Source organism: Rhodospirillum sp. A1_3_36 (assembly GCF_047263945.1).
In the GTDB taxonomy this organism is placed as follows: Bacteria; Pseudomonadota; Alphaproteobacteria; order Rhodospirillales; family Rhodospirillaceae; genus Rhodospirillum.
In genome coordinates this window covers 228,638-343,375 of record NZ_JBLAVB010000005.1, presented here as the reverse complement: position 1 = coordinate 343,375, position 114,738 = coordinate 228,638, and the positions used below count along the sequence as shown (strand labels likewise).

Sequence of the window (114,738 nt, the reverse complement as noted above, 5' to 3'; positions counted from 1 at the left end):
TGCCAACGATGCGTTTGGCCGTGCCGATGCCCGCGCATTGGACCAGGATCCGTTCCACCCCATGGGCGCTTCGGGCCTGCTCCAGGGCGGCGGCGACACCCTCCCCATCGGTGACATCGCAGCCCAGGCCCAAACCGCCGAGGGGCGCGGCGACCTTGGCGGCCTCTTCGCCGTTGCGGTCTAAAATGGTGACCTTGGCCCCGGCCCCGGCGAGCATCCGGGCGGTGGCGGCGCCCAGGCCGGAGGCGCCTCCGGTGACCACGGCGGCCAGTCCGTCGATCTGCATGGATGTGTCTCCTCAAACGTCAGGATCAGGCCATTTCCCAGGTCAGGCTGACCACGTGGTTGGGCGGGGTGTCCGCATAGAGCTGCTCGACCAAATCGGCCCGTAGGCGCAGGATGGCGCGTTGGTTCAGGGAACCCTTGTCGGTGATTTCGCCCGCGTCCAGGTCTGGCGGGACCTCCAGCCAGGCGGCGCGGACCACTTTGTTGGCGCTTCCCGTGGCGTGGTTGGCGAAGGAGCGCAGCAGGCCATGGAGTTCCTCCAGCACCGAATGGTGGCGCAGGACCTCCACATCCGACGCATCGTCCGGGAGCCCCACGCAGAGGTTCCGGCATTGCTCCATATCGGGCAGCAGCAACATGCCGACGTCGTCCCTGTCATGGCCGGTGATCACCGCGTCCCGGACGAAGGGAGCGAAATGGCCGATGATTTTGGCGCGCAGCGGGCCGACGGAAACCCAGGTGCCCGTGGCCAGCTTGAAATCCTCGGCAATGCGACCGTCGAACAGGAAGCCTCGGGAGGGATCCTCCGGGTCGGCGAATTTCAGGGCATCGCCCATCTTGTAGAAGCCGTCCTCGTCGAAGGCTCCCTCGGTCTGGTGGGGCTGGCGCCAGTATCCCGGGGTGATGTTGGGCCCGCGCAACCGCAGTTCCAGCTTTTCGTCCGAAGGCACCATCTTGACTTCGACACCGGCGCCGGGGATGCCGATTTCACCGGGGCCATCGGGGTCCCAGGGCGTGCCGAAGGCAAAGGGTGCGGTTTCCGTGGAGCCCAGGCTGGTGCACATGAAAATACGTTGGCCGATGACCTCTTCGGCCATGGTGTCGTAGGCGTCCCAGATGTGCCGGGCCATGCCCGCACCGGCGTAGAACAGGACGCGCAGATCCTTGAAGAAGCCTTCGCGCAGGGCTGCGTCGGCTTTCAGGTGGGGCAACAGCTCTTCATAGCCCTTCGGGACGTTGAAATAGAGGGTCGGGTTGATGTCCCGCAGGTTGGCGATGGTCGCCAGGATGCCCTTGCCCACGGGCTTGCCTTCATCAATGTAGAAGGAGCCGCCGTTATAGAGCGCGATGCCGATGTTATGGTTGCCGCCAAAGGTGTGGCTCCAGGGCAGCCAGTCGAGCATGACCGGCGGAACCTCGCCCATCAGGCCGAGCATCTGATGGAGCATTTGTTGGTTGCAGCACATCATACGGTGGGTGTTGATCACCCCCTTGGGCACCCCGGTGGAGCCGGAGGTGAACAGGAACTTGGCCACGTCATCGGGGTCAATCGCCGCATGGGCCCGGGCGACGGCGTCGGTGACCGGGGTCGCGCAGAGGTCGGTGAAGAGTGTAGCCCCCCGGTCGGAGACGGGGTTGCGGGAGACAACGCATTCGACGCCATCCAAGTGCAGGGCTGCGAAGGCGCGTTCGTAAGCCGTCCCATCCTCGGCAAAGATCATGCCGGGCGTGAGGATGTCGAAGACATGGCGCAGCTTGCCGAAGTCCTCGGAAATCAGGGAATAAGCCGTTGAAATGGCCGCTGTCGGGACACCCACATGAAGACCTGCCAGATGAAGCAGGGCGTGGTCGATGCCGTTGGCTGACAGGATCAAAACCGGGCGGTCCTTGGATAGACCCCGATCCAGAAAAGCCTGACCGAGGCGCTCGACCAGGGCGAGGCCCTCCTTGTAGGACAGGGTGCGCCAGGCGCCGTCCTGGCTGCGCTGGCCGTAGAGAACACGGTCCGGAAAGTCGGCCGCACCCTTGACCAGACATTCGGTCATCACCTTGGGGTAGGCCCCCAGGGGATCGGTGGATTTGATGATCATGGACCCGTCGGGGCGGACCTCGCGGGTCACCTCTCGGGGGCCAAAAATAGCGGACCTGAGCGCTTCGGACATCCGAACCTCCCTTGTCGCGCGGTCCACAGTGATCGGACGCGCGAGCCGTTGACCTCTGCCACCAGCGTCCCCTGTTCCGGGGATCATTCTGGCGATTCCGTGTTCCATCCGCGAAACGTCTCCCTAAGGAGCGTTATCGCTTTTTTTGGTCCGTGCCCTCGTTTGGTGGGGCGGGACCCATGCCCACCGGAAGAACCCTTAGAAGGCGCTTTCCGGAGTATTATCACTCTTTACTTTAGCCGCGAACCTTCGCGGCCTTTTTGTCGAGGAACAGACGCAGCCGTTCCTTGGCCAGATCGTCGCCTTGGGCGATGGAAGACATCAGGGCCTCAAGCATGAAGGCCTGTTCCGGGGCCGCCTCCGCTGTGCGGGGCAGGGCGTGGATGACGGCGAAATTGGTCAACGGAGCGTTCTTGGCGACCTTTGCCGCCAGTTCCATGGCCAGATCGAAGCCCTTGCCCGTTTCGGTCACATATTGGGCGAGGCCGATGCGCTCGGCTTCCGGTGCATCCAGGACCCGACCGGTCAGCATCATGTCGGTGACCCGTTGCAGGCCGATCAGTCGGGGCAGGCGCACCGATCCGCCGCCGCCGACGAAAATGCCGCGCTGGCCCTCGGGCAAGGCGAAAAAGGCGTTGTCCTCGGCGACGCGGATATGGGTGGCCGAGGCCAGTTCCAGGCCCCCGCCGACCACCGCACCATGGAGCACGGAGATCACCGGAACGTCACCGAATTGGATGGCGTCGAAGGTCTTGTGCCACAGGCGGGAATGGCGGATGCCGCCGGTGATGCTCTGGTCGGTGAGCTCGGACAGATCCAGGCCCGCACAGAAGCAGTCCCCATTGCCCCGGATGACCACCGCCTTGATGTCCTGGGACAGGGTGACGAAGACGTGATTCAGGGACTGGATCAGGTCATCGTTGATGGCGTTGCGTTTCGCCGGGCGGTTCAAGGTGACGATGCCGATCCCGTCCTGAACCGTCAATTGGACGACCGGTGGATCCGTCTGGAGCACCGCTTCACTGGTAGCCATGATCCCTCCCCTTTTTCACATGTTTTATAATAGTGATTGTGTATAACTATATTCGGGGAGTGGTCAAGCGGGAAAAGATGCTGCATTGCACCAAAAACGGAGGCGCCTGGAGTGGCTTGACCCCTTGAGGTCTTGCTCCCGGGGGAGGGGGGCGGTATGTCCTGGGAAACGGAAGGAAAACACGATGGCCAGGAAGATGATCGAAGAGGAAAGCGAAGGCGGGGAGGGCGGTTTCTCTCTGGCGGAGGATGGGGCGGAACTGGGCACCAGTAGCCTGAGGGGGTATTTGGGCTACATGTTGCGCCGGGCGCAGTTGTTGATTTTCCAGGATGTGATTGCCGCCCTTGAGCCCTTTGACCTGAGGCCCACGCAGTTTTCCATGCTGATGATCCTGTCCACCCGTCCCGGTCTGCGTCAGGCAGAGCTGGCCGACCTTCTGGGGGTGCAGAGGACCAATCTGGTCAAGATGGTCGATGCCCTGGAAAGCCGGGGCTTGATGGTGCGGGAACGGTCGTTGGAGGATCGCCGCTCCCATTCCCTCTGTTTGACCAGCAAGGGGGGCTCCTTTCTGGCGGAGGCCCGGGCGGCCGTGGAGGCCCACGAGGCCAAGCTGGCGGACGCCCTGGGCACCTCGAACAGGGATGAGCTTCTGCGATTACTGACCTTGCTGAACCGGAATTTCATTCCCCGAGACAGGGGGGAGTGAGGGGGTATTAGACACGGTACGTGACAGTGTCTCGTCTTTTTTGGGCGATAGCGCAAGCCCCCCCCCCTTTGGGATCAAAGGGTCCGCGACCCTTTGCGGGTCTGGGCAGAGCCCAGAAACTGCGAAGCACAGGTTTCGGAAATATGTCCTCCCGTATTCCTGTCCCTCATAAAGGAACCCGGACGACAGGGACGTCGTCCGGGCCAAGGGGGAACACGCCCGCCGAGAGAGGCATTTTTTAAGCAAAAGCGGGTTTGTCCCAAGGACTGGAAAGGTCTCGGTCAGGCGGGTTCGCCGATGGTGAAGGTGATTGTCCCGACGGCGTCCACATGGCCGGTGATCACATCGCCGGGCTTCACGGGACCCACACCTGCGGGCGTGCCGGTGTAGATCAGATCGCCGGGCACCAGGTGATAGAAGCGGGACAGGTGGACGATGAGCTCTTGCGTGGAGTTGATCAGTTCCGACAGGTCGGCCTTCTGCTTGGACTCGCCGTTGACCTCCAGGGCGATCTCGCCAGTGGTGGGGTGCTTGCCGTCGACGACAGGCACGATGGGGGAGATCACGGCGGATTGCTCGAAATCCTTGCCCAGGTCCCAGGGGCGTTGCTTCTCACGGGCGCGCAGTTGCAGGTCGCGCCGCGTCATGTCCAGGCCGCAGGCGTAGCCGTAGACGCTGTCGAGCGCGGTCTCCAGGGGCGCCCGGTGGATCGGCTGGCCGATGGCGGCGACCAGTTCCATCTCATAATGGTAATTCTCGGTCTCCGGCGGATAGGGAACGGTCGAGCCCGAAGGGACGATGGCTGAGGCCGCCTTGGTGAAATAGAAGGGTTCTTCCTTGTCGACCTTCACGCCCATTTCTGCGGCATGGGCGGCGTAATTGCGGCCCACGCAGAAAATGCGGTTCACAGGGAAGAGGGCGCTGGAGCCCTCGATGGCGACGGTCACGACGTCGGGGGGGGGGAACAGGTAGGTGGACACGGTCTGGATCTCCTGGACAGGACGGGAGGTGGGAATAGGCGGGGGGCGGACCCCCGCGCCCTCGCATGGGTTCGATTAAAACTCTTCGTAGAAGCCGAGCTTGCGCTGCATGGGTGCGTCGTCGACGACGAAGAGGAAGGCCATTTTGGTCGAAGAATTGTTGCGGACCTGGATCTCGGCATGGGTGGGCACGGCCATGGTCGAGGACTCGCCCCAGCGCATCTCAACCCCGTCGATGACCGCATCTCCCTCGCCCTCGATCACATGCAGGACCTGGGAGGCGGAGCGTCGCTTCGGGGTATAGGTCTCGCCCTGGCGCAGGGCCAGGGCGGAGAAGCCGAGGATGGGCAGGCATTCACGGCCCGTTTCCGGGTTCACATAGGCCAGATGCAGGACATCGTTGGGGCCGGCATGGGCGGCCATGTCCATCAGCGCGGCCTTGACCTCGCGCCAGGGGTAGCGGCGCAGGGGGTAGTTGTCGACGGGCCGATCCAGGGCGGCATAGGGTTGCAGACCGGAGCGGCGGTAGGTGGCTTGGGAGCTGTCCGCCCGGTTGTTCCGGACCTGGCCCTCGCCCTCGATGCAATAGGAGGCCTCCACCGAATAGACCAGCGGCAGGTCGAGCGCATCCAGCCAGACCACCGGGCCGGAGCCCGTATGCCCATGTTCGTGCCACAGGCCCGAGGGGGTGAGGATCAGGTCGCCCTTTTCCATGGGCAAACGTTCCCCTTCCACCATGGTGAAGCCGCCCTCGCCCTCGACCACAAAGCGAATGGCACTGGGGGAATGGCGGTGGTTGGGCGCGGTTTCGCCCGGGTTGATGAGCTGGAGACCCAGATAGATGGTTGGCGTCGCCCGGGCCGTTGCGGGATCCAGGCTGGGGTTGGCCAGGATCAGCACCCGGCGCTCGGCCTTCTCAATCGGTGTCAGGTCGCCAGCCTGCATCAGCAGGGGGCGCACATCCTCGTAGCGCCAGAGCATGGGCTCGCAGGCCCGTGTCGGCTTGCCATAAGGCAGGAAGCTCCGCAGGGCGGGCCAGAGCGGGACCAGATTCAGGTCCGTTAGCGTGTTCCGGTAATCGAGGGGCAGTTCCTCGAGGGTGCCAAGTTGGTGGCTCATTGGACGGTCTCCCAAATGGTTCTTTGTTGGCTTTTCAGGATTTAACGGAACGCCGTCGTCAGCTCGGGCACGACGATCAGCAACAGGATGACGAAGGCGGTCAGGCCGATGAAGGGCAGCACCCGGCGGCTCAAGGGACCGATGCCGATGCCCGTCAGGGCCGAGGAGATATACAGGCCTGCCCCCACGGGCGGCGTCAGCAGGCCCAGGGTCAGGGTCAGGCAGGTCATGATACCGAAGTGCACCGGGTCGATGCCGTAGGTGGTCTGGGCGATGGGCAGCAGAATGGGCACCAGGATGATCAGGGCGGCGATGCCGTCCAGGATCATGCCGACGGCCATCAGGAAGACGAAGACCAGCAGCATGAAAACCGTGGGGTCGTCGGTCAGGGCCTGAAGGAAGCCCGCCGCTGCCTGGGGCACCTGATTGAAGGTCAGCACCCAGCCAAAGACCTTGGCTGCGGCGATCAGCAGGAGGACCGTTGCTGTCGTCCCCGCCGTGCGTCCCAGAATGGTGCCCGCCATGGACCACTTCAGCTCCCGGTGGATCACCCCGCCGATAACCAGGGTCAACAGGATGGCCACGGCGGCGGATTCCGTGGGTGTGACGATGCCGAAGGAAATGCCGCCGACGATGGCCCCAGGGATGGAGAGGGTCAGCAGGGCCTCGCCGGTGGCGGTCCAGAGGCTCGGCAGGACCTCCTTGGATTGGACATCCTTGCGGTAGCGTCGGGCGCCGATGGCCGTGGCGCCAGCGAGCAGGGAGAAGAGTAACAGACCCGGCAGGATGCCCCCCATGAACATGGAGCCAATGGAGACCTGACCGACCACGCCGTAGATGATGAAGACCATGGAGGGAGGAATGATCGGCCCCAATAGGCCCGCAGCGGCGGTCAGGCTGGCGGCGAAGGATTTGTCGTATCCGTCCTTCTCCATGGCCGGAACCATGACCCGGCTCATAATGGCGATCTGGGCCGTGGCCGATCCCATGATGGAGGAGAGCATCAGATTGGCCAGCAGCGACACATGGGCCAAGCTATTGGGGACCCAGCGCAGCCAGGCCCGGGCGGCATCGACGATCCGGCGGGTGATGCCGCCCTCGTTCATCAACTCACCGAGCAGGATGAACAGGGGAATGGCCAGAAGGTCGAAGATCTCCAACGAACTGAACAGCACCTGGGGCAGGCTGTCGAGCAATCGCCAAGCCCCGGAGGTCGCCGCGAAGACCAGCGTCGCGGCGATCAACACGAAGGCGATGGGCATCCCCAGCAGCAGGAGGAGGAGGAAAGCGGCTACGGTGAGCATTTAGTCCTCTCCTCCGGCGCGGACGGCCAGACGGGCGAGGGTGTGGAACAGCCCCGTGGCACAGAAAATGGGAATGATGGCGAAGAACGGCACCTTTGAGATGCCAAGGGTGATGGCCAGTTCGTAATCGACTGCCGGAGAGGTGATCCAGCCGATGGCATGGACCAGAATCACGGCCAGCATGACCGCCACCAACAGGTCCATGGCCGCCAGGGTCAGTATGCGCGACCGGCTGTCCAACATGTCCACCAGGATGGTCAGGCGGATCTGGGTGTTTTCGTGCAGGGATACGGAAATGGCCAGGAAGGCCATCCAGATCAGGATGTAGACGGCCATCTCCTCGGCGAAATAGAGGGGGCTGGAAAAGCCGTACCGCAGGGTCACATTGACGGCGAGCAGGGCGGTGAACACGACAATCAACGCCCGGCAGATCAACCGCTCCAGCCAGGCCAGACGGGCGCTGAGGGCACCAAGGGTTTGGGCAACGCCACGGGCGAGGGCAATCGCCATGGGACGGTCTCCCGACAAAAAAAGGGAATGGATGTCGATCAGTTAGTTGGGGTGGGGCGCCTGCGTCAGGACGCCGACGGCCCACCCTTAACCCCGGGCCGGGTTATTGCGCGGCCTTGGCGGCCTTGACCTGCTCTTGGAAAGCCTTGATCAGCGGGTCAGAGCCAAAGGCCTCGGCGAAGGCGGCGTTAGCCTCGGCAAAAACCGTTTCGGCGTTTTCCAGTTTGGTGACATCGATGGCGGCTTTCAGGGTTTCCAGGTTGGTCTTCTCCGCCTCGATCTGCATTTCCGTGGCCCATGCCAGGGTTTCGTCCATGGCTTCGGTCACCATGGCCTGCTTTTCGGGACCCAATGCGTCCCATTTGGCCTTACCCATCATGGCCACCGCAGGGAAGACCATGTGGTTGGTCAGGGTCAGGCCCTTGGCGACCTCCTGGAACTTCAGGCCGACCAGGGCGTCCAGGTCGATGTCCACGCCGTCGAGCAGACCGCTCTGCAAGGCCTGATAGATGTCGGGCAACTGGACCGGGGTGGGGACGGCGCCGGTGGCTTCCCACCAGACCTTCATGGCGGGGAAAGGCACGATGCGGATCTTCTGGCCCTTCAGGTCGTCAAGGCCGGAGACGGTGCCCTTGGTGGTCAGGATATGGCGCATGCCCGCGAAGGAATAGCCCAGGCCCTTGAGACCGAGCTTATCCAGGTTGGACAGCATCTCTTGGGCGGCGGGGGTCTTGGCGGCCATGGCGGCCTCTTCGACGGATCCCATCAGGAAGGGGGTGAACCAGCCCTGGATGGAGGGCTCACGCAGGGAGGTCAGGGCGCCGGTCATCAGGCCCATGTCGAGGATGCCCGCCTGCATCTGCTGGAACATCTCCGGTTCGGCCCCCAACTGGCCACCGGGGAAGACCACAACGGTCAGGTCGCCGCCGCTCTTTTCCTTGAGCAACTCGCCGAAGTGGTTGGCGGCCTTGGTCCAAACGTGGGGTGGCGGAGTGATCACGCCCAGTTTCAGTTCCTCGGCCCAGGACGGGGCGGAAAGGGTGGCCGTTGCCATCAAAGCAGTGGTGGCCAGGGCGATCTTCTGTGTCACGGACATCGGTTTCATACCTCCCATGGGGTTACGGATACGGAGCCTTTGGCCCTCGTAGAAATCGGGGCATTCGCCCTCGTGTCGTTTGTCTTCTGTCTCAGCCCACACTCAAAACGGACGCACCCCGGCCGGATTGGTGGATCCGGTCGGGGGGAAAGATGGTCAGACGGCGTCGGGTTGGGCGTCCGGATGGGCCGCCTGAAAGGCTTCCCTTTCGGCGCAGGTTGCGTCGAGCGCCGTGATTTTCGGATAGGCCGACAGGTCCACCTCGAACCGGCGGGCACTGTAGACCTGCGGGATCAGGTAGCATTCCACCAAACCCGGCCGGTCTCCGCAGGCAAAGGCTCCCTGGCCCACACCCTCGGGCAGCATTGTTTCCAGGGCCTTGAAACCGGCGTGGATCCAGGTGTTGGTCCAGACCGTGATGGCCTTTTCATCCGCACCGAACTGTTGGCGCAGGGCTCCCAGGATCCGCATATTGTTGATGGGGTGGATGTCGCAGCCAATGGCCGCAGCCATGGCCCGTACCCTTGCCCGATCTCCCAAGCTCTGGGGCAACAGGGGAGGCTCCGGATAGCGCTCTTCCAGGTATTCGATGATTGCCGGGGATTGGGTGAGCGTCCCGTTGTCGTCGCTTTCGTAAGCGGGAACCAAGCCCTGGGGATTGAGGGCCAAGTAGGTCTCGGCCTTGTGCTCACCCTTGCGCAGGTTAACCGGAAGGATCTCCGTGGGGAGACCCTTCAAGTTCAGCGCGATCCGCAGTCGATGGGAGGTTCCGCTGCGGAAAAAGCTATACAGCCGCGCCATGGGTTACTCCGCTGCCTGGGCCGCTGCGGACATCAGGCCGGTGCCGCCATAGAGCCAGTCGAGGCTGTGGTAGTAATCCTCAGGCTTTTTGGCGGCCATGACGCTGTTGCGGATCAGGCGCTCGACACCCTGGGCGTGGTACATCTTGCCCAACATGCGCGAGGACAGGACCACCCGATAGGCGCGGACGATGCGCTCGTCCTGGTACTGCTGGAAGGCCTTGTTCAGGTCGCCGCCGCAATGCTGGATCTTGTCCGACAGACAGACGGAGTCTTCCAGCGCCATGCAGGCGCCCTGGGCGAAATATTGATGGGTCGGATGGGCGGCGTCTCCCAATAGGGTGACATTGCCGTCGGTCCAGTTCTCGATGGGATCCCGGTCCCCCAGCACCCAGCGGCGCCATTCGGTGGGGATCTCCAGCACCTTGCGGACCCGGTCGCAGACATTGCCAAAGCGGGAGAGGATTTCTTCCCGCGTGCCGGGCTCGTTGCTGCCCACATTGGACACATCGGTCTGGAAGGTGGCGACCAAATTGAAGGTCTTCCATCCCTGGAGGGGATAATGGACCATGTGACACTTCGGCCCACCCCAGAGGGCCGCAGCATTCCAGCGCATATCCTCGGGCATTTGATCCAGTTGGAGCACAGCGCGGTAGGCCACATGGCCGGAGAGGCGCAGTTCGTCACCGCCGGTCAACTGCTGACGGATCATGGAGCGCACGCCATCGCAGCCGATGACCGCATCGCCCTCGTACACCTCGCCCGACTCGGTGGTCACCTTGGCGCCGTTCGCGGTGTTTTCGTAGGATACCACCCGCTGGTTGTTCACCAGGGTGATGTTTTCGTTGGCCTTGCAGGCGTCATGGAGAACCCCGTGCAGATCGGCCCGGTGGACCACGGCGTAGGGGTTGCCGAAACGACTGCGAAAGTCTTCGCCGACGGGCATGTCGGAGATGTGGTCGCCGCTGACGGCATCCATCAGAACCAACTTGTCAATGTAGACGGCCTTGGATCGGCCGGCTTCGCCCACGCCCAGATAATCCATGGCGTGGAAGGCGTTGGGCCCGATTTGGATGCCCGCACCGATTTCCCCGAAGGCCGAAGCCTGCTCCAGCACCGTGACCTGGCACCCGGCCTTGGCCAAGCCCATGGCTGCTGACAAACCGCCGATGCCGCCGCCGGCCACGACCATTTTGAAAGTGGTTTTGCTCATGGATGTTCTCCCTTTGTGACTGATCTCGCGCTTGTTCCGCGTTTCGATTTCCCTGATGGAAACAGATAGTAAGTATGCTGTCAATCAGTATGCGTCTTTTTTTTATAAACAGATCGGGCTAAGGAAGGGGCTCACCAGGAGTCCTGCGGCAAACCGCGCGACTCTTCCTTGCTTTCCACCCTTGGCCTGTCATGACCGAAAAACCCCTTACTCACGAAAGCATGCCCGGCTACCTGATTCGCCGGACTCATCAAATTTCCGTTGGCTTGTTCCACGAGGCCTGTGGCGAGATCGGGTTGACCCCTATCCAATTCGCCTTGCTGAGTGGTATCGAGGCCCGTCCGGGGTTGGACCAGATCCAGCTGTCACGTCTTGTCGGAGTCGACCGGGCGACCATTGGCAACGTGATTTCGCGACTGGAGGGCAGGGGGTACATCTTGCGGACGCCCGACGAGCGGGACCGCCGGGTCAAACGGCTGGCGCTGACCAAGGTGGGCGAGGGGGCGCTGGATGCGGCCCGTCCTCTGGTGAATGAGGTTCAGGACAAAATCCTGGAGCCCCTCAGTGCCGGGGAGAAAGAGGTCTTCGTGCGCCTATTGGGAAAACTGGTTTTGGAAAACGCAGAAGGCAGCCGCGTCCCCTCCGACCTGACCGCGGGTCAGGACTGAGAGGGCCAATTCGGAGGGAGCCGGGATCAGGCAACCGCGACGAGATGCAATTTGTCGGTAATGGCCTGTTTGGCGGCATCGACTTCCTGCGATAGGATGGGAAGCAGGGGGCCCATAGCCTCGCTGTCCCCTCCCTTGGCGTGGGTTTCCAAAGTTTCGGCAAGAAGGGCAATGCGGGCCAAGCCAAACTGTCTTGCCATCCCCTTGAGGGCGTGGCAGAGGCGGTTTGCGGTTTCCTGGTCATCGGTTTCTACGGCCAGGGTCAGCGGTCCGATGGGCTGGGTCAACCGCCCCTGAAGGGAGCGGAGGATGGCCGCGACTTTGTCACTGGAAACCCGGGTCGCCAGGGGCTCCATCCACCCGTGATCGAAGACGGGCTGGTTGGTCCAGTCGGGCGGCAGGCCTTGCGCTGCCTTTGATCCGGATGGGGGTGCGGTGGAAGAGGCGGGAGGGACGGACCTTCCGTCCTGAGGCAGGTCTACGGACGTCAGGGCCGCGAGTGTTGCGGCGAGCATGGTCCAGTTGATGGGCTTGGTCAGGAAGGCGTCGAATAACCCAGCCTCGTCTCCCAAGGTTTCTTTGGCGCTGACATTTGCGGTGAGCGCGACAATGGGCAGATGTCTGCGGGAGACCGCGTCGCCTTCCGTTGCGGCCTTCTGTTCCCGCTGTCGGATCAGACGCACGGCGTCGATGCCATCCATGACCGGCATTTGCATGTCCATGATGATGGCGTCGAACGGCTCGGCTTCCGCGGCCTCCACGGCCAGGGCACCATTTTCCACCAAGACAGGGCGGTGTCCCAAAGCGATCAGAGCTTCACCCAGAAGCAGGCGATTGGTCTCGTTATCCTCGGCAATCAGCAGGGAGAGCGAGGGGAGGGCGCCGAAGGAGGCGAGCCCCTCTGTCGGGCTTGGATCCAGGCTCTGAAAGGTGTCGCTGGCCAAGGGCATGGGCAGGGTGACGGTGAAGCGCGTTCCTTCGCCGGGTTGACTCTTGCAGGTGATGGTTCCCCCCATGGCCTCGCAGAGGCGGTGACTGATCACCAGTCCCAGGCCCGTGCCCCCATGGCGTCGGGTGGTGCTGTCGTCTGCCTGGGTGAAGGGAGTGAACAGGCGGTTCATCTGGGCGGGAGTCATGCCGATGCCCGTGTCCCAGACCTCGATTTGGATGGGGCTTTGGTTGCCGCTAGGGCCACTGGGGCCGGAGGGACCCACAGACAGGCTTACGCGCCCGGAATCGGTGAACTTCACGGCGTTGCCCACCAAATTAAGCAGTATTTGACGCAGTTTCGTGGGATCTCCTGCCCGTAAATCCAGCGGATGAAAGTCGACGGTCAGCTCCAACCCTTTCCGTTGAGCCTGGGGACGCAGGCTCTCCACCACCTCTGCGGCGATGGTCAGGGGGTCGTGGTTCAGGGTTTCCAGGGTCAGAGATCCGGCCTCGATCTTGGAGAAGTCCAGGATGTCGTTGACCAAGCCAAGCAAGGAGGTGCCAGAGTTTCGCAGCACCGTGAGCCAATGGTGCTGACGCTTGCCCGGGTTGGAGGCAAGAAGCATGTCCGCCATGCCCAGAATGCCGGTCAAAGGCGTTCGCAATTCGTGGCTGACGACGGCCAGGAAGTTGGACTTGGCGTGGTTGGCTTCCTCGGCTCTTTCCCGGGCTTCCCTTAGTTCGGCTTCGTGAAGGACTTGGGAGGTAATGTCCGTATGGGCGCCAACCATGCGTACAATGTTCCCCGTGGCATCCTTTTCATGGATGGCGCGACTATGGATATGGACCGTATGGCCGTCCCGGTGGCGGAAGCGTTGGATGATGTCGAAGGCAGGGGCTCGTCCAGCGTTGAAGTCTTCGACAAGGGTCAGGGCTGCGGCACGGTCCTCTGGGAAAATGACCCTCTCCCAGGCTTCAAAGGTATTGGGGAACTCATGGTCGGTGTAGCCCAATTGCTCTTTCCAGCGGGAGGAAAACCAGATTTTTCCAGTCCTGAAGTCCCAGTCCCAAATGCCGTCCCGCGCCGCCAGGGTGGCCAGGCGGAACCGTTCTTCGGACTTCGCCAGCGCGGCCAGGGTTGAGATATAGTCGTCCACCGCCTGGCCCAGTCGTTTGACCTCGTCCCGGTGAGGCCGGGGGGGGTGGAAGGCGGTCGCCTCGGGTGAAACAAGCGGTTTTGTCGGGGTGTTGGTTTGGGCCAGGGTCAATTTGTCCGTCATGGCGATGAGGGGCCGGGACAGGCGGAAGTGCAGGATGCCGATGGCCAGAACGGCCAGGATGACGTAACAACCCAAAAGAATGCACTGGATCGCCAAGGCGCGCCGGGCCTCGGTTACTTGGCTTTCGGCTCGGGCGAGGAGAAGATCTCCCACCTCAATCGACAAGCGGGAGATGGCTTGGATTGCGGGAACCGCTGCGGCGATGAAGGTCTTTTCGGAAAGCAGAGGCACTGTCGGGTCAGGGGCATTCTGTATGAACTCACTTCGAAGGGCTTGATAGTCACCCCAATACAGCCTGTCGATGTCTTGGATGGTCCCATTCAGTTCTGGAAAGGGTTCAGCAGAGCGTCGGACATCCCGCCAGATTTCGCCGATTGCACCTTGGGAATTGGCGTTGCGTTCCTCGGTTTGGCGGTCCGGTCGCCGGTTGTCGATCAGATCCCCGGCCAATTGCGCGGAATCCCGCCCGGCAGCCAACCGCATCCGGGCCGCTTCGGTGAGGAGGATCCAAAGGTTTCGTCCATCCCGGGAAATGTTTTCCTCCAGGTACCATGTGTCCCGAAGGGTATCGTCCAAGGTTTTCACCATGTCGGTCGCCAGGGACAGCCAGTTATCGGCCACATGGCCGTTCACCTGTTTCTCGCCCTTTGCCAGGGCGCGATCGACAATGGCCCGACGTTCTACAAACTTGTTCCACTTGATTTGGAGAAGAGCGTGGCTGTCGTTGACCGTGTCGAGGAGAAGGGTCTCGGCCATGGCGGCGTCGGCCTTGGCGCGCAGGGAGGTCAGTTTGTCCGTATCAGCTTTGGAGGTTCGCAGCATCGCGTTGGTCCACCCCCGTTCCTGGGCGATGGCTTGGGTGGCTTCGATGAGGATGCGGGCATGGTTGACACGGGAAATCAGAACGTGGGAGTTGGCCAAGTCGTCCCGTCGTTTCTGGATGTTGCCAATGGATATCAGGGACTGTGCCAAGGTTAGAAGAACCAGGGTCCCGATAAGAATTGCTTTTACACCCATGGTATTCAGGCCTCTCATTTCGCTTTGAGAAGCGGGGGCGCTTCTCGAAATGCTTCGACGGTTCTCAAAATGCGATGCAAATCGCGGGAAAACGGTCCAAAGGCTCCCTCTCCCGGGGGGAGTCAGTTCATTAGCCAGCTCTATCAAGTACCGTGCCAAGCATTCGGTCGAATGTCGGGGGGATCCTATCTGGCCCTTCTTCCGGTGGAAGAGCTTGAAACCGGAAGCCAGGGCAGTCATACCCAAAGGTCGGAGCCGAAAACCGGTCCGAATTCCGCGTTTTATCCGGATCCCCTTTCGGGTTGAACACGGGATTGGCGGATCGTCGTGCAAAGGGTGGCGCACCAATGTTTTCCATGTTCAATAAGCAATCCGGGTCGGGTAGGTCCAAGGACGAGGAAGCGCCTTCGCCAGATCCCCAGGGCGGGGACTCCTTCGATGGAGAGGATGGGGGATTAGAGGAACTGGATACCCAGCCCCTCGCCCCCTATCCCAGCATGGAGGATGTGCGGGAAGAGCATGACGCGGGACGGGCCTTCCGGGACGGGCGCTCGAGGGCTGCAGCCCCTCCCATGGTGCATACCGATGATTTGGATCTGCCTGAAGCGGATCCGTACAAACCCAGGGAATTGGAGGAGACGGATCCTTTCACCGCTCTGCCGGATAGGGATACCGTTGGCCATGTCGTCGGAGATGGTCGTCGCCGTGCCATCGGAGATGATCATCGCCGTCCCATCGGAGATGGTCATGGTCTTGCCATCGGAGAGGGTCATGAGGGAGACAATCCCTTCGGCAAGCTGTTTGAGGATATGGCCCGTAATCGGGATGAGGATGCGTTGGACCCCGTAGCCAGTGAGGACGAGCAGGACGCTGGGGCCGGGGAAGACGAGATGGTCTTTCGGGAAAGGGCTCCTTCTGGTCCGCTGGAGGATGAAACCGATTTAGGTGCTGCCTTCGGTTTTGTCGGGGAAGGCCCACCCCAGTCTAAGGATCCATTGAGGGACGAGCAGGCGTTTGACGGAACCTCCCCAAACGGTTTGGATTGGTTGGTTGGCGGAGATGTCTCTCCTGCGTCTTCACCGTTGGCTATGCCCAAGGAGGACGTCGAGGCGGTCCCGTCGTCTCGCGCTGCCCCGCGTGACGCCCCGCTGGAAGCGAGAAAAGCCGACAGTGTCGACGGTGCGTCGTCTCTTCCAGAGGAGGCCTTTCCTACGGAAGACTTTCCGTCCGAACAAGCCGGAGCTGGTAGGGAGACGGGTTTGGTTTCCCATAGGGTGCCCCGCCCAGGGGGAGCTGACGAGTCCGAACAGCAGCGAGGGCATGGTTCGGATCCAGGGCTTCCCGAGGACCCGGGGCTTCCCGAGGAGGCTCTCGTGGCCGCTGCCGTTGTCTCCGCAGAAGGTGGGAGAGAAAAGCTGGACCGGAAACCTGGGGATAAGCCGCCCCTTTCGTTGGATGCCGAACATCGCTCCTGGTTGGAAGACGCCGCCCGTCACATTAAGGATCTGGACGCCGGGGGACCGGACGGGTCCGGGGAGGCGGCTCGGTCTGGTGGTCCCCAGGCTTCAGATGACGGGGATGCCCAAGACGGTGTTGTTGTGAACGCCGGTGCGTCGGCACTGGAGGAATTGCGCGGCGCACTGGACAGTCCTGGTGAGGGGGCGAAGTTGACGGGGGATCTGGGGTCTCGACCGTCTCCTTTGAAGGCGCCGGATCGAGAGGCTTTTTCGGGGACGAAGGCGCCTGGGTCGGCCACCAGGGGAACCGACCGGCCCGGCGGTCACCTGGGTGAAACACGCCTTTCCGATGCCATGTCCCGGGTGCCGCCCGAAGCTCCCGGTTTTTGGCACCGGTTCGCCGTCGGAACCCGGTTGATGCTGATGATTGTACTGGGGATACTCGCCCTGGGGGTTTGGGGTGCTTTGACCCTGTTGGGCAACAGCGACTGGGAACGGGCCGAGGATCGCCTGACGCGGGTCAATAGGGCGGAAGCCCTGGTTCCCTTAGCTGTGGCAACGGCCCGGGGAGCAGCGGTCGCCCTGTCCGGCTCGGATCCCGCTCTTGCCCAGCCTCTGATAGCGGAAACCCGGCGCCAATTGATCGATCTGGCCGACCTGGGGCGGGCTTCGGAATTGCCCCAGGTGGAACGGGGCGGCGAGGCTCAGGCCGTTAGGGCAGAGAAGCTGGCCGGACGACTGGTCTCGGTTATTGACCAATGGAAGCGGGTGAATGGCCCGAACGGGGCGCTCTCGGATCTGCGTGCCGCCGATCGGGCGTTGGAAGACACCCTGGCTGATATGCCCTTCGGTGGGTCGCTCGCTGCCCAGGGGACCCGTTTGATAGCCTTGTCGCGCGCCTATCTGTTGGATGGGCAGGCATCGATCCTGGGGACACATGCTGGGGTCTTGGACCTGTTTCGGACCACCGTTGAAGCGGCAGTGATCACTGCCGCGACGCGGACAGATCTGATCAACCTCGCTGAAAGACAGGCCAAGGCTCTCACCAAAGTGGCCGAGGGACGGAGGGAGCTCGACACCCAGATCCAATCCCTGGGGCAGGACCTGAAGGGGTTGGCCGGTGACATCAGCACCTTGGGCGCGACCGTCGGCCCAGCGCGGTCGGCCCTGAGTGACCTTGCCAAGCAGGCCCGGGAAGACGCTCTGCGCCGATCCCTGATCCAGGGTGGCGCCATTGCCCTTGCCTATTTGCTTTTGGCCTGGGGGGTGGCACGAACGATCACCGGACCGTTGAACCGATTGGTCAACGCGGTTTCCGGCTTGGCCATCGACGCCGCGCCGGCCATCCTACCGGGGATGAAGCGGCGGGATCAATTTGGCGCCGTCGCTCGATCCGTCCAGGACTATCGGTTAACGGATGAGGAGCAGGCGGAATACCTGCGTCAGCAGTCCCAGGCGGCCAAGGCCTATCTGTCCGCAGTCCTCGACGGCGCACCGGAGGCCATGATCACCGTTGATGAACGGGGGACGATTGTTGGCTTTAATCCGGCAGCAGAGGACATGTTCGGGTACCCCTCGCCCCAGGCGGTGGGGCGGTCGGTGGCCAAGTTGATGCCGGGCGGGCGGGATGCGGATCCGGAAACCGGATCCCCCTGGTTCAACCCCCGGGACAAGGAAGAGCGCCACAACCCCGTGCGTCGGGTTCTGGCCGCCCGGGCCGATGGCAAGGCTTTCCAGGCGGAACTGACGGTCCTGGAAGCAAAGCGGGAAATCGGGGGGGTGCTGTTCGTTCTGTTCCTGCGTGACCTGTCGGACCTGGATGCCCGCGTCCGGGAAGTGGAGAAGGCCAAGGGGCTGGCCGATAAGGCCCGGGCCGCCCATGGGGAATTCCTGAACGTTCTGGCCAACGAATTGGCCTATCCAGTGAAAGGCTTGAATATCGCTCTCGGGCAGGAGCAGCCTGATCTGGAGCGGTCCGAGGTGTGTCTGACCCTCCTTAATGCCATCACCAATGACGTCAGGGGCTTCGCCAATTTGGAAGGCGGATTGGTGGATCTGAATTTCGCGCCGGTGAATATCCGTGTGGTCTGCGAGGCGGCGCGCACCACGATTGCCGATTTGGCCCGGGACTTCGGTCTGGAGCTGTCCCTGTCCATCGAGCCGGACGTGCCTGCCACCCTGTTCGGGGACGAGGCCCTGGTGGAAACGGTGGTGGCAAACCTGTTGGAATGCGCTGTGCAGTTCAATGCGATCGACCCCTCCCTCCATGCCTCCCAACCCGGGGCGGTGGTTTTGACGGCGCGTTTGGCCTCGCCCGGTGAAGCGGGATCCCGGTTGCGGTTCGAATTCGGTTGCGACCACAAGGCGGTTGTCCGCAATACCCTGGACGCCAAGGCTCGGGGGCGGGCGCCCCTGTCGCCGACAGCCCGTCTCCGCCTGGATGTGAGTGGCCAAAGGGGGCGGACGGGCATGGTCCTGTCCATCACCAAACGTCTCGTTCAGCTTATGCATGGTGAGGTGGGCATGGAAAGCTGGCCCGGACGGGGGACGGTCCTTTGGTTTGAATTGGATGGCTGACAAGGATCTGTGTGATTTTCGAGTGCCTTCGAGGCCAAGTTGGTCCAAGAAATGGCCCAGCTTGATTTCGGAGCACTCTAAGGGGTGCGCGTTTTTCTGTGCGGATTCGAAATAAAAAGCCTTGGAGTCAAATAAAGAAATGTGAATTTTTTAGCGTTTTCGCGGGAGTGACGCTTTTGGAGAGTTTTTGGACTGTTTCCGCGCGATATTCTGCTTTTCTTCGGGCGAATGGATTATGAGTCAGGACCACCCGTCGGAAGGTCGGGGCTTGCCAAAAGGCGAAACCGCGCTTTTTCCTGGAAGGGTGCGGATGGGCTGGACTGGGAGACCCGGGCAATGTCCTCCACGGACAAAGGCGTGGTGAGGACGGGGGTGAACAGGTCGGTCAAGGCGGCCTTCATCCGGTCCCGGTCGCCGGGCTCGGGGATTGGACCCGTCAGGGTCATGTGGAAGCGGAATTCCTCCAGAACATAGGGATACCCCCAACGCTCGAAGAGGGCGCGATGGTGGGGAGACAAGGTTTCTGGCTTGCGCCGGGCCAGATCCCTGGCAGAGGGGGGGGCGCGAAACCCGTCCAGCTCTGTCACGCAACGGGCGGCAAGGGCGTCTAGCGCCGGTGTCGGGGTCCGGGATATCAGGGCGAGGAAGGGGCCGAGCGCCGCGATCTCAAGTGCGAGGGCCGGGGGCGCGGGGTGCCCTTTGGCCAGGGCGGCAATGGCTTGATCCAGGTCGTCCAGGGTTCGCCCCGGGGTAAGAGTAAAGGGCGCTTTCAGGGTTCCGTGAAAGCCGTAGCGGCGGGGTTCCGCCGTCCAGGCCTCAAGGGTCGTATCCGGATATCCACCGAGGCTAGGCCGCCCTGAACCCCGACCGAGCCACCGTTCGGCCAGGACCGCCAAGGGGTGAGTCGCCGGAGGACTCAGGTAAATGGCATGGCGTTCGCTCACAGGATCCGCCTGCCCGCGCGCCAGACCCGTTGGATCGAGGGCGTGTCCCCATACAGTCGTAAATCGACGAGATCGGCCCGGGCGCCTTCCTCGATCCGTCCCCGGTCAGTGTAACCCAGCATGCGAGCGGGCGTATCGGTGACCATGGCGATGCAGTGAGGCAGGGGCAGGTTCAGGCGTTTGGCCATCAAGAAGGGCGCCTGGATCAGGCTGAAGGGAACATAGTCACTGGACAGGGCGTCGAGCAACCCCGCCCGGGCCAAGTCCAGGGCCGACATATTTCCCGAATGGGATCCGTTGCGAACCACGTTGGGGGCGCCCATGACCGTGCGCAGGCTTTTCGCCTTGGCGCGCTCGGCGGCCTCACGCGTGACGGGGAATTCGGCGATGGTGACACCATCCGCAACGGCTTGATCCACATGGGCCGGAGTGGTGTCGTCGTGACTGGCCAAGGTCAGCCCCAGGTCCCTGGCAACGGCCACGATATGCTTCCGGTGGGGGAGGGAGAGCCGCGCTTGCCGCTCGCGGGATTCGGAAATCAGGCGTTCAATATCCCGGTCGGTCCAGTTCTTGTCCCGGTGAAATTCCCGCCATTTGTCGATATCGCGGAACTGTCGCTGGCCCGGCGTGTGATCCATCAGCGAGATCAGCCGCAGGGCCGGATTCCGGGCATGGGCGTCGAACAATTCGGTGACCGCAGGGTCGGCCAGTTCGCAGCGCAGGTGTAACCCGTGGTCCGCCTTGAGAAGGCCCGCAGTCCGTCCCTCCTGGAAGGCGGAGATCAAGGTCGCCAGAATGCGCCGCCGAGGGCCCCCATGTTCGTATTCCCCGAGGGCGATGGCGTCCATGACCGTGGTGATTCCTGCGGCCACCACCTGGGCATCATGGGCCAAAATGGCTGCCAGGGGGTCGGGCCAATGGACACCAGGGCGGGGCTCCAGGTGGCGTTCAGCGTTATCCGTATGGACTTCCACCAAACCGGGAAGAAGAAAATGCCCCTCCAGGTCCAAGGCTCCCGCAGGGATATGGGCTCCCCGAGTGATCGCTTGAAGAATGCCGTCTTCCACCGTCACCGAACCGAGAAAACTGTCCTCACGGGTGACGATTTGGGCATTGGAAAGAATGAGGGGGGCGGCCAAGGGGAATGTCTCCGAAACAGGGAACCAATCGTTGAACATGCCTGTCCGCCTCCGTCAAGACCCGAGCCGAGCGCGCGGGTGGTTGGCGGTGTGCTGTTGGAAACCCGCCGACGGACCCAGGACATGAGATTTCAGGGGAGGCTGTGCGTATCAAATGGGCGCAGGACCCTTTATACCTCTAGACAGGGCGTTATATTGTGTCGTAACCAACACGAATTATATTTGTTGGTATGGAGTGTCCCATGGAATTTGGTCGGAATACGGGTTCGCCCCTGTGGCGCCAGATCCGGGATGATATCGCCGGTCAAATCCGTTCTGGTCAGGTGGCTCCGGGGGAGCGTCTGCCAACGGAGTTTTCCTTTGCGGAGCAGTACTCGGTCAATCGGCATACGGTACGTCAGGCCATCGCCGATTTGGTCGAGATGAATTTGGTGCGGGTCGAGCAAGGGCGAGGGACCTTCGCCCGGGAACCGATGCTCGACTATCCCCTGTCTGACAGCACCCGTTTTTCCGATATTGCCCTGGCCAAAAACTGTTGCCCGGCCGGGATTTTGTTGGACCACGGCGACGAGCAGGCAGACAGGAGAATCGCCGATGCCCTGACTGTTCCCCTCGGTGCCCCTGTCATTCGCGTGGAATTGGCCGGGGAGGTTGATGGACATCGGGTCTTCGTATCGACAGCCTATTTCCCCCAGGACCGATGTCAGGGGATCGTCAGCCATTTCCAGCAGAGTGGTTCGGTGACCAAGGCCCTTGCGGCTGTGGGAATCGTTGAGTACAAGCGGAAAACCACCCGCGTTCAAGCTCGCCTTCCGACGCCGACTGACGCCCGTGTCCTGAAACAAGAGCGGTATCGTCCTGTTTTGGTGACAGAAAGCATTAATGTAGATGCCGAAGGGAGCCCCGTTGAATTCGGAATCACTCGCTTCGCCAGTGACTGGATCGCCATCACTGTAGAAACCTGAGGGCTTTTGATCCCTGGGGCGGCTTGATCCTATTTCGATTGATATTCTAGGAATAACATTTTAGACAAAGTCACCTTGAGTTGATTTGTGTTTAACTGGGTGCAGAAAAAGCTGTTTATCCGTCATTCCCGCATATGCGGGAATCCAGGGTGGGGACACCTGACCTATGCGGTTGACGCAACAGGAGCGCAGGTCATAGATACCACCGAAATCAACCCTGGATGGCTGTTTTCGCGGTATACGACAGGGGGGCAGCCACGGGGTTTTAACCCGTCCCCCACTGGGGCCGAAAGGCCCCAGATCCCAGGCAACTACTGGCCGAAAGGCCCCAGATCCCAGGCTCTTATTGATAAAAAAGAAATGGGGGTTTGGGGGCATTTGCCCCCAAATGGGTTTGGGCAATCGCCCAAAAAAGACGAGACACTGTGATGAGACACTGTCGTGTACCGTGGCCTGTCTTCGCCGGTATGACGGAAACCTTTGAAGTCACGGCATGAATTTTGGGTTGGGCTTTTATACCAAGCGGCGCGGGTTGAAAGCCACGCCGCTTTTCTTGCGTTCAAACGCCAGGCGGGCTTTTACGCGCCATAAGGCGCGGCGACCACTTGGCCGCTTCCAAGGTGCGGTGAGTCAAACTCACCGCACCTTGGTATTACATATACGTCTCTTGGATGTTGACGGTGCTTTCCACACCCACCCGGTCGAATTTGGTAGCTAGCCATTCTTCGGCGCTTTTTTGACCGATGTCACGCAGGTGGAGAAAGAAATCCCGATCAGCGTTCATCTTGCTCGAGGCTCCTAGCGGCTTCAATTCGGATTCCGCTTCGATGGCGTGGATGAACATGCGTTTGTAGCGGTTTTCGTCCAGGGCGCCCTCGTCGAGCAGTCGGGTGACGAAATTAATGGCCCGCATTTCCTTCAGCAGACTGGCGTTGAAGGTGATTTCGTTCATGCGGTTGAGGATTTCCTGGCTGGTCTTCGGGGTTTCCTTGCGGATCAGGGGGTTGATCTGCACCAACAGAATGTCTCGGGCCTGGGCCATGTAGATCAGCGGCCAAAGGGAGGGGTTCCCCATGTAACCGCCATCCCAATGGGGTACCCCGTCGATTTCCACGGCTTGGAACAGGTGAGGCAGGCAGGCCGAGGCCATGACCTGATCCAGCCCCACTTCCTCAGCCTTGAACACCCGGGGGCGGCCCGTGTGGACATTGGTTGCCGTGATAAAAATCCCCACCCCTGAGCAGGACCGCACCGCGTCGAAGTCGATGCAGTCCTCGACCACTTCCCTAAGGGGATTGATGTCCAGTGGGTTCCATTGGTAGGGGGACATCGTCTTGCTCAGAAGCTCGCCCATCCAATAGCCGAGGTTGTCGGACATGGACCAATCGCCAAGCCAAGCGGCCAGGGGCGTGCGCTTCAACGGGCTGAGCAGGGCGGTGTCGGCCATGCGCATCCAGAAGCGTTCCAAGGCTTCTCGGGCAGCGGCCTTGCCTTTCGGGGTGTGCCCATGAAGACCCAAGCCTTCCGCCAGGCAGACGGCGTTCATGGCGCCGGCGCTCGTGCCAGAAACGGCATCCACGTCCAAACGCGGTTCCTGAAGCAGGCGGTCCAGGACGCCCCAGGTAAAGGCACCATGGGCACCCCCACCTTGCAGGGCGAGGGTTAAAGTCTTCCGCGTTGTCGACGCAGAGGGAGGATGGGCCATGGGGAAAGGACTCCGGTTGGGGGCGGTGGGGGCTATGTGGGCAGGATTCGGGCGCCAGGGATGAGGGCTGTCACTTGGCGGCCCAGGGCGTTCATCGCCCGTCGCCAAGCCTCGCCATTCCGACGGGAGCTCGGCTTGGGGATACTCTTCTTTTCGGAAATTCCAAGAATCCGATCCGCTTCCGCCATCAATGCTTCCAATTCACCCTGAGCGTCAGGAGTCAGAAAATGCTCCGGGCAGGTGGCGAGAATACGGTCCATGCAGGTCAGGACGGCGTCCATCCGCGCCGCGTCTGGGGGCGCCAAGGGGGAGACCCACGTGGGGGAGAAGATTTCAACCGAGGTCAGGTCCATGGCCATACTCAGGTCCAATTGGGCGGTAATCCGATCCAGGGCATTTTCCACGTCCAGGGTCAGGTGGCCATTCTGGCGGCCCAGAGTCAACGCGTCCGTTGACTGAACCCGTGCAGCCACTGCCCGGCTGCCAAAGGCGATCAGGACTTCGTCAACCGTTGGTTCTTCGAACGTATCAAGACGTTCATAGGCGTCCTCCTTGCCGGGAACCCGGGTTTCCAGTTCCTCGCGCCGGTCCAGGGCCATGCGCAATTCCAGGTTATCGTCGGCATCCGGTGCGGTGGCGGGGCCGGGCAGACCCTCCGCCCGGTCCAACAGGCCATCGATTTCCCGGGTCAGAGTCATCAAACGCTTCCGGTCCACCGGGGTCATGACTTTGCCGTGGTTGCCATGGGTCAAGGCTTCCGCCTCGGCGAAGAGAATGTCCAAAATCCGCAAGTGATCGTCGATATGTCCCAGATCGAGAAATTCGACGGTTGAGCCGTGAAGCACCTCCGGCTGATGTCTGGTGGACAAGGCCTCCGGCTTGTCCCAGGGTGATGACTCCTGGTGAAGATCCCCCGCGTCCAGATCCTCGAAGTCGGTGGGCATGGGCATCCTGGAGAACGAAATGGTCATGGGACCCTCATCTTTCCGGTCGAGGTCGATACGATGGGCGATGAACGGTGCTCCAACCCGTCCAGACCATTCCCCTCGCCCGTTTTTTGATCCAAGCCAAAGCCAGGAAAAAAGGAGGGGGGATGGACGAACTGAAGCCCCCGGGACTCGTGTCCCGCATGGACACAAACTCTGCGTGAAGAGCCTTGATATCTGGTAAACACGATATTTTCATGACGAACTCGACACAAAAATACACCCCCTTGAGCTGGACTGATCAGGGGGTGATTTCACTGGTGAAAAGCCGTCGGAATGGTCTGGTCAATCCAAGCAGGCTTCGAGATATGGTTGCATTATTAAGAGCTTAGACCTTCATCTCCGGAGACGGAGGAGATGGCTTCAGCCGATGCGTCAACCGGCCAGTCTCCGGGGCGGGTGCTGTTCTCCCGTGCCTTGGCGGAGGGTGCCGTGGGCTCGGGCGAGGCGGTCTCGGGCCATGGAATCGGCAACATCGGCGGTGGGGCGCCCTTCGGAGTCGGCTCGTTCGAAGAGGGTGGTAAGAGTTCTTTCAATGGCGTCGACTTTGGCGGTGACCTGCTCCAGGTCGGTCATGCCCGCGTTTTCTGCGGCCACGGCGATGATGCCACCCGCATTGGCGACGTAATCCGGCGCGTAGAGGATGCCTCGGGAATGGAGAAGGGGGCCATGTCGGGCCTCGGCCAACTGGTTGTTGGCCAGTCCGGCGACGATGGGAGTATTCAGGGTGGCGATGGATTGGTCGTCAAGGACGGCGCCCATGGCACAGGGCACGACCACATCGGCGGCGAGGGACAGAATCCGCTCCACCTCCACCGGGGTGGCTCCCGTTTCCTCGGCCACGGCCCGGACCTGATCGGTGTTGACGTCGGCGATGACCAGCTCTGCCCCCTCCGCCGTCAGCAAACGGGCGAGATGGGCGCCCACGTGGCCTACTCCTTGAATGGCAATGCGCAGGCCGACCAGGGTCGTTCGGCCCAGTTTGTGGCGGACCGCTGCCTTGATGGCCGCCAATCCACCCCGCGCCGTGTAAGGGGAAGGGTCGCCAATGGCCGCTCGCCCTTGGGAGCGGCCCAGGGCATGGCGGGTTTCCTGGCCGATGATGTCCATGTCAGCAACAGAGGTGCCCACATCTTCCGCCGTGCGGTAGCGCCCGCCCAGGCTTTCGACGACCCGGCCGAAGGCCCGCAACAGGGCTTCGGTCTTATCGGTTCGGGAATCACCGATGATCACCGACTTGCCACCGCCCAAGGGCAGGTCGGCCAGGGCGTTCTTATAGCTCATGCCCCGCGAAAGGCGCAGGACATCGGCCAGCGCTTCCTCGTCGGAGGCGTAGGGCCACATGCGGCATCCACCCACGGCGGGTCCGAGGGCCGTGTCGTGGATGGCGATGATCGCCCGCAGGCCCGAGGCCGCGTCCTGGGCGAAGACCACCTGTTCGTGGCTATCGAAATGGGGATCTGTGAATACGCTCATCATGTCCTCTCCGTTCGTTCGGTCGTCCCATTGTCCCCGGTTAACGTCTCTGCGACGGGGGCTTGGGATTGTCTCTTTGTTCTAAGGACATGGCGGATCGGGGAGGGGGCTTCAATCCATGGGAGAAAGAACGACGGAATATGTCCACCTCTGGGTGGGGTGGGATATTTTCGCTTACAAATGACCCAAAAAAAGAAAGGCCTGGACTTGTCGTCCCCTGGGCGGGAAGCATGGTCCGGGACAAGAGTGAAACGGGATCAGCTTGAGTCAAGCTGATCCCGTTTCACTCTCATTCTATAAGTTTTAGAGTCTCTTCGAGGCCAAGTTTGGTCGCGAAGCGACCCAACTTGATCTCGAAGAGACTCTAGGGGATCAACCGAAACATTTGAGTCCCACGTCGGCATCGGCATGAGAGCCGGTAAGTCACTCAAATGTTTTGATAAGTTGATCCATCAATCAAAAAACCTAGGGGCCCGTAGGGGCCCCCGCTGAACCACAAAAAGACGTATTCCCGGATAAGGATCCCGCTATGGACCGGCTCACCCTGATGGAAACCTTCGTGAAGGTGGCGGAGATGGGAAGTTTCTCCCAGGCTGCAGACCGACTTGGCCTATCCCGCTCTGTGGTCAGCAAATATGTGTCAGCCCTGGAGGATCACTTGGGCGCACGGTTGGTAAACCGAACCACCCGACGGTTGTCCTTGACTGAGGTGGGAGAGGCCTATCGTCTGCGCTGTCAGGCCATCCTGACCGACCTGGAGGAGGCCGATCGCGCGGTTGGGGCGCTCCATGGCACGCCGTCGGGGACCCTGCGGGTGAATGCGCCCATGTCCTTTGGCTTCCTCCATTTGACGCCGGCCATACCGGGTCTTCTGGCGGCCTATCCGGAGTTGTCGGTGGACATGAACCTGAACGATCGCTTTGTCGATCTATTGTCCGAGGGGTTCGACGTGGCGGTGCGGATCGGCAGTCTGCCCGATAGCAGCCTGATTGCCACGCGGCTTGCGCCCCTGCGGCTGGTGATCTGCGCCAGTCCCGACTATCTGGCCCGGCAGGGTGAGCCGACGCACCCTCTAGACTTGGTAAACCACGAGTGTCTGATCTACACGCTGCAACGGTTCGGAGAAATGTACCCCTTGATCCACCGGGATGGAACGTCAGTGGACGTGGCCATTCGAGGCCGGTTCAGGGCGAACAATGGCGACGCCGTTCGCTCCGCCGCCTTGGGAGGAGCGGGTATCGCCATCTCTCCGACCTTCATTATCGGGGATGATCTGCGCAAAGGTCGGCTGGTGCGTATCTTGCCCGACTGGATGGGTCAGGAACAGGGCATTAACGCCGTTTACCCCCACAACCGACACCTGTCGGCCAAAGTGCGTGTTTTTGTCGACCACATGCGGCAATGGTGCGGCAAGGAGCCCTATTGGGACAGGGATCTAGGGTTTGAGGGGTAGAGTGAAACTGGATCAGCTTGAGTCACGTTGGCCCAGTTTCACTTTGATTCTTTGGCCCAGTTTCACTCTGATTCTTATGAATTGCGGAGTGGTCTTCCGAAGTAGCCGACGGCCTATGACGGAGGAAGGAAACGATCTCGACGAGAATGAGGGAACGTCGCCCCGAAGCCTTACCGCAGGGAGGGCATGGAGCCGGACGTGCTTAGGGTCACCAGGGCTTGGGCCAAATCGCCTTCCAGGAGATCATGTAGTCGGGTTTTGAGATCGTCGGCGCGATCGGCCAACTCCTGCGGATCGCCGTACAAAACGAGCTGCGTTTCATACAGAAGCGCCAGAGCGCGTACTTCCTTGTCCTTGGTCAATAGCCATCCTCCCGATGATGTCTGACGGTATGGTGGCAGTCCCCCAAAAAAAACGCCATCACACCCTGTTATCTCCTTCGCGCTTTTGTTTTGTTTGAGTCACGAAAGAAGGGAGGATCATAGCACCGCTTAACAGAAATAGGAAATATTTGTGACGGTTTCGAGTGGAGCGGTTATGTGTTGGCCATCAGATGAGCAAGGCCCAGGAAAGCTGGGTAGGGGTGGGTGCCCAACACCAGGGGAATCCGTTCCATATAGGCACGGAAACGGCCCTTGGCCTGGACTCGCTCCACAAAGTCCGATGCGGCGAGGGCCTCCGGAACCCGGGGGGCGATCCCCCCCATCAGGGCGATTCCTCCCATGGCACCGATGCTCAGCGCCAGATTGCCTGCAACGGTTCCCAACATGGCAAAGAACAAGGAGACGGTTTCGGTTCGGACGGGGCAGGTCCCGGCGATGCCTTCGGTCATAATGTCCCCAGGGGTTTCCTCCCGGGCAGGCAGGCCATCCAGGGTGCGAATGGCGGCGGCCAGGGTCTGGAGCCCGGGGCCGGAAAGGAAACGTTCGGCGGAGACATGGCCCAGGCTCATCCGAGCTGTGGCAACCAGGGCATCTTCCCGGGGGGTCATGGGGGCCAGGGTCACATGCCCCCCCTCGCCGGGCAGGACGATATGTCCGCCACTTCCATCGGGGGCCAGGACGGCCACGCCCAATCCGGTACCCGGACCGATGACGCCGATAGGGCCTTGTGGCGCAGGCGTGCCTTCCCAGAGGGTGATGCGGTGTTCCGACGGCAGGGCCGGGACGGCCAGGGCCTGGGCGACGAAATCATTGACCACCTGCAAGGGGAGAAGCCCCAGGGCTTCCCCCAGGCGTTGGATGGAAAAGGTCCAGGCCGCATGGTTGGTCAGGGCGACGCTGTCGCCGAGAACCGGGCAGGCCACACAGAAGGCCCCTCGGTTGGGGCGTTGCTCCCCCGGTGCAAGGACCTCGGCCAGATAGGTCTCTGCTGCCGTATCGGGGCCGGAAAACCGCGCGATGGGATAGACCCGTTCGTCCCGCCAGCTTGCCGCGCCTGTGGTCAAGGCGAACCGCGCGTTGGTGCCGCCAATGTCGGCCAGAAGGGCGGGAGCGTCGGGCGGGAGGACAGAGAAGGAAGAAGAGCTCATGGGGTCGGGTTGGTAAGGTTTGAGAAAAAGGGCAGAGAGGTGCGGCTTGGGGGAGAGCCAGAGTAAGCAGAGACAGGACAGGCAGAGTTAGGGAGTGCTGAAGGGGGCTTTGGACAGATCGTCTAGAAAGGTGTTCCGCCAGGTTTCCAGGGATTGCTCATCGACGATGCGCATCATCTCTGTCCAGCGTTCCTTGCGTTCATCCAGGGACATGGTCAGGGCGCGATCCATGGCGTCGGCCACGTCTTCCCGATCATAGGGATTGACCAGCAGGGCCGATTCCAGTTCGCGGGCTGCTCCTGCGAAGCGAGACAGGACCAGCATCCCCGGATCCTGAGGATTCTGACTGGCGACGTATTCTTTGGCGACGAGGTTCATGCCGTCGCGCATGGGCGTTACCACACCGACCTGGGCCTGACGAAAGAAGCCAGCCAGGACATTACGTTGGAAGTTCTTGGTCAGATACCGCACAGGTGTCCAATCGAAATCCCCATAGCGGCCATTGATGTTGCCGGACATGGTTTCCAGTTGTTGGCGGATGGCCTTGTATTCGGGCACCTCGGACCGGGAAAGGGGGGCAATCTGCATGAAGCTGACTTCATTGCGGTGTTGGGGGAATTTCTCCAGGAAGCGCTGATAGGCTTCCATGCGCTCGGGCAAACCCTTTGAATAGTCCAGCCGGTCGACACCGATCATCAATTTCCGCCCGCCCAAGCTTTTCTCCAGACGGCGATAGGCCGCTGTTTTGCTGGACATCATGGAGGTTTGGGCCATGACCCCCTTTTCAATGCCAATGGGATAGACCTTGGCCTTGAAGGTGCGACCATAGGCCCGGACCATGTCATTACCAAGAATTTCCCCCCGGGCTTCATGCAGGATGTAGTCGTTGAAGGACCGTCGGTCGTTTTCCGTCTGAAAGCCAACGATGTCATAGGAGCAAAGGGAGCGGGCCAGACGGGCGTGACTGGGCAGGGCCAATAGGACTTCCATGGCGGGGAAGGGGGTGTGGAGGAAGATCCCCATGCGGTTATTCGCTCCCAGGCGCCGCAGTTCCTTGCCCAGGGGCAGGATATGGTAATCATGGATCCAAATCGTGTCGTCGGGTTCGAGCAGGGGCCGAAGTTGCTCGGCGAACAGGGCGTTGACCCGAAGATATCCGGCGTAGTTTCCCCGGTTGAACTCCGCAAGGCTCATGCGGTAGTGGAACAGGGGCCAGAGAGTCCGATTGGCGAAACCGTTATAGTATTCGTTGTAGTCCTTGCGGCCCAGATCCACGACCGCGTAGGTCACAGGAGGGTGTTCGATAATCCGAGGCTCTGTGGCCGAAGTCGCCGTTATCTTACCACTCCACCCGAACCAAATCCCTCCGTAATTTTGAAGGGCTTCGCGCAGGGCGACGGCCAACCCTCCGGCTCTGGCTGCCTGGTCATCGGGCACGGCGACACGGTTTGAAACCACAACTAAACGACTCACGGGGTCCTCGCAATACAATGGATACCGTTGATAAACCATACAGTGCGGCAAAGGTTTCGCGAAGTCCCGAATTATAGTGTTTTATCTTTCCTCATGGTTGCAGGCTTGGGATGCCGTGCGGCGTCCGATCCGCTGGAGGGTCGTTAGGGCCTTGCGACCGGTCTGGATTAAAGAGATGTCGCGCTTTAGCAGGATCTCCACCCCCGATAGCTCGAGTTCATCCTTTTGTTCCACGGTCAGATCCAAGGAGGTGACGGCCAGGATGGTCAAGTCCTCGTGGAGCTTGCTTCGCAACCGTTGAATGAGCTCGAAGCCATCCATGGCCGGTAGAACCAGATCGGTGATCAGCAGACGAGGGGGACGAAGGGTTGCGATTTCCAGGGCCTGTTCCGCGGTACGGGCCACGGACACCGTCCATTCGTCCTGGGTGAGCAGACGGCTCAAAAGGTTCCCATAGGCCAGATCGTCCTCGACGATCAGGGCGTCCAGGGGGTCCTGGGGCAGGATGGGGCCGTCCGGGCAGGACGTATCCGAAGGCCGGGAGAGAACGGGCAGAACCATGGTGAAGCAGGTTCCCTGGCCGGGCGTCGATTGCACGTCAATTTCTCCGCCCATGAGTAGGCAATGCGCACGAGTGATGGCAAGACCCAATCCTGTGCCGCCATAGGTCGACGCTGTGGACCGGTGCGCTTGACGGAAGGCAACGAACAGAAGAGCTTGCTGTTCTTCTGTCAATCCGATTCCCGTGTCGGTCACGGAAAGGGCGATCATCCCCTTCTCGGTCCTGTCGGCGGAGAGCGTGATGATGCCGTCTTGCGTGAATTTTGCGGCATTGGCCCCGAGGTTTACCAAAGATTGGCGCAGTTTCATGCGATCGGTTGTCAGGAGAGCGGTTAAGGCGTCTCCGGTGACGATCAGCCGGTTTTGATTGGCCTCCAGAAGGGGGGTAAGCAGAGGGATGGTCTCATCAATGATGTCCTGGGCAGTGAACGTGGAGGGATCAAGTTCCGTCTGCCCGCTCTCGATCTTTGCCATGTCCAGGATGTCATTGATCAGATCCAACAGATGGTAGCCCGCCTGCAGAACATTGGCCAAGTCGGAGCGGACTTTGTCAGGGGTCATGTCCTCGGCACGCATGCTTAACAGCTCTGAATAGCCGATGATGGCGTTCAGAGGGGTGCGGAGTTCATGGCTCATATTGGAGATGAAGGCGGTTTTGGTGGCGCTGATTCGTTCAGCGGCCTCGACTTCGGCCTTGACGCGGACTTCCCGTTCCAGCGCAGCCATTAAGGGACCCACATCCTGGATCACCCCGTGCAGGGCGATGGCCTCTCCTTCGGGGGATCGCTCGATGTCGCAGAGGGCATGGACCGGCATGTATTGCCCCCGGCAGCGTTGCAGACGGGCCTGGAATTCAAAGGCGTGACCCTGGGCGAGGGCGCTTTGAACCTCTTCTTGGACGGCGGGCCTATCCTCTTCGTGGAGAAGCGCCAGGAGGGCCTCTACGGTGGTGGGAAGACTGTTGTCGAAGGCACTCCAGCCGAATAGGGTCAAGGCTTCCTGTGACCAGGTTACCCGCCTGCTTTCCAGGTCGATGGAGAATTGGCAAAACCGGGCGACCCGAGCGGCCGATGCGAGTTGGATGCTCTTTTGGCACAGCTTCTCTTCGATCTCGTTTAGGACAGACTTGGCGCTGGGTGCCATGACCGACAGGCTGGCGGAATAGAGGCCGGCGGTTGCAGCCAATACCTCACAGATGACCAGGATCTCGCTTTGGGGGCTCTGGGACAGGGTTCCGACCAGGAAATGCATGGCCATGGCCAGGACGATGGTCAGGGCGGGCAAGACCGTTGAGCATTGCGACCATCTGTCGGACCGGCTCCAGACCAAAGCCAAATGGAGGCCCAGACAGGCCGCAAAGAGGGGTTGGTGGGCCAGGGGTAACTCGGTCCATCCTCCGTTCACCAAGAACGCAGACGCGATTGCGCTTTCGGGGGGGGATTCGAACAGCATAATGGACTCCGGAGTGCTTTCGCCTAGGCCATCGGGGGGATGGCTCCCACCGTCCGGAGCAGTGTTTCGATCGGCCGATTGATGCAAAATGCGAATCAAATTGGAAATGATTTGCAGATTAGGAAAGGTTCTGGCCGACTTTCCGGAGGATGGCCGTCAAGAGGCAAATACAATGCCAATGCCAATGCCAATGCCAATGCCCAGGCCAATGCCCAGGCCCAGGCCCAGGCCTGCCGTTCCTGGTGTCGGTGCTTCTGAACCAACCCTTGCGCAGCTATTGGCCTTGCGCCCCTATTGGTTTGGACGATAGCCAGAGGTCTTGGGGGCAGCGGGCAAATGAACAGCCTGGACGGTGGTGCCATCCCGCGCCGTAGAGCGGTCGAGGGCGCCGCCTGCGTGGCGCAGGATTTCGCCACACAGGGCTAAACCAACCCCCACCTTGGGGCGCGGAGCAGGGGCCTCTGGACTGGTGTCCCCCGTGGTCCCCAGGCCGCTGTCGGTGACCGTCAAGGTCACCACACCATCCAGTTCGGTGCCGTCCACTCGGATTTTGGCAGGCTTGTCCAAGGGAGCCCGTTCGATGGCGTCGCCAACCAGAATACGCAACAGGGACGCCAGTTGGGCTTCACCGCAACGCACCGGTGGGAGAATGCCAGCCCGGATATCTGCTCCCGTTTCTTTGATGTCCGACGCCAAGCCCACCAGGGCCTTTTCCAGGGCGGCATTGCTGTCCACACCCGTTCGTGGCGGAGGGGCCAGAGCCACCTGGGCATAGTCCAGAATATCGTCGATGAGGACGCGCATGTGCTCGCCCTCGGCGATGGCTTGGTGGACGGCTTGGTGGGAGGCCTTGTCCAAGTCGTCACTGTGGCGGCGCTCGAGCAGGGCCATGCGACCGATCATATCCCCGAGAGGAACGCGGAGATCCACGGCAATGGCCTGGGCGAAGGTCCGAAGGGTCGATTTGGCCCGGGTCAAGTCTTCGGCCAGCGATACGCCATCGGTTAAATCGACAAAAGCCACCACCTTTGCGACCGGTCGGTCGGCCTTGCGGGGAGACCGGTCAGCCGTCAGAGTCCCATTGGGGGAAGCTCCCAAGCTGCCGCCCAAGGGTTTTAGGGTCGCCTGAACCCGGCGTGGGCGGCCATCTGCCTGGGGCCAGATCAGGTCACGACGGACGGTGTCTCGGCCATCCAGGGGCGTGACCAGCAATTCGGCGGGACCTTCGGGTAGGATATCCCTTGGTACGGCGCCTTTGAGGTGGGCTGGAGAAGACCCTACCCATTCAGCGAAGGTGTTGCTGGCCTGCAGGACCCGCCCCCGCGCATCAATAACCACGACAGGCGAGGGAAGAGCGGTCATCAGCGCCCGCTGCAGTCGGCTTTGGGCGATGAGCAGTCTGTGGCGCCGATGGGCGATCCGATAGGCGCGGTCCCGATCTTCCAAACGCGCCAGGGCCAGCCCCATTAAGATGAAAACAGCCAAAGTGGTCAGCGCCATGGCCGACAGCCAGGGGGTGGGGCTGCGCCACCAGTTGTCCAGGACCGACTCCCGGGGCAGGGAGACGGCGACCCAGAGGGGGAAACCAGGGACTTGCCGGTAGGCCAGGGTCGGAGCGCTGGCTTCTATACCTTCGCGGGGAGTCTGAACCACCGAGCCGTCGACAGGGTGACCGTCTGGCGGAAACCCGGGAAAGCGGCTGCCCTTAGGAATTTCTGCGGGGGGCTGGTGGAGGAGAATCTGGCCGTCTCCTAGAACCACGGAGACCTGGGCCCCGGGAAGGTTGCTTGTGGTTGCGACGACGGCTGATTTTAGACCCGCCAAGGCCATGTCGGCGAGACTCCAGCCCTTCCCTTGATCTCCCTCTCGGTTTCCGGCCCGGTTCTGAATCTGGCCACCCGTGCTATCCTCCGCAAGACGATTGGGTCCTCTCTGGCCTTCCGCAGAGGGGGCAAAACCGGTGTCTTGCAGGACGACCTGTCCCTCCTCTCCTGGTTCCGGGTCTATGGGACGGATCAGACGGAGGATACGCGTCCCAGCGGCTGAATCGAGAAGAATGGGCCCTTCCAAGATCAGGCGATCGGGTCCCTCCATGCCATTGGGGTAGGTCCCAGGCAGTGGGCTGTCACCTGCCGCGATGACTCGTCCGTCGTTCCAGCGCACGGCAAGTCCGGTAAGGTTGGGTGTGTGATCCAGGGTTTCGCGCAGGATTTGGCGCATTGCCATGCGCTGGGTGGTGGTGTCGGCTTGTCTGGCCCGGTCCCGCACCAGACGGAGGCGTGCCTCCGTCTGGGTCAAGGAGTTCTCGATATACAGGGACAAGCTTGTGGCCAGGGCCAGTGCGGGCGCCCGGTCGTGAGTTGCAATGGAGCGTCTTGTGCTTTCCAGGGCGTGAAACAAGAGACCGTTGGCCAGGAGAATCGCCCCGAGACCCAGGGTCACGATCCAGATCGGACCTCGTCCTTGCCGTTTAATCATACAATCCGCCGGTCATACCAACCGCCCACTTTGAAGTCATAAAATCACCTGCTTCCAATCCGTTTGCCCGGTTCGAAAGCGGAAAGTGTTTTCCGTTCCAGCCGGAGCATAGACTGACCAGTGGGCGCTGTCACGGTTCCACGGAGATACCTGCTGCCACCTTATTATTGGAAAAGTGGGTGATGATAAATGGTTGAAAAAGATTCTGAATCCACCAATTCTTTAAAATGAGCAGAACGAGAAGGGGTATGGGCTATGATTTTCATGGGGCCGACGAGCGCCTTGAGCGCGGCCAATGATAATGTACGGCAGACCGAAGGCTATGCTCGATTGATGCGGTCCCTGGATGGGTTGCTCGAGGCCTTGGACCGCCAATCGGTGGCGGTTGCGGACTTCAAGGGCAATTGCGCCACTCTCGAACTTTCCGTGGATCGGTGTGCCCAAAGGTTTCAACACTATAAGGATAAAATCGACGCGATCGACGTCACCAAGCTCAAGCGGGCCTCTGAAGAGTTGTCACAGACTGCTGGGTTTTGGGCGGATGCCGAAGAGGTCAGCGAATAGGAGACCTGCAGGGTGGAAATCGCTTAGGGGACTGGTGTGGCAGAAACTGTGCCGTCCTTTTCCTTCCGATTGGCTCCCACACCCTCCCTGGGGTCCCGCCCTTTAGTTCGGTCAGGGAGGGTGATCCTCCTCCTATCCCATGATGTGGCAACCAAGGCTCCATAGGTGTCGATGGTTGCCAAAACCGCCTTTAGCCGGACCCATCTATCATTGTGCTCGACCACCTTGTGACCACCGGAGAACGAAATGGTTAACATGGTGCTGTCTGCTGTCATCAGTGGTGCGGCGTATTTCGCCATGAGCAGGAAGGAATGGCAGGAGACCTCCATGGGCCATCACGGGAGAGGATCGTCGGTTCTTTCCCGTCACGGGGCTTTGCCCCCAAATGGGCTTGGGCTATCGCCCAAAAAATACGAGACACTGTCGTGTCCCGTGATGGACCATGCTTTGGTTGTTCGTGATGCCGACGATCACGGCCAATTTGATTTCGAAGGCACTGAAGCCCAGCGCGGGTCGGACGGGGACGGAAATTTCATGTACCCCAGCGGCGTCACAGATACGTGAGGATATGGGTTTCCCCTTTTCTTCACGGGATTGGAAGCCTATCCAAGACGGAAAGTCCTGCAATGGAGGAGACGAGCTCATGCTGTTGTCCATAGGCCGCTTGGCCGTCGTCGCTCTGGTGGTGGGGGTCTTTCTGGGTTGCACGCAGCCGGGCAGGGCGGCGGAGCAATCGGATACCGGGAAATGGGATGGGATTCTCGCTCGAGCACGGGGGCAGACGGTACACTTCAACGCCTGGGGTGGGGATGAGAAGGTCAACGCTTATCTTGATTGGGTGGGAGAGCGGGTAGCCAAGGACTACGATGTGACCTTGCGTCATGTGAAAGTAGGCGATATTGCCGAAGTGGTTTCTCGGATTCTTGCGGAAAAGGCTGCCGGGCGGGACAGCGGCGGTGGGACTGACCTGATGTGGGTCAATGGGGAAAATTTCCTCGCCCTGAAGGAAAACGGTTTGCTGTATGGACCATTCCTTGAGGATCTACCCAACGCGGCCCTGCTGGATCTGAAGGGGATGCCTACACTGACCACGGATTTCACGGTTCCGACGGATGGACTGGAAAGTCCTTGGGGTATGGCCCAATTCGTCTTCATGGTCGATACCGCCAGGGTGACAGGGGAACCGCCCCGGACCATTGCCGCCCTGGGACGTTGGATCAAGGCCCACCCAGGGCGCTTCACCTATCCGGCGCCGCCGGATTTTACGGGGTCCACGTTCTTGAAGCAGGCCCTGCATGATTTGATACCCGATCCTTCGGTTCTCCAATCTCCGGCTACGGATGCAACTTTTGCGAAGGTCACCGCACCCCTTTGGGCTTGGCTTGATGAGGTCTCTCCCTCCCTTTGGCGGGGTGGCAAAGCCTATCCGGTCAGCGCACCGGCCCTGCGTCAAATGCTTGACGATGGGGTCGTGGATTTCGCCATGACCTTCCGGACGGGAGAGGCCTCCTCGGCGATCGCCCAGGGCCTGTTACCCAAAACGGTGCGGACTTTCGTTCTGGAAGGCGGAACGATCGGCAATACCCATTTTGTGGCGATTCCCTTTAATGCTGAGGCTAAAGAGGGTGCCATGGTGGTGGCTAATTTCCTGCTGTCTCCCGAAGCCCAACTGCGCAAGCAGGATCCCACCTATTGGGGCGACGACACCGTGCTGTCCATGGATCGTCTGGACTCTGAGGATCGGTATCGTTTCGATTCGCTCTCATTGGGGGAGGCGACCCTATCCCAAAGCGCCCGTGGCGTGCCCTTGCCTGAGCCCCATCCCAGTTGGATGTCGCGTCTTGAAGCCGAATGGGCGCGGCGTTTCGGGAGTTAGAGGGAAACGGGATCACCCTGACAGCTCAGGTCTGTGACGTCTGCTCAGATCGCGTCAATCGCATAGGTCCGTTGTCTCCACCCTGGAGTCCCCTGTGCGCGGGAATGACGGCAAAAGAGTTTTTCCGCACCCTGTTATACCAAGGTGCGGTGAGTTTGACTCACCACACCTTGGAAGCGGCCAAGTGGCCGCCGCGCCTTATGGCGCGTAAAAGCCTGCGTGGCGTTTGAACGCAAGAAAAGCGGCGTGGGTTTCAACCCGCGCCGCGGAAGCGGCCAAGTGGCCGCCGCGCCTTATGGCGCGTAAAAGCCTGCGTGGCGTTTGAACGCAAGAAAGGCGGCGTGGGTTTCAACCCGCGCCGCTTGGTGTTAGGTTGGAAACCCCAACTTGGCCAGCAGCCTCTCTCGGTGCGTCTTTTGATCCTTCTGATCCAATTTGGCCCGATCCACCACATGCTGCTCATGGGCTAAAATGCGCAGAGCCTCTCTGCTGTCGGGCGGGATGCCAAGCTCCTGGGCCACGTTGTCGATGACCAGGGCTTCGCCTCGGCAGATGGAATTGTCGGCTTCGGCCACCAGATACAGCTCGAAAATCAGCAAATTGCGGATTTGTACCGTGTGGAAGGGGGTCAGGTCGACGTGGCTCCACAGGGATTTCGCATCCACGGTCACCGTTGAACCCAGTTCTTGGGCAATCTCCATCAGCTTGGCCTCCTCGTCCGGAGGGACAAGCCAGTCGGCCAAAATGACCCGGTTCGCCAAGTTGAGGAAGCCGCGCTTTTGGGTTTCTGTCATCCGATCGAGAAACATGGTGCTCCTGAAAGGTGAAGGGATAGAAAGAATAGGGCCTTGGGCGAGGTGATTGAGATTATCATCGGTGTCGCTCTGCTTTTCGTCCAGCCCCTTGTCGCGATCCAGTTATCTGGTTTTTTGAATCCTTCGAATCGGAAGAATGTTTATGCGGTTTGAAGCGAAAGGCTCTGACCGCGAATGTATATAAATTGGATTGCGTCCAAAGGGTCCGGTCGCGGAAAATGGGATAGGGAGGCGAAACGATATGGTTGCATTGCCTGTGAGGGAGCCTATCCTAACCCATCGATCCAAACCAAGGATGAAAGTGGCGTTTGGATCGTTTGCTCATAAATAAAAATTTGGGCCAAGGGGGCGGGGCATCCATTGGATACTTTGAACCGATAGGTTCCAGAAAACAAAAGCGAGCATTGACTGGGGAACAGGCGAACGAAAGCCGGTAGTGATGGATCCGGTCCAAACGTTGCGCTTTGGACAAGGGGATGCAATGGTGAGCGATCGGAAGAAAAGGGGGCTGCAGCGCATTCCCTTGTCGGTGAACCTGTTTACAATTCTTGTTGCGGCCACCACTGTGGTCGCCGTCGCCTTGGCCGTCTACGCCTATCGGGAATCGACGGAGGCTGCGGAAAAAACCGCAAGCCAATTGCTGAGCGAGGTGTCCGACAAGACGGCGGGTCGTGTCGCGGCTGTCTTGTCCCCGGCGGTTCTTGTCGCCGAACTGGGGGTGGCTGTTCCCACGGTTACTCAGCGGCCCCAGGATGTGGGGCTTCTTCCCATCCGCAGGTTTATGATGTCTGCCCTGGAGCGGGCGCCCGAGCTCTATTCCACCTATGTGGGGTTCGCGGATGGTCGGTTCTATCAAGTGATCAATTTGAAAGAACCGACCGGACGGGTTCGCGCTGTCCACGACGCCCCAGCGGAGGCCCGGTTCATTGAGCGCTCCATCACCGGTCTGGGCCGCAACCGCAGACAGAACTGGGCCTTCCTGAATGCTGAGGGGCAACAGATCTCGGTGCGCGTGGACGGGTCCGTGTCCTACGATCCCCGAAAACGTCCCTGGTATGGGGAAGCTCTGCACCGGAAAGGGGTGATCGTCACCGATCTTTATGTCTTTTCCAGTCTGCGGGAGCCGGGGATTACCATGGCCAATGCCTTGGATCCGGGGCCCGATGGTGCCCCAATAGGGGTTTTCGGCGTCGATATCACTCTGGGGGGATTGTCTCGGTTCCTCGGGCGACAGTCCGTCTCTCCGAACGCTCGAATCGCTGTCTTCACGCCCGAGGGGGCCGTGGTTGCGACACCGGATATGGAGCGCCTTCTGGAAGTCAGCCAATCGGGGGATCGGGAGATGGCGCCTCTGCTGGCCGACGAGACAGGGGATCCCGTGACGGGGGAACTGTTCCGGGCGGTGACGACCATGGGGGGAACGGTCTCCCAATTCACGCCACCCGGTGGCACGCTCTATTTGGCCCGGGCGGCGCTGGTCTCGGTGAGTGAAGGGCGAAACCTCTATATCGGCGTCGCTGCACCGATGAGTGATTTTACCGCTCATCTGGATGTCATGCGGCGCAACAGCCTTTTGTTCGCCCTGTTCGTGTTAGCCCTGGGCATCCCCCTGTCTTACATGATCTCCCGTCGGGTTTCCCGGGCATTGTCCCTGTTGGCGGAAGACGCGGACCGCATCCGGGGGCTAGACCTGGATGGAATGCCCGATGTGCGGACATTCGTTCGCGAGGTCCACTCCCTGGCCGAAGCGATGGAGGCCATGAAGGGCTCCCTGCGCACCTTTGGCCTTTATGTGCCCAAGACGCTGGTCCGGCAAATCATCGCCGGACGGGGCGCTTTCACCTTGGGCGGGGAGAGGCGGGAATTGACGGTTCTGTTCTCCGACGTCCAGAACTATACGGCACTCGCTGACACCATGGTGCCGGAGGATCTGATGCGTCTCACCTCGGCCTATTTTGAACAGGTCACGGCTGCGGTGGTGGACCATGGCGGGGTGGTCGACAAGTTCATTGGTGACGGGTCCATGGCCTTTTGGAACGCGCCCCAGGATCAGCCCGATCACCCCCTGTCTGCCTGTCTGGCCGCTTTGGACATGCGGGAGCGGATCGACCGCTTTAATCTGACGCTGGCGGCCAGGGGGGAGAGGACCATGCTGACCCGGATCGGCCTTCACTTGGGCGAAGCCGTGGTCGGCAACCTGGGCAGTTCGGACCGGGTCAATTATTCGGCCGTGGGTGCCACAGTCAATTCCGCGGCCCGCATGGAACGAGTGAACAAGTTTTACGGCACTTTTCTGCTCATCAGTGGCGCTGTAGCGGAGCGGGTTTCGTCCCACCTGGTGGTCCGTCTGGTCGATCGCATCAACCCCCAAGGCCTCTTTACACCGCTGCCCCTGTACACGTTGGAGGGGCGACGTCCCGGTCTTGGCCTTATGGGACGGGTGCTGTCCGAGGCGGATATCGCCTGGGTCGAGCGGTGGAATGCCCTGATTGCGAGCCTGGGAGATGGTCGTCCGGCCCCTGTCGTCCTGGAGGACTTCGTTGCTCTGGAACTGGAGCGGCCAGGAGACCCTCTCTCTGCCTTTTACCGGACCAGATTGGCGGCTTTGGGGGAGGGAGTGGTTCCTTCCCACAAGGCTGTGCCGGATTGGGGTTTGCGGCGGCGAACCGACCTGTCTTGAAAGGCCTTCGAAAGGGCTTGGAAGTCGGATCGGACCCGGGCAAGATGCCTCATCGTCCAGGGGGGGCCTCGGGCGGAGATCTGATTGAGGAAGGAAATGGGCGTGGTCGAAAGAGACGGACCCCTGGTCGGGGTGCTCGCCGTCGTTTGGCGGGATGGAGAAGTCCTTTTAGCCCGCCGTGCGAACCCGCCCCAGGCGGGGACCTGGGGCTTTCCCGGAGGAGGCGTGAAGCGGGGAGAGGGGCTGGCCGAAGCTGCGGAGCGGGAGTTGTTGGAAGAGACCGGTGTTCGTGCCCGGGCCGTCCATCTCCTGCCTCCCCTGGAGCAGCGGTCCGAAGGCGAGAGCGGCACCCCGAGCTCCCATTGGATCCTCATTCCGGTCGCTTGCGCTTACGAGTCCGGCGAGCCCCGGGCTGCGGATGATGCTCTGGAAGCGGGGTGGTTCAACCCGGACGCTTTGCCTGAGCCCACCTGTCTGGGGCTGGATCGGGTGGTGGAGGACACCATCCCCTCCATCGGCGGCTTGGCCTTTTAGGGGCGGCCGTGACTGCACCACGACCTGCTGCCCTGTCTTGACTTCATCGGTGGGACGTGGCTTTCTTGGGGCATCGATGGTTTCCAAGCGCAAAGCGTAGGGAATTAAAAGGGAACACGGTGAGGCGTACCCATCAGGGACCCATTCCGTGGCTGCCCCCGCAACTGTGAGCGGTGAGACCGCGCCAGAATGCCACTGGGATATCCCGGGAAGGCGGCGCGAGGACCATGACCCGTGAGCCAGGAGACCTGCCGTCGATGGAGTTTGAAGGGGATTGCTCCATATGGGGGATCATCCTTTGGGCTTCTTCCGACCGGACGCCGGGGTGAGCGTCTGGCGTCACGGAACCCGGCGGCTTCTATTCGATCCCCCTCCCGTTCCAACACGCCAAATCCCCGTCCGTCCTTTCAACAGGTTCGCCCGAGGCCTTGCCCGGCGATCTCTTTGGGAGAGACGACTTGAAGAAGACTTTTACGCTGGTGGCAGTCCTCGCCGCCGGGCTGCTCGCATCGCGGGCCGACGCCCATTTCCAACTGATCCATACGCCGGAGGTCAATCCGTCCAAACCCGGAGACTTACCCCTGGGACTGATCTTCTGGCATCCCTTCGAAAACGGTCATGCCATGGACATGGGGCCGCTTTTGGACCTGTACGCCGTGCACCGGGGCAAGAAAATCGACTTGAAGGACAGTCTGGAACCCATGACCTTCCAGGGAGCCTCCAACACGGCCCAGGCCTTTCGGGCAAGCCTGCCGGTGCGCCGGGCCGGTGACTATGTGCTGGTCGCGGTGCCGTCTCCCTATCTGGAGCCCAGCGAAGACATCTACATCCAGCAAATCACAAAGGCCTATGTGAACTTGAGTGAACTGCCGACGGATTGGATGGAGACGCAGGGGCTGAAAACCGAAATCCGCCCCTTGAACAAACCCACCAACATCCTGGCCGGATCGACCTTCACGGGCCAGGTGTTGAGCGAGGGCAAGCCCGTACCCGGTGCGGAAATCGAAGTGGAATTCATGGCCGCCGAACCCCAAGCGGGGGAAGACAAGGCGGGCATCCCCGTTGCGGCTCCACCGCCGGGGGGATCGGTGGTGGCCCTGACCGATGACCAGGGGTATTTCACCTTTGGTATCCCTACGGCGGGGTTCTGGGGTTTTGCTGCTCTCGGAACGGGACCGGATAAGGAATACGAGGGCAAGGAGCTGTCCCAGGACGCTGTCCTGTGGATCCGGGCCCATGATATCACCAACACCACAGCGGAATAGGGAGAGAGGTCATGCATATTGTTGATGGGGCCCTGAGCAATCCAGTGGTGATCGGGGGCGCCGTGCTCACTGCCGGGGGAATAATCCGGGGTCTGAAGGACTTGACCATGGAGAAGGTCCCTACCGCTGGTGTGCTGGCCGCGACGTTCTTTGTGGCCTCGCTGGTCAATGTTCCCATTGGACCATCCAGTGTGCACTTAATCATGAATGGCCTCGCTGGTCTGGTCCTGGGGTGGGTGGCCTTTCCCGCCCTGTTCGTTGGCTTGCTGCTCCAGGCCGTATTTTTTGGCTTTGGGGGTCTGATGGTCTTGGGGGTGAACACCCTGAACATTGCGTTGCCTGCGGTGATCGTCGGCCTTCTGTTCCGGCGGTGGGCCCTGTCGCCCAATCCCAAGGTGGCCATGGTGGCGGGGGCGGCAGCCGGGGCCGGGGCGATTCTGCTCACCGCGCTCATGGTCGCCCTGGTCCTTCTGGCTTCGGGGCAGGAGTTCCTGACGGCGGCTCGGTTGGTGGTGCTCGCCCATATTCCGGTGATGATCATCGAAGGTTTGATTTGTGGGGCTGCGGTGCTGCTGATCGGGCGGGTGAAACCAGACCTGTTTCAGACCCTTGTTGGCGGCGTGCCAACCCTGGGAAAGGCCTGAAATCATGCGTCTGTTTAGCGTTTTGGTGGGGATCTGTCTGATGTCCCTCCTCACCGTGGCCCCCGCCCGGGCCCATAAGGTCATCGCGTCGGCCTATGCCTCCGGCCAGAATTTGGAAGGCGAGGTGGGCTTTTCCAACGGCGACATGGCCAAGGATACTCTGGTGGAGGTCTTCGACCCCGCAGGCCGCAAGCTGGGGGAAACCCGGACGGACGGCGATGGCTTCTTCACCTTTACCCCGACGGAGGCAGTTGACCACCACTTCGTCGCCGACCTGGGGGCGGGGCATGTGGCCCGGTTCACCGTCGTGGCTGCCGATCTGCCCAAGGGGCTGACCGGTGGGGGGGGCGGTGCCATGTCCGCACCCGCCACGGCATCCGGCGAACCATCGGACATTCCGGTGGCGTCCGGTGGCGGGGTCGTCCCCGCCGAGATCGCGGCCCTGGTCTCCGAAGCTGTCAAGCAGGAGGTGCGCCCCCTGCGTCGGGAGATCACGGCCTACAAGGAGAAGCATGATATCCAGTCCATCCTGGGAGGGCTGGGCTATATTCTGGGCCTTGTTGGCGTGGTGTTCTACCTGATGGCCCGGCGTCGCTTGTCGACGGCTCCATGAGTGACCTTTTTGGTCAAGGTGGGGGCCGCCAGGGAGGGGGGAGAGGGAGCCTTGGCTCCCTCGATCCCCGCATTCGCGTCCTGGCGGCCCCCGCCTTCGCCTTGGTGATCCTATCGCTTTCCTCCCTGTCCGCCCTGTCAGCGGGGGTGGGGATGGCCCTGCTGCTCCTCTTTCAATCGGGGTTGCCCCCTCTGCGGACCCTCAAGCGCATGGTGATGATGGACAGTTTTATCATCTTCATGCTTGTTCTTCTGCCCTTTACCCTACCCGGGGAGCCGGTGTTTTCGCTCTTCGGTCTATCCGCCTCCCGGGAGGGGTTGATGCGCACCGCAGAGATCGGCTTGAAGGCCAATGCCGTTGTTCTGGCCCTGATGGCCCTGGTGGGGGGGATGGACCCCACCACCCTGGGTCATGCTTTGGCCCGCCTGAAAGTCCCGGCCACCCTGGTCCACCTGTTGCTGTTCACGGTCCGCTACATCGACGTCATTCAGGACGAATATGCCCGCATGCGCGCGGCCATGAAATGCCGGGGGTTTCGGCCGAGCAATTCCCGCCATACCTATCGGACCTTCGGCTATCTGATTGGCATGCTGTTGGTCCGGTCCCTGGAGCGGTCCGAGCGGATCCTGGAGGCCATGAAATGCCGAGGGTTTACGGGGCGCTTCGTCCTGTTGGATCGTTTCGCCTTTCGGCTTCGGGACGCCCTGTTCGCCCTGGGTTTCGGGGTGCTTTTGTTCGTCCTCATTCTTTGGGAGCTGCACCTTGTCCCCCTCTGAGCCCCTGCCCGAGGCCTTGCTTCAAACGGTCGCCCTTCAAGTTGCCTACCCGGGCCGTCCAGCGGTTTTGAGGGGGGTGACCTTCGCCCTCTATCCGGGGGAGCGGTTGGCCCTGGCCGGACCCAACGGCGCAGGCAAGTCCACCCTGATGCGCTGTTTGGTGGGGCTGATCCGTCCCCTGGAGGGGACCATCCGCGCCTTCGGTCAGGACCGGCGGGAGGAGGCCGATTTTCACGAGGTGCGCCGCCGGGCGGGTTATGTCTTCCAGGATCCCGACGACCAACTCTTTTGCCCCACCGTGGCTGAGGACGTGGCCTTCGGTCCCCTGAACCTGGGCAAGTCCCGGGAGGAAGCCCTGGAGGTCGTCGAGCGAACCCTGGCTCTGTTGCGGCTGGAGTCTTTCCGTGACCGGGTCACGCACCACCTGTCGGGGGGGGAGAAGCGGCTGGTGTCCCTGGCAACGGTGTTGGCCATGGAGCCCGACGTCTTGTTGCTCGATGAGCCCACCACGGCACTGGACGAGGCCACCACGGAGCGGTTGCGGGAGATCCTGTTGGAGCTGCCCCAGGCGATGATTCTGGTGTCGCACGACCCTCTGTTTCGCGCGGCCGTCGCTACCCGGACACTCCACCTGCGCGAGGGTCTGCTGGTCGAGGGCGCGTAAACCTCATGTCCTTCCGGTCCTCTTCTCCTTTCGCCAATGCCACCTACCGGCGGCTCTTTACCGCCCAGGTGATCGCCCTGATGGGCACGGGGCTGACCACCATTGCGCTGGCCCTTCTCGCCCACGATTTGGCCGGAGAGCGGGCCGGGGTGGTGCTGGGTACGGCTTTGGCACTGAAAATGGTGGCCTATGTGACCCTGGCCCCGGTGGTGGGCGCCTTTGCCCACCGTCTGCCCCGGAAAGGGCTGTTGGTGGCGTTGGACCTGGGGCGGGCGGCGATGGTGCTTTGCCTGCCTTTCGTCGATGCGATCTGGCAGATCTATCTGCTGGTCTTCCTGGTCAACGCCTGTTCGGCGGGCTTCACGCCCACCTTCCAGGCCACCATCCCTGACATCCTGACCGAGGAAGAGACCTATACCAAGGCGCTCACCTGGTCCCGACTGGCCCAGGACCTGGAAGCGCTTGCCAGTCCCCTTCTTGCCGGATTGGCCCTGCTGGTTCTGGCATCGTCCGACCTGTTTGTTCTGAATGGCTTGGCCTTCCTCGGCTCTGCTGCCTTGGTGGCCAGTCTGACTTTGCCCCGGGCCAGGGCGCCCGAACGGACCGGAGGCTGGCGGGCCAACCTGAGCTTTGGCCTGGGGATCTTCCGCCGCACCCCCCGCCTGCGCGGGCTCATGGCGCTGAACGTGACGGTGGCCAGCGCCAGCGCCATGGTCATTGTGAACACCGTCGTCATCGTCCAGGACCGCTTGGGCCTGGGAGAGGGGCAAACGGCCCTGGCCTATGGCTGCGCTGGGATTGGCTCCATGGTTCTGGCCTTGGCCCTGCCGCGCCTGCTGGAGCGCGTTCCGGAGAGGCGGATCATGCTGTCTGGTGGTTTGCTTTTGGTCGCGGGGTTGGGGGGGGCGCCCTTTGCCCTGGGCTCCATGGTGACCCTGGGGGCCGTTTGGGCGCTATTGGGCGCGGGCCTATCGCTGGCACAAACGCCTGCGGGGCGCTTGCTCCGCCGGTCTTGTGCCGCCGGAGACCGCCCCGCCGTGTTCTCCGCCCAGTTCGCCCTGTCCCATCTCTGTTGGCTGGTGCTCTATCCCCTGGGCGGATGGCTGGCGGGGGCCCTGGGGGTGGAGGCGGCCTTCTGGATGGTTGGGGGGGTGGCCTGTGTTGGTCTCTCGTTGGCGGCTTGGCTTTGGCCTCGGGAGGATCGTCTGGTGCTGGAGCACATCCATGCCGCAGAGGACCACGAACACCCCCATGTGCATGACGAGCACCATCCGCATGACCACGAGGGATGGGAGGGGCCGGAGCCCCATGTGCATCCGCACCACCACGGGGCGGTGCGCCATGCCCATCCCTTCGTCATCGATGGACATCATCCGGTTTGGCCGACCCGATAAGGTCTCCTGGCGTTATATCGCCGCAGCGTCCAGGGCCTGGGTGATATCGCCGACCAGATCTTCGGGATCCTCCAGACCGACCGAGACGCGCACGAGACCCGCGTCGATGCCTTGAGCCATCTTGTCTTCCGGGCTGAGCCGCTGGTGTGTTGTGGTCCAGGGGTGGCAGGCCAGGGACTTGGCATCGCCCAGATTGTTGGAAATATCGACAATGGAGAGGGCGTTCAGGAAGCGATAGGCGCTCGCCTGCCCTCCGGCGAGGGACAGGGCGATGATGCCGCCGCCTGCGGACATCTGAGACATGGCCAGGGCGTGACGGGGGTGGCTTTCCAGGCCCGGATAGAGGGTTTTGGCCGCAGCGGGATGGGCTTCGATCACCTTGGCCAGCTTCAGGGCCGTGGCGCAATGGCGCTCCATCCGCAGCCCCAGAGTTTCCAAACCTTTCAAGGCCACCCAGGCATTGAACGGCGAGAGACAAGGTCCCGTATGGCGCAGGAAGGGACCCAGGAAATCGTCGTTGAAGGCGCTGTCGCAGAGAATCGCGCCGCCCATGGTGCGGCCTTGGCCGTCGATCCATTTGGTGGTGGAGTGGAAGACGATATCGGCTCCCTGCTCCAGGGGGCGTTGCAGGATGGGGGTGGCGAAGGCGTTGTCGACGATCACCCGGGCGCCTGCCGCATGGGCGAACTCGGAAACGGCTCTCAGGTCCACAACCCGAAGGGAGGGGTTCGAGGGAGTCTCCAGGAAGACCGCTGTTGTGGGCTTGGACAGGGCAGCCTTCCAGTCGTCCAGGTTCTCGGCGTCGACGAATTCCGTGATCACGCCATATTGGGGCAGTAACTCCGACAGAACCCAGGAGCAGGAGCCAAACAGCTCCCGCGCAGCCACCACCCTGTCGCCTGCGCGGACCTGACAGAGCAGGGTCGCGGTCACCGCAGCCATGCCGCTGGCGGTGGATTTGCAAACCTCGGCCCCTTCCAGGGCGGCGAGGCGCTTTTCAAAGACACTGACGGTGGGATTACGGAAGCGGGAGTAGACATAGCGGTCGGCGGAGCCGTCGAAGGCGGCTTCGGCTTCTTCGGCGGTGTCATAGACATAACCGGAATTCAGGTAGAGGGCTTCGCTGGTCTCGAAGAAGCCTGAACGCTCCAGACCGCCGCGGACGGCCAGGGTATCGGCGCGTAAACTGGGGGGAGTGGTCTTGCTGGGCATGAATAAGATATCTCCGTAACAGAAAATCCCGGCATCGTGAGGCCGGGACGTTTCGTCACGCGACCCTTTTAGCGGTGTTTTTTTACGTGGGCGCAAGCCGGCCTCAAATCCCCACGAAACGGCGGCAACCGTAATGGCGCCCTTCCCTAGCGTCAAGGGGTGGGTTTTCGTTGGACGAATCTTGCGGATTTCTAATGTTCGCCATCGCTGATGCTTGGGCTGTCCAGGGTTACGACCCGTCCATGGGCATCCTCTGCATCGTGGGTGACCAGAAGGGTGGGCAGGCCCCGGGCCAGGACATGCTTCAGGACAAAGGCGCGGATCCGCGCCCTTGCTCCGGCGTCCAGCTTTGAGAAGGGTTCGTCCAGCAGCACCGCACGGGGCCGGGACAGAAGGACGCGCATCAACGCGGCCCGGGCCCGTTGGCCTCCCGACAAGGTGGCCGGATCCCGTAACCCCATACCTGCCAGGCCGGCCTCCTCCAGGGCTGTTTCCACTTGGGTTCGGCGGGTGGCTCTGGGCTCGCCCCGGGGGAGACCGAAGGCCAGGTTTTCGGCCAGATTCAGGTGGGGAAACAGAAGGTCGTCCTGGAACAGCATGCCGATCCCCCGGCGTTCGGGAGGAAGGCCCGCCAGGTCCTGCCCCCCGAGGGTCACCCGTCCCTGGGCGGTGAACGCCCGGTTCAGGGTGCCGGTCAGCAGGGCCAATAGGGTGGATTTGCCCACGCCGCTTGGTCCCATCAGGGTCACCACCGCGCCCGCCTCCACGCAGAGGGAAAGGGGGGCGAAGAGGGGGCGGTCGGCCAACAGAACCGCGACGTCGTCCAGGATCAACGCCATGTGTCCCCCATGCCCGCACGGTTTCTATGGATCCAGGCGGGCAATGCGACGGCCAGGGCGAAGGCGGCCAGGGGCAAGGCTGCCTGAAGAACGGCGTACACGCCGATGATGCGCCGGTTGGCGCCGCTGGCCAGGGCCACGGCTTCGGTCGTCAAGGTCGGCCAATGGCCCGCGCCTACCAGCACGGTGGGTAGGTAAAGCCCGATCCCAACGGCGAACCCCACAGCCACCGCTGCCAGGATCGGGCGGAGCAGCAAGGGGAGGATGACCCGGCTGAACACCCGGAAGGGGCCGACCCCCAAACAGGCGGCGACTGTGGCGTGACGGGGGTCCAAGCGCCGATAGGGGCCAGCGAGGGCGAGGAAGACATAGGGCAGGACGAACAGCAGGTGGCTCCAGGCCACGCCGATCCAGGTGCCGTCCAGTCGCACGGACAGCAACAGCACCTGTACGCCAAAAAGGAACCCCACCTGGGGAATCAGGAGGGGGGCGTAGACCAGCCAATCGGCGACGGGACCAGGACGTCGGCCGGTGCGCCGCTCCGCCTCCAGGCACCCAAGGGAGAGGAGCAGAGCGACGAGGGCCACGGCGAGCCCCAAGCTCAGCGTGTTGGTCAGGGGCCAGGAAAGGGCCTCCTCCTGACGGCTCCATGTGGCCAGGGTCAGACCCTGGGGCAGGGCGTCTGGCCAGCGCCATTGGCTGGTCAGGGACCAGAGGATCATACCGGTCAGTGCCCCCACCCCAAGCAGGAGAACAAGGGCAGGACCCAGGCGCGCCAGGAGCTGGAGAAGCGCTGAGTCCCGACCCCGGGGACCGGCTGACAACCAGGGCCGCGCGAGCCGGGCGAGGATCCGCTCCGCTCCGGCCCACAGGCCGATTCCCCCTGCGACCAAAGCAAGCTGAAGCAAGGCCCCCGCCGCCGCTGGCAGGCGTCGGGACAGGTCCGGATCCAGGAACTCGCGGGTGATGAGAACGGAGAGGGGCGGAGGCGTGGTGGGGCCAAGGACCAGGGCGACCTCCACCGTCGAGAGGCCATAGGCGAGCACGGCATAGACTGGCAGACGCAGCCGGGGATAGAGACGGGGCAGGATGGTCCGGGTCCAGGCTTCCCCTGGCGCATGGCCCAAACTCCGGGCCAGGGCGGTGGTTCGGGGTGGGTCCAGGGGGCCTTCTGCGGCGAGGGCCATGAGCAACAGGAAGGCGCTTTCCTTGACCACTAAGGCTGCGACCATGGCCAGTCCCCAAGGATCCTGGATGGTGGGCCAGTCCGGCGGCTGGGTCCAGCCCGTGACCCAGGGGGAGATCATGCGCGCCAGCCAGCCCGAGGGGGCGAGGAAAAAGGCGATGCCCAGCGCCACTGCGGCATGGGGCATCGCCAACAGGGGGGCCATCGTGTGTCGGGCGACCGTAAACCAAGCGCTTTCCCGGGCCAGGGCGAGCACTCCCAGGACCAGGGCCAGGGCCAAGGCCGTGGACAGGAACCCCACGGCGAGCGAAGTCGCTATGGCCTGCTCCAGTCCCGGCAGGGCGAAGAGATGGCGCCAGGGTTCAAAACTCCACTCGCTTGCGCCAATCACCGGCATCCACCCCAGCGAGGGCAGGAGGGTTCCGAGAAGGCCCGCAGCCACCGGGGTGAGGAAGAGGGCCTGGGTCAAGGGTGGGATCAGGCGGGGGAAGGGAGGCAGCTTGGGACGGAACAAGGGCGTGCGACCTCAAGGGAAGCCAGGGACGTGGAAAACCCGGCGGCGATGGACCGGGGTCAGGGATGATAGCATGATCTCCCGGGGCGAGCCGCCCCTTCTCCAGACACAAGTTCGTGAGGTTTCCCCGTGACCGAGACGCGCCGCCCCCAGATTGTCGCCCCTTCCGAGAGTGATACCAACGATACGGACCGCCGCGCCGCCTGGATGGCGACGAACCGCCATGAAGAGACGCGAGACCTGCTGGATCGGGATTCGCGGGTTTTTCTCCACCAGTCCGTGTCAACCCCCTGCCTGAATGCTTTGAAAGGAGCGGAAGGTATTTGGCTGGAAGATACCTCTGGTCGTCGGTACATGGATTTTCACGGAAACAATGTCCATCATATTGGCTATGGGCATCCCCGTTTGAAGGCGGCGCTGATCGCCCAGATGTCCGATCTGCCCTTTGCCCCCAGACGGTTCACCAATGATCCCGCCGTGGAACTGGCCGAAACCCTGGTGGCGCGTGCGCCGGGGGATCTGTCCCGGGTGTTGTTGGCCCCCAGTGGCAGCGACGCGGTGGACATGGCCCTGAAGCTCGCCCGGGTCGCCACCGGACGGTTTAAAACCGTCAGCTTCTGGGATGCCTTCCACGGGGCGGGTCTCGGCCCCAGTTCCGTGGGAGGGGAGGCCCTGTTCCGCTCTGGGGGGCTTGGCCCCCTTCTGCCCGGGACGGAGCATGTGGCGCCCTTCTCCTGCTATCGCTGTGCCTACGGCTATGCTGCGCGCGATGGACTCCCGGACCTGGAAGTCTGCAAGCTGACCTGCGCCAATATGGTCCGCTATGTCCTCGAAAAGGAGGGAGATGTGGCTGCTGTCATTGCAGAGACGGTGCGGGTGGTCCCCTATACGCCTCCCCCTGGTTTCTGGGCCGCAGTGCGTCAAGCCTGCGATGACATGGGCGCCCTGTTGATCCTGGACGAGATCCCCAGTGGTTTGGGCAAGACCGGGTCCTTCTTTGCCTGTGCGGCAGAAGGGGTGGTTCCCGACATGGTGGTTCTGGGCAAGGCCTTGGGTGGCGGAATGCTGCCCGCAGCGGCTCTGATCGCGCGGGAAGGCTTGAACGAAGCCGCCCGCCCCCTCGCCTTGGGGCACTTCACCCATGAAAAGAACCCCCTCATGGCCCGGGCGGCGCTGACCACCCTCTCCATTATCGATGACGAAGGTTTGGTGGAAAATGCCCGAAGGTTGGGAGCCCATGCGCTTGAGCGCTTGCGGGCCATGAAGGAGCGGGATCCGAGAATCGGCGATGTTCGGGGGCGAGGTCTGCTGTTGGGAATTGAAATGGTGTCCGATCCAGAGACTCGTGCTCCCGATCCTCTCCTTGCAGAGAGGATGCTCTACCGATGCCTAGACAATGGGCTGTCATTTAAAACGACCATGGGAAATATAATCACCCTAACCCCTCCCTTGATCACGACGTTGGAAGATCTTGATAAAGCGTTGGATATTATCGAAGACGCGCTTAAGACGACACCTTTGTGACGTGCTGATATCCAAATAATGGTTTCACGGTTTCTACCGGATGAGTAAGTTGCTTAAATCTTGGTTCAGTCTTCCGCCGTTGGTGGTATGTCCGTATGTGGTGATATATCCGTAAGTATTTGGTCTATATTCGGGCGCAGAATGGCGCGGAGCCAAGTTTTTTCTCTCCCCGTTTTGCGGGAGGGGACGATGTTCATTGAGAGGGTGGGTGCCGATGAAAAATAGAAACATAGAGACAAAGAATGAGTCTCAAGGGAACGCGGGTTTAGCCGAAAGCGCACAGCCGTCCTATTTTGGGCCGGATCTCGTGGTTTGTGGCCATGTGGTCAGCCAGTCCCCCCTTTATATTTCCGGGCGTGTTGAAGGGGATGTGGAGTGCGCCATCCTGACCTTGACCAGCGAAGGGATGGTAACCGGGGCGGTCCGGGCATCTGCCGTGCGTCTCGAGTCAGGGGCTCGGCTATCGGGTGCGGTCGAAGCTGACAGCATCGGCGTGAAGGGGGATGCGTCATTGACGGGACGTGTTGTCTGCCGGGCTCGGCAGGGAGTGGAAGCGGTCAGAGGCTTCGTGCAGACATCCAACCCAACCCATGGTCTTGCCGCAGGTGCAGTTGGGCTGGTCCCTGCGGAATAGCGCTGGGACCTCTGTTCTCTCCCTTCCGGCGGATCCTTCATGGGGAAATTGTCGGGAGGGGGGCAGGGGAAAGGTGACTGGGGAGGCTCTCAGGCGGCGAGCGAAGTCATCTACGATTCATGATGGAGACTCGGCAAAATTTATTTTCATACCGGTCTGATAGCCAGGTATCTTTTTACCTGTGTCCGAGCGAGAACTCTCCTGGAAGGAGAAACAACGATAGGGCAGTCTTAAAATTTTAAGAAAATTGCTCAAGTTCTTGATATCGCTTTAGATGCAAGCGGTTGGAGGCCTTTGGGGTATCCTTTGATGCTACGGAATGTTCCTTCTCGGTAAAATCGGCCTATCTTCTCTAAGCTGGAGCACATATAGTTATTGCAGAGCTAGTTTGTGCAGAGCAAAGTGGCGCAAGGTCGTCGCCAAATGACGAACTGGATGAAAAAAAGTGGCCACGGCACTGGAGAAAGACTACTCCTTGTCTTGTTCGGGCACTCGCGCTGTATAAGCGGTAGTAGAGCGCGAGGCTGACTTTTTCGAAGGCGGGATATTTATGAACCATGCGACCCCAGGACTACAGACTTATTCCCAGAAACCTGACACGCAGGAAGCTGGCCCTTCGTTCATTGCTCCGGATCTTGTGATCCGTGGTCGCCTCTCCAGCGGCGCAGAAGTTTTTGTGGCCGGACGCGTGGAAGGGGAGGTGGATTGCAAAAGCCTGTCGATCACCAAGGGGGGAGCAATTGATGGCTCCGTCACTGTGTGTCGATTGAATTTGGAAGCTGGATCCAGCCTGAACGGTGAAGCTCATGTGGAGTTGATGGGTGTCAAGGGAGATGCTTCGGTGACGGCCCGCATCACCTGCCGGGGATCAAATCACCTGGATGCCTCGCGGGGTCACCTGGATGCCTCCCGTGCCCGTGGGATGGTCCGGCAAAGCGATAAGGGGCTCGAGACGCTGTCCAGTCTGACCCAACCGCTTCCAGCGGAGTAAGGGGCTTTCTGGGGATTCCGATCTGTTGTGCCTTGAAATGATAAGGGCGTGCTTTTCTCCCCTTGGAAAAAGGGCTAGGATTCGTCGGGTGCGGTCCCGACGGAATGGTTTTGCCTTCCGAGTTCCGGCCTAGATGTCGATCATTTGAGCGGTTCGCTTGTTCTTGGCTTCGAAAACCGTGTTTTCGGAATCCGCTCTAGTCATTCACCGACCCCCTACGGGGGGTCTCCGCCGGATAATCGTGTACCGCCTCCATGAGCGATTCCCCGTCGACGACAAAGCCATCTCCACAGGCCAGCTCCTCGCGGGCTGCTTCCTCTTCTCAGGTGGGGGAGGAGGCTTCCGGAGCAGCGCTATCTGCGGCCGCTCGACGGTCAAGCAATCGTATGGCCGACGCGACCCGGCGTGCTCGGCAGAAGCGCCGCCAGGGGGCCTGGGTGACCGGCTTGGCTGTGGCCACAACCCTGGTCTGGCTGGGGCTTTTCGTCTTCTACATCTGGATCAATGTGGGGTGGGACAACATCCTCCTCTACCAACCCCTGGAAGTCGGGGGGTTGCTGTCCGGCGCCCTGGTCCCCGTATTGCTTATCTGGTTGGCAGTGGCATTCCATGATCGGGGCGCCCAGTTTCGGGCCGAAACGGAACTTCTGCAAAGCTACCTGGAGCAGATCGCCTATCCAGGAGAGACCTCCGTCGACCGTGTTGGACAGATCACCCAGGCCCTGGTCGCCCAAGCTCGGGCCTTGAACGATGCGACGGCGAACACCATTGCCCGAGGCACAGAAATGCGCGAGGCCATGAAACGGGAGACTGAGGCCCTGGACATGGCCGCCGGTCGTATGGGGACCCGGGCAACCGAAACGGTCAGTGCCCTGAGCCGCCGTATTGAGGCGTTGAATGCCACCCATGACAAGGCCCAGACCCAGGCGAAGACCATGGCGGCCATCTTGGATGAATTGGGCAATCAATTCGGCACCGCCACCCGCAAAGCCTTGGCCGAGGTCGAGGGATTCCGCTCCAGTTTGGGCGAAGACCTGGAGCAGGTTGAAGCCCTGACGGTCCGCGTGAGTGAACAGACCAGGGCCCTGGGCAATCTGTCGCACAATATCGAGACCATGTTGGACACCAGTAAGGGGATGGCCAACACCCTGGATAAGCGGGCGAAAGATTTGGGAGGACTCTACGATTCCCAAAATCAGTCACTGAACGAGGCTGGGGAGCGCTTCAGTGGGGAAGCCGCCCGGATCGCAGATATGATGGGCAAGCAGTCTACGAGCCTGGAAACGGTGACGGAGACCATTCTGAGTCGGATCCGTCTGGTCGACGAAAGCCTGACCACCCAAAATCAAAACTTCACCGAAACCGGAGACGATATCCTGGCCCGCTTGAAGGCCGTGGAAGGGATTCTTGCGCGCCGGTCCGAGGAACTTAGCCAAACCGTGGAGGAGGTGCTCGGCCGTCTGGACGATAGCACCGACGCTTTCGGCGAACGGGCCAAGGATCTGGTGAGCGCGGCGGACCATGCGAGTAAGAGCATGGCCGATGCCAGCAGTCATACCTTGGAAGCCATCCAGGCCCTGGGGCTGGCTGTGGGCAAGACCCGGGAAAAGAGCGAAGATGCCGCCGAGGCGGTTCATGGTCATGCCCAATCCCTGGAGCGGTTGAGCGCCAAGACGGCAGAGCAGACTGAAAGCATTCGTGTTGGCCTGAAAGGGCAGACCGACGAATTGACCGTGGTGGTGGGGTCCATCAAGGGGCAGATCGATTTGGCTGCGGCCGCCATGGCCAAACAGGCCCGGGATATGAACCAGACGGCGGAAGGGGCGGTGGCCGCGATCAAGGAAGTGTCCGGGCTGGTCAAGGAAAATGCCACCGAGATCACCCATGCCGCGACCAAGATCTCCGTGGAGCTGGAGGGTGCGACAAGCAATCTGCGGCAGAATGCCGTGGGTCTGACCCAGGCCGGCAAGGGGACGATGGACACGCTGCGGGGGGCCGGGCTTCTGCTCAAGGAACAGGCGGCGCTGGTCAAAGAAGCGGCGAAGACGACCAAGTCCTCTATTACAGAGGCGGAGGAGGCCATACATGGCCGTGCCGCCGTGGTCCGGGAAGCCGGAGAGGTCGTGGAACGGGCCATCACGGGCGCTGCGGACCGCTTCTCCAAAGAGGCGCAGGCCTTGAGGGACTCCCTGGGTCAAGGGCAAACCAACCTGGATGATGTGCTCGATGCGCTGCGCAACCAATCCCAGGAAATGCAGGGATTGGCGGGGGCGGCGGCCAAGCGGGTCTCCGATCTGTCCCAAGCTCTGAGTGTGGCGGGGGCCGCCTTCGAGGACAGTACGGCCCGGGGTGCGGCCCTTGTCACGCAGGCGAGTGATCGCCTTGGTGGAGCGGTGAGCGAGACGGCGACCAACGCCGAGCGTCTGACCGGCATGGTTCGGGCCACCGCAGCCGAGTTCCGCCGGGAGGTGGGGGAAGTGAGCACGGGGGCTGAAACGGCCTTCGCCCCCATCCGCGAAGCCCTGATGACCCTGCGAAAGGAAACGGAACAATTGGGCCTGTTGGCCGGGACAGCCTCCCAAGCGGCCTTGGACCCCTACCGGACCGCGCTGGAGACCCTGCGGTGGGAGACCGAAAACCTGGGAGCAGTGGCCGAGACAACGTCTCGAGCGGTCGTGGAGCCCTACCGGGCGGCGCTTGCGGCCCTGCGTTGGGAAATGGATCACCTGGGCAAGGAGGCTGAAACGGCGTCTCTGTCGGCCTTGGAGTCCCATCGGACTGCTATTGCAACTGTCCGTGCGGACATCGAGAATCTGGGCAATGTGGCCGAGACGGCGTCCCAGTCGGGCCTGGAGCCCTATCGGACAGCGCTTGCGGCCCTGCGTTGGGAGACGGAGCAATTGGGGTCCGCGGCCGAATCAGCGTCCCAGACGGCCCTGACCCCCTATCGAGAGGCGCTGGAAGACCTGCGGCGCGAGACGGAATCCCTGGGAAATTCGGGGCTTTTGGCGTCGACGGCGCTTTTGACGCCCTTCCGGGAGGCGATCTATACCCTGGAGGAAGAAGCCAAGGTTCTGGAAGATGCGGGGCAGCGGGCGGCGCAAAACACCCTGGTTCCCTTCCGCAATGCCATGGCCACCATCGAGAAAGAAGCCCAGGTCCTGGAGGACCGGGGCAAGCGGGCGGCGGAGAACACTCTGGGTCCGTTCCGGATCGCCATCTCCACCCTCAAGGAGGACGCCAAGACCTTGGAAGAGACTGGCAGACGGGCCGCGGAAAACACCCTGGGTCCCTTCCGCGAGGCCATTGCCACCCTGCAGGCGGACACAAAGGCCCTTGTGGGCGCGGGCGAGCATTTGGTGGGCGACGCCAAGGCGGCCTCGGCGGACTATGGCAAGCTGGTGGAGATGCTCTCCCAGGCCTCGAAGGAGGCCGAACAGCGCCTGCGGGATCTGGAGAACCGGGAAGATCACCAGGATATCGAACGGTTCCTCAACGCGTCGACCTTCGTCATCGAGAAGTTGGAAAGCTTGGCTGTGGACATCAGCCGCATCTTCGCCCCTTCAAAGGAAGAGGACATGTGGCGGCGCTACCACAAGGGGGACCAGGGCGTCTTCCTGCGCCACCTGGCCCGCAGCATTACGCCGGTCCACGCCGACGCCATCCAGAAGGCCTGTGCCAAGGACAAGGGCTTCCGGGACTATGTGCAGAGCTATGTGAACGAATACGAAAGCTTGCTCGACAGTACCAGCAAGAGCCCCAGGGCCGATGTGCTCACCGCACTGTTCGTGGGGTCGGACCTGGGCAAGGTCTATATGGTGCTTGCCAAGGCCATGGGGCGGCTGGATTAGGGAGCGCGTTGGCGTTCGGAGACGGGGCAAAACGGGCAGGGGCTTCCGCCCCCGCACCCCTGACCGGGAGGCCCGGGGCCTCCCGGACCCTCGGGCTAGGGTGAAAAAAAGGAGGACTGGAGGCATCGCCTCCAGCCGGGTGTGGGCGGGAGCCCGCTTGCCGCAGAGCGGCAAATTTCCCCCTTTGGGTCCCCTCTACCCCCGCAGGCGCTCGACGATTTTGTCGTGGTCCTCGACGTGGTCGAGGGGGCCGATCACGGCGATGGTGGGGACGCCCGAGAACAGACGGCGGGCGCAGGCGGCCACCTGCTCGATGCTCACGGCGTCCAGCTTGGCCACCACTTCCTCGGTGGGGATGACGCGGCCATAGACCTGGAGCTGGCGGGCCAGGTTCTCGCAGCGCGAGGAGGTGCTCTCCAGCGACATCAGGATGCTCGACTTGAGCTGGGCTTTGGCCCTGGCGACCTCTTCCTCGGTCAGGTTGTCGGCAAGGCTGACCGTTTCATGGCAGAGCACTGGGATCAGCTCGGCCACTTCCTTCTCGCCACAACCAGCGTAGACGGCATACAGGCCGGTGTCCTGGTAGCTTGAGGCGAAGCTGTAGACCGAATAGGCGAGACCCCGGTTCTCGCGGATCTCCTGAAACAGGCGCGAGGACATGCCGCCCCCATGCAGGGTCGAGAGCACGTTCGACGCATAATAGTCATCGTCGGCGTGGGAGATCCCTTCGAAGCCGACCAGGACGTGGACCTGCTCCAGGTCGCGGCTTTCGCGATAGGAGCCACCCCGGTAGCGGCCCGGTTCCTCGACAGCCTTGCCTTTGCCGGGCAGGCCCGCGAATTGGCCTGCGACCATGTCCACGAAGTTGTCGTGATCGACCTTGCCCGCTGCGGCGATGACCGTGCGTTCCGGCGCGTAGTTGGCTCGCAGGTAGCCGTCCACGGCCTCGCGATTCAGGCCGCGGACCACGGTTTCGGTCCCCAGCACCGGACGCCCGAGGGGTTGGTCGGGGAAGGCGGTTTCCTGGAAGTGGTCGAAGATGATGTCGTCCGGGGTGTCAATGGCCTGAGAGATCTCCTGCACCACCACTTCGCGCTCCCGGTTCAACTCGGTGGTATCGAAGGTGGAGTTCAGCAGGATGTCGCCCAGGATGTCGACCGCAATGGCTCCGTCGTCCTTTAGCACACGGGCGTAATAGGCGGTGTTTTCCCGACTGGTATAGGCGTTCAGGTGGCCGCCGACGGCCTCGATCTCTTCGGCTATCTGGCGGGCGGAGCGCTTGCGTGTGCCCTTGAAGGCCATGTGTTCCAGCAGGTGGGAGACGCCGTTCAGCGCCTTGGTCTCATGACGGGAGCCGGAGCTGATCCAGGCTCCAAGGGTCAGGGTCTCGACCGTGGGGACGCTGTCCGTGGCAATGGTCAGGCCACCGGGCAGGGTGGTCAGCCGGATGGAATCACTCATGCTTTCACTCATACTGTCAGGCTCCCACGACGCGGGAGCGTTCCCGAACCAAGGCCTTGACGGCCTCCAGGTCGTTGGCAACGGAGACGGAGCGCTCTGGCCGCGTCATCAGGTCGGCGAGATGGGGTGGCAGGGCTGGGGTGACGCCCGTGGCCTTTTCCACCACCGCGCCGAATTTGGCCGGATGGGCAGTGGCCAAGGATACCATAGGCGTCCCCTGGTCGCGGTGTCCGGCTTCCTCTGCCGCAGCGACGCCAATCGCGCTGTGGGGGTCGAGTACCAAACCCGTGGTGCGGTAAATTTCCGCCATCATCTGTTCTGTTCCTGCGTCGTCCAGGCTGAAGCCTCGGAACAGACCCAGGATCTCGTTCAACAGATCTGAGGGAACGTCATAGGACCCGCTTTGGGCGAAGCGGTTCATCAGGCGCTCCACTTCTGCACCGTCGCGGCCCAGCTTCTCGAACAACAGGCGCTCGAAGTTGCTGGAGATTTGGATGTCCATGGAGGGGCTGTGGGTCTGGGTCACACCCTTCTTCTCCATGGTGCCGGACTCCAGGAAGCGGGTGAGGATGTCGTTGCTGTTCGATCCCACCACCAGCCGGTCAATGGGGAGGCCCATCTTCTTGGCACAATACCCGGCCATCACGTTGCCAAAGTTGCCCGTGGGCACGGCAAAGCTCATGGGGCGGTCGGGAGAACCAAGGCGCAGGGCGGCCCAGAAATAATAGACGATCTGGGCCATGATCCGCGCCCAGTTGATGGAATTGACCGCAGAGAGGTTCACTTCCGCCCGGAAGGCGGCATCGTTGAACAGGGCCTTCACCAAGTCCTGACAGTCGTCAAAGGTCCCGTCCACTTCAACGGCGTGGACATTGGTGCTGGCGACGGTGGTCATCTGGCGGCGTTGGACTTCGGACACCCGGCCCTTGGGCATCAGGATGACGATGTCGACCGCGTCCCGGTCCCGGCAGGCCTCGATCGCCGCAGAGCCCGTGTCGCCGCTGGTGGCGCCAACCACGGTGATGCGCTTGCCGCTGCGTTTCAGGACAACGTCGAACAGGCCGCCGACAACCTTCAGGGCATAGTCCTTGAAGGCCAGGGTGGGGCCGTGGAACAGCTCCATGATCCAGTCGTCGGTGCCCAATTGGGTCAACGGCGCGATGGCCGGGTGGGAGAAATCGGCATAGGCGGTTTCCACCACTTCGGTCAATTCGTCATCGGTGAGACTGCCTGCGACGAAGGGACCCATCACCTGGACGGCGAGGTCCTGGTAGGTCAGACCGCGCAGGGCCCGGATGTCGTTATGGGTGAAGTTCGGCCAATGCTGGGGCATATACAGCCCGCCATCGGTGGCCAGGCCGGCCAGTAGGACGTCGTCGAAGGACAGTTCGGGGGCACGGCCCCGGGTGCTCACATATCTCACGCGATTGGTCTCCAACGCGGGGGAGGGGGTCTTTTCCGGACCCTAAACCTCCGCAGGAATGGGGGCAAGGGTGTGCTTGTTCCGCATCCGATCAGCGCGCCAGGGGATGGGCGAGGGATAGGGTGAAGGGGGCGGGTTCGTTTCGTCGCCCTACCGCTCCGCTTCGGCGATTTCCGCGCCGAGATCGCTGCGAAACCTACCGGTCATGAAGTCCAGGGTGATGGGCAGTTCCATGGTCAGCCGAGGCACATGCTGGATGGCGATGGTGACCTCCCGGGCACCACAGGCCAGCAGGTGTCCGCCCCAGGTGCGGTCGTCGGCCAGGAAATGAAGGTGATAGCCCGGGACGTTTACACCTTCCAGGAAGTGGGGGTACCAGAAACCCGCCAGGGTGCCTTTCACCTGTTCCCGGTCGAAAACCGGTTGCTCCCGGGCGACCTCCACCAGGGGTCGGCCTTCGGGTTGGGGCGGGACGGAGCGAACCCGCACATGGTCGAAATCCCCATCTATCCGCAGGGCGTAGAGGCTGTTCTCCGAGGGGAGCAACTGGGCGAGCACCTCCATCAGCTTGGCGTGGTCCAAGGGGCCGGGGATGGTCTCGCGGACGAAGGGGGTGAACTGGGTGACGGTGGCGAAGGGCGTGTGGGTCTCGGGTGGGGGCTGGTAGGCCTTGCCATCGGCCCGGAGCTGGAAGAAGTCACCATCGAGCAGCACCATCTCCCCATCCAGGTCGTTGAAGGTGCCGAGACCGAAATCCCCGTGGCGGCGCAGGTCCGTAAGGGTGGTGTTGGCCCGGTAGACTCCCTCCATCAATCCGGTGAGGGGGGCGTTCTGGAAGACGCTTTCACAGAGACCATCGGGGCGGAGCCAAGCGCGCAGGGCCTGGGCGATGACCTGGGACGGATCGACGCAGCGCCGTCTGGCGGTGGTCTCCAGCTCGGCCAACAGGGCCGGGTCAAGGGCAGGAAGGGGGGAACCGGACATGGGGCACTCCTGTTCAGGGGAGGGGTCAGAGTCTGGCTTCTCACTCAAACCGTCAAGCGCCGCAGCACTATGTGTCCCTCTTACCCGGACCCGTAGGGGCGGGAGGGCCGCCCGTCTGGTGGCTCGCCGCCGCAGTCGAGACCGATCTGATAGGACCTGTCACGGCGCCGATTTGATCAGAAATATCAAAATGAGATAAAAGTGTTGACTCAAGATTTTATTGAAATCAAAATTATCAAAATAAGATAATTAATCATTGGAGGTCTCCCAAGAATGAGCGTTACCCTGCGTACAGCGCGATTGGACCATATCGCTTTGAAGTCGGAAGCGCCGGAGGCTCTGGCGGAATTCCATGGGCGGGTCCTGCGGATGACCGTTGAGCCGGATCAACGCACCGGAGATTTTGTCCTGAGGGGGCCTCAACGTCGGTTGGTGATCACCCGGGGCACTGGCCATCATCTGGCTTACGCGGCCTTCGGGATCGCGGTCCGCGAGGAGTTGGAGGCCTTGAAGCGTCAGGTGGAGAGCCGGGGGATTTCCCTGGAGCCCTCGCCCTCGCCCCTGTTTGGCGAGGAGGCCTTTTCGGTGACCGACCCGGACGGCAACCGCATGGTTTTCGGCCTTCGTCAAGCGGAGGACCTGGAGGGGAGCGACTTGCCGGGCCGCATTCAGCACGTGGTTTGCGCCACAACCGATATCGCGCCCATTCAAGCGTTCTATACGGAGGGTCTCGGGTTCCGGTTGTCTGATGCTGTCGTCGATGAAGAAGGGGGGGATCGGGCGGTCTTCCTGCGGAGCGACAGCGAGCACCATTCCTTCGCGGTGTTTAAGGCTCCCTCCTGTCGCCTGGATCACCATTGCTACGAAGCAGGGGATTGGATGGCCATCCGCGATTGGGGGGATCACATGGCCGCCGAGCATGTGCGTCTGCAATGGGGGCCTGGGCGCCATGGACCCGGCAACAACCTGTTTTTCATGATCCACGACCCGGATGGCAATTGGGTGGAGATTTCCGCCGAGTTGGACGTCGTCCCGGACGATAAGCCCATGGGCGTCTGGACCCATAGCGAGCGGACCTTGAACACCTGGGGACAGGCCTTCCTGCGCTCCTGAAGAGCCCAATCAAGACAAAGGATCTTTCATGAAATTCGCCACCTATCGAACCGGTGGACGGGCGACTTATGGCCTGCTCCACGCCGATTGCCTCCTCGACCTGGGCGCCGTGTTGGGTGATCAAGCACCAGATCTGAAAACGGCCCTGACTCTGGGGAGGTCCGCCCTGGAAGGGGCGCGGGACCGGGCCTTGGCGTCCGGGGCTACGCTGGCTGCGGTGGAGGAGGTCTCCTTCGACCCGGTTATCCCAAACCCGGGCAAGATCCTCTGCGTCGGCCTGAACTATGAGAACCACCGCAAGGAAACGGGACGGGATAAAGCCGATCATCCAGCCATTTTCACCCGGTTCGCCGATAGTCTGACCGGCCACGACCAACCCATTCTCCGTCCTTCGGTATCCACCGTCCTGGATTACGAGGGGGAACTGGCCGTCGTCATTGGGACCGGCGGACGGTATATCCGGGAGGAAGACGCCCTGTCCCATGTCTTCGGCTATGCCTGCTTCAACGACGCGACCTTGCGGGACTGGCAACGCCATACCCATCAGTTCACACCGGGAAAGACCTTTCCGGAAACCGGCCCCCTCGGCCCCTGGCTGGCGACCCCCGATGAGAGTCCCGACTTCTCCTCGGCCCGGCTGGAAACCCGACTGAACGGGGCGGTCATGCAAAGCGCGGTGCTGGGGGACATGATCTTCCCGGTCGCCGAGATCATCGCCTATGTCTCCTCCTTTACTCCCCTGGCGCCGGGCGATGTGATCGCCACGGGGACACCGGGCGGCGTCGGGTTCAAACGCGACCCCATGGTCGTGATGGCGCCGGGTGATGTGGTGGAAGTGGAAATAACGGGGATAGGTCTGCTACGGAACGTCATCACTGATGAGACCCCGTGAGGTAGACCATGACCAGCTCCGACCGTCTTTTGTCTATTCTCGGTTTGTTCACCGAGGACCAGTCCACTTGGACCGTGGAGGCCGCCGCCCAGGCGGTCGGAGTGTCCATTCCAACGGCCTACCGCTATTTCAATAGTCTGCGGAAGGTCCAGATGATCGATCCTGTGGCCGGAGGGGCCTATCGCCTGGGTCCCGCCTTCATCGAGATGGACCGTCGAATCCGGACTAGCGACCCTTTGGTGACCTTGGCTGGGGAGCCCATGACCCGCCTGGTGGAGGCCGCCGGAGGATCGGCGGTGGCGCTGCTCTGCCGCCGCTACAGGGACGGGGTCATGTGCGTGGCCCGCAGGCACGGACCGGGACCCCGCATCCCCGTCAGTTACGAAAGGGGTCTGACCATGCCCCTGTTCCGGGGGGCGACCTCGCGGGCGGTTCTCGCCTATCTGCCCACCCGGGCCTTGAAGCGGTTATACGCGGCCAATGCCGAGGCCTTCGCCGAAGGGGGGCTGGGGGCGACCTGGGACGACGCACTGGCCACCCTTCGGGCGATCCGCAAGGCCGAAGTCTGCGTCAGTCACGGGCAGATCGATCCGGGGCGGGTGGGCATCGCCTCGGCGGTTGTCGGCGGAGAGGGCGTTGTCGGTAGTCTGAGCATTGTTGTGAACGAAAAGGATAACACCCAGGCCTCCATCGACCGCCTCGCGGATCTGGTGGCGGATCAGGCTCGCGCTCTTGGGGCGGCCCTGGCAGACCATGACCGGACCCTGACGGGAAAGGAGGACAAAGCGGGTGAAACAAAGGGAGGACCACCATGACCGAATTGGGAACGACCGGCTGGCATGCGCCCCTGGTTATCGTCGGCGCCGGACCGACCGGCTTGACCTTGGCGAATATCTGCGGCGAGTTGGGGGTTGAAACCCTGCTCATAGAGAAGAACCAAACGACCGTCGAGGAACCCCGGGCGGTTTCCATTGATGACGAGGCCCTGCGGGGCATGCAATTGGCCGGAGTGGTCGACAAGGTGTTGGACCGCATGGCCTCTGGCTACGGCTCCCACTATCTGTCCGATACCGGGGTGTGTTTCGCCCGGGTTGAACCCCAGGATCAGCGCTATGGCTTCGAGAAGCGCAACGCCTTTCACCAGCCGGAGCTGGAAGCGACCCTGCGGGAGACCCTGGCGCGCCATCCCTCCGTTACCTCCCTGTTCGGCCATGAGGTCTTGGACCTGACCCAGGACGGGGAGGGGGTTCGCATGACGGTTCGACGCCCTGATGGGACGGACGTCTCCCTGCGGGCCGATTATCTGGCCGCCTGCGACGGAGGCCGGAGCACCATCCGCAAAGCCATTGATGCCGAGATGGTGGGCTCCACCTTTTCCGAGCGGTGGCTGATCATTGATATCGTTGGCACGGCCAACCGGTTCCGCCATACCCAGGTTCACTGTGATCCTCGGCGGCCCTGTATTTCCTTGCCCGGGCCAGGGGGAACACGCCGGTTCGAAGTGATGGTTTTCGACGAGGACGACGAAGCCCGGTTGAGCGCCCCCGAGGGGCTGCGTGCCTTGCTGGCGAGCCATGGCGAGACGGACTGCACGGTTCGGCGGGTCCAGGGCTATACCTTCCATGCCCGGACAGCCAGCCACTGGAGCCAGGGGCGGGTCCATCTTTTGGGGGATGCGGCCCATCTGACACCGCCTTTCGCGGGACAGGGGATGAACAGCGGCCTTCGGGACGCCGTCAATTTTGGCTGGAAAATCGCCGAGGTTCTGTCCGGTCGGATCGGTCCCGGTTTGCTGGACACCTATCAGGTGGAGCGGAAACCCCACGCCTGGCAAATGATCGAACTCGCCATGACCCTGGGGCGGGTCATGATGCCCCGATCCCGCGTCCGGGCCCGCCTTGTCCAATGGGGGTTCCAATTGCTTGGGGTGCATCCGGGCATCAAGCGATATATCGCGGAAATGCGCTACCGGCCCCAACCCCGCTTCCCGCGTGGATTTCTTCACCCGGACGGGCGGCCCTCGCGGGAGACCATGGTGGGACGCATGTTTCCCCAACCGATCGTCGAGGATCCAGACCGCGAGCGCCGTCTCCTCGACGAGGTGATCGGGAAGGGCTTCACCGTCATCGCCTATGACCCGGATCCGGTCGGGGCTTTCGCGGCGGTCGATCTGGACCGCCTGGCTGCCCTGGGTCTTCGACCCTTCGGATTGACGCCCTGGCGCTACAACCCGCCTCGGTGTCCCATTCCCTGCTTCCGCGACGCCTCTGGTATGGCGCGCATGGCCCCGCTCGAGACCTATCAAGGGTGGGTGCTGGTTCTGAGACCGGACCGCTACGTGGTCGCCGCTCTCCCTCGGGAGCGGGCGGCCGAGTTGGTGGGGCTCATGGAGAGCCTGTTCGCCACCGCTGGCCCCACCAGGGCTGTCGCGCCCCATCTTCCGACCGCTCTCGACCGGGCGAGTTGAGGAGCCGTTCGACGGGTCCCTTTCGGGACTCGTTGGAATTCGCATGTGCGAATAAGACCTATTCGCCAAAACAGTAAAAACAATTGGAACTGGGAGGATGTCATGTTCCTCAAGACCCGCGCCGCCATTCTGGCGGTTGCCCTGACCCTGGGCGTCTCGCCCATGGCCCTTGCCCCCACCCCGGCGTCCGCGACGGAACGCCTGAAGATCGGAACCCCCACGCCGCCGCCTCATATTTTCACAAAGGCGGGCGAACATCTCGCCACGGCCCTCAAGGAGACCAGCGGCGGCGCCTACTTGGCCAAGGTCCACCCCAGCAATACCCTCGGGGATGCGCCCACCATGATTTCCCTGCTCCAGTCCGGAGCCCTGGAACTGGCCATTCTGCCTGCGGGGGATCTGGCCAGGCGGGAGGAATCCTTCCTGGGGTGGTTCCTGCCCTATACCTTTCCGACCCTGGCCGAGGCGGGGCGGGCGGCCAAGACCCCCGCCGCCCGGGAGATGCTGGCCCGCCTGGACGACGAAGGGGTGGTGGGCCTGGGCTATGTTTTTCCAGGGCAACGGCACCTGCTGTCCACGTTTCCGGTGACGGCCCCGGCGGATCTGGTGAACAAGAAGGTCCGGGCCTTCCCCAATGAGATCTTCAAGGACTGGTGGTTGGCGGTGGGTGCCGCCCCCACGGCCCTGCCCCTGCCCGATATCGCCCAAGCCCTGACAACGGGGGTGATTGATGCCGTGGACGTGGACCTGGATATCATTGTCGGACTGAAGCTCCACAAACAGGCCCCCTATCTGACCTTGACCGACCACATGGCCTTTCCCGGTCTGATCCTCGCCTCCAAGAGCTGGTGGGACGGCCTGTCCGCCGAAGATCAGGACAGGATCCGCGCCTTGACGGCGGAAACCGAGACCTGGGCCCTGGACACGCAACTGGCCAAGGAAGACGCCAATCTCGAGGCCCTCAAGGCCGATGGGGTGACGGTTACGGAGCCGGACCTGGATGCCTTCAAGGCCGTGGGTGCTCGTGTGACCGAGAAATACGTTGCCCTGAATCCGCTGATCGCTCGCTTTCACGACGAGGCCTTGGCGGCCCGGTAGGGGGCGTCCATACGGTACACGACAGTCGGTGCTTTCCCGTCACGGGGCTTTGCCCCGTCCCCCACTGGGGCCGAAAGGCCCCAGACCCCAAGCAATTGCTGGCCGAAAGGCCCCAGACCCCAAGTTCTTATTTGTAAAAGAAAAAGGGGGATTGGGCTATCGCCCAAAAAAGACGAGACACCGTTCTGTACCGTGGGGCGTCCATCCCTTCCCGTTCCAGGGGACGGCGGCATCCGTCCCCTGATCCTTTCCCTTTTTCTGGAAGGACTTCCCATGTCCACCACTCTTTCCGGACTTCGTCTCCTGGACCGGGGACTTTGGCGCCTGGAGACCTTCGTGGTCATCCTTGGTACCGGCGCCATGACCGTTATTCTCATCAGTCAGGTGGTGATGCGCTATCTGGTGGGGGCGCCCCTGTTCTGGGCGGAAGAGGCCGCGACCCATTTGATGGCCTACACCACCTTGTTCGGCCTGAGTCTCCTGACCCGGGGAGGGCGGCTCGTTGGTGTGGATGCCTTGGTCCTGCTGTTGCCTAGCCGGGCGCGGGACGGCATTGCCCTGGTCCTGTTGCTGGTCATGTTTGTGCTGGCGGTCCTGTTCACGGTGATTGGTGTGGACTGGCTGGCCCTGCCCGCGACGCGCTCCGAGATGTCCGCCACCCTGGATATGCCACGGTGGTACACCTATGCCGCCGTGCCCGCCGCATTCGCCTGCATGGCCGTCCACTTACTGATGGATATCCTGGAGATGCGAACCGGTCAGGCGCCCCCCGTCCGCCATGAGGGAGTGGCCTCCGAATGATCACGGCAATCCTGTTCGTCCTGTTCATGGCGATGGGCATGCCCATCGTCTTCATCCTGGCCCTGTCCACGGTGGCCTTCATCGCCGAAAGCGGGGTCTGGCCCCTGTTCGACACCGTGCCCTTGCAACTCTACGGCTCCCTGGACAAATCCGGCTATCTGGCCATTCCCATGTACATGCTGGTTGGGGAACTGATGAACCGGGGGGGGATCACAACCCGGCTTATCGGCATGGCCGACCTGTTTGTCGGGCGGTTCAATGGAGGCTTGGCTTACGTGAATCTGCTGACCAATGCCTTCGCGTCATCAATTCTCGGTTCGGCCACGGCCCAGATCGCGGTCATGAGTCGCACGATCGTGCCAGCCATGAACGAGCGGGGCTACCGGCCGGGATTTTCCACCGCGTTGACCATCGCCGCAGGCATGCTGGGGCCGGTCATTCCACCGTCCATGCTGATGATCATTTATGGGGTCGTGGCCTATCAATCCGTGGCGGCCCTGTTTATCGCGGGTGTTATGCCAGGACTCCTGTTGACCCTGGGATTTGCTCTGACCATCTGGGGCATTGGCTTGTTTGCTCCCTACGCTGACCAGGGCGCGCGGCTTGAAGGACGCTCTGCTTTCAAAGCCTTTCTGAGCGGCCTTTTGCCCAGTTTGATCCCCCTCGTGATCATCCTTGGCGTGATCACCGGTGCGACGACGCCGACGGAATCCGGTGCGACAGCGGCGGTTCTGGCTCTGGTCCTGGGGTTGTTCGTCTACAAGGCCTTCCGTTTGCGGGACTTGCCGGAAATATTGCTCGGGGTCGGCATGAACACCGCCTTCATCGTCAGTCTGATCGGTCTGGCCACGGTTTTCGGCTGGGTTCTGTCCTTTGAGTCCGTGCCCGATATCATGGCCGAAACCATCGAGGCCTGGGCCGGATCCCCGGCCATGTTCCTGCTTCTGGTCAACCTTCTGATCCTGGCTCTCGGCATGATCCTGGACGGGATCGGGGTGATGATCGTTATTGTGCCGATTTTGTTGCCCGTGGCGGAGCGCTTTGGGATCGACCCCATCCATTTCGGAGTGGTCGTAGCGATCAGCACTCTGTTGGGTCTGGTGACGCCCCCCGTGGGACCGGGGCTGTTCGTGGCGATGGAGGCCACGGGGTTGAAAATGCGCCAGATCCTCCCGCCGCTTCTGCCGTTTCTGGCGACCATGCTGATCTGTCTGGTGGTGATCAACGTCTTTCCCGTCCTGTCCACCTGGCTGCCCGCGATCTTGGGTTTGTAGGCGTCGAACCCAATTGGGGGGACCTGCATCACCTCGCTCGCGGATCGGGCGTGGGGCCTCGGGGGGGGCAGGAGAGGGCCATGGTCTCGGCCTCCCCGAGGGATGGGAGGAGGCAACCGGACCGGGGCCCACTCCTGTTGAAGAGAGGGGCGACGGTCTGGTTTCCCACTCAAGCTGTCAAGCGCCGCAACACTTTTTGTACTTCTTGCCTGATCCGCAGGGGCAGGGATCGTTGCGCCCGACCTTGGCGACCACCCGTTGGGGGGGCTTGGGGTTCATTTCCGATTCGGCACAGAGCCATCGGTTGCTCTCGCCGCCGCGGACGAAGCGGGATTTTTCGTGATGAACCATGGGCTTGCCGTGGAGACGGAAACGGGCGACGAATTCCACCCAGCCTTCCGTATCATCCGGCCCGCCCTGGGTTAGTTCACGGATCTCCAGTCCCTGCCATTGGGTCTGTTTGGCGGATTCGGCGAAGTCCTCGTCATTGAAGTCGTCGTCGAAGCCGGGGGCCAGGGTCGCCTTGATGTAGTCCGCCTTGCCCATGGAAAAGGCGGTGTAGCGCGACCGCATGGTCGCTTCCGCCGTCGGGGGCAGGCTCAGGCCTTCATGGTAGGGGCTGCAGCAATCGGCGTAGTCTTTGCCGGAGCCGCAGGGGCAGCTGTTCTCTTTGGGCGCCAAAGGGGGGCTCTCCGTAATGGGGTGGATAGGGGCGGGGCCACTTGGCCGCTTCCAATCTGCGGTGAGGCAAACTCATCACAGATTGGTATTGCAGGCTGCGGAAAAACTCTTTTGTACCCCGCCTCCCACCGGGGCCTGAGTCCCCGGACCCCCATTCGTTTTTTTACCAATGGGATCAAAGGGTCCGTGACCCTTTGCGGGTCAGGGCGGGGCCCAGAAACTGCGAAGCAGGTTTTCCGCCTCCTCTTAGAGGTCGAGGTCGAGGATGACCATGTTGAAGGCGTAGGAGACTTCGCCCTCATCCTCGTCCCGGTTCAGGGTGCCGATGAACTCGCCGGAGATGGACACTTCGCAAGAGCCACCGCTACGGGGGGGTGGGGCAATGGTGATGTCGTCGTTATTGAAGGTGCGACGCATATAGGCTTCGACGCTGCGGATTTCCTCGATTTTCATGGCCGTCAGGCTCCTTTCCGGTTCGGTTTTCTCCGAAAAACGGACGAGAGGGCCGCCCGCTGGTGAGATGTTCCATTTTCGGGTGAGGGGCGGCTCGAAGCCTGTCCCCTTGATCTTGGTGGGCTGCTATACTCCATCCCGCCCCCATTCGACCAGGGGGAGAGGACTTTAAATGGATATGAAATCGATATGTCCAACCGTGTAGATCAGGCCAAAGCCCGCGCCATCCTGATGCTCTCCGCCGATATCGTGGGAGCGACGGCCTATAAAAGTGAGCGCGTCGGGCGGGAGTCGGGGGGGGCTGCGGCATGGCTTGCCCCCTTCAACAGCTTTTTTCGCGATTTGCCCCTGGTCTTCATGGGCAAACTCGCCCAGGCGTTTTTTGATGCGGACAGAATCCCCGACGTGGCGGTCTGGCGGGTGGCTGGGGATGAGGTGGTGTTTGTTGGTGAGCCAGTCTCGCGAATGGAAGCCCTGATGCTGGTGGAGGCCTTCGGCAACCTGACGGCGGATTTTCACGGTCGCTTAGGGGCGGGCTGGGGCTTGGGGCTGCGCGGTTGCGCCTGGTTGGCGCCCCTGGGGGTGGCCAATGTGGAAATCGAAGTGCCGGAAATCTCCATGGGAGGGGCGGGGGCCACGGAACCCTATCGGGAATATTTGGGGCCGGATGTCGATAGCGGGTTCCGCCTGAGTAAACATGGCCATCCCGGAGAAATGATTCTCTCTCCCCTGCTTGTGGCCTCGCTGATGGGGCCGGAGTTGGATGGCCGCCTGTCCATCCGAGCGGAGGGGGCGGCCCCCCTGAAGGGGTTGTACGGTGGGGAGGCCTGTCCCCTGCTTCATGGGGGGGTGGCGGAGGACGGGGACTCCTCCGCTTTACGGCCGGTCTTGGACCGGTTCTCCCAGGCCCTGGTGGGAAAGGGGCTGCATCCTCTGCGGCCTGCGGACTTTCCTCAAGGTGAAGGCTTTGAGGGGGAGGCGTCGTTGTGACAGAACACCCCCGTCGTGATCGGTATTAGAGCATCGAGCGGAAAAGTGGGCATCGGTTTTCCGGTCCACTCGATGCTCAACCTGTTGAATCTGGATCAAGTTGGGCTGCATTTGCGGACCAACTTGGCCTCGAAGGCACTCCAAAATCTATATTTACTCTGTGCCCTTGAAAATCCGGAACCCCTGCTTCGCCGTCTCTGGGCTCTGCCCAGACCCGCAAAGGGCCACGGACCCTTTGATCCCATTGGTAAAAAAACGAATGGGGGTCCGGGGCCTCAGGCCCCGGTTGGGGGCGGGGCAAAGCCCCGCATTTTTCACTCTAGCCCTCCGGTCTGGTGATATAATACTCGGCGACCAAGCGGTGTTGATCGTCGCGGACCATGCGCTTCTCGATGGGGTGCCCCAATTGGCGCAGGTCCCAAACGCGGGCGGCCAAGCGGGTGCAGCCATACAGGTCCAAGGCTTGATCCTGGGTCAGGCTGTCACCGTCCAGGAAGTGGTCCAGAATATCATCGATTTGCGATGCCTCCAGACCGGACACGTCCTGGTACGCGGGTGCTGCGGCGGTTCCGTGGACAATAACGGTCGGCGAGGTGTTGAGAGACTGGGACATGGGGACCTCCGTGATCATGTGTCGGGAAAACAAAAAGTGAATTCAACGACGATGACGAAACACCATTACGGGGCATGAGGTCAATGACAAAAAGTCATTATTTTTTGAGGGGAGCCGCTGCTGAGAGGAACCGAGACTTCGGATTGAGCGCGATGGGCAGAGTACGCGACAGTGTCTCGTCTTTTTTGGGCGATAGCCCAAGCCCATTTGGGGGCCAATGCCCCCAAATCCTCATTTTTTAAGGCCTGGGGTCTGGGGCCTTTCGGCCCCAGCCTCGGCCGCCAAAGAGGGGGGACGGGGCAAAGCCCCGTGACGGGAAAACATCCCCTGTCGTGTCCCCTGCGCGCTGGGGACGAAAAGGGTGGTCCGCGTCGGGCCTCATCCGCCCCTTTTTACCCAGCGGATGGGTGCAGCCATTTCCAGGGCCACGTCCTCGATATCCGGAGCGTTGTAGGATGCCAGTGTAAACAGGGACTTATTCCGCCCGCGCTTGACCAGTTTGATCATCAAGGCGCCTTCCATGGTGCGCACCACGCATTCCCGCCCATGGAGTTCCTCCGGTGACCGGGAGAGGTCTTCTTCGCTGAAGAAGACCAAGTCGCCCGCCCGATAGACGGGCCACATGGAATCCCCGTCGACCATCAAGGCTTCCGTTCGACTTGAAGCGCCGGGCGGTAGGTCCGTATAGCCGATTGGGTCGTCGGGGTTCAGGGTGACGTGGCCGCCCGCAGCCACCTTGCCGACCACGGGAACGGGGGGATCCGATTGTTCGCGCCCATACAGCAGGAAGGGCGCGGAGACATGGAGGATCCGCGCCAAATCCTCGACAATCCAGGGCTTTGGCGTATTCCGTCCGCGTTCGTAATAGGCGATTGTGGACTGGTTTACGCCCAGCAGTTTAGCCAAGCTGTATTGGGACAGCCCTTGATCTTTGCGCGCTGCGGCGATGCGTTTTCCTATCTCGACCATAATTGGAATATATGCCCAGTTGTCATTCAAGGCAACCGATTAAAACAAGGTTGGGATGATACGCCATGGGAAATGGGAAAGTGGCGCCGGATGGGGTTGAGCTAAAGAGAGTTGACACTTTTTGATCGATGAGTTAATGAAAAAAATGTGCAAACGGCATCGTATTTGTTTGTCATTTTGTGGTTTCATGATTTAGTGAATTTGGGGGGAAGAATGGTCAAGGACTGCATGACGAATCGGCATGGTCTGGGCCGTCGGCAATGGGGTGCGGTCGGTAAGGTCAGAGGGGAGGCCGCCGTGGATGATGCCGGTAAGGAAGGGCAGGCTTGGCGTGACCATGAACGATTGCTTGATGCCCTCCACCATGCATTGGACGGGGCGGAGCGGTTGTCGCCTTTGAACGACGGGTGTTCTCTTGCTGCCTTGGACGCACTTTTGATTGAGGCTGCCCGGGCTATTCAAGGTCTCCGAGGGCAAGGGGCGCTTTCCCTCACATCCTTTCGATCCCTTTTTAGGATGAAAATAATGACGTATCGTGATTTATCTGCATCTGCAGCGGTGGACAACATCATTGACGACATCCTCGCCCGAGAGGGTGGTTTGGTGGATCACCCCGACGATCCGGGGGGGATAACCAACCACGGTATCAGTCTCCGCTACGCCCGGGGAATCGGTTTGGACCTGAACGGGGATGGGCAGACCGATGCCGATGATGTTCGGTTGGTCACGCCGGACAAGGCGGCGGCCCTGTTTCGTCAGGACTTTCTCCTGGCTCCGGGACTCGACCGTCTGCCTTCCTCCCTCTGGCCGGTTCTGTTCGACTGGGCGGTGAACAGTGGCCCGCCCCGGGCGATCATGGGCTTGCAGCGCGTGTTGAATCTGGCCCGAGCCGGGGGCGGTCTGGACTTTCCGACCTTGGAGGAGGATGGCCGCATCGGCCCAAAGACCCGCAAGGCTGCGGTGATCGCCGATTCCGCCATGGGGGCCTATTTGATCAATGCCCTGGTGGAGGAGCGCTTGGCCTTCTATCGGCGGATTGTCGCTCGCGACGCGTCCAAGGCGGTGTTTCTGAAGGGGTGGACGCGGCGGGCCGAGGAGTTCCGTCTTCCCCTCAATCAAACGGGAGTATCGTAATATGTGGAGCAAGGTGATCTCGACCCTATTCGGGGGCGGTCTGAATGCGATGGATGGCATCCTGGGGCGGTTTTTTGTCAATAAGGATAACCAAGAGGCGAATGTTCACGGGGAAACCGGGCAGGTTCTGGCGGCCTATGCCGCCGAGTTTTCGGCCAACCGGGGCAATCGGACTTGGTGGGACAGTCTGGTCGATGGGCTCAATCGTTTGCCCAGACCGGCCATGGCCCTGGGGGTTATGGGGCTGATGACCTGGGCACCGATCGATCCCGTGGGCTTTTCCCAGGCCATGCGCGCCTATGCCCTGGTGCCGGAATGGTTGGCGGGGACGCTTTTTGGAATCGCCGCCTTTTACTTCACTGCCCGCCATTTTGAAAAACGCTTGCCCTTCAAAGCTCTGGATAGGACCGCCGTGCGGAATGCCTTGGATGACATTCGGGGTATGGAAGCTATGCGTTCGGAGAATGTGACCCTTTCCGAACGGGAATATCAAAGCGCGATGGACGATGGAAACACGCCCCTCTCCAATGCCGCCATCGCAGAATGGAATCGGCGGCGCGCGGCGAAAATGTAATAAAAAAGTCAAGGCGAAGTGACGCTCTGAGTCCATCGGCGGGTGGGGCGCCTGCTTTGGGATCGGGTGGGCTGATCGATAAAAATACCTTGTTTCCGCCGCATTCCCGGTGCATCGATCAGTGTTTGAGGGGCTCGTTTCCAGGTGAGGGGGGGAACGGATATCACCTTTTAAAAGTTATCGTGGGCACAAGTTCGTTCTGTTTTCCGTTCTGGCGTGACGGCGCGGGGATGGGGCAACGATTTCCGTGGAGGATTACAAGTTTGCTGACGCATTTCTCCCACCGTTCCACGGCCTTCGGGGTCCCATTCCAGGGGGAAGGGGCGTCTCTGTCTGTCCTGACCCTGTCTGTCCTGTTTTTGGGGCTGGTTTCGGGAAGCAGTGTCGTTCGGGCCGAGACTGCCGAGACGCCGGTTTCGACCGAGGCCGCAGCCACGGCACCCGCTGCTTCCTCCGAGATGGTTGCTGCGCCAGGACCTGAGCCGGATGTGGCTTCGGAAACAGCGGCGCCGGAAGCAGCCGCTCCAGAAGCGACGCCGGAAGCAACGGCGCCAGAAGCGACGCCGGAAGCAGCGGCGCCGGAAGCAACGGTGCCAGAAGACGTCACGCCAGAAGCAACGCCCTCAGAAACGGCGGAGCAGGCCAGTCCGGTTGAGCCGGTGATCGCTGACCGAGCCTTTGCCCGCTTGGTTGATGAAGCCCGGAAGTTGGCAGCAAAACCCTTCGTTGATCGAAGCACCGACCTACCCAGCGCGCTGGCAGATCTGGATTACGACGGCTATCGGTCGATTCGTTTCCGCAAGGATCGATCCCCATGGGTGGATCAAGGCGATTTTGCCCTGGACCTGTTCCACCTGGGAGGGTTTAACCGGAAGCCTGTGCGCATTCTGGAGGAGCGACAAGGGCGGGGGACGCCCCTGTCCTATGATCCCACATTGTTCGACTTCGGTGGGTTGGATTTGCCGGACTCGGTTTTGGCGGATGTGCCTGGTTTCGCGGGACTACGGATCCGCGCGACCCTGAACGACCCCAAGTCCCTGGACGATCTGATTGTTTTCCAGGGGGCGAGCTATTTTCGGGCCCTGGGCGCGGGAACCCGTTATGGGGCATCGGCCCGGGGTATCGCCGTGAATACGGCCTTGGCCAAGGGCGAGGAATTCCCTTCGTTCACGGTGCTGCAGGCCCGGCGCCCGGCGCCCGGTGCCGATAGCGTGACCGTCCTGGCGCTTTTGAACGGTCCGTCGTTGACCGGGGCCTATTCTTTCACGGCCCATCCGGGGGATCCCACCCGGGTGTCCGTGGACAGTTACCTGTTCATCCGCGAGGACATCGCTCAGTTGGGCGTAGCGCCTCTGACGAGTATGTTCGATTTCGGTCCCATCGACCGGATGGGGGTTGATGATTTTCGCCCTCGGGTCCACGACTCCGAAGGGTTGGCGATACATACGGGGGGGGACGAATGGCTGTGGCGTCCTCTGCATAATCCCGAGCGGCTCGAGGTGAACCTGTTCATGGACCGCAATCCCCAGGGGTTTGGGCTGGTTCAACGAACCCGTGGGTTGGAGGCCTATCAAGATTTGGAGGCTCGCTACGATCTGCGGCCGACCTTGTGGATTGTTCCCAAGGGCGAATGGGGGCCGGGCAGTGTGCGGCTGGTGGAAATCCCCACTCCGGACGAAACCAATGACAATATCGTCGCCTTCTGGACGCCGGACAGTCCCGTGCTCGCCGGGCAGTCCCTGCATTTCTCCTACGACCTGTTCTCCGGGATGGAGGACGAGCGGGGGCCTCTGGCCCGGGCCACTGATTCGCGGGCAGGGCATTACGGCGTGCCGGGTACGGACCGGGACCAGGATGTCCGCCGCCTGGGCCGAAAATGGGTCATTGATTTCGTCGGTGGTGAGTTGGACACTCTTCAGGACATGAGCGGGTTGGCGGTGGAGGCTTCCGCCGGAACCGCAGACATGGCCCCTCCTGTCTTGGTGCCCAATCCGGCCACGGGGGGCGTGCGGGTCTATCTGGATGTCCTCGCCCGCGATGAGGGATCGGTGAACTTGCGGGTGTTCCTGACATTGGATGGGCGGCGGGTTTCCGAGACCTGGACTTTTCAATGGCGGCCACCGCCGCAGGGATAGGGATCCCTTCTGTCGGGTAAGCGTTACTCCTCTGTGCAGTGTCCTTTCATGAACTGATTTTCGCAAGAGAGGCGATCGGCCAATGACGTCCAATATGATCCAGGATCGAGGTCCCAAGGTGGTTCCCCTGTCTTGTGCGCCCCGTGCCGGTCTGGTGACGCCCGGCCTGGAAAGTGCGCTGATGGCCCGGGCCGTGGCCTATTTGCGCGCCGCCTATGGGATGACCGGAGAAGTGGGGCAAGAGGCCGCGGCCCTTGCCGCCCGGCGGGCTTTGGCGGCCACCCCCAATTGGCGTCTGGAGCGGGTTGGCCGGGCTGTCATCGAGGAGGCCAGCCGTTTGGCCGTGGGCACTTCGGACCTGATGTCCAGACCGCTGGTTGTTTTGCCGGAGGGGGCTCCCCGAGCCATGCCTGAACAGAACCTGGACCGGATGGGGCTGGGGGATCTGCGCGGCGGAACCCGACGGGCGCGCCGCCGTTTGTGGGTTCGTCTGCGTGCCATTGGCACCACCCCGGCCCTGCTGCTGATCGCCGTGATTGGCCTGCTCGTACTGCCTGGGCTGCCCCATTGAGTGCGGTTGGGTTTTCGCGCCGGTCCATGAAGACAAGGCGGCGGGTTTTCGTCACGTGTATTCTGGCGTTAACGGCAATGGCGGCCCAATCCTTCGTGCGGATCCTTTCTGCCGATGGTTTGTCGCCCCTGGACATCGCTTTGATTGCCGTTTTCCTCCCTCTGGCCGCTTGGTTGGCTCAGTCCTTCTGCACCCTGACGGCAGGGGCACTGGTGATCGGGTACCACCGTTTCACCGGACGCCCAACCAAGGACACGATCCACCGGCCCGAAAGGCGGAAAAACCTGCGGGTTGCCATCCTCATGCCCGTGTACAACGAGGAGTCCGGAGGGGTCTTTGCGCGCGTCGGTGCCATGCGGGAGGCAATCGCAGGCCTGGGGGAGGGGGATCGCTATGACGTCTTTGTGTTGTCTGACAGCACCGATGGCGACAAATGGATGGCGGAAGAGGCCGCTTGGCACGCCGAGTTGAACCGGGCACCCCAGAGCCCGCGCCTTTTCTACCGCCGTCGGTTTCGCAACACCCGGCGAAAGACCGGTAATATTGCTTGGTTCATTGAGCGCCACGGGGCGGCCTACGGACATATGGTGGTTTTGGACGCCGATAGCTTGATGACAGGGGAGTCCATTCTGGAGCTCACCCGGCGCATGGATGCCAATCCCCATGTGGCTCTGATCCAGGCGCCGCCCAAGCTGATCCGGGGGGAGACCCCCTTTTCCCGCATGCTACAATTCGCGGGGGATGTCTATGGTCCCCTCAGCGCCGCTGGCTTGGCTTATTGGGCCGGTGGCGAGGGCAACTATTGGGGGCATAATGCCATCATCCGGGTTGAGGCCTTCGCGCAATGTTGCGGTCTGCCTGAACTGCCCGGTCGGGCGCCCCTCGGCGGGGAAATCCTCTCCCATGATTTCGTGGAGGCGGCCCTGTTGCGTCGGGCGGGTTGGCGGGTCTCCGTCGCCTGGGATCTGGGCGGCAGCTACGAGGAACCGCCGCCAACGCTGGAGGACTTCATGGTCCGGGATCGGCGTTGGTGTCAGGGCAATATGCAGCATGGACGGGTGCTCTTCGCCCGGGGTCTCCACTGGGCGAGCCGGGCGCACCTGTTGATCGGCATCCTGTCCTATTTGACCTCGCCCCTTTGGCTGATTTTCCTGGTGCTTTCGGGGTTGCAGGCCTGGACCCTTGCCCATTCCCAAGTGGTTTACTTCCAGCAAGGGGTCCCCTGGGCCTCTTGGCCCATTTCGCGGGAAGAGGAAGCCGCCTATTTGCTCGCCGGGACCTTGGGGATGCTGTTTTTGCCGAAGGTTTGGGGGCTTCTGCTCTGCCTGTTGCACGGGCCATCGCGCCGGGCTCGGGGGGGGCTTTGGCGGCTTTTAGGCGGCTTCCTTCTGGAAAATATCATGTCCGCCCTGATCGCACCGATCATGATGATCCGCCACAGTCAGTTTGTCGTTGCCATCCTCACAGGGGCCAAAGTGGATTGGAAACCCCAGCGACGGGGTGCGGAGAAGGGATCGCTTTCCGTGGCTCTCGCGGCCTATCGGGATGTGGCCCTGATCGGTTTGGCGGCTTTGGTTTTCGTCCTGGTCTCCGCTCCGGATCTGGGCATCTGGCTCTCTCCGGTTCTCGTCGGTTTGATTGGTGCGCCTCTGATCGGATTGGCACTGGCCGACCCCGCCTGGGGGCTCGGACTGGCCCGATCTGGTCTGTTGAGCATCCCTGAGGACCGGAATCCGCCCGCCGTGGTTTCCCGTATGGAGGTCCTTGATCGGGAGAACGCAGGGCGGACCGTGGCGCCGGAAACGCTGTTCTCGAAGATCATTCTAGATCCCGAGTCCAATGCCCGGCATCGCGCCTTGGTGGAGGCCACGGGCGAATCCCCGACGGCGTTGCCGGATGTCCTGGAACGGGCTGCAGCCTTGGCCGTGTATATGGGACCTGAGGCGCTTGATCGGGACGAACGAAAGGTTCTGTTGGAAAGTGCGCCGCATCTGGACCGTTTGCATGTGGCCTGCTGGGCTCGACGCCTGGAGGAAAAGGGCGGTACATCGGCGGTCTGAGCGGATTTATACCAGGGTGCGGTGAGTTTGGCTCACTGTGGCTTGGTCGGCGTCCAACAGCAGGTCTGACCCAAAACGGTATGCTTCCAGGATGAGGGGATCCCTTTTTGGGCCGGTGATTCCAGTGAAGAAAAATTAAGACAAGAGACTGTGCAGCGGATTTTTAAAAATCTGTCATTCTGTGTGGGAATTCAACCTATGAAGGATTACCATCTGAAGGTGCTCGACGATTCCGTTCAATAGACGTTGTGCTTTCTGGTCGATACGAGGGTACGAGTATTTTGATGCATTGAAATATGGTGAGTCGGTGCGGTTTTCGTTCGAGTAATCTTCATGGACAATCATCGGAGGAAACCAATGAGTCACAAGTTTGTTTTCTTTTTAACCTGTGCTGCGGCGATTTCTTTTACTGTTGGAGTCGGTTTCGCTGGGAAAGGTGGGATGGACCGGCCTCCGGGCATGGCCGCCGGGACAAAGATTGCCTTAGCGGTCACATTTGACGACAAATCCGGTACCCGTAACTTGACCGTTGTCGAGGATTCCAGTGCCAAGCTGGTGATTGATAAGGCAGACGGCACCTGTCGTCAGACCTACGACAAGGCCTATTTCCCTTTCGCATCCACGCAGTGGGAAAATTGCAAAGGATGGCCCGCGCCGGATGGACGGAGGGAGATGTCCGCGCGCTCCGGTGAGCTTTGGCCCTTGGTCAAAGGCAATAAGATGACCTTCCAGGTTCACGGTTTCGGTAAGAAAGACTGGAAGAACAAGCCTGAATGTGTGGTCGAAGGCAATGAAACGATCACTGTGCCTGCAGGAACCTTCGAGACGGTCAAAGTCGTTTGCGAGGATCAGGCGGACAAAAGATCCTATTGGATGGCGGAGGGCATTGGATACCCCGTACAGTTCATACAGGATTGGAAAAGGCGGAAGGGGACGTCGTCTGAGAAGTTGATTTCCATCACCTCCCCTTAGAGCGTCGAGCGGAAAAGTGGGTGCCGGTTTTCCGGAGCATCTTGCCAAGCACCCTGGGGCCGAAGGGCCTCAGACCCCCGGCACTTATTGATAAAAGAAAAATGGGGGTTTGGGGGCATTTGCCCCCAAATGGGTTTGGGCTATCGCCCAAAAAAAGACGAGACCCTGTCGTGGACCGTTGAGTCACAAATCAGGCAAGAGGCCCTTTGGATCAGGACGCAGCGACGGCGCCCCCGGCCCCGATCAAGACCGCCCCTGCGCCCTTGTTCAGTCGGGCCATGGCCTTGGGGGAGCGAATGACGGTCCGGGCCTTGTTGGCGGCCAGGGCGTAGGGGATCAGGACCAGGGTCAGGACAAGGGTGGCTGCGACCATCAGTTCGGCAACCATGCCCAGGGTCAGGCCATGAAGGTCCAGAACCATGGGCATGACGCCCATGTAGAAGACGATGGTCTTGGGGTTGGACAAGGTGGTGGTCAATCCCGCAGCTCCCGCAGCGAAGAGAGAGCCCTTTTGGGCTTCGGCTTCGGAGGCGAGGGAGCTGGAGCGCCAGATCTTCACGCCCATCCAGATCAAATAGGCCGCGCCCGCCAGCTTTACGACAAGGAAGGCCTCGCCCATGGTTTCTGCCAGTGCCGCGAGCCCCCCCACGGCAAGGCACAGATAGATCAAATCGCCCAGAATCAATCCGATGGAATAGCCGAAGGCCGCGCGCCCACCGCGTCCCAAGGTCCAACCCAGCAAGCCGAGGATGCCGGGGCCGGGAATGAGGGCGGCGATCCCCAGGGCGAGGGAAAAGGCAAGCAGGCTTTCGATAGACATGGCTTTCGGCTTCCGTGACGGATGGACGGACCGTGACTTTCCTTCGATCTGCGCGCTCGGTCAAGCGAGACTGCGCTCAGGCGCAAGATGGGAGTCCGTCTTGGACTTATAGTAACCCTACTTGGTCGGGTATTCGCAGGTCGGATCCCTGACCGCCAATAAAAATACAGGGAGACGAGACAAATGTCCGAGATGATCACCCATAAAACAATGATTCCTGAAGAATATGTTCAAATTGACCAGATCCCTTGGGCGCCCTTTCCGGAGGCCTTTTCGGAAGGGGGCATCCGCTGGAAGCTCCTGCATGTCTCGCCGGAAATGGGGGCTTGGACCGCCATATTCGATTGCCCGGCTGGGTCTTCCTTTGCTGCGCATATCCATATTGGACCGGGAGAGTATTTTCTGACTCGGGGGCGGATGGATGTCCGGGGCGGTAAGGAGGCCGGTGGCGATACGGCGGTGGCTCCGGGTTATGGCTATGAATCCGCCAATGCGCGTCACGATAAAACGTATTTTCCCGAGGATGGGGAGTTTTACATGACTTTCCTTGGTCCGTTGGTCTTCATCAAGCCCGATGCGACGCCGGTCGCCGTGGTTGGGTGGCAGGAAGCCCAAGGCGCTTGGAACGCCTTTCTTGAGGACCAGAAATCGGCTGCGGAGTGACGGAGTCATGCGAGATCTTATTCATGGTGCGCGCGTCAACCGGCGACAGTGCATGGGGGGATTGGCCATGTCCATAACCGCAGGGGCCATGGCCTCGGGTAGCGCGGCGACAGCTTTGGCCGGAGAGGGAGGCGCGGAGGTGGATGCAGAACGGACCGAGGAGGTCTTCAATCATCACCTCGGGGCCTTCGCCGAGGGATTGGATGCGATCATGGCGGACTACACAGAGGAGTCCGTCCTGATGACTCCGATGGACACCCTGCGCGGGCTGGACGCCATTCGGGGATTTTTCAAGGCGTTCCTGGATGGGGCCACACCTGAATTCTGGGCGGCCTTCAAAGTGAATGTTCAGGTTGTGGAAGGGGAGATCGCCTATCTGGTTTGGTCATCCCTCCCTTCCGTTCCGCTGGCCACGGATACCCTTTTCGTGCGAGATGGAAAAATAGCCGTTCAGACCTTCACACCGATGGTGCCGACCTAAGTCACGTAGAAATTCGCGGGGACACGGCAGGGGGCGTTTTTCCGTTACGGGGCTTTGCCCCGTCCCCCACTGGGGCCGAAAGGCCCCAGACATCGGGCAGTGGCTGGCCGAAAGGCCCCAGACATCGGGCAGTGGCTGGCCGAAAGGCCCCAGACCCAAAAAACATGAGACACAGTCGTGTCCCGTGACGGAAAACCGGCGCTCCCTTTTCCTCATTCCGCTCTCGTGGTTCGACTCTGACACTTCGAACCACGAGGCTTTTTGACTGCTGGCGGGTCTGGGCAGAGGCCAGAGTCTTCCGGGGGCTTGTCATTTAGAGGCCGGGCGGTAACATGATGGGTAAGAGAAAGTAAGAATGAATGGCGTCATGGGGCCAGACCCAGGTGTGGTCCACTCCATGACACCAGGGAGGATCACGGGTATGGAATTAACCGAGGGGTCGTCTGACTGGTGGAATTCGGATGGTCTGCCCATGGATATCCGCACGGAGTCCTGGAGGGGGGCGCTTCAGGAAAGCTACGGCGCATGGGATGTTCCGCGCCGGTTAGACAGTCGGTTTTCCGCTCGGATGCGGCGTTTCCAAGCGGGCGAAACCCGTTTGATCGAATGCCACTGCTCCCCCTGTTCCGGCGTCAAGTCCCTTAAGGTCTCGCGGAACGACCACGACAGGCAGCTTGGGATTCAGATCGTTCTGTCGGGGCGGGAGCGTTTCCGCTCTGGAGAAGACAGGATCACCGCTTCCCCTGGGGACATGGTGGTTTGGACCAGCGATCATCCCATCGAGTTCGAAGTCACCGAGCCCTTGCATAAGGTCACTTTCATGGTGCCCATGCGGCGGGTTCTGGATGTCCTGCCCAAGGGCGGACAGGTCCGGAGGGGACTGATCAATGGTCGGAGTGGCTTGGGGGGGCTCCTTTCCACACAGATGCGGGCCATGTGTGGCGAACTCGGTGAGATGGACGGGTCTGAGGCTGCGGCGGCGGGACGGGCGACCCTGGAGTTGGCAACGACGATCCTTGCCGACGGAGCGGAGGGGGCTCCGTCGGGTCTGGCAGCACAATATCTGGCCAATGTCCGGGCCTATCTGGTGGCCCATCTCCACGAAGAAGACCTGAGTTTGAGCCGGGCAGCCGAGGCCAACCGGATTTCGCTGCGTTATCTCCATATGCTGTTTCATCCGACGGGGGAAAGTGCGTCGGCTTGGATTCTGGAACAGCGGCTGGAGCGCTGTCGGATGGCCTTGGAGGATCCCCGCTTCGATACCCGAAAGATTTCGGAAATCGGCTGGCGGTGGGGGTTCAAGGATGCGTCGAGCTTCAGTCGGGCCTTCAAGCTTCGCTATGGGATGACGCCCCGAGACTATCGGGCTTCCTGGTCCGGTAATCGCGGGGCATTGCGCGGGATGGGGTGAGTCCTTTTAGAGCAAATCCCGAGCAATCTGGAACAGATTGCGACGGGCGGAACGCAGGCCGTAGGCGTGACGATTTGCTTCAATGTCAGAGGTTTAGAGCATTGCGTGGAGCGGAAAACCGGTTGTCCGCTCCATGCAATGTGCTAACCATGCGGCTTGGTCATCTGTGCCGGTTGGACGGCTGCGTCGAAATCTGCAGGTGTGACACCGGCCAGGCGTTCGGCCTCCTCGCGCAGGGTGGTGCCATTGGTGTGAGCGGCCTTGGCAACCTTTGCTGCCCTGTCGTAGCCGATGAGCGGCGACAGGGCGGTGACCAGCATCAGCGAACGTTCCAACAAATCGGCAATGCGGGACTCGTCCGCCGCCACCCCCTCCACCAAATAGCGGGTGAAGGACGCACAACTGTCTCCCAACAGGGCGATGGAGGTGAGGACGTTGAAGGCGATGAGGGGTTTCTGGACATTCAATTCGAAATTCCCCTGGGATCCGGCGAAGGCGACGGCGCTGTCCAGTCCCATGACCTGGGCGCAGACCATCAGCAGGGCCTCGCATTGGGTGGGGTTGACCTTGCCGGGCATGATGGAGGAGCCGGGTTCGTTGGCGGGCAGGATCAACTCCCCGATTCCGCACCGGGGGCCGCTGCCCAGCCAGCGCAGATCGTTGGCAATTTTGGTGAGGGAAACGGCGAGCCCCCGCAGGGCGCCGCTGGCGGCGACCATGGCGTCGTGGGCGGCCAATGCGGCAAAGCGGTTGGTCGCGGCCTTGAAGGGAAAAGCCGTCTCCTCGGCAATCAGGGCGATGGCCCGTTCGGCGAACTGGGGATGGGTGTTCAACCCCGTGCCAACGGCTGTGCCGCCCAGGGCCAGCTCGGCCAGGTCGGGCAGGGTGGCCTCAATCCGTGCGGTGGCTTGGTCGAGTTGGGCCAGATAGCCGGAGAACTCCTGTCCCAAGGTCAGGGGAACGGCGTCCTGCAGGTGGGTCCGGCCAATCTTGACAATGGCATCGAATTCCATGGTCTTGGCGAGCAGGGCGGAACGCAGATCCTTCAGGGGAGGTAGAAGGTGGTCGCGCACTTCCAAGGCGGTGGCGATATGCATGGCCGTGGGGAAGGTGTCATTGGATGACTGGGCCATGTTCACATGGTCGTTGGGGTGGACCGGATCCTTGGAGCCAAGCACGCCCCCCGCCAGCTCAATGGCCCGGTTGGCGATGACTTCGTTGGCGTTCATATTCGTCTGGGTGCCGCTGCCCGTCTGCCAGACCCGTAGGGGAAAATGGTCCATCAACTTGCCGACAGCCACTTCCTGGGCGGCCTGAACGATCAATTCGGCCCGGTGTGGGTCCAGCAGTCCAAGACTTCTATTGGCCCGTGCAGCAGCGCTTTTCAGCAGTCCGAAGGCGCGAATCAAGGGGGCGGGCTGTCGGTCCTGACCAATGTTGAAATGGAGCAGGGAGCGCTGGGTCTGCGCCCCCCAATACCGGTTTCCGGGGACCTGTATGGACCCCATACTGTCCGTTTCCGCACGGTGAGGGGGTGGGGGAGAGTCGGGAGAGACATCGGCCATGGCACGGCTGTCCTTTCAGGTGTCCTTTCAGGGGCGGCGGCGGGTGGCAACCGGGGGAAGAATGGCTGTCCGCTCTGCCTTTAAAATGGGAGGGGATAACCAAATCGGAAGGGGGGCTTTCGCGATCCCTGTAGCGAAGTCGGTGAAGAGGAGGGGCGGAAAGGGGCTGAAACGCGCCTGCGGGGCCATGTTATTTTGTGTCGCTGGATTTCATTCTGGTCCGATGGTGTGGGACAGCGGCTTGCGCGGGAAAATGTTCTGTGTCTAGAATTCTGAAAGTCCATCAAAAGGACGAGCGGGTATCGTGCCGGATCGGGAGATAAGCCCCGGTTCGGTTCCAGGGCGAAAAAACAAGGGCCCGGAGCGGTAGTCGATTTCTGGGAGGAAACATAAATGCTGCAGGACACTGCGGTGGCGCAAGCTGCCCCTGCCCGTGCCGTTTCGGCTCGGTCAGCCTTGATTATCGATGATCATCCCCTTTATTGCGATGCACTCGCCTCCATGATGGAGATGACCTTTGGCATGCGGCGCGTGCGCAAGGCGGCCTCCATGCGCGATGCCTTGACCCTGCTGCGGAGTCGGTTCTCGCCGGACCTGGTGGTCCTCGACCTGGGCTTGCCCGATGTTTCGGGCTTGAGCGGCTTCATGAAGATCAAGAGTAAACTGCCGGATGTGCCCGTGGTGGTGATTTCAGCGGTCTGTAGCGAGGACGTCGTGTCCTCGGCCCTGTCCTCTGGCGCGGCCGGGTTCATCTCCAAGGACTTGGCTCGAGAAGGCCTGGAGCAGGCCATGATGGACGTCTGGGAGGGGAAAACCTATGTCCCTGCGGGGTTCCGCGCGTCCTCCCCCGTGGGGGAAGGGGGGCAGGCCATTGCCGATGTGTCGCGACGCATCGCAGGGCTGTCCCAACAGCAGGCCCGGATCCTGGCCCTGATTTGCGAAGGCAAGCCGAACAAGTTGATTGCCTATGAAATGGATTTGGCCGAGGCTACGGTGAAGGCCCATATCACAGCACTTTTGCGACGGCTGAATGTCCAGAACCGTACCCAGGCAGCCTTGATGGTGCGTGAAGTGTCGATCCGCCACCGTCTGCAGTGATGGGAATCCGGTCCATGGGCCATGGCATAGGGCTGGGGATCGGGGGGGCAGCGGGTCTCAGCATCCCAGATTTGGCGGAGAGGCCGGCGGAGGCGATCCTGGTGGTCCGCTCCCACCAAACCGATGCCCGGGCCGCAATTGCGGAGATCCGGGCCGGGATCGGGGACTGCAAACCCAGTCTCGTCCTGCTTTTCGTCCCGGCCTTTTTTGACCGGACCGCTTTGACCGAAGCCCTCCGAGACGGCATGACGAGCACGGAGGTCTTTGGCTGTACCACCGCCGGACAGATCACCCAGGAGGGCTATGAAAACAATGCTCTCCTGGCTCTGGCCTTCCGGCGCGAGCATTTCCGGGTTGCGTCCACCCTCGTGGCGTCTTCGGCACCGGTGGACATTGCCCAGGTGGTCAATCAGTCCCGGCGGCTGGTGGAACGCTTCCCCTCGTCCTACGGCCATCGGCGGTTGGCCCTGGTTTTCATGGATGGCCAATCCAAGCAAGAGGACGTCCTGGTTGCGGCTCTGGCTCAGGGGCTGAGGGATATCCCCGTCTTCGGCGGATCTGCGGGCGATGGCCTGGCCTATGGGGAGACCCAGGTGCTCCATGGCGGATGCTTTCACAAGGCCGCCACCCTGCTTCTGCTGTTAGAGACAGACCTCTCTTTTCGGGGAATCGGTTTCGATCATTTCACACCGACCGACAGCCGCATGGTGGTGACCCAGGCGGTGCCAGAGGAGCGGCTGGTCCTGGAACTGAATGGCAATACTGCGGCGGTGGAATACGCCCGGCTTGTCGGTGTTCCCGTGGCCGAGTTGTCCCCCGTTGTCTTCTCCGAGAATCCTGTTCTCGTGCGTAATGGCAACACCTACCATGTGCGCGCCATCAAGCAAGTCCACGAAAATGGCGGACTGTCCTTCTTGTCGGCCATCGATAATGGCCTGTTGCTGCGTCTGGGACGGGGGAAGGAAATCCTGCGTACCCTGGATGGGGGGCTGACGGTCCTGGGGGACAAGGGGGAGAGTCCGGACATTATCCTGGGGTTCGATTGCGTGTTGCGCCGTCTGGAAATCGAGAACAAAGGGCTGCGAAAAGAGGCCTCCGACAGTCTGCGCGCCCATCGGGTGGTGGGGTTCAATACCTATGGAGAGCAGCATCTCGGCGTTCACGTGAACCAAACCTTCGTCGGTGTGGCCTTTTTTGGACCGGGAGGCGGCGGACGGCCGGGGCCGGGATCTCGGCGCCATCCTCCTTTTTTTGATTAGAGGGTAGCAGGACCGCCAATGGCCAGTGTGGAGAGCGACGACGGGAGGGGAGCCGGCCCTGTTGTGGACCAGTCCGAACCCTTGGACGTCCAGGTGGCCCGGCAAGCCAAGATCATTGATGCCCTGATTGCCCGCCTGGAGCGGGAGACCGAATTGGGTGATTCGGCCTATTCGCTGTTTCAATCCGCCATTGCCCTGCAAGGGGAAGTCTGGGAGAAGACCCGGGACCTGGAGCGGGCCCTCGACACCCTTGTTCGGGCCAGCTCCGAGCTGGAATCTGCGGAACGCTCCCGCGACCGCATGCGCAACAGCCTGTCCGATGCCATGATGGCCGTCGAGGGCGGGTTTGCCCTGTTCTCCGAGGAGGGGCTCCAGGTCTGCAACGATCTGTTTAAACGTCTCCTTCCCGATGTGGAGCCCCTGATCCAACCCGGGTTGGCCTTTGACGCGTATTTTAACGCCCTGCGGGCAAGCTCCTTCCTGGTTCAAGGCGGAGGCGGTCCCTTGGGATTGCCCTTGGACCGTCCGGGGGGCGACGACGGAAACGATGATCTGGATCGGCGCTATGCCAGTTTTGTCATCTCCCTGCGCGAAGACCGCTGGGTGCAGGTCTCCTGTCGTCGAACCGGTTATGACAACATTGTCATCTTGCAGACGGACATCACGGACGTGGTCGAGCGGAACCGGCGGGAAAAGGATGCGCTGATCGACCAGCACTCCAGTTTCCTGCAAGCCGCCTTCGACCACATGTCCCTTGGCATTTGCACCTTTTCCGCCGAGGGGCGGCTGTTGGTCACCAATGACCGCTTTGGCCAGCTTCTGGGCCTGCCCCTGTCTCTGTTGCGCAAGGGAACAGCTTTCCAGCGTATCCGGGAGTTCGTCGAGCGTTTCGAGCCCTTCAACCCCCAGGGATTGGAGCGGTGGGTGCGGGAACTGCGCCGGGGCGGGCGCGTGAGGGAACGCTTCCGCCGTCCGGATGGTATTTGCATCGATTTGCAGATCCATGGTTTGCCCGATGACGGCTTCATCGTCTCGGTCATGGATGTGACGGCGGAGACGGAAGCCGAAGAGGCCGGACGGCGCATGAGCCAGATGTTGGAGCGCCGGGTTGAGGAGCGGACCACGGAACTGACCGAGGCCAACCACCAACTGCGCATCCGTGCCCTGGAGCAGGCTCGAACAGAGGAAGCCCTGCGCGAGGCCAAGGAATTTGCCGAGGCCGCCCATGCTTCCAAGACCCGTTTTCTGGCCGCCGCGAGCCATGACCTGTTGCAGCCCATCAACGCCGCCAAACTGTACCTGTCGCTGTTGCGGGCTTCGGTGACAGAACCGGGACCGGCGGATATGTTGTCCCGTCTCGGCCATTCCTTCTCTATGATCGAAACCCTTTTGCAGTCCCTTCTGGAGATCTCCCGCCTTGACCACTCGGGGGCAGAGTTCACGGTGAAGACCGTCAACTTGCGGGACGTGATGCGGGTGGTCGAGGCGGATATGGCGCCCCAGGCCGCCCAGAAGGGGATCGGTCTGCGCGTTGTTCAGACCAGCCGCTGGGTAACCTCGGACCAGGGCTACCTCACCCGCTGTCTGCAAAATCTGGTGTCCAACGCCATCCAATATACGGATCGGGGGCGCGTGCTGGTGGGCTGTCGCCTGACGGGCAAGACTGTCCGGCTGGAGGTCTGGGATACGGGACAGGGTATCTCCGAGGAAGATCAGGCCCGGGTTTTTAACGAGTTCGCCCGAGGGTCGAGCGCTCCCGCAGGGACCGGCATGGGGTTGGGGCTGTCCATCGTCCAGCGGGCTTGCCACCACCTGGGGCATCCGTTGACCCTCCGCTCGGTGCCGGGCAAGGGCTCCCTGTTCGCCATGGAACTTCCGGTGGCCGCGCCGGGCCTGGACTTGCAGACCCTGCAAAGGGTGGACGAGGAGGAGGCCTTGAGCGATCTGGACCTCATCGCCCTGGTGCTGGAGAACGATCCGGACGTGTTGAACGCCACGGTTCATTGTCTGGAGAGCTGGGGGGCGGGGGTGCTCGCCACCTCTTCGACGGTGGAGGCACTGGAGTTGTTGGACGGGTTGGGAACGCCCCCGGATATCATTCTGGCCGATTATCACCTGAACGGGGATGAGAATGGCCTGGATGCCATCCATGCCCTGCGGGCTGCAGCCGGAGTGGAGGTGCCCGCCATTCTGGTCACGGCGGACCGCTCAAAGGCTTTGCGGAAGCTGGGAACACGTCTGGACTTCACGGTACTGACCAAGCCGATCCAGCCCTCGCGGTTGCGGGCGCTGATTGATTGGAAAACCCGTCACCGGGCTGCCTAGACCAAAGTCTCGGATGACAGGAATCGGGGATGGGATAGCCTCGACGAGGAGTTCCGTCTGGACAGACATGGTGAATATACCCCGCTCCCCTTCTTTGGCGAGGCTGGGGCCTGAGGCCCCGGACCCCCATTTGGGATCAAAGGGTCCGTGACCCTTTGCGGGTCTGGGCAGGGCCCAGAAACTGCGAAGCAGGTTTTCCGGGTTTTCGAGGACACAGGGTATAAAAATCAAGAGTCTCAAAATAAATGGGTATTAGGGGAGGAGTTGGTTAATGCGTAAGGCAGTTTTTGGGCTGTTTGCCGGGTTGTCCGTTGCCGTGATGTCCGTCCAGGGGGGAAGCCTTTCCGCCCTGGCAGCGGAAAAGGCCACCCCTGTTCCAACGGCGTCGGAGACGACATCCGGTCAAAAGGCGTCCGAGACATCATCCGGTCAAAAGGCGTCCGAGACGCCGGGAACCTACCAACTTCTGTTCCGCGAAGGGGTGTTGGACAAGGTCGCCAAGGATGCGGTTCTGGATTACGCCATCCACCGCAATGGCTGGTCCGCGCCGCAGCAACAGGGCATCGCGCCCGAGGCCTCCAAGTTCGATGGCTCCCTTGCCCTGACCACCGGTGCCGATGACAGCGTGGTCCTGACCCTGAAGCAGGGGGAGCGCAAGTCCTCAGCAGGGACCTTCCCCCGCTCCGTCGGCAATCCTGTCATCATGTATTTCCTGGAATCCGTCTTGCGCGACATGGCCAATCAGGCCGGGGGCAGCCCTTTCTATATTCGTAACCGGATCAAGGCCGCTCTTCTGGAGGCGGCTGAGGTGAAGCCCGTCTCCGTGACTTTGGACGGGCGGGATATTCAGGCCCAGCAGGTGACCATCCACCCCTTTGCCAAGGATCAGGCCCGGGACCGCATGTTCGGCTTCGCCGACCTGAAAGTGGTCGCCATCCTGTCGGAGGAGGTGCCGGGATGGTATTACTCCCTTTCGGCCGAAGCGCCCCGCACGGTGGGCGGCAAGGAAACGGGCTATAGCAACGTCCTGACCCTGGATCGGGAGACTCTGTGATGGCTTCGCGCTCTCTTCCCCCGATGACCCTTCCCTTTTTGGCTTTGCTTGTGGGGTGGTTTCAGGTTGCGCCCCTTTACGCCGCAGATATGGCCGAGCGTCTGAACGACTATCCGACGGAAGCCCGTGCCGACTATGTTTTCGCCTGTATGGCGGCCAATGGTCAGAACCGGGAAAGCCTGAGGAAATGTTCCTGCTCCATTGATGCGATCGCCGAGATCCTGCCTTACGAGGACTATGTGACGGCGGAAACGGTGCTGTCCATGCAGCAGGGGAGTGGCGAGCGGATGTCCATGTTCAAGACCATGGCCGTGGCCACGGAAGCGGTCAGGACCCTGCGTCGCGCCCAGGCAGAGGCGGAAATGCTTTGTTTTGAATGAGAGGCTTTCGATCGTGTACCCTGTCGGTCGCAGGGGAGGGGAGGGAGATCATGCGCTCCCCTCCCTTTCTTTCTTATACCAAGCGGCGCGGGTTGAAACCCACGCCGCTTTTCTTGCGTTCAAACGCCAGGCGGGCTTTTACGCGCCATAAGGCGCGGCGGCCACTTGGCCGCTTCCAAGGTGCGGTGAGTCAAACTCACCGCACCTGGGTTATTATCCTTGGCCCTTGGACAGGACTTCATCGAAGACATGGCCTTCGGTATCGACGGCGTGGACCCGGAGCGTGGGGGCGCCGTTGTCTTTGTAGCCAAAGCGGAAGACCGGATTCTCCGAGATCGAAATACCGCCCTCCATGTCAAACAGCAGCTCCTCCCCCTGATGAACGGTGAGTTCATGGATGAACAGGGCTGGAATGTAGAGTTGGGTTAACTGGTTCATCTGCAACCCCGAATAGTTGGGGTGGCGAATCATGATCTGGGCTTCTCTCCAGCCGGTGGACTGGGCCTCCGCCGATTGGGGCTCAAAGACCCTGAGGCGCATTTTGCCCATGTTCTTCAGCGCGGCCTCCGAATCCTTGGTGGCCGGTGCGGAGCACCCCCCCGACGCCTTGATGTAGCGCCCATGCATAAAAGTCCCCGCATCGGTTTCGGCCAGGGCGCGCAGGTTGGAATACTGGTTCACCCGGACCCGGGTTTCCAGGTCCAGGGGATGCATGGCCGGTCCAAAATGGAAGGTCGCGGCAAGGGGCGAGGGATTCTCGTCGATCACCAGTTTCAGCTCGGTGATCATCTGGGATGGGTCCGTCTGATGAATGACCACAGGGACAGTCGCGGCATCCTCGGCCCGGTAGGGGGCGTCGATGGTGAAGAGTGCGGCTCCGTCTTTGACCGCAGGATCCTCCAGGATGTCTCCGGCGATTTCCTCCCAGGTGGGGCTGTCCACCATGGGAGAACTGGTCTCCTTCTGGGGCTGGGCCTGGACTGGGGCTTGGGTCTGGGCGAGAGCGGCGGCGGGGGGCAGGGCGAAGGCCCCGACCAAGGGTAACAGCAAAGGCGCGATGGTCAGGGCGGCATGAATCCGCCCCACGGGACGTGGGTTTGTCATGGTCCGGAAGCTCCTGATGGTTCCACAGAGCATACCATGCCCGCCCTGACCCAGGAATTGAGCCTTTAGGATGCATTGTCGCGGCGTGGTGTATGGCTGGACACTGCACAAAACGGAAGGAGGCGAGGATGTTCGAGGCGATGGCGTTGCTCTGTACCCTGGCGGGTGGGGCCTGCCGGGAGGCGGTCCTACCCGGTTACGCGGCGGACACGGAGGCGGCCTGTGTTGCCGCCCTTCACGCCCATCCGCCCGATGCGTTGGCCTCGATGGAGGGGATTGCTCCCGTCTCCCCCCGGTGTCAGCCCCGGCCCCCGTCGACCCTGACGGTGACAGAGGTTGCCCCTGACACCTTTGTCCACAGGGGTGCTGTGGAAGAGCCCGGCCCGGGCAACGGCGGGGATGTGGCCAATCTGGCGTTCGTGATCGGCGCCGATGGGGTGGCCGTCATCGATTCGGGGGGCTCCCGGGCGGAGGGGGAGGCCGTTTACCTGGCGATTCGCGCCCGGACCGAGAAGCCCATCCGCTATCTGATCCTGACTCATATGCATCCGGACCATATCTTTGGCGCGGCGCCCTTAAAGGAAGCCGGCGCGGAAATCCTTGGTCGGGAGGGGCTGACCCGCGCCATGGCCGAGCGGGAAGGGACCTACGAGGGGAATTTCGCCCGCTTCATCGGTGAGCCGGGCTTCCTGGGGACGCGAATGGTGGCGCCGGACCGGGAGGTGGGGGCCGAGGAATCCCTGGATATCGGCGGCCATGATCTCCTGCTCTCTCCCCAGCCTTTGGCCCATACGGCGACGGACCTGACCGTTTTGGATAAGAGCACCGATCTGTTGTTTTCCGGGGATTTGGTCTTCGACTCCCATACTCCGACTCTGGACGGCTCGCTGCTCGGGTGGCGGAAGGTTTTAGCGGCGTTGGGCGCGGGGCCTGCGACCCGGGTGATTCCCGGCCATGGCGGCCCGATCCTCCCCTGGCCCGCAGGGGAGGTGGACACGGATCGCTATCTGTCGGTCCTTGAGACCGACGCCCGGGCCGCCATCAAGGCCGGAGAGCCCCTGTCCGAGGCGTCCCGGACCATTGGCTTGGAGGAGGCCGGACATTGGCGTCTGTTCGATGTCTATAACGCACGAAACGCCACCGCAGCCTTCACCGAGTTGGAATGGGAGTAGGGGGGAGACTCGGGTTGGTTTGGGGTTAAGGAGCCACCGCCTGGAGCAAGCGGGCCACCGCATAGGCGCGCTTCTCCAGAAGAACGGGGGTTTCACAGACATAGCTCAGTGATTTTTCCCGCTCCGTATAAATGCGTTTGTCCCAGTCCAATTGTTCTTCCAGGGCATCCATGCGGTCGAAGTCCGGTTTCTCTGCCTGTTCCAGGGAATCGAACTCGGCTTGGGCTGCGGCAATGCGCTTGGAGAGGGCGATCTGTCCCCGGGCGTAGCGGGTGATCCCCGAAAGCAGGCGGTTCCGGTCGTGGTCGATGCGGTTGAAGGCACCCAGGAAGATGGTGCCCAGGGCCGCCATGTCCAGGTCCGGATGGGCCTTGGCGTAGCTGTCCACCCGGGCCTTGGCTTCTTCCATATCGACCCGACGCAGGGCCAGCGCGGCGCTGAGGTCTTGGGCATCCTTGGACGGTTTGGCCTCCTGGTCCAGTGGGGCAGGCCACATGACGCCGGGGGACAGGGCGCCTGCACGGCGCTGGATGCAGGGCCAGTCCGGATCCTTTTGATCCGCCTGCGCCGGGCTCAAGGGAGGAAGGGCGACCGCCAGTCCGATTGTGGCTGCCAACAGGAGGCTTGCGGAACGAAGCGGTCTCCGAAGGGGGGCGGAGCGCGATGATATCATGGTTCTATCTCCCTGTGGTGCGCCGGGCCTCTGTTCCGGGCCGATTTGGACGCGTTCCCACGATAAAGTCCCACTATAACGGGGAGGGGGTGACCCTTTCCAGGGTGAGACCCCAACACTAAGGTAGTAGTTGTCGCAGTCCCTTCCACGTCTATACTCAATTCTAACACCCCAAGAGGGGCGGCCCCATTCATTCGGGGGTCGGCAAAAGGCCCGAATGGGGTCCGTAATAGGAACGTGGGGAGGAAGTTCAGAATGCGTACGCGCGCTGCCGTCGCCGTCGAGGCCGGCAAACCTTTACAAGTCATGGAAGTCAACCTCGACGGCCCGAAGGCCGGAGAGGTTTTGGTGGAAATCAAGGCCACCGGCATTTGCCACACCGATGAATTCACCCTGTCCGGCGCCGATCCGGAAGGGCTGTTCCCCGCGATTCTCGGCCATGAAGGCGCTGGCGTGGTGCTCGAAGTCGGCGAAGGCGTTACCAGCCTGAAGCCCGGCGACCATGTCATTCCCCTATATACCCCGGAATGCCGGGAATGCCCGAGCTGTCTCAGCCGCAAGACCAACCTCTGCACCAAGATCCGTGCAACCCAGGGCCAAGGTCTGATGCCCGACGGCACCACACGCTTCTCCATGCTGGATGGCACGCCGATCCACCACTACATGGGCTGTTCGACCTTCGCCAATCATACGGTCCTGCCGGAGATCGCGCTGGCCAAGGTGCGTGAAGACGCACCTTATGACAAGATTTGCTACATTGGTTGTGGTGTGACCACCGGTGTGGGCGCGGTACTCAACACCGCCAAGGTGGAAATCGGCGCCAAGGCGGTGGTCTTCGGTCTGGGGGGCATCGGCCTGAACGTCATTCAGGGTCTGAAGATGGCCGGAGCCGACATGATCATCGGTGTCGACCTCAACAACGACAAGAAGGAGTGGGGCGAGCGCTTCGGCATGACCCACTTCCTCAACCCCAAGGAAATCGACGGCAGCATCGTTCAGGCGATCGTTGACCTGACCAAAACGCCCGAGGACCAGATCGGCGGCGCCGATTACTCCTTCGACTGTACGGGCAACGTCAAGGTCATGCGCGACGCCCTGGAATGCACCCACCGTGGGTGGGGGCAGTCCATCGTTATCGGTGTGGCCCCTGCGGGTGCGGAAATCTCCACCCGTCCATTCCAGCTGGTCACCGGTCGGGAATGGAAGGGCTCTGCCTTCGGCGGCGCCCGGGGGCGGACCGATGTGCCGAAGATGGTCGATTGGTACATGGATGGAAAGATCGCCATCGACGACATGATCACCCATACCCTCGCTCTCGATGACATCAACAAGGGCTTCGATTTGATGCATGCGGGCGAAAGCATCCGGGCCGTCGTCGTTTACTAAGATCTCGGCCGTGCCTGACCTGGTATCGGGCGCGGCCTTTCTGTCTTGTTTCAGGACCGTTGTGACCATGACGCCTGGTGCACGCACCGTGTGTCGGGCGGGAAGGGGAAGGCATGGACGTCAAGAATTTGGAAGTCGTCGCCGAGAACCGCTGCTATGGCGGAACCCAATGGGTGTTTCGTCATAAATCGGCGGTCACCGCTTGCGACATGACTTTCGCGGTATATCTGCCACCTGGGGCGGAAGAGCGCCCGGTGCCGGTGCTGTGGTACCTGTCGGGTTTGACCTGCACCCACGAGAACGCGATGACCAAGGCCGGGCTGCAAGCCCATGCGGCCAAGCAGGGCCTCGCCCTGGTGTTCCCAGACACGAGCCCCCGGGGCGAAGGGGTTGCCGATGATCCGGCCTACGATTTGGGGCAGGGTGCGGGCTTCTATGTCAACGCCACCCGGGACCCCTGGCGGCCCCACTTCCAGATGTACGATTACATCACCAAGGAACTGCGTGGTTTGGTGCTCGACACCATGCCGGTGGCCGATGTCCATGGCATCACGGGCCACTCTATGGGGGGGCATGGCGCGCTGACCCTCGCTTTCAAGAATCCGGACCTGTACCGATCCGTGTCGGCCTTCGCGCCCATCGTCAATCCGACCCGGTCCGAATGGGGGCGCAAGCAGTTGTCTGCCTATTTGGGCGACGACGAAGCCCAATGGGGAACCCATGACGCCTGCCTGTTGCTCGCCGAGCGCGGCTGGCAGGGCGATATTCTGATTGATCAGGGTGGGAAGGATCAGTTCCTGGAACTGCTGCGGCCGGAGGCCATGGCCTCCCTGTTGTCGGAACGGCGGCAACCGAGCGTGATGCGCATGCAGGAGGGATACGACCACAGTTATTTCTTCGTCGCCAGTTTCGGCGAGGACCATGTGACTTGGCATGCGGAGCGGCTAAAGTCTGCGTGATGAAGAGTATGGACCGGAGGCGCACGCGGAAAACCGTGGCGCTCCGAACTCCAGTGATAAAAAAAAAGTGTGAGGAGAGTTCAGGGATGATCACGAAGAAACGCGTCGCCACGGCCACCTTGGCATTGGTCATGGGCGCCACCGGTGCCCTTGTTTTCGGAAGCTCGGTTCCCTTGGCCCAAGCCGCTGATGAGGCCTTCCAAATGGGAGACGCAAAGGCTGGAAAGAAAGTCTTTCGGAAATGCATGGCCTGCCATGACATTGGCCCCAACGCCAAGGCAAAGGTTGGCCCACCGCTCACGGGTGTCGTGGGGCGGCATGCGGGCGCCGTGGACGGATTTAAGTATTCCGACGCCATGTCCACCAAGGGCACCGAAGGTTTGGTTTGGACACCGGAAAACATCAATCACATGCTGACCAAGCCGAAGGATTTCGTCCCAGGGACGAAAATGAGCTTTGCCGGTCTGCGCAAGGATAAGGAACGCGCTGACGTGATCGCTTATCTCGCCACGTTCTCGGACAAATAGAGTCTTTGCCCCAAGGGGAAAGAGGAAAAAACGCGCGTCAGTCCCAAAGGAACGGCCCAACTGGTATGAACGGTGCCAGTTGGGGGGCAGCGCAAAATCCGAAAACAGCGAGAGAAACACGTCGGACGGTAGTTTCGGTCCCGGAAGCCGAAACGAAAAAAGGACCATTCCGGAACGGTATAGGGATGCCCAAAAAGGACATCTCTAATAGGGAGGAAAACATGAAAAAAGTTTGTTTACTGACTGCGGCTTTGGCGATTGGCGGCGCGGGAACGGCGCTGGCGAACGCTGATCTGCAAAAGATGATGGATGACCCGAACCAATGGGTCATCCAGACCGGGGACTACGCCAATACCCGGTATTCGAAGCTGGATCAGATCAACGCTGGGAACGTCAAGGACCTGCAGGTCGCTTGGACCTTCTCCACCGGTGTGCTGCGCGGTCACGAGGGGTCCCCCCTGGTTGTCGGCGACGTTATGTACGTGCATACCCCCTTTCCGAATATCGTGTACGCCCTGGATCTGAAGAACGAGGGCAAGGTGATTTGGCGGTACCATCCGCAGCAGGATCCGGACGTCATTCCGGTGATGTGCTGTGATACCGTCAACCGCGGCGTTGCCTATGGCGATGGCAAGATTTTCCTGCACCAGGCCGATACCACCGTCGTGGCGTTGGACGCCAAGACCGGTGCGGTGGTTTGGAGCGTCAAGAACGGTGATCCGGGTATCGGCGAAACCAACACTGCTACGGTTATGCCGGTGAAGGACAAGGTTCTGGTGGGCATTTCCGGCGGCGAATTTGGCGTTCGGGGCTCCATCACGGCCTACAACATGAAGGACGGTTCCCTCGCTTGGCGTGGGTATTCCATGGGTCCGGACAGCGATACCCTGATGGATCCGGAAAAGACCACCCACCTGGGCAAGCCCGTGGGTAAGGATTCCGGGACGGCCACCTGGGAAGGGGATCAGTGGAAGATCGGCGGCGGTACCACTTGGGGCTGGTATTCCTACGATCCGGATCTGAACCTTGTTTACTACGGCTCCGGCAACCCCTCCACCTGGAACCCGTCCCAGCGTCCGGGCGACAACCGGTGGTCCATGACCATCTGGGCGCGCGATGCGGACACCGGCATGGCCAAGTGGGTCTACCAGATGACCCCGCATGATGAGTGGGACTTCGACGGCATCAACGAAATGATCCTGACCGATCAGAAGATCGACGGGAAAGATCGCAAGCTGCTCACCCACTTCGACCGGAACGGTTTCGGCTATACCCTGGACCGGGTGACCGGCGAACTGCTGGTGGCCAAGAAGTACGATCCGGCCGTCAACTGGGCGACCGAAGTGGTCATGGATCCGAAGTCGGACCAGTATGGCCGTCCCCAGGTCGTGTCCCAGTACTCCACCGAGCAGAACGGCGAGGACGTGAACTCCACCGGCATCTGCCCGGCGGCCCTGGGGTCCAAGGACCAGCAGCCCGCCGCTTACTCGCCCAAGACCGAACTGTTCTATGTTCCGACCAACCACGTCTGCATGGACTACGAGCCGTTCTATGTGTCTTACACGGCGGGTCAGCCCTACGTTGGCGCCACCCTGTCCATGTATCCGGCTCCAAACAGCCATGGCGGCATGGGGAACTTCATCGCTTGGGACGGCAAGAAGGGCGAGATCAAATGGTCCCTGCCTGAGCAGTTCTCGGTCTGGTCTGGTGCGCTTGCCACGGCCGGTGACATCGTCTTCTACGGGACCCTTGAGGGCTACCTGAAGGCCGTCGATGCCAAGACCGGTGAGGAGCTGTACCGCTTCAAGACTCCTTCGGGCATCATCGGCAACGTCATGACCTACACCTCCGGCGGCAAGCAATATGTCGCGGTTCTGTCCGGTGTGGGTGGTTGGGCCGGTATCGGTCTGGCCGCTGGTCTGACCAACCCGACCGATGGTCTGGGCGCCGTGGGTGGCTACGCCGCGCTGAGCGACTACACCGCCTTGGGTGGAACCATGACCGTCTTTGCCCTTCCCGACTAAGGCACCCTAGGGACACCTGCGGTGCGTCCTCGAATGGTGCGCCGCAGGATCCGACGAGACCCATTGTCCTGGCCCCGGGGCTGTTTCCCCGGGACCAAGTCGATCCCCCGGAAGAGGGAAGACGCGCCCCTTCACCGCGCCTTCCCGCCCTGGCCACCTTGGACGGATAGTCAAGATCATGACCCATACGCTTAAAACCCTTCTTCTTTTTGGCCTCTTGTCTTCGGGGGCGATGACGTCGGCTGCTTTCGCACAGGATAAGACGGAAGAGGCGGCGCCCGATAACATCACCGCTGATTACCAGGAAGCGGGGCGTTATTACACTGCGGATGGTGTCCCCACCTATAATATTCAGAAAGATGGGACCATCGATTGGGCGACCTATTCCGGGTTCCGCCGCTACCACTCCGAATGCCATGTCTGCCATGGACCGGAGGGCATGGGCTCCTCCTATGCGCCGGCCCTGAAGGATTCCGCAGTCCGCATGGACTACTATGACTTTGTCAACGTGGTGACCAACGGGCGGAAGAACGTCAATGCTGCGGAAAACAATGTGATGCCGGCCTTTGGGACGAACCCGAACGTCATGTGCTTCCTGGACGATATCTATACTTACCTGAAAGCCCGTGGCACCGGGGATTTGCCCCGCGGTCGGCCCAGCAAGAAGGAAAAGAAGCCCAAGGAGTTCACCGAAGCGGAGAAATCCTGCCTTGGCCGGTAATGGGAACACAGCGGGGCTTAGGCCTCGGACTGGTGCGGGGAGGCGGCGGACAAGCGCCGGTCTTCCTGCCCTCGTTCTGATCCTGGGGTTGGGCCTTTCCACCGGAGCGGTCGCCCAGGAGCGGACTTCCGAATTGGGGTCTGAGACGGCGCTCCGGGTCTGCGCCGACCCCGCCAACAAGCCTATGTCCTCCAAAGATGGCGAGGGCTTCGAGAACAAGATTGCCGATCTGGTCGCCCGGGAATTGGGCCGACCCGTGCAGTATACTTGGTTCCCCATGGCGACCGGCTTTCTGCGCAAAACCCTGCTGGACAACCGCTGTGATGTCATTATGGGCTATATTCAGCTCGGTGAGCGGGTCCTGAACACCAACCACTATTACACGTCGAGTTATCTTCTGGTGACGCCGAAGGACAGTCCCCTTGCCGGGGTAACGTCGCTTTCGGATCCGGCCCTCAAAGGGAAGAAACTTGGGGTGATCGCGGGCAGCGCGCCCGCCAGCCATCTGGTTCGCCAGGGCATGATGCGCGACGCCAAGGGCTACGAGTTGTTCGTCGATCGGCGCTATCAGGATCCATCGGGGGACATGCTCGCTGACCTGGAGGCCGGGACCATTGACGGCGCCCTCATGTGGGGACCGGTCGCGGGGCCCTTGGTCAAGGCCGGGCATCCCAATTTGACGGTTCAGCCCCTGTTGAAGGAGCCGGGCCAACCTAAAATGTTCTATCGCATCACCATGGCCGTTCGGCCGGGAGAAAAGGCGTGGGCACGCAAGCTGAACTCCATCATTCGGCGGAACCAAGGGGAGATCGACGCGATCCTGCGCGACGCGGGTGTTCCCCTGCTGGACGACATGGGAACGGGTCCCAAGCCGGCAGACGGATAAGCCGGAGAGGGTGGGTCTCTGCTCTGTCGCTGTTTGCCTGGGTCCTGGCTGGTTCCGGTCCGGCGTTTGCTGAGGCGCCGGAGCCCGAGGGGTACCGCATGGAGGCCTATCGTGCGCCGGTGCCCGAAACGCTGGAAGGCGCCACTGTGGTGGGAACGGAACTGGCACATACCCTTTGGCTGGAGGGCAAGACGGCCTTCATTGATGCCCTGCCTCATACCCCCAAGCCGAAGAACCTGCCCGAAGGAACCCTTTGGCACGAGAAGCCTCGGCAATCCATCCCGGGCGCCCTGTGGCTGGCCAATGTCGGCTATGGACGTTTGGCAGATATCACCGACCGTTATTTCCGGGAGGGGTTGAAAAAGGCGACCGGCGGCGATCACGGTCATCCCCTTCTGTTCTTCTGCCTCGCCGACTGCTGGATGAGCTGGAACGCCGCCCGTCGGGCCGTGTTGGACTATGGCTACACCGCCGTTTATTGGTACCCCTCGGGTACGGACGGCTGGGCTGAGGCCGGGTACCCCCTGGAAGCAATCACCCCTGTCCCCATGCCGTAAGAAGGGGGGCGGGGGGACAGCCCCACAGGGGGCTTGTACCCATGGTTTCGAAAACTGCTTGCTCCTCTATGGTTTTATCTAATCCTCGCGAATGACGCTGAGGAAGGAATGGACGGAGTCCGTCAAATTTCCTGCGTTTGATCGAAGCTCTGACGCCGCTTTGTGGACACTTGCAGATGCGTTTCCGACATCATCCGTTGATCTCGCCAGATCTCCAATACTGTCAGCAAACAATTTGACGCCATCTGATGCCTTTCCGGCGCTAGACGCAATTTCTCGGGTGGCGGCATTTTGTTCCTCAACGGCCGACGCGATGGTCGAGGAAATCTCGTCAACACGTTTCACGGTTCCATCTATCCGAGAAATCGAGCCAACAGCGCCTTCCACCGCCTCTTGGATGGCATTGACCTGTCCAGAGATCTGATCCGTCGCTCGGGCTGTTTGATTGGCAAGTCCCTTTACTTCGTTGGCGACGACGGCGAATCCCTTCCCGGCCTCTCCCGCGCGGGCGGCCTCGATGGTGGCATTCAGCGCGAGAAGATTGGTTTGAGCGGCGATATCCTGGATCAAATTGACCACCTCGCCAATTTGACGCGCTTTCGCGGCCAGGTCTTCCACATTGACACTTGCCTCTTGGGCCTCCTGCGAGGCTTCTTGCGTGACTGCCGCAGCCATGCCGACATGCTGACTGATTTCCCGAATTGATGCCAAAAGTTCTTCGGAAGCGGTGGCGACAACCTGAACATTTTGACTGGCCATATCGGCGCCCCCTGTGGCGTCAGCCACGCGCCCTTTGGTTGCCTCCATCAGATTGGCCATACGGTCGGTGATTTGCCCCAGATCCTCGGCTGCGGAGGTTACGGAAGAGACCGCTTGTCCCGCATTCGCTTCGAACTCGTCTGCGACCTTTCGCATCATATCGCGCCGATGGTCCTCAACTTTCCGTTCCGCTGCGACAGCTTCCTCCTCCAGCTTCTTCGCTCTGATTGCGTTTTCACGAAACCCTTCCAAAGCCTTCGCCATCAACCCCATTTCGTTGGTTTGATCCAAGTAGGGGATCTGCGTCTCAAGCCGTCCTTCCGCGAGCAACCGCATCCGGTCCGCAAGGTCCAAAATAGGGCGAGCGAGGTAGCGACCGGTGAAAAAGGTCCCGAGAACAGACACAAGAAAGATAAAAAATCCTATTAAAGCAGCATGATTGCGTGCATCCACAGCACCTTTCAGCACGACGCTTGTCGGCACCGCTCCGACGAGCGTCCAGTTTTGAGGAGCCGGATTCATTTTCAAAGGCAGGGCAATCACATAGCTGTCGACACCCTCAACCGTTGCTTCCAAGAAATCCTGCGATCGCGCTTGTCGAATTTGCTCTTGGGAAATGCCGGTCTTGGCCACATCTGCGGCCAACATGGCCTGATCAGGATGCGCGACAACCGATCCTTGATCCGAAACCAACCAAACATGTCCCACTCCAAGAGGCTTTAGCTGTTCGACACTCTTTTGCAGGCCGCCCAAATCAAGATCGACCCCGGCAACACCGACAATCTCGCCATCAACAAAAACCGGAGCTGTGGTGGAGGTCATTAAGACCTTTTTGTCACCAACACTATCTTCCGCATAAGGCTCTATAATAGAAGGCTTTCCAGATTTAATTGGGACTTGATAGTATTCTTCTTCGTCTGCCGAATCCAGATCGGAAGAAGTGATGGGTATTCGTGTAATTTTCCCATCTTCACGCGCGTAATATGTCGCAATCAATTTTTTATAATCTTTTTCTTTAGATGAATTTATAAGGCCAGCTTGGATTTGGACCCATGTTCCAAACCAACTGGCATTTCTCTCAAGAGAGAGGCGTAGCGTATCATCGACGACGTCACGAGGGATTTGAGTCCCGTCTGTCTGCGCACGACCAATCGCCGAGGCGAGCAGGTCACCAAATCCCTCGGATGTGTTGAGTGCAGAAGCAAGGATGCTTTCCATATCACCGGCGGCGAGCGTCATGTCCACACGCATACTTCCGACGGCTGCTTTCCTGCTCTTGTCAAAGATCTCCTGGGAAACCACAGCAATGACGATAGAAAGAGAAAGCAAGAGAACCGCTGTGGAGAGAGCTGAGATTTTGAGACTTAAGGACCATTTCCGCATAATACCCCTCACTCATTAATGGTTATTCTGGCCAAAGAGACTATGGTAGATAGATATTTTCGGACGACATGTGTCAAATTATATTAACCCAGAATATAAACTTACAAAATTCACTTGTAGAATTCTATTCAGGCCAGAGCCAACTCCCGTCAGAGAGCCCGCAACCCCGTTCAATGCGCGCGTCAATCAGGGAAACGGGACGCGGTCAGGGGAGGCTTTTCGGATCGAAGAGAGGAGGGCGGTCGGCTTCATCCCAATCCGTTCGGCATCTTTTGGCTGTGTCTGCGGTTTATGACGGTATGGGTGGGACTTTGCGACCCGGGCTGGGGGGCAGGATCGGCTACCAACAGAATGGGCTTCCAATCGGGTCTATGACGACGATCAGGCCACTCCCGACGCGGGATGCCGCGCCTGGACCCCCATCATTGACGAACCAAAGGGGATGTTGTGCATCGGACCGGGGAAAAGGGCCCCTGGAGATCAGTCATTTATGCTGCGGGGTCTTATACCAAGCGGCGCGGGTTGAAAGCCACGCCGCTTTTCTTGCGTTCAAACGCCAGGCGGGCTTTTACGCGCCATAAGGCGCGGCGGCCATTTGGCCGCTTCCAAGGTGCGCTGAGGCAAACTCACCGCACCTTGGTATTATTCCTTCGGCGCCTCGGCGATGAACTCACCGAAGGCCCTGGGGCCATCGCCGGTTTCGATCTCTCCGATGACGTCCAGGTTGACCGCGTCAATTACGCTGACCGTATTGGAAAACCAGTTTGTCACATAGACCAAGGTGCCGTCGCTCGCGGTGTCGATTCCCTCGGGATATTCGCCCACATCGATGGTCTTCAGAACCTCCAGACTGGCCATGTCGAAGATTGTGACACTGTCATCGTACTGATTGGTCACGAAACCCTTGCCTTGGGCGAAGGCCACGCCATAGGGCCGCTCCCGGGTGGGAACCTTGCCCAGGGCCTGGCCCGTTTCCGGATTCACAACGCTGATTGTGTTGTCGGTCACGTCGGCGGAAAACAGACGGCCGTCCGCAGAAAAGCGGATGCCGAAGGGGTGGCCGCCAACGGGGATGTCCCGCAAGAACGTCAGGGACTCGGCGTCGAAGAGGGAAAGCGTGTTGGCGTCCCGGTCCGCAGTCGCAAGGAAACGACCGTCGACGGACAGGGCCAGCCCCGTGGGGGGGGCCGCGGTGGCAAGCGTACGCTCCAGCTTCAGGCCTTGGGTGCTGATGACCCAGACTCGGGCATTGTACCAGTCCGAGACGAAGAGCCGTCCCCTGGCCGGGTCAATGGCCGCGCCGATGGGGCCGCCATCAAGGGTCAGGTTTGCGGTGATGGCGTCACTGGCCATGTCAACGGCGCTGACCGTCTTGCTGTCCGCGCCGACCACATAAACCTGCCCGTTTGCGCTGTCGACTGCTACGCCAGCGGGAGCGCCCGGGATGGACAGACGTTTGATCTCGCGCCCCTCGCTCAGGTCAAGGACAGATAAGTCCGAAGAGCTTTGGTTGGTGACGAAGGCGAGATCCCCTGCCCAGGCAGGCGAGACCAGACCGAGAGCCACAGGGCCGAGAGTCATCATTCCAAGCGCCAGCGGGGCCATCAGCCCCGCCAGCAGGCTCGCTTGAAAACGGCGCTTACTGGCCAAACCGCTTAACCAGCGCATCGAGACCAGCCTGATACACCGCTTTGACGGCGGCGATGGCGGCTTCGTCGTTCAGTTCCGGCGGGGGATCATTGTTCGGATAGCCGCGGTAAAAGGCGCCCTTCCACTCAATGGTGGAACCCTCGCCATGGGGTTTCACGGTCAGATGGCTGGAATAGTTGGTGACTGGCAGAACCTCCACTGCCACATCGGTGATGCGGTAGGAGTAGCTCATCTTCTCGGGCTGGTACTTATAGAGCAGCTCGGAAATGGTCGGTCCGCCTTCCTTCCCGAGGGTGAGTACACGGGTGGCGTTGATATCGTTGCCCCCTTCTCCGGTGCTGGAGAACACGGCGGGATGCCAGGACATGTCCTGGAAGTTTCCGATGACGGCCCAGACCTCGGCAGGTGGTGCCGCGACATCGACGGACATCGCAAGCTTCTGTCGGGACGGGCCGTGGGCCTGGGCCAGCGATGCCGGGACCAGAAGGACCAGGAGCGCCACCCAGAAGGGACGAAGAAGTGACCGCATGAATAAACCCTTTTTCTTGAACGATGAGTCCTCCGGCGGAAGGGGCCGACCGGGTTGCTCCCGGTTCCCAGGACACCCCTCCGTCATGCCGGTAGTCTAGGGACTCTCAAGGGTCGGAAAAACCGCGCCATAAGTCGCGGTTTTCGAAGACCTTTCCTTTACTTAGGCTCAAGCCCCGGCCGGGCTCTTCCAGCAGAAAATGAAACCGGGTCCGCCGTTAAAACTTCTTAATTTTTCTTAGGAAAGCGATTTTGACCGGCCAGTGGACACTCGGGAATAGTCGAGACGGTCCTAAAGGAAATAAAGAAAAACCTGGGGAGGGATCCGTGAGACCTTTTGGCTTAAGTGGGTTGGCCGCCTTGGCCTGCCTGACATTTTCATCCATGGCTGCCTTTTCGGTTGAGGCACCGGTGGCGAAGGCCGGGGCGGTGGAGGTGAAAGCCGCCGTCCTCCGGGTCGACCACAAGGGGCTTTTGCCCATCTCCCGCCTGGACCTGCCGCCCGATGACCTTGGGTTTGCCGGGGCGGTTCTGGCGACGGAGGACAACCAGACCACCGGGAAATTTCTGGGCTTCGATTTCGAGACCGAAACCCTGGCCGTGACGCCGGAGGAGGCCCCCAAAGCCATTGCTGATCTGCGGGCCCGGGGCTTGGATCTTATCGTGCTTTTGGCCAATGGCGATGAAACCCTGGCTCTGGCCGATGCGGCAGGACCGGAGGCCCTGGTGCTGAACGCCGGAGCCCGGGATGACCGGCTGCGGGAGGAGGATTGCCGGGCCAATGTACTGCATGTGGCGCCGACTCGATCCATGCTGGCTGATGGCCTGATGCAGTTCCTCATGTGGAAGAAGTGGACGCGTCTTTACCTGATCCATGGCTCCCACCCAGAGGACGCTTTATTGGCCGAGGCCTATCGGCATTCGGCCCGCAAGTTCGGCGCCAAGATCGTTGAGGAGCGGGAGTTCGTCGACCGGGGCGGGGCGCGGATCAGCGACTCCGGCCATGTGCTCGTCCAACGGCAAATTCCCGTATTCACCCAAGGGGCGGAGGACCATGATGTGGTTCTGGCCGTCGACGAGTCCGATGTCTTCGCCCCCTATCTGCCCTATCACACCTGGGATCCGCGGCCGGTGGTCGGCTCCGCCGGGTTGCGGCCTGTCAGTTGGCATGCGGCCATGGAATCTTGGGGGGCGACCCAATTCCAGCGGCGTTTCGAGCGGGTGGCTGGCCGCCCCATGCGCCAGGAGGACTATCAGGTCTGGTTGGCCCTGCGTGTGATTGGCGAGGCCGCGTCGCGCACGGGCAAGGCGGATCCGGCGAGCCTGCGGGCCTATGCCCTGTCCGATGCCTTTGAACTGGCGGCCTTCAAGGGGCAAAAACTGACCTTCCGGAATTGGAATGGTCAGATGCGCCAGCCCATCCTGTTGAGCGACCGGACCCTGACCGTTTCGGTGTCCCCCCAGGAGGGGTTCCTGCACCAAACCAACCTTCTCGATACCCTGGGGCGGGACCGTCCCGAAACAAGCTGCACTGCTTTTGGAGAGACACAATGACACGCTTCGGCAATTTGGTCCCCGCCGCCCTGGTCTTGACCGGTTTGGCTTTCACGGCCTCCAACGCCTGGGCCAACAAGGTCTTCGTCAGCAACGAGCGGGATAACACGGTCACCGTTCTGGACAGCGAGTCCTGGGAAGTCATCGATACCTTCGCTGTGGGGAATCGGCCCCGGGGCATCACCATCAGCCCTGACGGGAAGCAGCTTTATGTCTGTGTCTCCGATGATGACACGGTCGAGGTCTTCGATCCGGACACCTATGCCCTGTTGGGAACCCTGCCGTCCGGGCCGGATCCGGAGCTGTTCGTGCTCGCGGCTTCGGGCAACCCCCTTTATATCGCCAATGAGGACGACAACCTGGTGACCGTGGTGGACGTGCACACCCGGAAGGTTCTTGCCGAGGTCCCCGTTGGGGTGGAGCCGGAAGGTATGGCGATCTCGCCCGATGGGAAGGTGCTTATCAACACCTCCGAAACCACCAATATGGCGCATTTCATCGATACAACGAGTTATGAAATCACCCACAATGTCCTGGTGGATGCCCGTCCCCGCTATGCGGAATTCAACCATGCGGCCACGAAGCTCTATGTCTCGGCTGAAGTGGGGGGAACGGTGTCGGTCATTGACCTGACCCAGGCGGAGCCGCCCGTGGCGAAGAAAATCACGTTCGAGGTTCCCGGGGTGACGGCGGAATGGCTGCAGCCGGTGGGGATCCGGGTGACCAACGACGACTCCAAGGTTTTCGTCGCCCTGGGTCCGGCAAACCGTGTTGCGGTGATCGACGGGAAAACCGATGAGGTTCAGGACTATCTGATGGTGGGCCAGCGGGTCTGGCAATTGGCCTTCACCCCCGATGAGAAATATCTGGTCACCACCAATGGCAATTCCAACGATGTCAGTATCATCGACGTTGCGGACAACAAGGTGATCAAATCCGTTCAGGTCGGGCAACAGCCCTGGGGGGTTGTTGTTTCTCCCAATTGAGGAGGGGGCTCTGTCATTCCCGCGAAAGTGCTAAGGTATGCCCGTTTCCAATGTGCCGCTCAGAAGTTAAGTAACAGGTTGTTTTTATTCGTCATCCCCGCGAAAGCGGGGATCCAGGGTTGATTTCGCTGTCGGTGATGAAGCGTGCTGGGATCCTGTCAACCGCATAGGTCAGTTCTCCCCACCCTGGATTCCCGCATACGCGGGAATGACGATGTGAAAAAGCTTAGGGCCAAATAAAGAAACGTGCCTTCGTTAGCGCGCACGCGGGGATGACAAAAGGGGGTGGGGAAAAGACAACGAAAAAGCGGGACGTGGAGGAGAGAGACCATGAAAATGACCATCGGTTTGGCGGCTCTGGCGGTCGTCTTTGGCGGTATCACAGCCAGTTGGGCCGAGGATCCGCCCCACCTGCGGGCGGCCATGCTGGGCGTGGGCACCGTCAATTGGGAAATGACGACCATCAAGGACAACGGGTTCGACGAAAAGAACGGGTTTGTCCTCGACGTCCAGGACTACGCCGACAACGCGGCCACCAAGATTGCCTTCGAAGGGGGAGAGGCGGATGTGATGGTGTCCGACTGGATCTGGGTTGCGCGCATGCGGGCCGATGGCCATGACTATGTCTTCCTGCCCTATTCCAAGGCCGTTGGGGGGCTGGTGGTCAAGGACGGGAGCGGTATCGAAAGCCTGCCCGATCTGGATGGCAAAAAGATCGGCATCGCGGGGGGGCCCCTCGACAAAAGCTGGCTGATCCTGCGCGCCTATGCCCGCAAGCGCTATGACTTCGATCTGGCGGGGCGGACCGAGCAGGTCTATGGCGCCCCGCCGTTGATCTTCAAGGCTGGCTTGGATGGGGAGACCGCAGGGGCCATCAACTTCTGGCATTTCCTCGCCAAGATGAAGGCCAAGGGGATGCACGACCTGGTGAGTGTCACCCAAGCCTCGGAGGCCCTGGGACTGGATCCCGAGACCCCGCTTCTGGGCTATGTGTTCAAGGGGGATTTCGTCGCCGCCCATCCGGAGGTGGTTCGGGGGTTCGCCAAGGCGTCCCGCGCCGCGAAGGACCTGCTGGCCAGCGATGACACCGCATGGGAGGCGCTCCGTCCCGCCATGCGAGCCAAGAGCGAGGCGGATTTCATCGCCCTGCGCGAGGGCTTCCGGGAGGGGATTCCCAGCGCCAAACCCGTGGACGAGGCCGCAGCCAACCGGTTCCTGGCGTTGATGGCGGAGCTGGGCGGCGAGAAGCTGGTCGGCAAGGCCAAGACCCTGCCCGATGGGGTCTTCCTCTCCCTTGAGTGAGTCGGTGAAAAGGGAGCGGGGCCTGCATCCTATGGCCATCAAGGTCCTGTCGGTGGCCCTGCTTCTGGCTGCCTGGATTGCTGGAGCCGCCTTGACCCGGGATCCCATGCTGTTGCCCCAGCCCTGGGTTCTGTTTCCCTTGTTCAAGGCGGAGGTGCTGTCGGGAACCCTTCCGGCCAACCTGTGGGCGACCTTGGTCCGGGTCATTTGGGCCTTCGTCCTGGCCATGGGAATTGGCGGGCTTCTGGGCTACGCCATGGGTCGCTGGGAGACGGTGAACCGGTGGTTGGATCCCTGGTTGGTGGTCTTCCTCAACCTGCCTGCCCTGGTCTTGATTGTCCTGTGCTACCTGTGGATTGGCCTCAACGAGACCGCCGCCATCCTGGCGGTAACCCTGAATAAGGTCCCCTCCGTCGCGACGGTCATCCGGGAGGGCGCCCGGGCCCGGGATCCGGACCTTGCGGCCATGGCCCAGGTCTTCCGTATGTCGACCGTTCGCCGGATCCGCCATGTGGTCCTGCCCCAATTGGCCCCCTTCATCGTCGCCGCAGCCCGCTCTGGCATGGCGGTGATCTGGAAGATCGTGTTGGTGGTTGAGTTCCTGGGGCGCTCCAACGGGGTAGGGTTCCAGATCCACCTCTATTTTCAGCAATTCGACGTGGCCATGGTGCTGGTCTATGCTCTCTCCTTCATCGCGGTGATGCTGACCGTGGAATGGGCGATCCTCCAACCCTTTGAGCGCCGCGTTCGGCTTTGGAGGGGCACATGATCCGGGTGGATGTCCGGTCCAAACGCCAGGGACCCAGGGAGATCCTGCGCGCTGTCCGCTTCCAGGTGGATCAGGGAGAGGTTCTGGCCATCCTCGGTCCCTCGGGTATTGGAAAGTCCACCCTTTTGCGCATTTGCGCGGGCATTGACGGCCAGTTCGAAGGACAGGTGGAACGTCCCGAGCGTCTCGCCATGGTTTTCCAGGAGCCGGTCCTCCTGCCCTGGCGGAGTGCGGTGGACAATTTGACCTTGACCGTTCCGGAGTTGAGCCGGGCGGAGGCCCTGGCCGCCTTGGTCCGGGTCGGCCTTGCGGAACGGGCAGAGGCCTATCCCCGCCAACTCTCCCTGGGTCAGCAACGGCGAGTGGCCCTGGCCCGGGCCTTCGCCGCCCGACCGGAGGTCCTTTTGCTCGACGAACCCTTCGCCTCCCTCGACTCGGCCAGCGCAGAAGATATGATCGCCTTGACCGAAGCGCTGATCGCCGAGACCCGACCGGCGACCCTGTTTGTCACCCATTCGGAGACGGAGGCGACCCGTTTGGCGACCCGGGTCATCCACCTTTCGGGAGAACCGGCGACCCTTTGTCCGTCGACTCCTTCCCCTTCCCCTTCCCCTTCCCCTTCGCCGTCCCCCACATCCCAGGAGGCACCCCGATGACCGATCCTTCCGCCGCCGCCCTGTCCGTGGAGGATGTCCGTTTCAACTACGGCCCCAAACAGGCCCTTGGTGGGGTCTCCTTCACGGTGGAGGCCGGAACTTTCCGTGCCCTTCTCGGTCCCAATGGGGCCGGGAAATCCACCCTGTTTTCCCTGCTGACCCGCTTGTTGGTGGCACCCGAGGGGCGGATCACCGTGGCTGGGTACGACCTGGCCAAATCGCCCCGGGCGGCCCTGGCCCGCATGGGGGTGGTCTTCCAGCAACCGACCCTGGACCTGGATCTGTCCGTGCGCCAATCCCTCCACTACTTCGCCGGGCTCCACGGCATGGCGGGTAAGCGGGCGTCGGTCGCCATTGACGCCGCGCTGGATCGCCTGGGGATGCGCGAAAGGGCGGCGGAGACGGTGCGTGCCCTGAACGGCGGCCATCGGCGCCGCATGGAGATCGCCCGGGCGCTGATTCACGAACCTACGGTCCTGTTGCTTGACGAACCGACGGTCGGCCTGGATGCCGCCAGTCGCCGGGCCATCACCGCCCATGTCCATGATCTGGCCGCAGCAGGCATGGCGGTGCTTTGGGCCACCCATCTGGTGGACGAGATCAAGGATGGGGATCAGGTGGTGGTGCTCCACCGGGGGCAGGTGCTCGCCGATGCCACGGCCAAGGAGGTTGCGGGAGAAGGCAGGCTGGCCGATGCCTTCCTACAGATGACGGGAGAGGAGGAGGCGGCGTGAGCATCTATCTGATCGCCCTGAAGGCTATCGTTACCCGCGAATCCCTGCGGTTTTTTAGTCAGCGCTGGCGGTTCGTCGCCGCCCTGGTGCGTCCCCTGGTTTGGTTGCTGGTCTTCGCTGCGGGCTTCCGGGCGGCGCTGGGGCTTTCGATCATCCCGCCCTATCAGACCTACATCACCTATGAGGTCTATATCGTGCCGGGGCTGTGCGGCATGATCCAATTGTTCAACGGGATGCAGTCCTCCCTTTCGCTGGTTTACGACCAGGAAATGGGGGCCATGCGCCTGCTTCTGACCTCGCCCTTGCCCCGGGGCTGGCTGCTGTTCTGCAAGCTGTTGGCCGGTGTGGTCGTCTCCATCGCTCAAATTTGGGTTTTCCTGGCCATTGCCTGGGCCATGGGGATCGAAATGGAGCCCCTGGGGTATCTTGCCGTGCTGCCCGTGCTCGTCCTCAGTGGGCTGATGTTGGGGGCGCTGGGGCTGTTGATTTCCTCGACCATCAAACAGTTGGAGAACTTCGCCGGGGTGATGAATTTCGTCATCTTCCCCATGTTCTTCCTATCCTCAGCTCTCTACCCCCTATGGAAAATGGGAGAAAGCTCGCCTTTGTTGCGGGATATCTGTGCGTTCAATCCCTTCACCCATGCGGTCGAGGCAATCCGCTTTGCCCTCTATCTGCAATGGAATGGCGAGGCCCTGGTCTGGACGGTGGGCAGTTTTGTGGTGTTCCTGGTTCTTGCCCTTTGGGGTTACGATCCGTCGCGGGCCTTGATGCGCCGGAAGGCGCGATAAGGGGGTTTTGATGTCCGGGGCGGGGCCGTTTGTCCTGCCCTGGACGAGCCGGGTTTTCCAGTCGCGGGTATGGTCGGCAGGATCAAAAAGAGACGTTATAACATAACGTTACCGGCCAATCTTCGCAAAAACGCCCACCTTCCTCCGTGTTGCTGCTTTTGCCCTTTTCCCCGATTTTGATCTCCAGGCCCGGGGTGGTGCTGATCTGCGCCATCGATCAATCCCAAGACAGTCGAAACCCGTGGGACGATCCCCTGGCGAAGGGCTCTGTCGAAGGCCCGGTGCCGTATGAGCCTGATGGGCCGCCCGCTGGGTGGGTCCCGCCCTTGCCATAGACCCGCCCAGTGGAAAGGGATGGAATACAGTGTTTGGTTTTTAAAGAACATATTTGGTGCGGAACAAACGACGAAGGCGCCCGAGCGCCCGACTCAAGGGAGGAATTCCATGGTGAAATTGCATCCGTCCATCGACAACGGCTTCGGCGCGGCCTCGCCCGACTTCGCCGGTGGCACCTTGACTTGCAAATGCGCGAGCAATCCGGTCACCGTCAAGATCAAGTCCCAGGTGGCCCATAACCACGCCTGCGGCTGCACCAAGTGCTGGAAACCCGAAGGCGCGATCTTCTCGCAGATCGCCGTGGTCGGTCGGGACGCCGTCGAAGTTGTCTCGGGCGCCGACAAACTGGAAGTGGTCGACCCCAACGCCGCCATTCAGCGCCACGCCTGCAAGGATTGCGGTGTGCACATGTATGGCCGCATCGAAAATACGGGCCACCCCTTCTACGGCCTGGATTTCGTGCATACGGAACTGAGCACCGAATCCGGTTGGTCTCCCCCGGAATTCGCCGCCTTCGTGTCCTCGGTCATCGAGAGCGGTGTGAACCCGGAAAGCATGGGCGAAATCCGCGCCCGTCTGGTCGAGCTGGGTCTGCAGCCCTACGATGCGCTGTCCCCTCCGCTCATGGACGCCATCGCGACCCATGTTGCAAAGGCGAGCGGCGCCCTCCCGTCCTAAAGGTCGGATCCCCCCTCCCTCCGGTCCAAATCTGCGGGGAGGGGGCCTACCTTTCCGTTTTCGTCGCCCAAGGGTATGATGGCGAGACAGGCCTTGAAACGGTCGAAGCGGGAGAGGACGACCCATGAACCGTCGCATAGGGTCCCTTACGAGCCTGAGGGCCAAGCTGGGGATCGGGTCTGGTCTTTTGGGGGCCGTTGCCATTTTGGCCTGCGCCCTCGCCGTGGTCGGTGTTGCCCGGGTGTCCCAACGGGTGGAGGCCGGCCTGGAAGCCGAGCGTCGCGTCGAACGGTACGCCGTTCTGTCCACTCAGGTTTCGACCTTCATGGTGATCTCCGTTGAGGCCTTGCAGGCGGGGCTGGATGCCGAGGCCCGAGCCGACCGGCTGTCCTCGCTGGTCCAGGCCATCCACGATACCTTTGCCACCATTCATTCCGATATCATGGGCGCGCTGTCGGAGGCGCGGCGCATGGGCGTCGATGATCTGCCCCGACGGGAAACCCAGGGGCTGACGGTGACCCGCATGGAAGCCCTGTTCAATGCGGCGGTCCGCGCCTTGACCGGGACCGACCGGCCCCCTCCCCAAAGGGCCACGGTCGATAGCTTCTCCCTGTCCTTCGATCCCCTGTTGAACACGGCCATCGCTGAGGAAACGCGGGCCAGGGAAGACATTTTGCGCTCGATCGAGGACGCTCGCTCCTTTCTGACGGGGACAGCGGTTGCCGGAGCCTTGGCCGCCCTGGTCCTGGTCGTCGCGTTCCATGGGGTGGTCACGGGACCTTTGCTGCGGCGTCTCGACCTGTTGCGAGGGGCTTCGCGGGACATTGGTCGGGGGGATTTTTCCGTCTCCCTGCCCAGTCTGTCGGAGAGTAGCGACGAGGTGGGGCAGGTCTTCCACGAGACCAACCGCATGGTGGACGCTCTTTCCCAGCGGGAGACGGAGGTGCGGGCCGAATGGGCGCGCCTGAACGAGACCATTGCCGAACGAACCGAGGACCTACGCCGGGCCAACGAGGCCCTCTCCCAGGCCGACGCCGACCGGCGGCGGTTCTTCGCCGATATCAGCCACGAATTGCGCACCCCTCTGACCGTGATCACCATGGAAGCCGAACTCGGTCTGGGGGGGAACGGCGACAGCACGACCAGTTTCACCACTATCCTGAACCGGGCGCGGCGTTTGAACCGGCGGATCGACGACCTGTTGCGGGTGGCGCGGTCGGAGAGCGGTCAGATCACCCTGGTGTCGATGCCCTTTGATTTGACCGCAGCGGCGGCGGAGGCCGTG

General features: G+C 61.5%; 99 protein-coding genes and 2 riboswitches (2 of these 101 only partly in view). Of the genes, 58 read left to right on the top strand and 41 right to left on the bottom strand.

Annotated elements, in window-relative coordinates:
• The 3 genes from ACLIRY_RS14175 to ACLIRY_RS14165 form a co-directional block, all read right to left on the bottom strand.
• Positions 1-286, bottom strand: the start of a protein-coding gene (locus ACLIRY_RS14175; RefSeq protein ID WP_413206056.1) for an SDR family NAD(P)-dependent oxidoreductase. 473 nt of this gene lie to the left of the window's left edge; 286 of the gene's 759 nt are visible here — the first part of the coding sequence; the start codon lies at positions 284-286; its stop codon lies off the left edge, out of view.
• A gap of 25 nt (positions 287-311) precedes the next feature.
• Complete coding sequence (locus tag ACLIRY_RS14170; RefSeq protein WP_413206055.1) at positions 312-2,168, bottom strand: feruloyl-CoA synthase; 1,857 nt, start codon at positions 2,166-2,168, stop codon at positions 312-314.
• Between the two features lie 235 nt (positions 2,169-2,403).
• Complete coding sequence (locus ACLIRY_RS14165; RefSeq protein ID WP_413206054.1) at positions 2,404-3,201, bottom strand: crotonase/enoyl-CoA hydratase family protein; 798 nt, start codon at positions 3,199-3,201, stop codon at positions 2,404-2,406.
• 184 nt (positions 3,202-3,385) lie between these two features.
• Between ACLIRY_RS14165 and ACLIRY_RS14160 the strand changes: the two genes are divergently transcribed.
• Positions 3,386-3,907 (top strand): MarR family winged helix-turn-helix transcriptional regulator, encoded by a 522-nt coding sequence (locus ACLIRY_RS14160; RefSeq protein WP_413206053.1) that lies wholly within the window; start codon positions 3,386-3,388, stop codon positions 3,905-3,907.
• Positions 3,908-4,188: 281 nt separating this feature from the next.
• Here ACLIRY_RS14160 and ACLIRY_RS14155 read toward each other — a convergent pair whose 3' ends face one another.
• The 7 genes from ACLIRY_RS14155 to ACLIRY_RS14125 form a co-directional block, all read right to left on the bottom strand.
• Positions 4,189-4,887 (bottom strand): fumarylacetoacetate hydrolase family protein, encoded by a 699-nt coding sequence (locus ACLIRY_RS14155; protein ID WP_413206052.1) that lies wholly within the window; start codon positions 4,885-4,887, stop codon positions 4,189-4,191.
• Between the two features lie 75 nt (positions 4,888-4,962).
• The gene (locus ACLIRY_RS14150) at positions 4,963-6,006 is read right to left on the bottom strand and encodes a cupin domain-containing protein (RefSeq protein WP_413206051.1); all 1,044 of its coding nucleotides are present in this window, start codon (positions 6,004-6,006) and stop codon (positions 4,963-4,965) included.
• Between the two features lie 41 nt (positions 6,007-6,047).
• Positions 6,048-7,310, bottom strand: coding sequence for a TRAP transporter large permease (locus ACLIRY_RS14145; protein ID WP_413206050.1), 1,263 nt, complete (start codon positions 7,308-7,310; stop codon positions 6,048-6,050).
• Entirely contained in the window at positions 7,311-7,820 is a 510-nt protein-coding gene (locus ACLIRY_RS14140; RefSeq protein ID WP_413206049.1) for a TRAP transporter small permease, read from the bottom strand.
• A gap of 103 nt (positions 7,821-7,923) precedes the next feature.
• Positions 7,924-8,910, bottom strand: coding sequence for a TRAP transporter substrate-binding protein (locus tag ACLIRY_RS14135; RefSeq protein ID WP_413206048.1), 987 nt, complete (start codon positions 8,908-8,910; stop codon positions 7,924-7,926).
• A 162-nt stretch (positions 8,911-9,072) separates the two neighbouring features.
• Positions 9,073-9,717, bottom strand: coding sequence for a maleylacetoacetate isomerase (maiA, locus tag ACLIRY_RS14130; RefSeq protein WP_413206047.1), 645 nt, complete (start codon positions 9,715-9,717; stop codon positions 9,073-9,075).
• Between the two features lie 3 nt (positions 9,718-9,720).
• Positions 9,721-10,929, bottom strand: coding sequence for a 3-hydroxybenzoate 6-monooxygenase (locus tag ACLIRY_RS14125; protein WP_413206046.1), 1,209 nt, complete (start codon positions 10,927-10,929; stop codon positions 9,721-9,723).
• Positions 10,930-11,150: 221 nt separating this feature from the next.
• On the opposite strand from ACLIRY_RS14125, the gene ACLIRY_RS14120 reads away from it, so the two are divergent.
• The gene (locus ACLIRY_RS14120; RefSeq protein ID WP_413206045.1) at positions 11,151-11,597 is read left to right on the top strand and encodes a MarR family winged helix-turn-helix transcriptional regulator; all 447 of its coding nucleotides are present in this window, start codon (positions 11,151-11,153) and stop codon (positions 11,595-11,597) included.
• A 26-nt stretch (positions 11,598-11,623) separates the two neighbouring features.
• Here the strand turns inward: ACLIRY_RS14120 and ACLIRY_RS14115 are convergent, their stop codons facing one another.
• Complete coding sequence (locus tag ACLIRY_RS14115; RefSeq protein WP_413206044.1) at positions 11,624-14,824, bottom strand: ATP-binding protein; 3,201 nt, start codon at positions 14,822-14,824, stop codon at positions 11,624-11,626.
• Positions 14,825-15,180: 356 nt separating this feature from the next.
• Between ACLIRY_RS14115 and ACLIRY_RS14110 the strand changes: the two genes are divergently transcribed.
• Positions 15,181-18,858 (top strand): PAS domain S-box protein, encoded by a 3,678-nt coding sequence (locus ACLIRY_RS14110; protein ID WP_413206043.1) that lies wholly within the window; start codon positions 15,181-15,183, stop codon positions 18,856-18,858.
• Between the two features lie 233 nt (positions 18,859-19,091).
• Here the strand turns inward: ACLIRY_RS14110 and ACLIRY_RS14105 are convergent, their stop codons facing one another.
• Both ACLIRY_RS14105 and ACLIRY_RS14100 read right to left on the bottom strand, forming a co-directional pair.
• Positions 19,092-19,802, bottom strand: coding sequence for a DUF1045 domain-containing protein (locus ACLIRY_RS14105; protein ID WP_413206042.1), 711 nt, complete (start codon positions 19,800-19,802; stop codon positions 19,092-19,094).
• Complete coding sequence (locus tag ACLIRY_RS14100; RefSeq protein WP_413206041.1) at positions 19,799-20,980, bottom strand: alpha-D-ribose 1-methylphosphonate 5-triphosphate diphosphatase; 1,182 nt, start codon at positions 20,978-20,980, stop codon at positions 19,799-19,801. The genes ACLIRY_RS14105 and ACLIRY_RS14100 overlap by 4 nt, the downstream gene beginning before the upstream one ends.
• Before the next feature lie 203 nt (positions 20,981-21,183).
• Between ACLIRY_RS14100 and phnF the strand changes: the two genes are divergently transcribed.
• Positions 21,184-21,906: a phosphonate metabolism transcriptional regulator PhnF gene (gene phnF, locus ACLIRY_RS14095; protein WP_413206040.1), complete on the top strand. Its 723-nt coding sequence runs from the start codon at positions 21,184-21,186 to the stop codon at positions 21,904-21,906.
• Between the two features lie 652 nt (positions 21,907-22,558).
• Here the strand turns inward: phnF and ACLIRY_RS14090 are convergent.
• The 3 genes from ACLIRY_RS14090 to ACLIRY_RS14080 all read right to left on the bottom strand — a co-directional run bounded on the left by ACLIRY_RS14090 (position 22,559) and on the right by ACLIRY_RS14080 (position 26,073).
• Positions 22,559-23,611 (bottom strand): patatin-like phospholipase family protein, encoded by a 1,053-nt coding sequence (locus ACLIRY_RS14090; protein ID WP_413206039.1) that lies wholly within the window; start codon positions 23,609-23,611, stop codon positions 22,559-22,561.
• A gap of 32 nt (positions 23,612-23,643) precedes the next feature.
• On the bottom strand, positions 23,644-24,582 hold the full coding sequence (locus ACLIRY_RS14085) for a hypothetical protein (protein ID WP_413206038.1): 939 nt from the start codon (positions 24,580-24,582) through the stop codon (positions 23,644-23,646).
• Between the two features lie 390 nt (positions 24,583-24,972).
• Entirely contained in the window at positions 24,973-26,073 is a 1,101-nt protein-coding gene (locus ACLIRY_RS14080; RefSeq protein WP_413206037.1) for a Glu/Leu/Phe/Val dehydrogenase dimerization domain-containing protein, read from the bottom strand.
• A gap of 529 nt (positions 26,074-26,602) precedes the next feature.
• On the opposite strand from ACLIRY_RS14080, the gene ACLIRY_RS14075 reads away from it, so the two are divergent.
• On the top strand, positions 26,603-27,526 hold the full coding sequence (locus ACLIRY_RS14075) for a LysR family transcriptional regulator (protein ID WP_413206036.1): 924 nt from the start codon (positions 26,603-26,605) through the stop codon (positions 27,524-27,526).
• 170 nt (positions 27,527-27,696) lie between these two features.
• On the opposite strand, the gene ACLIRY_RS14070 is transcribed toward ACLIRY_RS14075, so the two are convergent.
• The 5 genes from ACLIRY_RS14070 to ACLIRY_RS14050 all read right to left on the bottom strand — a co-directional run bounded on the left by ACLIRY_RS14070 (position 27,697) and on the right by ACLIRY_RS14050 (position 35,021).
• The gene (locus ACLIRY_RS14070) at positions 27,697-27,888 is read right to left on the bottom strand and encodes a hypothetical protein (protein WP_413206035.1); all 192 of its coding nucleotides are present in this window, start codon (positions 27,886-27,888) and stop codon (positions 27,697-27,699) included.
• Positions 27,889-28,061: 173 nt separating this feature from the next.
• On the bottom strand, positions 28,062-29,057 hold the full coding sequence (gene glk / locus ACLIRY_RS14065; protein ID WP_413206034.1) for a glucokinase: 996 nt from the start codon (positions 29,055-29,057) through the stop codon (positions 28,062-28,064).
• Positions 29,058-29,144: 87 nt separating this feature from the next.
• On the bottom strand, positions 29,145-30,530 hold the full coding sequence (gene otsA, locus ACLIRY_RS14060; protein WP_413206033.1) for an alpha,alpha-trehalose-phosphate synthase (UDP-forming): 1,386 nt from the start codon (positions 30,528-30,530) through the stop codon (positions 29,145-29,147).
• Positions 30,531-30,611: 81 nt separating this feature from the next.
• Positions 30,612-32,543, bottom strand: coding sequence for an ATP-binding protein (locus ACLIRY_RS14055; protein WP_413206032.1), 1,932 nt, complete (start codon positions 32,541-32,543; stop codon positions 30,612-30,614).
• Positions 32,544-32,834: 291 nt separating this feature from the next.
• Positions 32,835-35,021, bottom strand: a complete 2,187-nt coding sequence (locus tag ACLIRY_RS14050; RefSeq protein ID WP_413206031.1) for an ATP-binding protein — start codon at positions 35,019-35,021, stop codon at positions 32,835-32,837.
• Positions 35,022-35,276: 255 nt separating this feature from the next.
• On the opposite strand from ACLIRY_RS14050, the gene ACLIRY_RS14045 reads away from it, so the two are divergent.
• On the top strand, positions 35,277-35,585 hold the full coding sequence (locus ACLIRY_RS14045) for a hypothetical protein (protein WP_413206030.1): 309 nt from the start codon (positions 35,277-35,279) through the stop codon (positions 35,583-35,585).
• A 23-nt stretch (positions 35,586-35,608) separates the two neighbouring features.
• Here ACLIRY_RS14045 and ACLIRY_RS14040 read toward each other — a convergent pair whose 3' ends face one another.
• Positions 35,609-35,914, bottom strand: coding sequence for an SDR family oxidoreductase (locus ACLIRY_RS14040; protein WP_413206029.1), 306 nt, complete (start codon positions 35,912-35,914; stop codon positions 35,609-35,611).
• Positions 35,915-36,228: 314 nt separating this feature from the next.
• Here ACLIRY_RS14040 and ACLIRY_RS14035 point away from each other — a divergent pair, with 314 nt between their 5' ends.
• Complete coding sequence (locus ACLIRY_RS14035) at positions 36,229-37,461, top strand: ABC transporter substrate-binding protein (protein ID WP_413206028.1); 1,233 nt, start codon at positions 36,229-36,231, stop codon at positions 37,459-37,461.
• 368 nt (positions 37,462-37,829) lie between these two features.
• On the opposite strand, the gene ACLIRY_RS14030 is transcribed toward ACLIRY_RS14035, so the two are convergent.
• Positions 37,830-38,255: a hypothetical protein gene (locus ACLIRY_RS14030; protein ID WP_413206027.1), complete on the bottom strand. Its 426-nt coding sequence runs from the start codon at positions 38,253-38,255 to the stop codon at positions 37,830-37,832.
• 502 nt (positions 38,256-38,757) lie between these two features.
• Between ACLIRY_RS14030 and ACLIRY_RS14025 the strand changes: the two genes are divergently transcribed.
• From ACLIRY_RS14025 to ACLIRY_RS13990, 8 genes are all read left to right on the top strand, one after another.
• Positions 38,758-40,956 (top strand): adenylate/guanylate cyclase domain-containing protein, encoded by a 2,199-nt coding sequence (locus tag ACLIRY_RS14025; protein ID WP_413206026.1) that lies wholly within the window; start codon positions 38,758-38,760, stop codon positions 40,954-40,956.
• Positions 40,957-41,058: 102 nt separating this feature from the next.
• Entirely contained in the window at positions 41,059-41,490 is a 432-nt protein-coding gene (locus ACLIRY_RS14020) for an NUDIX hydrolase (protein WP_413206025.1), read from the top strand.
• Positions 41,491-41,550: 60 nt separating this feature from the next.
• A riboswitch (cobalamin riboswitch) is annotated at positions 41,551-41,761 on the top strand.
• Between the two features lie 187 nt (positions 41,762-41,948).
• Positions 41,949-42,755, top strand: coding sequence for a DUF4198 domain-containing protein (locus tag ACLIRY_RS14015; protein ID WP_413206024.1), 807 nt, complete (start codon positions 41,949-41,951; stop codon positions 42,753-42,755).
• An 11-nt stretch (positions 42,756-42,766) separates the two neighbouring features.
• The gene (cbiM, locus tag ACLIRY_RS14010) at positions 42,767-43,399 is read left to right on the top strand and encodes a cobalt transporter CbiM (protein WP_413206023.1); all 633 of its coding nucleotides are present in this window, start codon (positions 42,767-42,769) and stop codon (positions 43,397-43,399) included.
• 40 nt (positions 43,400-43,439) lie between these two features.
• Entirely contained in the window at positions 43,440-44,012 is a 573-nt protein-coding gene (locus ACLIRY_RS14005; protein WP_413206022.1) for a cobalt ABC transporter permease, read from the top strand.
• Positions 44,009-44,788: a cobalt ECF transporter T component CbiQ gene (gene cbiQ / locus ACLIRY_RS14000; protein WP_413206021.1), complete on the top strand. Its 780-nt coding sequence runs from the start codon at positions 44,009-44,011 to the stop codon at positions 44,786-44,788. Before ACLIRY_RS14005 ends, cbiQ begins: the two co-directional genes overlap by 4 nt.
• Positions 44,775-45,452, top strand: a complete 678-nt coding sequence (locus ACLIRY_RS13995; RefSeq protein ID WP_413206020.1) for an energy-coupling factor ABC transporter ATP-binding protein — start codon at positions 44,775-44,777, stop codon at positions 45,450-45,452. The genes cbiQ and ACLIRY_RS13995 overlap by 14 nt, the downstream gene beginning before the upstream one ends.
• Positions 45,453-45,457: 5 nt before the next feature.
• The gene (locus ACLIRY_RS13990; protein WP_413206019.1) at positions 45,458-46,846 is read left to right on the top strand and encodes an MFS transporter; all 1,389 of its coding nucleotides are present in this window, start codon (positions 45,458-45,460) and stop codon (positions 46,844-46,846) included.
• A 12-nt stretch (positions 46,847-46,858) separates the two neighbouring features.
• Here ACLIRY_RS13990 and metZ read toward each other — a convergent pair whose 3' ends face one another.
• The 3 genes from metZ to ACLIRY_RS13975 form a co-directional block, all read right to left on the bottom strand.
• Complete coding sequence (gene metZ / locus ACLIRY_RS13985) at positions 46,859-48,058, bottom strand: O-succinylhomoserine sulfhydrylase (protein ID WP_413206018.1); 1,200 nt, start codon at positions 48,056-48,058, stop codon at positions 46,859-46,861.
• Positions 48,059-48,105: 47 nt separating this feature from the next.
• Positions 48,106-48,183, bottom strand: a riboswitch (SAM riboswitch).
• A gap of 66 nt (positions 48,184-48,249) precedes the next feature.
• A complete protein-coding gene (locus tag ACLIRY_RS13980; RefSeq protein WP_413206017.1) occupies positions 48,250-48,897 on the bottom strand; it encodes an ATP-binding cassette domain-containing protein in 648 nt (215 codons plus the stop codon).
• On the bottom strand, positions 48,888-50,597 hold the full coding sequence (locus ACLIRY_RS13975) for an ABC transporter permease (RefSeq protein WP_413206016.1): 1,710 nt from the start codon (positions 50,595-50,597) through the stop codon (positions 48,888-48,890). The genes ACLIRY_RS13980 and ACLIRY_RS13975 overlap by 10 nt, the downstream gene beginning before the upstream one ends.
• 129 nt (positions 50,598-50,726) lie before the next feature.
• Here ACLIRY_RS13975 and ACLIRY_RS13970 point away from each other — a divergent pair, with 129 nt between their 5' ends.
• The 4 genes from ACLIRY_RS13970 to ACLIRY_RS13955 all read left to right on the top strand — a co-directional run bounded on the left by ACLIRY_RS13970 (position 50,727) and on the right by ACLIRY_RS13955 (position 57,597).
• Entirely contained in the window at positions 50,727-52,121 is a 1,395-nt protein-coding gene (locus ACLIRY_RS13970) for an aspartate aminotransferase family protein (protein ID WP_413206015.1), read from the top strand.
• A 214-nt stretch (positions 52,122-52,335) separates the two neighbouring features.
• Entirely contained in the window at positions 52,336-52,755 is a 420-nt protein-coding gene (locus tag ACLIRY_RS13965) for a polymer-forming cytoskeletal protein (RefSeq protein ID WP_413206014.1), read from the top strand.
• 550 nt (positions 52,756-53,305) lie between these two features.
• Positions 53,306-53,746 carry a polymer-forming cytoskeletal protein gene (locus tag ACLIRY_RS13960; RefSeq protein WP_413206013.1) on the top strand — a complete coding sequence of 147 codons (441 nt, stop codon included), beginning with the start codon at positions 53,306-53,308 and terminating at the stop codon, positions 53,744-53,746.
• Between the two features lie 386 nt (positions 53,747-54,132).
• Complete coding sequence (locus tag ACLIRY_RS13955; protein ID WP_413206012.1) at positions 54,133-57,597, top strand: hypothetical protein; 3,465 nt, start codon at positions 54,133-54,135, stop codon at positions 57,595-57,597.
• 195 nt (positions 57,598-57,792) lie between these two features.
• On the opposite strand, the gene ACLIRY_RS13950 is transcribed toward ACLIRY_RS13955, so the two are convergent.
• From ACLIRY_RS13950 to budA, 3 genes are all read right to left on the bottom strand, one after another.
• Complete coding sequence (locus ACLIRY_RS13950; protein ID WP_413206011.1) at positions 57,793-59,058, bottom strand: M16 family metallopeptidase; 1,266 nt, start codon at positions 59,056-59,058, stop codon at positions 57,793-57,795.
• Positions 59,059-59,074: 16 nt separating this feature from the next.
• Complete coding sequence (gene thrC, locus ACLIRY_RS13945) at positions 59,075-60,481, bottom strand: threonine synthase (RefSeq protein ID WP_413206010.1); 1,407 nt, start codon at positions 60,479-60,481, stop codon at positions 59,075-59,077.
• 150 nt (positions 60,482-60,631) lie between these two features.
• Positions 60,632-61,465, bottom strand: coding sequence for an acetolactate decarboxylase (gene budA, locus ACLIRY_RS13940; RefSeq protein WP_413206009.1), 834 nt, complete (start codon positions 61,463-61,465; stop codon positions 60,632-60,634).
• Positions 61,466-61,738: 273 nt separating this feature from the next.
• Between budA and ACLIRY_RS13935 the strand changes: the two genes are divergently transcribed.
• The 7 genes from ACLIRY_RS13935 to ACLIRY_RS13905 all read left to right on the top strand — a co-directional run bounded on the left by ACLIRY_RS13935 (position 61,739) and on the right by ACLIRY_RS13905 (position 69,110).
• Positions 61,739-62,578 carry a VOC family protein gene (locus tag ACLIRY_RS13935; protein WP_413206008.1) on the top strand — a complete coding sequence of 280 codons (840 nt, stop codon included), beginning with the start codon at positions 61,739-61,741 and terminating at the stop codon, positions 62,576-62,578.
• A 28-nt stretch (positions 62,579-62,606) separates the two neighbouring features.
• The gene (locus tag ACLIRY_RS13930; protein WP_413206007.1) at positions 62,607-63,470 is read left to right on the top strand and encodes a fumarylacetoacetate hydrolase family protein; all 864 of its coding nucleotides are present in this window, start codon (positions 62,607-62,609) and stop codon (positions 63,468-63,470) included.
• Between the two features lie 8 nt (positions 63,471-63,478).
• On the top strand, positions 63,479-64,285 hold the full coding sequence (locus tag ACLIRY_RS13925) for an IclR family transcriptional regulator (protein ID WP_413206006.1): 807 nt from the start codon (positions 63,479-63,481) through the stop codon (positions 64,283-64,285).
• Positions 64,282-65,937 (top strand): bifunctional 3-(3-hydroxy-phenyl)propionate/3-hydroxycinnamic acid hydroxylase, encoded by a 1,656-nt coding sequence (locus ACLIRY_RS13920; RefSeq protein ID WP_413206005.1) that lies wholly within the window; start codon positions 64,282-64,284, stop codon positions 65,935-65,937. Before ACLIRY_RS13925 ends, ACLIRY_RS13920 begins: the two co-directional genes overlap by 4 nt.
• A gap of 102 nt (positions 65,938-66,039) precedes the next feature.
• Entirely contained in the window at positions 66,040-67,035 is a 996-nt protein-coding gene (locus tag ACLIRY_RS13915) for a TRAP transporter substrate-binding protein (protein WP_413206004.1), read from the top strand.
• A 273-nt stretch (positions 67,036-67,308) separates the two neighbouring features.
• Positions 67,309-67,836, top strand: a complete 528-nt coding sequence (locus ACLIRY_RS13910; RefSeq protein WP_413206003.1) for a TRAP transporter small permease — start codon at positions 67,309-67,311, stop codon at positions 67,834-67,836.
• Positions 67,833-69,110 carry a TRAP transporter large permease gene (locus ACLIRY_RS13905; protein WP_413206002.1) on the top strand — a complete coding sequence of 426 codons (1,278 nt, stop codon included), beginning with the start codon at positions 67,833-67,835 and terminating at the stop codon, positions 69,108-69,110. Before ACLIRY_RS13910 ends, ACLIRY_RS13905 begins: the two co-directional genes overlap by 4 nt.
• Positions 69,111-69,287: 177 nt before the next feature.
• Here the strand turns inward: ACLIRY_RS13905 and ACLIRY_RS13900 are convergent, their stop codons facing one another.
• Complete coding sequence (locus tag ACLIRY_RS13900; protein ID WP_413206001.1) at positions 69,288-69,791, bottom strand: YchJ family protein; 504 nt, start codon at positions 69,789-69,791, stop codon at positions 69,288-69,290.
• 246 nt (positions 69,792-70,037) lie between these two features.
• Positions 70,038-70,244: a DUF3126 family protein gene (locus ACLIRY_RS13895; RefSeq protein WP_413206000.1), complete on the bottom strand. Its 207-nt coding sequence runs from the start codon at positions 70,242-70,244 to the stop codon at positions 70,038-70,040.
• Positions 70,245-70,433: 189 nt separating this feature from the next.
• Between ACLIRY_RS13895 and ACLIRY_RS13890 the strand changes: the two genes are divergently transcribed.
• Positions 70,434-71,234, top strand: a complete 801-nt coding sequence (locus ACLIRY_RS13890) for a hypothetical protein (RefSeq protein ID WP_413205999.1) — start codon at positions 70,434-70,436, stop codon at positions 71,232-71,234.
• Between the two features lie 319 nt (positions 71,235-71,553).
• Here ACLIRY_RS13890 and ACLIRY_RS13885 read toward each other — a convergent pair whose 3' ends face one another.
• Together ACLIRY_RS13885 and ACLIRY_RS13880 are read right to left on the bottom strand one after the other, a co-directional pair.
• Complete coding sequence (locus ACLIRY_RS13885) at positions 71,554-71,847, bottom strand: helix-turn-helix domain-containing protein (protein WP_413205998.1); 294 nt, start codon at positions 71,845-71,847, stop codon at positions 71,554-71,556.
• A 378-nt stretch (positions 71,848-72,225) separates the two neighbouring features.
• Positions 72,226-72,816: an XRE family transcriptional regulator gene (locus tag ACLIRY_RS13880; protein ID WP_413205997.1), complete on the bottom strand. Its 591-nt coding sequence runs from the start codon at positions 72,814-72,816 to the stop codon at positions 72,226-72,228.
• Between the two features lie 525 nt (positions 72,817-73,341).
• On the opposite strand from ACLIRY_RS13880, the gene ACLIRY_RS13875 reads away from it, so the two are divergent.
• From ACLIRY_RS13875 to ACLIRY_RS13850, 6 genes are all read left to right on the top strand, one after another.
• Positions 73,342-73,950, top strand: a complete 609-nt coding sequence (locus tag ACLIRY_RS13875; protein ID WP_413205996.1) for a glycoside hydrolase family 108 protein — start codon at positions 73,342-73,344, stop codon at positions 73,948-73,950.
• Position 73,951: 1 nt separating this feature from the next.
• On the top strand, positions 73,952-74,524 hold the full coding sequence (locus tag ACLIRY_RS13870) for a 3TM-type holin (RefSeq protein ID WP_413205995.1): 573 nt from the start codon (positions 73,952-73,954) through the stop codon (positions 74,522-74,524).
• A gap of 263 nt (positions 74,525-74,787) precedes the next feature.
• On the top strand, positions 74,788-76,659 hold the full coding sequence (locus ACLIRY_RS13865) for a glucan biosynthesis protein (protein WP_413205994.1): 1,872 nt from the start codon (positions 74,788-74,790) through the stop codon (positions 76,657-76,659).
• A gap of 82 nt (positions 76,660-76,741) precedes the next feature.
• Positions 76,742-77,230, top strand: a complete 489-nt coding sequence (locus ACLIRY_RS13860) for a hypothetical protein (protein ID WP_413205993.1) — start codon at positions 76,742-76,744, stop codon at positions 77,228-77,230.
• Positions 77,140-79,290 carry a glucans biosynthesis glucosyltransferase MdoH gene (mdoH, locus tag ACLIRY_RS13855; RefSeq protein ID WP_413205992.1) on the top strand — a complete coding sequence of 717 codons (2,151 nt, stop codon included), beginning with the start codon at positions 77,140-77,142 and terminating at the stop codon, positions 79,288-79,290. The genes ACLIRY_RS13860 and mdoH overlap by 91 nt, the downstream gene beginning before the upstream one ends.
• 333 nt (positions 79,291-79,623) lie before the next feature.
• The gene (locus ACLIRY_RS13850) at positions 79,624-80,262 is read left to right on the top strand and encodes a hypothetical protein (protein WP_413205991.1); all 639 of its coding nucleotides are present in this window, start codon (positions 79,624-79,626) and stop codon (positions 80,260-80,262) included.
• 211 nt (positions 80,263-80,473) lie between these two features.
• Here ACLIRY_RS13850 and ACLIRY_RS13845 read toward each other — a convergent pair whose 3' ends face one another.
• Positions 80,474-81,082: a LysE family translocator gene (locus ACLIRY_RS13845; RefSeq protein WP_413205990.1), complete on the bottom strand. Its 609-nt coding sequence runs from the start codon at positions 81,080-81,082 to the stop codon at positions 80,474-80,476.
• Positions 81,083-81,265: 183 nt separating this feature from the next.
• Between ACLIRY_RS13845 and ACLIRY_RS13840 the strand changes: the two genes are divergently transcribed.
• From ACLIRY_RS13840 to ACLIRY_RS13830, 3 genes are all read left to right on the top strand, one after another.
• Positions 81,266-81,745, top strand: coding sequence for a 2,4'-dihydroxyacetophenone dioxygenase family protein (locus ACLIRY_RS13840; protein WP_413205989.1), 480 nt, complete (start codon positions 81,266-81,268; stop codon positions 81,743-81,745).
• 7 nt (positions 81,746-81,752) lie between these two features.
• Positions 81,753-82,226, top strand: coding sequence for a nuclear transport factor 2 family protein (locus tag ACLIRY_RS13835; RefSeq protein ID WP_413205988.1), 474 nt, complete (start codon positions 81,753-81,755; stop codon positions 82,224-82,226).
• Positions 82,227-82,647: 421 nt separating this feature from the next.
• A complete protein-coding gene (locus tag ACLIRY_RS13830) occupies positions 82,648-83,637 on the top strand; it encodes a helix-turn-helix domain-containing protein (RefSeq protein WP_413205987.1) in 990 nt (329 codons plus the stop codon).
• 143 nt (positions 83,638-83,780) lie between these two features.
• Here ACLIRY_RS13830 and fumC read toward each other — a convergent pair whose 3' ends face one another.
• The gene (gene fumC, locus ACLIRY_RS13825) at positions 83,781-85,202 is read right to left on the bottom strand and encodes a class II fumarate hydratase (RefSeq protein ID WP_413205986.1); all 1,422 of its coding nucleotides are present in this window, start codon (positions 85,200-85,202) and stop codon (positions 83,781-83,783) included.
• A gap of 393 nt (positions 85,203-85,595) precedes the next feature.
• On the opposite strand from fumC, the gene ACLIRY_RS13820 reads away from it, so the two are divergent.
• The 5 genes from ACLIRY_RS13820 to ACLIRY_RS13800 all read left to right on the top strand — a co-directional run bounded on the left by ACLIRY_RS13820 (position 85,596) and on the right by ACLIRY_RS13800 (position 91,318).
• Complete coding sequence (locus ACLIRY_RS13820; protein ID WP_413205985.1) at positions 85,596-86,300, top strand: response regulator; 705 nt, start codon at positions 85,596-85,598, stop codon at positions 86,298-86,300.
• Between the two features lie 14 nt (positions 86,301-86,314).
• Positions 86,315-87,559: an FIST N-terminal domain-containing protein gene (locus ACLIRY_RS13815; protein WP_413205984.1), complete on the top strand. Its 1,245-nt coding sequence runs from the start codon at positions 86,315-86,317 to the stop codon at positions 87,557-87,559.
• 18 nt (positions 87,560-87,577) lie between these two features.
• Complete coding sequence (locus ACLIRY_RS13810) at positions 87,578-89,884, top strand: ATP-binding protein (RefSeq protein WP_413205983.1); 2,307 nt, start codon at positions 87,578-87,580, stop codon at positions 89,882-89,884.
• 271 nt (positions 89,885-90,155) lie between these two features.
• Positions 90,156-90,938 (top strand): hypothetical protein, encoded by a 783-nt coding sequence (locus ACLIRY_RS13805; RefSeq protein WP_413205982.1) that lies wholly within the window; start codon positions 90,156-90,158, stop codon positions 90,936-90,938.
• On the top strand, positions 90,938-91,318 hold the full coding sequence (locus ACLIRY_RS13800) for a hypothetical protein (protein WP_413205981.1): 381 nt from the start codon (positions 90,938-90,940) through the stop codon (positions 91,316-91,318). The genes ACLIRY_RS13805 and ACLIRY_RS13800 overlap by 1 nt, the downstream gene beginning before the upstream one ends.
• 213 nt (positions 91,319-91,531) lie before the next feature.
• Here the strand turns inward: ACLIRY_RS13800 and ACLIRY_RS13795 are convergent, their stop codons facing one another.
• Positions 91,532-92,422, bottom strand: coding sequence for a quinoprotein dehydrogenase-associated SoxYZ-like carrier (locus tag ACLIRY_RS13795; RefSeq protein ID WP_413205980.1), 891 nt, complete (start codon positions 92,420-92,422; stop codon positions 91,532-91,534).
• A 128-nt stretch (positions 92,423-92,550) separates the two neighbouring features.
• Between ACLIRY_RS13795 and ACLIRY_RS13790 the strand changes: the two genes are divergently transcribed.
• Positions 92,551-93,594 (top strand): quinoprotein relay system zinc metallohydrolase 2, encoded by a 1,044-nt coding sequence (locus ACLIRY_RS13790; protein WP_413205979.1) that lies wholly within the window; start codon positions 92,551-92,553, stop codon positions 93,592-93,594.
• 25 nt (positions 93,595-93,619) lie between these two features.
• Here the strand turns inward: ACLIRY_RS13790 and ACLIRY_RS13785 are convergent, their stop codons facing one another.
• Positions 93,620-94,267 carry a hypothetical protein gene (locus ACLIRY_RS13785; protein WP_413205978.1) on the bottom strand — a complete coding sequence of 216 codons (648 nt, stop codon included), beginning with the start codon at positions 94,265-94,267 and terminating at the stop codon, positions 93,620-93,622.
• Positions 94,268-94,522: 255 nt separating this feature from the next.
• On the opposite strand from ACLIRY_RS13785, the gene ACLIRY_RS13780 reads away from it, so the two are divergent.
• The 7 genes from ACLIRY_RS13780 to ACLIRY_RS13750 all read left to right on the top strand — a co-directional run bounded on the left by ACLIRY_RS13780 (position 94,523) and on the right by ACLIRY_RS13750 (position 101,327).
• Positions 94,523-95,653: an S-(hydroxymethyl)glutathione dehydrogenase/class III alcohol dehydrogenase gene (locus ACLIRY_RS13780; RefSeq protein WP_413205977.1), complete on the top strand. Its 1,131-nt coding sequence runs from the start codon at positions 94,523-94,525 to the stop codon at positions 95,651-95,653.
• Positions 95,654-95,766: 113 nt separating this feature from the next.
• Positions 95,767-96,612, top strand: coding sequence for an S-formylglutathione hydrolase (gene fghA, locus ACLIRY_RS13775; protein WP_413205976.1), 846 nt, complete (start codon positions 95,767-95,769; stop codon positions 96,610-96,612).
• A gap of 86 nt (positions 96,613-96,698) precedes the next feature.
• A complete protein-coding gene (locus ACLIRY_RS13770) occupies positions 96,699-97,139 on the top strand; it encodes a c-type cytochrome (protein WP_413205975.1) in 441 nt (146 codons plus the stop codon).
• 221 nt (positions 97,140-97,360) lie between these two features.
• Positions 97,361-99,163 carry a lanthanide-dependent methanol dehydrogenase XoxF5 gene (gene xoxF5 / locus ACLIRY_RS13765; RefSeq protein ID WP_413205974.1) on the top strand — a complete coding sequence of 601 codons (1,803 nt, stop codon included), beginning with the start codon at positions 97,361-97,363 and terminating at the stop codon, positions 99,161-99,163.
• A 178-nt stretch (positions 99,164-99,341) separates the two neighbouring features.
• A complete protein-coding gene (locus ACLIRY_RS13760) occupies positions 99,342-99,884 on the top strand; it encodes a c-type cytochrome, methanol metabolism-related (RefSeq protein ID WP_413205973.1) in 543 nt (180 codons plus the stop codon).
• On the top strand, positions 99,874-100,770 hold the full coding sequence (locus ACLIRY_RS13755; RefSeq protein WP_413205972.1) for a substrate-binding domain-containing protein: 897 nt from the start codon (positions 99,874-99,876) through the stop codon (positions 100,768-100,770). Before ACLIRY_RS13760 ends, ACLIRY_RS13755 begins: the two co-directional genes overlap by 11 nt.
• Complete coding sequence (locus ACLIRY_RS13750; protein ID WP_413206099.1) at positions 100,767-101,327, top strand: PQQ-dependent catabolism-associated CXXCW motif protein; 561 nt, start codon at positions 100,767-100,769, stop codon at positions 101,325-101,327. Before ACLIRY_RS13755 ends, ACLIRY_RS13750 begins: the two co-directional genes overlap by 4 nt.
• Positions 101,328-101,405: 78 nt before the next feature.
• Here ACLIRY_RS13750 and ACLIRY_RS13745 read toward each other — a convergent pair whose 3' ends face one another.
• The 3 genes from ACLIRY_RS13745 to ACLIRY_RS13735 form a co-directional block, all read right to left on the bottom strand.
• Complete coding sequence (locus tag ACLIRY_RS13745) at positions 101,406-103,469, bottom strand: methyl-accepting chemotaxis protein (RefSeq protein WP_413205971.1); 2,064 nt, start codon at positions 103,467-103,469, stop codon at positions 101,406-101,408.
• A 642-nt stretch (positions 103,470-104,111) separates the two neighbouring features.
• Complete coding sequence (locus tag ACLIRY_RS13740) at positions 104,112-105,137, bottom strand: YncE family protein (RefSeq protein ID WP_413205970.1); 1,026 nt, start codon at positions 105,135-105,137, stop codon at positions 104,112-104,114.
• Complete coding sequence (locus ACLIRY_RS13735) at positions 105,109-105,648, bottom strand: SRPBCC family protein (protein ID WP_413205969.1); 540 nt, start codon at positions 105,646-105,648, stop codon at positions 105,109-105,111. Before ACLIRY_RS13735 ends, ACLIRY_RS13740 begins: the two co-directional genes overlap by 29 nt.
• A 326-nt stretch (positions 105,649-105,974) precedes the next feature.
• Here ACLIRY_RS13735 and ACLIRY_RS13730 point away from each other — a divergent pair, with 326 nt between their 5' ends.
• The 7 genes from ACLIRY_RS13730 (at position 105,975) to ACLIRY_RS13700 (ending at position 112,439) form a co-directional block, all read left to right on the top strand.
• Positions 105,975-107,201 (top strand): ABC transporter substrate-binding protein, encoded by a 1,227-nt coding sequence (locus ACLIRY_RS13730; protein WP_413205968.1) that lies wholly within the window; start codon positions 105,975-105,977, stop codon positions 107,199-107,201.
• Positions 107,198-108,187 carry a YVTN family beta-propeller repeat protein gene (locus ACLIRY_RS13725; protein ID WP_413205967.1) on the top strand — a complete coding sequence of 330 codons (990 nt, stop codon included), beginning with the start codon at positions 107,198-107,200 and terminating at the stop codon, positions 108,185-108,187. The genes ACLIRY_RS13730 and ACLIRY_RS13725 overlap by 4 nt, the downstream gene beginning before the upstream one ends.
• A 330-nt stretch (positions 108,188-108,517) precedes the next feature.
• Positions 108,518-109,489: an ABC transporter substrate-binding protein gene (locus tag ACLIRY_RS13720; RefSeq protein WP_413205966.1), complete on the top strand. Its 972-nt coding sequence runs from the start codon at positions 108,518-108,520 to the stop codon at positions 109,487-109,489.
• 31 nt (positions 109,490-109,520) lie between these two features.
• Positions 109,521-110,258, top strand: a complete 738-nt coding sequence (locus tag ACLIRY_RS13715; RefSeq protein WP_413205965.1) for an ABC transporter permease — start codon at positions 109,521-109,523, stop codon at positions 110,256-110,258.
• Positions 110,255-110,914, top strand: a complete 660-nt coding sequence (locus ACLIRY_RS13710; protein WP_413205964.1) for an ABC transporter ATP-binding protein — start codon at positions 110,255-110,257, stop codon at positions 110,912-110,914. Before ACLIRY_RS13715 ends, ACLIRY_RS13710 begins: the two co-directional genes overlap by 4 nt.
• On the top strand, positions 110,911-111,648 hold the full coding sequence (locus ACLIRY_RS13705; protein ID WP_413205963.1) for an ABC transporter ATP-binding protein: 738 nt from the start codon (positions 110,911-110,913) through the stop codon (positions 111,646-111,648). The genes ACLIRY_RS13710 and ACLIRY_RS13705 overlap by 4 nt, the downstream gene beginning before the upstream one ends.
• Positions 111,645-112,439, top strand: a complete 795-nt coding sequence (locus ACLIRY_RS13700) for an ABC transporter permease (RefSeq protein ID WP_413205962.1) — start codon at positions 111,645-111,647, stop codon at positions 112,437-112,439. The genes ACLIRY_RS13705 and ACLIRY_RS13700 overlap by 4 nt, the downstream gene beginning before the upstream one ends.
• An 82-nt stretch (positions 112,440-112,521) precedes the next feature.
• Here ACLIRY_RS13700 and ACLIRY_RS13695 read toward each other — a convergent pair whose 3' ends face one another.
• Positions 112,522-112,653 carry a hypothetical protein gene (locus tag ACLIRY_RS13695; RefSeq protein WP_413205961.1) on the bottom strand — a complete coding sequence of 44 codons (132 nt, stop codon included), beginning with the start codon at positions 112,651-112,653 and terminating at the stop codon, positions 112,522-112,524.
• Between the two features lie 230 nt (positions 112,654-112,883).
• Here ACLIRY_RS13695 and gfa point away from each other — a divergent pair, with 230 nt between their 5' ends.
• Positions 112,884-113,453, top strand: a complete 570-nt coding sequence (gfa, locus tag ACLIRY_RS13690; RefSeq protein WP_413205960.1) for an S-(hydroxymethyl)glutathione synthase — start codon at positions 112,884-112,886, stop codon at positions 113,451-113,453.
• A 124-nt stretch (positions 113,454-113,577) separates the two neighbouring features.
• A protein-coding gene (locus tag ACLIRY_RS13685) for an ATP-binding protein (RefSeq protein WP_413205959.1) crosses the window boundary here: on the top strand, positions 113,578-114,738 show its 5' portion. The gene runs 438 nt beyond the window's last position; only the first 1,161 of its 1,599 coding nucleotides appear in the window; it begins with the start codon at positions 113,578-113,580; its stop codon lies beyond the right edge, outside the window.

Bases quoted from the DNA above. Each gene is read 5' to 3' on its own strand.
- ACLIRY_RS13890 (WP_413205999.1), top strand. From the start codon at position 70,434: ATGTCCAACCGTGTAGATCAGGCCAAAGCCCGCGCCATCCTGATGCTC.
- ACLIRY_RS13835 (WP_413205988.1), top strand. From the start codon at position 81,753: ATGCGAGATCTTATTCATGGTGCGCGCGTCAACCGGCGACAGTGCATG.
- ACLIRY_RS14165 (WP_413206054.1), bottom strand. From the start codon at position 3,201: ATGGCTACCAGTGAAGCGGTGCTCCAGACGGATCCACCGGTCGTCCAA.
- ACLIRY_RS13720 (WP_413205966.1), top strand. From the start codon at position 108,518: ATGAAAATGACCATCGGTTTGGCGGCTCTGGCGGTCGTCTTTGGCGGT.
- ACLIRY_RS13895 (WP_413206000.1), bottom strand. From the start codon at position 70,244: ATGAAAATCGAGGAAATCCGCAGCGTCGAAGCCTATATGCGTCGCACC.
- ACLIRY_RS14040 (WP_413206029.1), bottom strand. From the start codon at position 35,914: ATGGAGGTCTCCTGCCATTCCTTCCTGCTCATGGCGAAATACGCCGCA.
- metZ (WP_413206018.1), bottom strand. From the start codon at position 48,058: ATGCCCAGCAAGACCACTCCCCCCAGTTTACGCGCCGATACCCTGGCC.
- ACLIRY_RS13980 (WP_413206017.1), bottom strand. From the start codon at position 48,897: ATGGCGTTGATCCTGGACGACGTCGCGGTTCTGTTGGCCGACCGCCCC.
- ACLIRY_RS14080 (WP_413206037.1), bottom strand. From the start codon at position 26,073: ATGAGCGTATTCACAGATCCCCATTTCGATAGCCACGAACAGGTGGTC.
- ACLIRY_RS14110 (WP_413206043.1), top strand. From the start codon at position 15,181: ATGTTCAATAAGCAATCCGGGTCGGGTAGGTCCAAGGACGAGGAAGCG.
- ACLIRY_RS13965 (WP_413206014.1), top strand. From the start codon at position 52,336: ATGAAAAATAGAAACATAGAGACAAAGAATGAGTCTCAAGGGAACGCG.
- xoxF5 (WP_413205974.1), top strand. From the start codon at position 97,361: ATGAAAAAAGTTTGTTTACTGACTGCGGCTTTGGCGATTGGCGGCGCG.
- ACLIRY_RS13705 (WP_413205963.1), top strand. From the start codon at position 110,911: ATGACCGATCCTTCCGCCGCCGCCCTGTCCGTGGAGGATGTCCGTTTC.
- ACLIRY_RS13805 (WP_413205982.1), top strand. From the start codon at position 90,156: ATGCGTAAGGCAGTTTTTGGGCTGTTTGCCGGGTTGTCCGTTGCCGTG.
- ACLIRY_RS14075 (WP_413206036.1), top strand. From the start codon at position 26,603: ATGGACCGGCTCACCCTGATGGAAACCTTCGTGAAGGTGGCGGAGATG.
- ACLIRY_RS13820 (WP_413205985.1), top strand. From the start codon at position 85,596: ATGCTGCAGGACACTGCGGTGGCGCAAGCTGCCCCTGCCCGTGCCGTT.
- ACLIRY_RS14035 (WP_413206028.1), top strand. From the start codon at position 36,229: ATGCTGTTGTCCATAGGCCGCTTGGCCGTCGTCGCTCTGGTGGTGGGG.
- ACLIRY_RS13725 (WP_413205967.1), top strand. From the start codon at position 107,198: ATGACACGCTTCGGCAATTTGGTCCCCGCCGCCCTGGTCTTGACCGGT.
- ACLIRY_RS14120 (WP_413206045.1), top strand. From the start codon at position 11,151: ATGCCCGGCTACCTGATTCGCCGGACTCATCAAATTTCCGTTGGCTTG.
- ACLIRY_RS13735 (WP_413205969.1), bottom strand. From the start codon at position 105,648: ATGCGGTCACTTCTTCGTCCCTTCTGGGTGGCGCTCCTGGTCCTTCTG.
- ACLIRY_RS13840 (WP_413205989.1), top strand. From the start codon at position 81,266: ATGTCCGAGATGATCACCCATAAAACAATGATTCCTGAAGAATATGTT.
- ACLIRY_RS13990 (WP_413206019.1), top strand. From the start codon at position 45,458: ATGTCCTTCCGGTCCTCTTCTCCTTTCGCCAATGCCACCTACCGGCGG.
- ACLIRY_RS13810 (WP_413205983.1), top strand. From the start codon at position 87,578: ATGGCCAGTGTGGAGAGCGACGACGGGAGGGGAGCCGGCCCTGTTGTG.
- ACLIRY_RS14115 (WP_413206044.1), bottom strand. From the start codon at position 14,824: ATGGGTGTAAAAGCAATTCTTATCGGGACCCTGGTTCTTCTAACCTTG.
- ACLIRY_RS13715 (WP_413205965.1), top strand. From the start codon at position 109,521: ATGGCCATCAAGGTCCTGTCGGTGGCCCTGCTTCTGGCTGCCTGGATT.
- ACLIRY_RS13795 (WP_413205980.1), bottom strand. From the start codon at position 92,422: ATGACAAACCCACGTCCCGTGGGGCGGATTCATGCCGCCCTGACCATC.
- ACLIRY_RS14140 (WP_413206049.1), bottom strand. From the start codon at position 7,820: ATGGCGATTGCCCTCGCCCGTGGCGTTGCCCAAACCCTTGGTGCCCTC.
- ACLIRY_RS13850 (WP_413205991.1), top strand. From the start codon at position 79,624: ATGGACAATCATCGGAGGAAACCAATGAGTCACAAGTTTGTTTTCTTT.
- gfa (WP_413205960.1), top strand. From the start codon at position 112,884: ATGGTGAAATTGCATCCGTCCATCGACAACGGCTTCGGCGCGGCCTCG.
- ACLIRY_RS13780 (WP_413205977.1), top strand. From the start codon at position 94,523: ATGCGTACGCGCGCTGCCGTCGCCGTCGAGGCCGGCAAACCTTTACAA.
- ACLIRY_RS13910 (WP_413206003.1), top strand. From the start codon at position 67,309: ATGTCCACCACTCTTTCCGGACTTCGTCTCCTGGACCGGGGACTTTGG.
- ACLIRY_RS13960 (WP_413206013.1), top strand. From the start codon at position 53,306: ATGAACCATGCGACCCCAGGACTACAGACTTATTCCCAGAAACCTGAC.
- phnF (WP_413206040.1), top strand. From the start codon at position 21,184: ATGGAATTTGGTCGGAATACGGGTTCGCCCCTGTGGCGCCAGATCCGG.
- ACLIRY_RS13770 (WP_413205975.1), top strand. From the start codon at position 96,699: ATGATCACGAAGAAACGCGTCGCCACGGCCACCTTGGCATTGGTCATG.
- ACLIRY_RS14100 (WP_413206041.1), bottom strand. From the start codon at position 20,980: ATGTTCAACGATTGGTTCCCTGTTTCGGAGACATTCCCCTTGGCCGCC.
- cbiM (WP_413206023.1), top strand. From the start codon at position 42,767: ATGCATATTGTTGATGGGGCCCTGAGCAATCCAGTGGTGATCGGGGGC.
- ACLIRY_RS13955 (WP_413206012.1), top strand. From the start codon at position 54,133: ATGGCCGACGCGACCCGGCGTGCTCGGCAGAAGCGCCGCCAGGGGGCC.
- ACLIRY_RS13870 (WP_413205995.1), top strand. From the start codon at position 73,952: ATGTGGAGCAAGGTGATCTCGACCCTATTCGGGGGCGGTCTGAATGCG.
- ACLIRY_RS13860 (WP_413205993.1), top strand. From the start codon at position 76,742: ATGACGTCCAATATGATCCAGGATCGAGGTCCCAAGGTGGTTCCCCTG.
- ACLIRY_RS14090 (WP_413206039.1), bottom strand. From the start codon at position 23,611: ATGGCCCATCCTCCCTCTGCGTCGACAACGCGGAAGACTTTAACCCTC.
- fumC (WP_413205986.1), bottom strand. From the start codon at position 85,202: ATGGCCGATGTCTCTCCCGACTCTCCCCCACCCCCTCACCGTGCGGAA.
- ACLIRY_RS14050 (WP_413206031.1), bottom strand. From the start codon at position 35,021: ATGATTAAACGGCAAGGACGAGGTCCGATCTGGATCGTGACCCTGGGT.
- ACLIRY_RS13935 (WP_413206008.1), top strand. From the start codon at position 61,739: ATGAGCGTTACCCTGCGTACAGCGCGATTGGACCATATCGCTTTGAAG.
- ACLIRY_RS13930 (WP_413206007.1), top strand. From the start codon at position 62,607: ATGAAATTCGCCACCTATCGAACCGGTGGACGGGCGACTTATGGCCTG.
- ACLIRY_RS13745 (WP_413205971.1), bottom strand. From the start codon at position 103,469: ATGCGGAAATGGTCCTTAAGTCTCAAAATCTCAGCTCTCTCCACAGCG.
- ACLIRY_RS13950 (WP_413206011.1), bottom strand. From the start codon at position 59,058: ATGAGTGATTCCATCCGGCTGACCACCCTGCCCGGTGGCCTGACCATT.
- budA (WP_413206009.1), bottom strand. From the start codon at position 61,465: ATGTCCGGTTCCCCCCTTCCTGCCCTTGACCCGGCCCTGTTGGCCGAG.
- fghA (WP_413205976.1), top strand. From the start codon at position 95,767: ATGGACGTCAAGAATTTGGAAGTCGTCGCCGAGAACCGCTGCTATGGC.
- ACLIRY_RS13790 (WP_413205979.1), top strand. From the start codon at position 92,551: ATGTTCGAGGCGATGGCGTTGCTCTGTACCCTGGCGGGTGGGGCCTGC.
- ACLIRY_RS13830 (WP_413205987.1), top strand. From the start codon at position 82,648: ATGGAATTAACCGAGGGGTCGTCTGACTGGTGGAATTCGGATGGTCTG.
- ACLIRY_RS13815 (WP_413205984.1), top strand. From the start codon at position 86,315: ATGGGCCATGGCATAGGGCTGGGGATCGGGGGGGCAGCGGGTCTCAGC.
- ACLIRY_RS13785 (WP_413205978.1), bottom strand. From the start codon at position 94,267: ATGATATCATCGCGCTCCGCCCCCCTTCGGAGACCGCTTCGTTCCGCA.
- ACLIRY_RS13885 (WP_413205998.1), bottom strand. From the start codon at position 71,847: ATGTCCCAGTCTCTCAACACCTCGCCGACCGTTATTGTCCACGGAACC.
- ACLIRY_RS14145 (WP_413206050.1), bottom strand. From the start codon at position 7,310: ATGCTCACCGTAGCCGCTTTCCTCCTCCTCCTGCTGCTGGGGATGCCC.
- ACLIRY_RS13710 (WP_413205964.1), top strand. From the start codon at position 110,255: ATGATCCGGGTGGATGTCCGGTCCAAACGCCAGGGACCCAGGGAGATC.
- ACLIRY_RS13905 (WP_413206002.1), top strand. From the start codon at position 67,833: ATGATCACGGCAATCCTGTTCGTCCTGTTCATGGCGATGGGCATGCCC.
- ACLIRY_RS13800 (WP_413205981.1), top strand. From the start codon at position 90,938: ATGGCTTCGCGCTCTCTTCCCCCGATGACCCTTCCCTTTTTGGCTTTG.
- ACLIRY_RS14045 (WP_413206030.1), top strand. From the start codon at position 35,277: ATGATTTTCATGGGGCCGACGAGCGCCTTGAGCGCGGCCAATGATAAT.
- ACLIRY_RS13880 (WP_413205997.1), bottom strand. From the start codon at position 72,816: ATGGTCGAGATAGGAAAACGCATCGCCGCAGCGCGCAAAGATCAAGGG.
- ACLIRY_RS13920 (WP_413206005.1), top strand. From the start codon at position 64,282: ATGACCGAATTGGGAACGACCGGCTGGCATGCGCCCCTGGTTATCGTC.
- ACLIRY_RS14170 (WP_413206055.1), bottom strand. From the start codon at position 2,168: ATGTCCGAAGCGCTCAGGTCCGCTATTTTTGGCCCCCGAGAGGTGACC.
- glk (WP_413206034.1), bottom strand. From the start codon at position 29,057: ATGAGCTCTTCTTCCTTCTCTGTCCTCCCGCCCGACGCTCCCGCCCTT.
- cbiQ (WP_413206021.1), top strand. From the start codon at position 44,009: ATGAGTGACCTTTTTGGTCAAGGTGGGGGCCGCCAGGGAGGGGGGAGA.
- ACLIRY_RS14150 (WP_413206051.1), bottom strand. From the start codon at position 6,006: ATGAGCCACCAACTTGGCACCCTCGAGGAACTGCCCCTCGATTACCGG.
- ACLIRY_RS14025 (WP_413206026.1), top strand. From the start codon at position 38,758: ATGGTGAGCGATCGGAAGAAAAGGGGGCTGCAGCGCATTCCCTTGTCG.
- ACLIRY_RS13915 (WP_413206004.1), top strand. From the start codon at position 66,040: ATGTTCCTCAAGACCCGCGCCGCCATTCTGGCGGTTGCCCTGACCCTG.
- ACLIRY_RS14055 (WP_413206032.1), bottom strand. From the start codon at position 32,543: ATGCTGTTCGAATCCCCCCCCGAAAGCGCAATCGCGTCTGCGTTCTTG.
- ACLIRY_RS14125 (WP_413206046.1), bottom strand. From the start codon at position 10,929: ATGAGCAAAACCACTTTCAAAATGGTCGTGGCCGGCGGCGGCATCGGC.
- ACLIRY_RS14085 (WP_413206038.1), bottom strand. From the start codon at position 24,582: ATGACCATTTCGTTCTCCAGGATGCCCATGCCCACCGACTTCGAGGAT.
- ACLIRY_RS13695 (WP_413205961.1), bottom strand. From the start codon at position 112,653: ATGGCGCAGATCAGCACCACCCCGGGCCTGGAGATCAAAATCGGGGAA.
- ACLIRY_RS13760 (WP_413205973.1), top strand. From the start codon at position 99,342: ATGACCCATACGCTTAAAACCCTTCTTCTTTTTGGCCTCTTGTCTTCG.
- ACLIRY_RS14030 (WP_413206027.1), bottom strand. From the start codon at position 38,255: ATGACAGAAACCCAAAAGCGCGGCTTCCTCAACTTGGCGAACCGGGTC.
- ACLIRY_RS14005 (WP_413206022.1), top strand. From the start codon at position 43,440: ATGTCCCTCCTCACCGTGGCCCCCGCCCGGGCCCATAAGGTCATCGCG.
- ACLIRY_RS13875 (WP_413205996.1), top strand. From the start codon at position 73,342: ATGACGTATCGTGATTTATCTGCATCTGCAGCGGTGGACAACATCATT.
- maiA (WP_413206047.1), bottom strand. From the start codon at position 9,717: ATGGCGCGGCTGTATAGCTTTTTCCGCAGCGGAACCTCCCATCGACTG.
- ACLIRY_RS13925 (WP_413206006.1), top strand. From the start codon at position 63,479: ATGACCAGCTCCGACCGTCTTTTGTCTATTCTCGGTTTGTTCACCGAG.
- ACLIRY_RS13845 (WP_413205990.1), bottom strand. From the start codon at position 81,082: ATGTCTATCGAAAGCCTGCTTGCCTTTTCCCTCGCCCTGGGGATCGCC.
- ACLIRY_RS14160 (WP_413206053.1), top strand. From the start codon at position 3,386: ATGGCCAGGAAGATGATCGAAGAGGAAAGCGAAGGCGGGGAGGGCGGT.
- ACLIRY_RS13740 (WP_413205970.1), bottom strand. From the start codon at position 105,137: ATGCGCTGGTTAAGCGGTTTGGCCAGTAAGCGCCGTTTTCAAGCGAGC.